The 86,346-nt window shown below is 42.7% G+C and carries 83 protein-coding genes and 4 pseudogenes (1 of these 87 cut by a window edge); 45 read left to right on the top strand and 42 right to left on the bottom strand.

All coding sequences use genetic code 11. The features are described from left to right. Positions 1 to 119 precede the first annotated feature (119 nt). Positions 120 to 908 carry a M48 family metallopeptidase gene (locus tag R7P36_RS17970; protein WP_017634168.1) on the bottom strand — a complete coding sequence of 263 codons (789 nt, stop codon included), beginning with the start codon at positions 906 to 908 and terminating at the stop codon, positions 120 to 122. Between the two features lie 201 nt (positions 909 to 1,109). Here R7P36_RS17970 and R7P36_RS17965 point away from each other — a divergent pair, with 201 nt between their 5' ends. From R7P36_RS17965 to cutA, 5 genes are all read left to right on the top strand, one after another. Beyond that, positions 1,110 to 1,544, top strand: coding sequence for a hotdog fold thioesterase (locus tag R7P36_RS17965; protein ID WP_005376340.1), 435 nt, complete (start codon positions 1,110 to 1,112; stop codon positions 1,542 to 1,544). 6 nt (positions 1,545 to 1,550) lie between these two features. Beyond that, a complete protein-coding gene (locus R7P36_RS17960; RefSeq protein ID WP_005386281.1) occupies positions 1,551 to 1,784 on the top strand; it encodes a DUF3389 domain-containing protein in 234 nt (77 codons plus the stop codon). A 79-nt stretch (positions 1,785 to 1,863) separates the two neighbouring features. Continuing rightward, positions 1,864 to 3,573: an SgrR family transcriptional regulator gene (locus R7P36_RS17955; RefSeq protein ID WP_203345429.1), complete on the top strand. Its 1,710-nt coding sequence runs from the start codon at positions 1,864 to 1,866 to the stop codon at positions 3,571 to 3,573. Continuing rightward, positions 3,557 to 3,808 carry a hypothetical protein gene (locus R7P36_RS17950; RefSeq protein ID WP_005376334.1) on the top strand — a complete coding sequence of 84 codons (252 nt, stop codon included), beginning with the start codon at positions 3,557 to 3,559 and terminating at the stop codon, positions 3,806 to 3,808. Before R7P36_RS17955 ends, R7P36_RS17950 begins: the two co-directional genes overlap by 17 nt. A 14-nt stretch (positions 3,809 to 3,822) precedes the next feature. Beyond that, positions 3,823 to 4,155: a divalent-cation tolerance protein CutA gene (gene cutA / locus R7P36_RS17945; RefSeq protein ID WP_017634166.1), complete on the top strand. Its 333-nt coding sequence runs from the start codon at positions 3,823 to 3,825 to the stop codon at positions 4,153 to 4,155. Here the strand turns inward: cutA and R7P36_RS17940 are convergent. After that, entirely contained in the window at positions 4,117 to 4,713 is a 597-nt protein-coding gene (locus tag R7P36_RS17940) for a DUF2238 domain-containing protein (protein ID WP_005376330.1), read from the bottom strand. The two genes, cutA and R7P36_RS17940, sit on opposite strands and share 39 nt — an antisense overlap. Positions 4,714 to 4,955: 242 nt before the next feature. On the opposite strand from R7P36_RS17940, the gene R7P36_RS17935 reads away from it, so the two are divergent. Both R7P36_RS17935 and R7P36_RS17930 read left to right on the top strand, forming a co-directional pair. Continuing rightward, positions 4,956 to 5,795: an isopenicillin N synthase family dioxygenase gene (locus tag R7P36_RS17935; RefSeq protein ID WP_005386285.1), complete on the top strand. Its 840-nt coding sequence runs from the start codon at positions 4,956 to 4,958 to the stop codon at positions 5,793 to 5,795. Positions 5,796 to 5,923: 128 nt separating this feature from the next. Further along, positions 5,924 to 6,544 carry a DNA-J related domain-containing protein gene (locus R7P36_RS17930; RefSeq protein WP_005376328.1) on the top strand — a complete coding sequence of 207 codons (621 nt, stop codon included), beginning with the start codon at positions 5,924 to 5,926 and terminating at the stop codon, positions 6,542 to 6,544. 79 nt (positions 6,545 to 6,623) lie between these two features. On the opposite strand, the gene R7P36_RS17925 is transcribed toward R7P36_RS17930, so the two are convergent. The 4 genes from R7P36_RS17925 to tesA form a co-directional block, all read right to left on the bottom strand. After that, on the bottom strand, positions 6,624 to 8,279 hold the full coding sequence (locus tag R7P36_RS17925) for an ABC-ATPase domain-containing protein (protein WP_138940262.1): 1,656 nt from the start codon (positions 8,277 to 8,279) through the stop codon (positions 6,624 to 6,626). Between the two features lie 71 nt (positions 8,280 to 8,350). Further along, a complete protein-coding gene (locus R7P36_RS17920; protein ID WP_318099264.1) occupies positions 8,351 to 10,264 on the bottom strand; it encodes a sensor domain-containing phosphodiesterase in 1,914 nt (637 codons plus the stop codon). Between the two features lie 180 nt (positions 10,265 to 10,444). Then, a complete protein-coding gene (gene fabV, locus R7P36_RS17915; protein ID WP_318122245.1) occupies positions 10,445 to 11,644 on the bottom strand; it encodes an enoyl-ACP reductase FabV in 1,200 nt (399 codons plus the stop codon). 82 nt (positions 11,645 to 11,726) lie between these two features. Continuing rightward, entirely contained in the window at positions 11,727 to 12,329 is a 603-nt protein-coding gene (gene tesA, locus R7P36_RS17910; protein ID WP_213872440.1) for a multifunctional acyl-CoA thioesterase I/protease I/lysophospholipase L1, read from the bottom strand. On the opposite strand from tesA, the gene R7P36_RS17905 reads away from it, so the two are divergent. The 3 genes from R7P36_RS17905 to R7P36_RS17895 all read left to right on the top strand — a co-directional run bounded on the left by R7P36_RS17905 (position 12,328) and on the right by R7P36_RS17895 (position 17,268). After that, positions 12,328 to 13,020 carry an ABC transporter ATP-binding protein gene (locus tag R7P36_RS17905; protein ID WP_318122243.1) on the top strand — a complete coding sequence of 231 codons (693 nt, stop codon included), beginning with the start codon at positions 12,328 to 12,330 and terminating at the stop codon, positions 13,018 to 13,020. The genes tesA and R7P36_RS17905 overlap by 2 nt on opposite strands. Beyond that, positions 13,020 to 15,476, top strand: coding sequence for an ABC transporter permease (locus tag R7P36_RS17900; protein ID WP_213872439.1), 2,457 nt, complete (start codon positions 13,020 to 13,022; stop codon positions 15,474 to 15,476). The genes R7P36_RS17905 and R7P36_RS17900 overlap by 1 nt, the downstream gene beginning before the upstream one ends. Positions 15,477 to 15,828: 352 nt before the next feature. Further along, complete coding sequence (locus tag R7P36_RS17895) at positions 15,829 to 17,268, top strand: FAD-dependent oxidoreductase (RefSeq protein WP_005376318.1); 1,440 nt, start codon at positions 15,829 to 15,831, stop codon at positions 17,266 to 17,268. Positions 17,269 to 17,296: 28 nt separating this feature from the next. Here R7P36_RS17895 and R7P36_RS17890 read toward each other — a convergent pair whose 3' ends face one another. Genes R7P36_RS17890 through R7P36_RS17880 form a run of 3 tightly spaced genes read right to left on the bottom strand, consistent with a single transcriptional unit; the run spans position 17,297 to position 19,667 of the window. Continuing rightward, on the bottom strand, positions 17,297 to 18,232 hold the full coding sequence (locus tag R7P36_RS17890; RefSeq protein ID WP_005376316.1) for a biotin-dependent carboxyltransferase family protein: 936 nt from the start codon (positions 18,230 to 18,232) through the stop codon (positions 17,297 to 17,299). Further along, complete coding sequence (locus tag R7P36_RS17885) at positions 18,229 to 18,912, bottom strand: 5-oxoprolinase subunit B family protein (RefSeq protein ID WP_005376314.1); 684 nt, start codon at positions 18,910 to 18,912, stop codon at positions 18,229 to 18,231. Before R7P36_RS17885 ends, R7P36_RS17890 begins: the two co-directional genes overlap by 4 nt. Next, positions 18,912 to 19,667: a 5-oxoprolinase subunit PxpA gene (locus tag R7P36_RS17880; RefSeq protein ID WP_053307689.1), complete on the bottom strand. Its 756-nt coding sequence runs from the start codon at positions 19,665 to 19,667 to the stop codon at positions 18,912 to 18,914. The genes R7P36_RS17885 and R7P36_RS17880 overlap by 1 nt, the downstream gene beginning before the upstream one ends. Before the next feature lie 319 nt (positions 19,668 to 19,986). Here R7P36_RS17880 and R7P36_RS17875 point away from each other — a divergent pair, with 319 nt between their 5' ends. Together R7P36_RS17875 and galE are read left to right on the top strand one after the other, a co-directional pair. Beyond that, positions 19,987 to 21,945: a diguanylate cyclase domain-containing protein gene (locus tag R7P36_RS17875; RefSeq protein WP_213899889.1), complete on the top strand. Its 1,959-nt coding sequence runs from the start codon at positions 19,987 to 19,989 to the stop codon at positions 21,943 to 21,945. 54 nt (positions 21,946 to 21,999) lie between these two features. Beyond that, a complete protein-coding gene (gene galE / locus R7P36_RS17870; RefSeq protein ID WP_005376309.1) occupies positions 22,000 to 23,016 on the top strand; it encodes a UDP-glucose 4-epimerase GalE in 1,017 nt (338 codons plus the stop codon). A 335-nt stretch (positions 23,017 to 23,351) separates the two neighbouring features. Here the strand turns inward: galE and R7P36_RS17865 are convergent, their stop codons facing one another. Beyond that, entirely contained in the window at positions 23,352 to 25,490 is a 2,139-nt protein-coding gene (locus R7P36_RS17865) for a TonB-dependent hemoglobin/transferrin/lactoferrin family receptor (RefSeq protein ID WP_213899890.1), read from the bottom strand. A gap of 231 nt (positions 25,491 to 25,721) precedes the next feature. On the opposite strand from R7P36_RS17865, the gene R7P36_RS17860 reads away from it, so the two are divergent. Next, complete coding sequence (locus R7P36_RS17860; RefSeq protein WP_017634152.1) at positions 25,722 to 26,609, top strand: LysR family transcriptional regulator; 888 nt, start codon at positions 25,722 to 25,724, stop codon at positions 26,607 to 26,609. A gap of 77 nt (positions 26,610 to 26,686) precedes the next feature. Here the strand turns inward: R7P36_RS17860 and R7P36_RS17855 are convergent, their stop codons facing one another. Next, positions 26,687 to 29,320, bottom strand: a complete 2,634-nt coding sequence (locus R7P36_RS17855; protein ID WP_213891335.1) for a bifunctional acetate--CoA ligase family protein/GNAT family N-acetyltransferase — start codon at positions 29,318 to 29,320, stop codon at positions 26,687 to 26,689. 236 nt (positions 29,321 to 29,556) lie between these two features. Between R7P36_RS17855 and R7P36_RS17850 the strand changes: the two genes are divergently transcribed. The 4 genes from R7P36_RS17850 (at position 29,557) to yciH (ending at position 32,093) form a co-directional block, all read left to right on the top strand. Next, positions 29,557 to 30,126, top strand: coding sequence for an SPOR domain-containing protein (locus R7P36_RS17850; protein WP_005390018.1), 570 nt, complete (start codon positions 29,557 to 29,559; stop codon positions 30,124 to 30,126). A 149-nt stretch (positions 30,127 to 30,275) separates the two neighbouring features. Continuing rightward, complete coding sequence (locus R7P36_RS17845) at positions 30,276 to 31,265, top strand: D-alanine--D-alanine ligase (RefSeq protein ID WP_213899891.1); 990 nt, start codon at positions 30,276 to 30,278, stop codon at positions 31,263 to 31,265. A 128-nt stretch (positions 31,266 to 31,393) separates the two neighbouring features. Beyond that, positions 31,394 to 31,780 (top strand): DUF3319 domain-containing protein, encoded by a 387-nt coding sequence (locus R7P36_RS17840; protein WP_005376294.1) that lies wholly within the window; start codon positions 31,394 to 31,396, stop codon positions 31,778 to 31,780. Between the two features lies 1 nt (position 31,781). Further along, entirely contained in the window at positions 31,782 to 32,093 is a 312-nt protein-coding gene (yciH, locus tag R7P36_RS17835; RefSeq protein ID WP_005376292.1) for a stress response translation initiation inhibitor YciH, read from the top strand. A gap of 316 nt (positions 32,094 to 32,409) precedes the next feature. Here the strand turns inward: yciH and R7P36_RS17830 are convergent, their stop codons facing one another. Together R7P36_RS17830 and R7P36_RS17825 are read right to left on the bottom strand one after the other, a co-directional pair. Then, positions 32,410 to 32,583 carry a hypothetical protein gene (locus R7P36_RS17830; protein WP_250155012.1) on the bottom strand — a complete coding sequence of 58 codons (174 nt, stop codon included), beginning with the start codon at positions 32,581 to 32,583 and terminating at the stop codon, positions 32,410 to 32,412. 305 nt (positions 32,584 to 32,888) lie between these two features. Beyond that, a complete protein-coding gene (locus R7P36_RS17825) occupies positions 32,889 to 33,239 on the bottom strand; it encodes a hypothetical protein (protein WP_213899897.1) in 351 nt (116 codons plus the stop codon). An 81-nt stretch (positions 33,240 to 33,320) separates the two neighbouring features. Between R7P36_RS17825 and R7P36_RS17820 the strand changes: the two genes are divergently transcribed. Both R7P36_RS17820 and R7P36_RS17815 read left to right on the top strand, forming a co-directional pair. Next, positions 33,321 to 34,160 carry a LysR family transcriptional regulator gene (locus tag R7P36_RS17820; protein WP_213899898.1) on the top strand — a complete coding sequence of 280 codons (840 nt, stop codon included), beginning with the start codon at positions 33,321 to 33,323 and terminating at the stop codon, positions 34,158 to 34,160. Positions 34,161 to 34,456: 296 nt separating this feature from the next. Beyond that, positions 34,457 to 34,669: a hypothetical protein gene (locus R7P36_RS17815; RefSeq protein ID WP_005376260.1), complete on the top strand. Its 213-nt coding sequence runs from the start codon at positions 34,457 to 34,459 to the stop codon at positions 34,667 to 34,669. Positions 34,670 to 34,759: 90 nt separating this feature from the next. Here the strand turns inward: R7P36_RS17815 and R7P36_RS17810 are convergent, their stop codons facing one another. The 10 genes from R7P36_RS17810 to R7P36_RS17765 all read right to left on the bottom strand — a co-directional run bounded on the left by R7P36_RS17810 (position 34,760) and on the right by R7P36_RS17765 (position 44,542). Beyond that, complete coding sequence (locus tag R7P36_RS17810; RefSeq protein ID WP_053307697.1) at positions 34,760 to 35,149, bottom strand: universal stress protein; 390 nt, start codon at positions 35,147 to 35,149, stop codon at positions 34,760 to 34,762. Between the two features lie 805 nt (positions 35,150 to 35,954). Next, a complete protein-coding gene (locus R7P36_RS17805) occupies positions 35,955 to 36,116 on the bottom strand; it encodes a YoaH family protein (protein WP_005376257.1) in 162 nt (53 codons plus the stop codon). 41 nt (positions 36,117 to 36,157) lie between these two features. Beyond that, entirely contained in the window at positions 36,158 to 37,279 is a 1,122-nt protein-coding gene (locus R7P36_RS17800) for a conjugal transfer protein TraF (protein WP_005388052.1), read from the bottom strand. 60 nt (positions 37,280 to 37,339) lie between these two features. After that, positions 37,340 to 38,221 carry a DUF2861 family protein gene (locus tag R7P36_RS17795; RefSeq protein WP_005388048.1) on the bottom strand — a complete coding sequence of 294 codons (882 nt, stop codon included), beginning with the start codon at positions 38,219 to 38,221 and terminating at the stop codon, positions 37,340 to 37,342. Positions 38,222 to 38,227: 6 nt separating this feature from the next. Next, on the bottom strand, positions 38,228 to 38,890 hold the full coding sequence (vxrB, locus tag R7P36_RS17790) for a response regulator transcription factor VxrB (RefSeq protein ID WP_005376251.1): 663 nt from the start codon (positions 38,888 to 38,890) through the stop codon (positions 38,228 to 38,230). Then, the gene (gene vxrA / locus R7P36_RS17785) at positions 38,865 to 40,319 is read right to left on the bottom strand and encodes a sensor histidine kinase VxrA (RefSeq protein ID WP_025767766.1); all 1,455 of its coding nucleotides are present in this window, start codon (positions 40,317 to 40,319) and stop codon (positions 38,865 to 38,867) included. Before vxrA ends, vxrB begins: the two co-directional genes overlap by 26 nt. A gap of 155 nt (positions 40,320 to 40,474) precedes the next feature. Beyond that, a complete protein-coding gene (gene pntB, locus R7P36_RS17780; protein ID WP_005376248.1) occupies positions 40,475 to 41,851 on the bottom strand; it encodes a Re/Si-specific NAD(P)(+) transhydrogenase subunit beta in 1,377 nt (458 codons plus the stop codon). Positions 41,852 to 41,859: 8 nt separating this feature from the next. Next, positions 41,860 to 43,416 carry a Re/Si-specific NAD(P)(+) transhydrogenase subunit alpha gene (locus R7P36_RS17775; RefSeq protein WP_149192252.1) on the bottom strand — a complete coding sequence of 519 codons (1,557 nt, stop codon included), beginning with the start codon at positions 43,414 to 43,416 and terminating at the stop codon, positions 41,860 to 41,862. A gap of 434 nt (positions 43,417 to 43,850) precedes the next feature. Further along, the gene (locus R7P36_RS17770; protein ID WP_017634616.1) at positions 43,851 to 44,132 is read right to left on the bottom strand and encodes an HlyU family transcriptional regulator; all 282 of its coding nucleotides are present in this window, start codon (positions 44,130 to 44,132) and stop codon (positions 43,851 to 43,853) included. Positions 44,133 to 44,173: 41 nt separating this feature from the next. Then, positions 44,174 to 44,542 carry a late competence development ComFB family protein gene (locus R7P36_RS17765; protein WP_005376241.1) on the bottom strand — a complete coding sequence of 123 codons (369 nt, stop codon included), beginning with the start codon at positions 44,540 to 44,542 and terminating at the stop codon, positions 44,174 to 44,176. Positions 44,543 to 44,795: 253 nt separating this feature from the next. On the opposite strand from R7P36_RS17765, the gene R7P36_RS17760 reads away from it, so the two are divergent. Beyond that, the gene (locus R7P36_RS17760) at positions 44,796 to 46,034 is read left to right on the top strand and encodes a GGDEF domain-containing protein (RefSeq protein WP_318122242.1); all 1,239 of its coding nucleotides are present in this window, start codon (positions 44,796 to 44,798) and stop codon (positions 46,032 to 46,034) included. 249 nt (positions 46,035 to 46,283) lie between these two features. On the opposite strand, the gene R7P36_RS17755 is transcribed toward R7P36_RS17760, so the two are convergent. Then, entirely contained in the window at positions 46,284 to 47,243 is a 960-nt protein-coding gene (locus R7P36_RS17755; protein ID WP_017634619.1) for a diguanylate cyclase, read from the bottom strand. A 273-nt stretch (positions 47,244 to 47,516) separates the two neighbouring features. Between R7P36_RS17755 and R7P36_RS17750 the strand changes: the two genes are divergently transcribed. Further along, a complete protein-coding gene (locus R7P36_RS17750; protein WP_005376232.1) occupies positions 47,517 to 47,954 on the top strand; it encodes a DUF3069 domain-containing protein in 438 nt (145 codons plus the stop codon). A gap of 76 nt (positions 47,955 to 48,030) precedes the next feature. Here the strand turns inward: R7P36_RS17750 and modC are convergent, their stop codons facing one another. The 4 genes from modC to R7P36_RS17730 all read right to left on the bottom strand — a co-directional run bounded on the left by modC (position 48,031) and on the right by R7P36_RS17730 (position 52,127). After that, positions 48,031 to 49,137, bottom strand: a complete 1,107-nt coding sequence (modC, locus tag R7P36_RS17745) for a molybdenum ABC transporter ATP-binding protein ModC (RefSeq protein ID WP_085569024.1) — start codon at positions 49,135 to 49,137, stop codon at positions 48,031 to 48,033. Continuing rightward, entirely contained in the window at positions 49,134 to 49,823 is a 690-nt protein-coding gene (gene modB / locus R7P36_RS17740; protein ID WP_054575444.1) for a molybdate ABC transporter permease subunit, read from the bottom strand. Before modB ends, modC begins: the two co-directional genes overlap by 4 nt. A gap of 27 nt (positions 49,824 to 49,850) precedes the next feature. Next, positions 49,851 to 50,606 (bottom strand): molybdate ABC transporter substrate-binding protein, encoded by a 756-nt coding sequence (gene modA, locus R7P36_RS17735; RefSeq protein WP_017634622.1) that lies wholly within the window; start codon positions 50,604 to 50,606, stop codon positions 49,851 to 49,853. 69 nt (positions 50,607 to 50,675) lie between these two features. Next, the gene (locus R7P36_RS17730) at positions 50,676 to 52,127 is read right to left on the bottom strand and encodes a cobyric acid synthase (protein WP_047101159.1); all 1,452 of its coding nucleotides are present in this window, start codon (positions 52,125 to 52,127) and stop codon (positions 50,676 to 50,678) included. Positions 52,128 to 52,282: 155 nt separating this feature from the next. Here R7P36_RS17730 and R7P36_RS17725 point away from each other — a divergent pair, with 155 nt between their 5' ends. Further along, positions 52,283 to 52,657, top strand: coding sequence for a YgiW/YdeI family stress tolerance OB fold protein (locus tag R7P36_RS17725; protein WP_005376220.1), 375 nt, complete (start codon positions 52,283 to 52,285; stop codon positions 52,655 to 52,657). A gap of 154 nt (positions 52,658 to 52,811) precedes the next feature. Then, a complete protein-coding gene (locus R7P36_RS17720; protein ID WP_017634623.1) occupies positions 52,812 to 53,348 on the top strand; it encodes a hypothetical protein in 537 nt (178 codons plus the stop codon). A gap of 129 nt (positions 53,349 to 53,477) precedes the next feature. On the opposite strand, the gene R7P36_RS17715 is transcribed toward R7P36_RS17720, so the two are convergent. The 3 genes from R7P36_RS17715 to R7P36_RS17705 form a co-directional block, all read right to left on the bottom strand. After that, positions 53,478 to 54,161 carry an ATP-dependent zinc protease gene (locus tag R7P36_RS17715; RefSeq protein WP_005388032.1) on the bottom strand — a complete coding sequence of 228 codons (684 nt, stop codon included), beginning with the start codon at positions 54,159 to 54,161 and terminating at the stop codon, positions 53,478 to 53,480. A gap of 11 nt (positions 54,162 to 54,172) precedes the next feature. Further along, a complete protein-coding gene (locus tag R7P36_RS17710) occupies positions 54,173 to 55,360 on the bottom strand; it encodes an aromatic amino acid transaminase (RefSeq protein WP_047101084.1) in 1,188 nt (395 codons plus the stop codon). 155 nt (positions 55,361 to 55,515) lie between these two features. Then, positions 55,516 to 56,373 (bottom strand): AraC family transcriptional regulator, encoded by an 858-nt coding sequence (locus tag R7P36_RS17705; RefSeq protein ID WP_025767758.1) that lies wholly within the window; start codon positions 56,371 to 56,373, stop codon positions 55,516 to 55,518. A gap of 120 nt (positions 56,374 to 56,493) precedes the next feature. Here R7P36_RS17705 and R7P36_RS17700 point away from each other — a divergent pair, with 120 nt between their 5' ends. Continuing rightward, positions 56,494 to 57,879 carry an MATE family efflux transporter gene (locus tag R7P36_RS17700; RefSeq protein ID WP_182016091.1) on the top strand — a complete coding sequence of 462 codons (1,386 nt, stop codon included), beginning with the start codon at positions 56,494 to 56,496 and terminating at the stop codon, positions 57,877 to 57,879. An 84-nt stretch (positions 57,880 to 57,963) separates the two neighbouring features. Here the strand turns inward: R7P36_RS17700 and nrdG are convergent, their stop codons facing one another. Both nrdG and nrdD read right to left on the bottom strand, forming a co-directional pair. Then, positions 57,964 to 58,434, bottom strand: a complete 471-nt coding sequence (gene nrdG / locus R7P36_RS17695; protein WP_186585275.1) for an anaerobic ribonucleoside-triphosphate reductase-activating protein — start codon at positions 58,432 to 58,434, stop codon at positions 57,964 to 57,966. Positions 58,435 to 58,518: 84 nt separating this feature from the next. After that, positions 58,519 to 60,639 (bottom strand): anaerobic ribonucleoside-triphosphate reductase, encoded by a 2,121-nt coding sequence (nrdD, locus tag R7P36_RS17690; protein WP_138940298.1) that lies wholly within the window; start codon positions 60,637 to 60,639, stop codon positions 58,519 to 58,521. 309 nt (positions 60,640 to 60,948) lie between these two features. Between nrdD and R7P36_RS17685 the strand changes: the two genes are divergently transcribed. Then, positions 60,949 to 61,812, top strand: a complete 864-nt coding sequence (locus tag R7P36_RS17685) for an endonuclease/exonuclease/phosphatase family protein (RefSeq protein ID WP_064369248.1) — start codon at positions 60,949 to 60,951, stop codon at positions 61,810 to 61,812. Positions 61,813 to 61,848: 36 nt separating this feature from the next. Here R7P36_RS17685 and R7P36_RS17680 read toward each other — a convergent pair whose 3' ends face one another. From R7P36_RS17680 to R7P36_RS17670, 3 genes are read right to left on the bottom strand one after another with little or no spacing between them, the layout of a single operon-like run. Beyond that, positions 61,849 to 62,289 carry a YeeE/YedE family protein gene (locus tag R7P36_RS17680; RefSeq protein ID WP_064369247.1) on the bottom strand — a complete coding sequence of 147 codons (441 nt, stop codon included), beginning with the start codon at positions 62,287 to 62,289 and terminating at the stop codon, positions 61,849 to 61,851. A gap of 14 nt (positions 62,290 to 62,303) precedes the next feature. Next, complete coding sequence (locus R7P36_RS17675) at positions 62,304 to 62,717, bottom strand: YeeE/YedE family protein (protein ID WP_372058356.1); 414 nt, start codon at positions 62,715 to 62,717, stop codon at positions 62,304 to 62,306. Positions 62,718 to 62,722: 5 nt separating this feature from the next. Then, on the bottom strand, positions 62,723 to 63,013 hold the full coding sequence (locus tag R7P36_RS17670) for an ArsR/SmtB family transcription factor (RefSeq protein WP_005376206.1): 291 nt from the start codon (positions 63,011 to 63,013) through the stop codon (positions 62,723 to 62,725). 151 nt (positions 63,014 to 63,164) lie between these two features. Between R7P36_RS17670 and R7P36_RS17665 the strand changes: the two genes are divergently transcribed. Beyond that, positions 63,165 to 64,868 (top strand): FAD-dependent oxidoreductase, encoded by a 1,704-nt coding sequence (locus tag R7P36_RS17665; RefSeq protein ID WP_318099232.1) that lies wholly within the window; start codon positions 63,165 to 63,167, stop codon positions 64,866 to 64,868. Between the two features lie 119 nt (positions 64,869 to 64,987). On the opposite strand, the gene R7P36_RS17660 is transcribed toward R7P36_RS17665, so the two are convergent. Further along, entirely contained in the window at positions 64,988 to 65,128 is a 141-nt protein-coding gene (locus R7P36_RS17660) for a hypothetical protein (protein WP_213899853.1), read from the bottom strand. A 646-nt stretch (positions 65,129 to 65,774) separates the two neighbouring features. Here R7P36_RS17660 and R7P36_RS17655 point away from each other — a divergent pair. The 5 genes from R7P36_RS17655 to R7P36_RS17635 all read left to right on the top strand — a co-directional run bounded on the left by R7P36_RS17655 (position 65,775) and on the right by R7P36_RS17635 (position 68,854). After that, the gene (locus tag R7P36_RS17655) at positions 65,775 to 65,915 is read left to right on the top strand and encodes a hypothetical protein (protein ID WP_213899854.1); all 141 of its coding nucleotides are present in this window, start codon (positions 65,775 to 65,777) and stop codon (positions 65,913 to 65,915) included. 161 nt (positions 65,916 to 66,076) lie between these two features. Next, positions 66,077 to 66,421, top strand: coding sequence for a hypothetical protein (locus tag R7P36_RS17650; RefSeq protein ID WP_213899855.1), 345 nt, complete (start codon positions 66,077 to 66,079; stop codon positions 66,419 to 66,421). A 91-nt stretch (positions 66,422 to 66,512) separates the two neighbouring features. Beyond that, on the top strand, positions 66,513 to 67,283 hold the full coding sequence (locus R7P36_RS17645) for a relaxase/mobilization nuclease domain-containing protein (protein ID WP_213899856.1): 771 nt from the start codon (positions 66,513 to 66,515) through the stop codon (positions 67,281 to 67,283). Between the two features lie 114 nt (positions 67,284 to 67,397). Beyond that, positions 67,398 to 67,853: a hypothetical protein gene (locus R7P36_RS17640; protein ID WP_213899857.1), complete on the top strand. Its 456-nt coding sequence runs from the start codon at positions 67,398 to 67,400 to the stop codon at positions 67,851 to 67,853. 461 nt (positions 67,854 to 68,314) lie between these two features. Continuing rightward, the gene (locus tag R7P36_RS17635; protein ID WP_213899858.1) at positions 68,315 to 68,854 is read left to right on the top strand and encodes a hypothetical protein; all 540 of its coding nucleotides are present in this window, start codon (positions 68,315 to 68,317) and stop codon (positions 68,852 to 68,854) included. Between the two features lie 509 nt (positions 68,855 to 69,363). Here R7P36_RS17635 and R7P36_RS17630 read toward each other — a convergent pair. From R7P36_RS17630 to R7P36_RS17610, 5 genes and pseudogenes are all read right to left on the bottom strand, one after another. Continuing rightward, positions 69,364 to 69,835 (bottom strand): annotated as a pseudogene (locus R7P36_RS17630) (GNAT family N-acetyltransferase). Between the two features lie 299 nt (positions 69,836 to 70,134). Next, entirely contained in the window at positions 70,135 to 70,308 is a 174-nt protein-coding gene (locus R7P36_RS17625) for a hypothetical protein (RefSeq protein ID WP_213899859.1), read from the bottom strand. Positions 70,309 to 70,470: 162 nt separating this feature from the next. Next, on the bottom strand, positions 70,471 to 70,764 hold the full coding sequence (locus R7P36_RS17620) for a hypothetical protein (RefSeq protein WP_213899860.1): 294 nt from the start codon (positions 70,762 to 70,764) through the stop codon (positions 70,471 to 70,473). 203 nt (positions 70,765 to 70,967) lie between these two features. Further along, the gene (locus R7P36_RS17615) at positions 70,968 to 71,330 is read right to left on the bottom strand and encodes a VOC family protein (RefSeq protein ID WP_213899861.1); all 363 of its coding nucleotides are present in this window, start codon (positions 71,328 to 71,330) and stop codon (positions 70,968 to 70,970) included. Positions 71,331 to 71,597: 267 nt separating this feature from the next. Continuing rightward, positions 71,598 to 71,786 (bottom strand): hypothetical protein, encoded by a 189-nt coding sequence (locus tag R7P36_RS17610; protein ID WP_213899862.1) that lies wholly within the window; start codon positions 71,784 to 71,786, stop codon positions 71,598 to 71,600. A 461-nt stretch (positions 71,787 to 72,247) separates the two neighbouring features. Here R7P36_RS17610 and R7P36_RS17605 point away from each other — a divergent pair. From R7P36_RS17605 to R7P36_RS17540, 14 genes and pseudogenes are all read left to right on the top strand, one after another. Further along, positions 72,248 to 72,623 (top strand): annotated as a pseudogene (locus R7P36_RS17605) (LexA family protein); the annotation flags it as partial. A 12-nt stretch (positions 72,624 to 72,635) separates the two neighbouring features. Beyond that, positions 72,636 to 73,086, top strand: a pseudogene (locus R7P36_RS17600) (DNA polymerase V subunit UmuC); the annotation flags it as partial. A gap of 44 nt (positions 73,087 to 73,130) precedes the next feature. Further along, positions 73,131 to 73,439: a hypothetical protein gene (locus R7P36_RS17595; protein WP_225473080.1), complete on the top strand. Its 309-nt coding sequence runs from the start codon at positions 73,131 to 73,133 to the stop codon at positions 73,437 to 73,439. An 83-nt stretch (positions 73,440 to 73,522) separates the two neighbouring features. Beyond that, positions 73,523 to 73,736: pseudogene (locus R7P36_RS17590) on the top strand (transposase); the annotation flags it as partial. Positions 73,737 to 74,112: 376 nt separating this feature from the next. Continuing rightward, the gene (locus tag R7P36_RS17585; RefSeq protein WP_213899863.1) at positions 74,113 to 74,511 is read left to right on the top strand and encodes a DUF2170 family protein; all 399 of its coding nucleotides are present in this window, start codon (positions 74,113 to 74,115) and stop codon (positions 74,509 to 74,511) included. An 18-nt stretch (positions 74,512 to 74,529) separates the two neighbouring features. Next, positions 74,530 to 75,222 (top strand): hypothetical protein, encoded by a 693-nt coding sequence (locus R7P36_RS17580; protein WP_318122241.1) that lies wholly within the window; start codon positions 74,530 to 74,532, stop codon positions 75,220 to 75,222. Positions 75,223 to 75,226: 4 nt separating this feature from the next. Then, positions 75,227 to 76,297 carry a potassium channel protein gene (locus R7P36_RS17575; RefSeq protein WP_318099223.1) on the top strand — a complete coding sequence of 357 codons (1,071 nt, stop codon included), beginning with the start codon at positions 75,227 to 75,229 and terminating at the stop codon, positions 76,295 to 76,297. Continuing rightward, positions 76,291 to 76,977: a DUF2491 family protein gene (locus R7P36_RS17570; protein WP_213899866.1), complete on the top strand. Its 687-nt coding sequence runs from the start codon at positions 76,291 to 76,293 to the stop codon at positions 76,975 to 76,977. The genes R7P36_RS17575 and R7P36_RS17570 overlap by 7 nt, the downstream gene beginning before the upstream one ends. 6 nt (positions 76,978 to 76,983) lie before the next feature. Beyond that, a complete protein-coding gene (locus R7P36_RS17565) occupies positions 76,984 to 77,409 on the top strand; it encodes a DUF350 domain-containing protein (protein ID WP_213899867.1) in 426 nt (141 codons plus the stop codon). 18 nt (positions 77,410 to 77,427) lie between these two features. Beyond that, positions 77,428 to 78,135, top strand: a complete 708-nt coding sequence (locus R7P36_RS17560; RefSeq protein WP_213899868.1) for a hypothetical protein — start codon at positions 77,428 to 77,430, stop codon at positions 78,133 to 78,135. A 47-nt stretch (positions 78,136 to 78,182) separates the two neighbouring features. Further along, positions 78,183 to 79,514, top strand: coding sequence for a glutathionylspermidine synthase family protein (locus R7P36_RS17555; protein ID WP_213899869.1), 1,332 nt, complete (start codon positions 78,183 to 78,185; stop codon positions 79,512 to 79,514). A 188-nt stretch (positions 79,515 to 79,702) separates the two neighbouring features. Continuing rightward, entirely contained in the window at positions 79,703 to 83,479 is a 3,777-nt protein-coding gene (locus R7P36_RS17550) for a DUF4132 domain-containing protein (RefSeq protein ID WP_213899870.1), read from the top strand. A gap of 73 nt (positions 83,480 to 83,552) precedes the next feature. Further along, complete coding sequence (locus R7P36_RS17545) at positions 83,553 to 84,647, top strand: ATP-binding protein (protein ID WP_213899871.1); 1,095 nt, start codon at positions 83,553 to 83,555, stop codon at positions 84,645 to 84,647. Next, positions 84,634 to 86,346, top strand: partial view of a DUF5682 family protein gene (locus R7P36_RS17540; RefSeq protein ID WP_213899872.1) — the 5' portion only. It continues 681 nt past the right edge of the window; the window shows 1,713 of its 2,394 coding nt (coding positions 1-1,713); its start codon is at positions 84,634 to 84,636; its stop codon lies beyond the right edge, outside the window. The genes R7P36_RS17545 and R7P36_RS17540 overlap by 14 nt, the downstream gene beginning before the upstream one ends.

Genomic DNA, 86,346 nt, shown 5'->3' with positions numbered 1-86,346 from the left:
TGGCGCTGGACTAAACAAAGGCCCCCTTTTAGGGGGCTCACACAAAGCCACCTTCTTTAGAAGGTGGTAATTTACTTGGCAAGCTTAAGTAGTAGACGATAGTAGCAAGTAGCAATGAATTAGCCACATCTTGGTGCTTTCGCGTTATACGCAGGCAGCTTATTTATGGTTGCTTGTAAATCTTTAATGCGCGTACTGTGCGATGGGTGGGTTGAGAAGAATTCAGGTGGTTGAGAACCACCTGATGCAGCACTCATATTTTTCCATAAATCGACACTTTGACGTGGGTCGAAACCTGCTTTTGCCATGAATTCCAGCCCGACAATATCAGCCTCAGATTCCTGAGTACGACCGTATGGCAAAATAACACCGTATTGGACACCGACACCAAGTGCCGCCATCGTCATTTGTTGATACTGTTTGTACTCGGAAGCGCCAATGGCAACGTTTGCTAGAGACAACCCGGCATTTGCTAACTGACTTTGTGAAAGACGTTCATTACTGTGGTCAGCGAGGACGTGAGCGACTTCGTGACCAATGACTGTTGCCAACTGATCTTGGTTTTTCGCGACATCTAAAAGCCCGGTATACACGCCGATCTTCCCACCTGGTAGAGCAAACGCATTGACTTGTTCACTATCAAAAACAACGACTTCCCAGTCTTTAAATCCAGATTGAGCGGGAATGGTGTCAGTGATGTGTTTGGCAACGCATTGAACGTAGGCATTCGTTTTGCGATCTTTGCTGATTGGGATATCTTTCTTCATTTGTTCGAAAGATTTAGCGCCAAGCGATGACATTTCCTGATCTGAAAACATCAGGATCTGGTTGCGACCCGTCGGTGATGCGCTACACGCTGTTAAACCCGCGATAGTTAAAAGAGCAGAGGCTTTCATCCATACCTTCATAACAGGCTCCATTTAATTTTTTGTTTTGAAGCAATAGTATATACCCAAATAGTAACATGATGCATGGATCAAGTTATTCATCTGCTTAATAAAGAAGGTGAGATGTTACGTCTTGAAGTTATGCCCAAGTAGCGTCTATGCTAGCTTCCTAGCACATCGTTACAACCTAACAAACCAGTTTGTGAAACTAAGAGTAAAACAATGAGTATATGGAAAAAGCCCGTAAGCATAGAGATTCTGAATGCCACGTCAAAAAATACCCTGATCGAGCACCTACAAATTAAATATACAGATTTCACTGACGACTCCCTTACGGCAACCATGCCCGTATGCAGCTTTACTCATCAACCTTTAGGAATGCTTCACGGTGGTGCATCAGTCGTGCTCGCAGAAACATTAGGCTCATTGGCTGCAAACTTCTCTGTCGATGAGGGCAGCTACTGCGTCGGTTTAGATATTAACGCGAACCATGTGCGAGCCATGCGAAGTGGTCATGTGATTGGTACGGCAAAACCGCTTCATCTGGGTATTTCAACACAAGTGTGGCAAATCGATATCACTGATGAGCGAGGCCGTTTAGTGTGTACCAGTCGCTTGACCATCGCTGTGAAACAACACAAAACAAAGTCGGTATAAACTAAGATGGTGATTGAGTTTTCATTAGGAAAAATCATTGCAACCCAGCGTGAAATAGTGATTAAGCTCTCCGGCAGTGCAATGGTAACCTTGCAAGCGCAAACCGATGCAATTCAGTTGCTGGGTAGAGGAGCGAACGTTGTTTTATCTCATGGAGCAGAGTGCAAATGGTCTATCAAGCTGGACAACGAGGTACAACTGGCTGAACTTTCGCGAGAAATTGGTATCGATATTCAATAATTTATAGTGTGATGTTTGCACTTTTTGGAAAAAATGAGGAAACTTAGCTTATCGACAACAAGATAAGAATTTCCTCTTTATGAGTAGCCCTCGTTTACGTGTTCAGTTCGAAACACTGTTTGAAAAATTTTCCGGTCACGATACGGACGTTCAGCTCGAAGACATCACCGAAGCGTTGTTTTGTACACGTCGTAATGCTCGTATTGTTCTAAATAAACTTGAAGAAGAGGGCTGGATTGAGTGGCATCCGGCAGCGGGTCGAGGAAAACTTTCGAAACTCGTTTTTAAACGTAATCGAAGCGACGTCAGCGAAAACCTCGCCAGGCGTTATCTCGATGAAGGGAAAATCGGTCAGGCTCTAGATGCGCTTGATAACGATGCGGCACGATTAACGCAGGTTATCCAAGGTTATTTAGGGCTTCAGCATCGACAGGGCGAGCAGGTCGTGCGTTTGCCTTATTATCGACCATTGTCGATGTTAAACCCGCAGAAACCGATGCGGCGTTCTGAACAGCACATCGCCAGACAAATTTTTAGCGGACTCACTCGCCTTGATGAAAATGAACAACTTCAACCAGATTTAGCCCACACGTGGGAAGCAATTTCTGATACTCATTGGCGTTTTTATCTTCGTCGTGGAGTACGCTTTCATAATGGTGAACCGTTAACAACCAGTTGTGTTCTTGAAAGTGTGCTTGCGTTAAATGGCTTGAACTTGTTTTCTCACATAAAGCGGGTGTCTTCACCACAAGAGTGGACCATTGATATTGAGCTCGTCCGTCCTGATCGCTACCTGCCTCTGGCTCTGAGTGAGTCGCAAGCAAAAATTTTGCTACCGAGTGCTTTGCGTTCTGAAAGCTTTGATAGACAACCGATAGGGACAGGGCCGTTCCAAGTTAAAATGAATGATGATAAGCGTCTTATTTTGACTGCTTTTGATGGCTACTTTGGTTTTCGCCCTTTACTTGACCAAGTGGAGGTGTGGGTAATCGATGAAGCCTATTCTTCAATGGTTTATCCAAGCCTGTCAAAGCCGAAGATGGATAAACAAGGTTCATCCGATGAAGTAGAGCTGGACCCTGGATGTACATTCCTATTACTAAACAAAAACACCGGGATTGCAAAAGATCCACGTTGGGCAGAGTTCCTCTCGCAAACCCTCAACAGTCACCAGATTTACGCGCATGTTCCACAAGATAAAGTGATGGAACTGGGAGTATTGCAAGCCTTTGGCCTTAAGCCCGGTTGGATTGATCTCAGGCCAGCGGAAGCGGGCAGCGTACCACAGGCTAATAAGGTAATTTCCGTAGCGTATCAGAAAAAGCATCCGATGTTTCCAGTAGTTGCCAAGGCCATCAAGACACTCTTAAAACCGCACGGTATAGAGGTTGAGTTTATTCGTTATGATTCTCAACCGCCCGCACCGGAGGAAGTGGATATCTGGGTGAAAGCTATGGGCATTGCAACGAACCGAAATGACGCGTTGGCGGGCTGGCTCCTGGATTACAGTGATATTGAGAAGTTCAGTTCAGGTTACGATTTTAGTGAATGGGCTAAACTTGTCGATCAATGGCGTGCCGGCATGCACACAGACTTTCCTGCGCGTGAGCTAGGACGACAGTTAGTAAAAAGCTGTCAGGTGATTCCTATGTTTCACTGCTGGCTAGGCGTGAATAAAGATCACAGCGGTGCGTTACAAAATGCAAAGTGTAATGCCTTAGGTTGGTTTGATTTTAATAATGTATGGGTCAAACCGGATATAGAAAGTAACCATGGCGAAACCGAATAAAAAACAACCGACGAAAACCGTCGATATCTTTTGCTCTAAATGTAAAACTCAACTATTTAAGTACCGTAAAGGCGGGAAAGGCGCACTGGTTAAATGCTTCAAAGAGCGCATTGTTGACGATTTCACACAAACCCCATGTATTTGCCCCGCTTGCGGACAAGAGTTTGCAAGAGATACCCTAGTAAGAGGAACCCCCGCTTACAAAATGATTGGCGGCAAAGTGACGATGAAATAATAAAGGGCTAGAAAATGAGTATGAAACATGACTATTGCATGGTTTTAAGTACAACCAGTAATGAAAAAAATCGAGATCAGATCATTAAAGGTTTGCTAGATGCCCAATTAGCCGCGTGTATTCAAACAATGCCTATTGAAAGCCACTACGTTTGGAAAGGGGAGGTTTGTACTGACAACGAATGGTTGCTAGTCATCAAAACTCGTCGAGAACTTTATGAATTGGTGGAAGAGAAAATAGAAAACCTGCACGAATACGAGGTCGCTCAAATCGTACAGGTTCCAATTGTTGATGGGTTTAACCCTTATTTAGAATGGTTGAGAGAATCGACGTTGAGCCGACATTAAGAATAACGACAACACTGCACCAACGGTATCGCACAACATATCTTTCTGGGCGTCCCATATGTCACCTTGCGAGCCCAGAAAGGCAATTCCCTCATCGCCACCAGCCAACTCCGCATACCACCATTCGATAATCTCATAGCCAGCAGCAAGTGACATGATAGCAAACAAAGCAAACCAGCAAGAGAACGCTTTGTTGAACCGTTTTTTGTTTATCAAGTATTCAGCGATCGGATATGCGTAAAGGCCAATTGAAAAGTGCGCAACGCGATCAAAATTATTTCGCTCTGAACCAATCATGTCGTTAAACCAGTCAAACGGCACTTCGGAGAACGTATATTTCGCACCGATAGTGTGCAAACAGAGCCAGATGAACATTAAAAAGTAAGCCGTATTACTGAACTGATAGCGAATCGAAATCGCCCAAATAGCAACAAGAATACCAATCGCCGGGATAATCTCCGCAAACCAAACTGCGCGTGAGTTAGGTTCCAACGCAGAAAATAAAAACACGATGGCATAAAAAATCGTTAATCCTAAGAGTGTCGAGGTGCTTTTCATAGAGTTATTTGATCCTTCAATTTATCTTACAGTGGGACTCCATAGATTGTGTTAATGATTGCACTTAATTGAACGGTGTGCAATTGATATTTTAATGGGTTTTTTGATCACTGAAAATGTTGATTTATTGGCAAACTGCTCAACATTAAAACGTTTGCGCGTGCACTTTTCATTAAAGTTTGATTTACAACATGCCCATCCATAGAATCCATGATTCAGTCTAATAAAAAAGAAGTAAAGCCATGAAACTGGAAACTGTCGATTATCTTGCTGACGATGCTGCTCAACAGTTCGTTACCTCTCTACGCGAAACGGGGTTCGGTGTGTTGAAAAACCACCCGATTCCACAAGAGCTTGTAGAGTCAATTTACAAAAACTGGCATGAGTTTTTCTGTTCAGAACAAAAGAATGATTTTCACTTTAACGTAGACACCCAAGATGGCTACTTCCCACCTTCTGTGTCTGAAGTGGCGAAAGGGCACAAAGTGAAAGACATCAAAGAGTACTTTCATGTTTACCCTTGGGGTCAGATCCCAGAGCAGCTTAAAGCTGAAATCTTAGAGTACTACGAGCGTGCCAATGCGTTTGCTCAAGAGCTATTAGGCTGGGTTGAAGCGTACGCACCTAAGGACGTTCAAGAGAAGTTCTCTATCGCGTTGTCAGAAATGATCAATAACAGTGACAAAACATTACTACGCGTGCTTCACTACCCACCGATGACAGGCGAAGAAGAGCCAGGCGCTATTCGTGCTGCTGCGCATGAAGACATTAACCTGTTAACGGTTTTGCCTGCTGCTAATGAACCTGGACTGCAAGTAAAGAGTAAAGAGGGTGATTGGATCGATGTACCATGTGACTTCGGGAACTTAATCATCAACATTGGTGATATGCTTCAAGAAGCGTCAGGTGGTTATTTCCCTTCAACGACTCACCGTGTAATCAACCCTACGGGTGGCCGTCAAGAAAAGTCACGTATCTCATTACCGTTGTTCCTGCATCCAAAGCCGGAAGTGGTGTTATCTGAGCGCTACACTGCACATAGCTACCTTATGGAACGTTTACGTGAGCTAGGGGTTATTTAACCTTTACGTGATCTCCTTACAAAGGCCGATGGTGAATGACTATCGGCCTTTTTGCATTTATGCTACAAAGTGGAAACTATGTTTTTTGTGCCGTGAATGGGGCCCTAAACTCGTGTCAGAGAGGATGAATGGAAGGACAACGTACTGTCAATAGTATTGAGCCTCATGCAATAGAAAATCCGCTGCTTTGGCCAATGTTAGAAATTCTGAGAAAACAGCCCTCTAATTGGAAAGTGCACACCTTGGCAAGCTCGTTGGGTGAACAAGGTTATATTTCAAAGCTGGACGACTCTCCCGATAAGGATTTATTCAAAAGAAATTTCCTGATCATGAATGCATTATATCAACTGCAAGACACTCTGTATCCGGATAGCTGGCTTCAAGTCGAAGCCATGGATATTCAGCTCATGTCTTCGATGGAAGCTTTGAGGCATAAGATCGATATTCATGATCCTTTGCGTGAGTATTACTTAGATTGGCGCAATTACGAAGCGGACGAAGATGAAGTGCGTCGACTGTTGAATGAATTTTGGACAACTTATCAAAAGTTCATCGGTGGTTCGTCAGTAGCCAGCGTAGATAAGACAAAGGCACTGTCACTATTTGAACTTAACACTGACGCTACGCCTGCGGAAATTAGAAAACAATGGCGAAAACTCGCGCTTCGTTGGCATCCTGATCGAGAAAATGGCGATGCAGAAAGATTTAGAGTTCTTTGTGAAGCGTGGAATGTACTGAGAAACGAATGATTCGCTAAGAATAAAGATAAAGTAAGGCAGCTAACTATAGCTGCCTTTTGATTGAACTGTCTCTGTCAGCGTATCAAAACTAGCATGATGACTTAAACTGAGATTTTCGCATGCGGTTGAGGGCAGCCATAACGTCTAGTGTGCGTGGTTTGGCTAAGTCGCCTTGCTTAGGAAGAGCGGCATGCCACTCACCAGACAGCATTTCTTCAATCTCCTTCGCCGGATGATTACACCAACCTGGAAGTTGAGCAATTTGGAACCATAACCAGCCAATTGTGTTGACTTCATCGGCTGACTCTATCTGTTCCAAAGCGCTAAGATCAGTAAACTCTTTACCAAATCGAAGTGACTCTTTGCCTTTCGCATTCACACGGAACTTGCCGTCAGTAAGAATATTCATCAACGCAACGCGGTTCAGTGCTCGAGGTGGGAAGGTCTGTAAACGTTCTTCTGACTCGTTATGGCGTTGAGTAGGGTGCTGAGCGATAACTTCTTTCGCTTTTTCAGTCACATCAACGGCTTGGTAGTCGTGCATTTGAATGACGGTATCGGCAACGTCTAAGTAGTCGCCCGACCCACCCATAACGATAATGGTAGAGATATCAAGATCATCTCGTAATTGACCAATGCGGTCGACGAGAGGAGTAATTGGCTCATCACCTTTTGCCACCAATGCCTGCATACGCTCATCTCTAATCATGAAGTTGGTAGCAGAAGTATCTTCATCAATCAATAATGTGCTTGCACCCGCTTCAATAGACTCTTGAAGCCAAGCGGCTTGCGACGTTGAGCCTGATGCGTCTTGAGTAGAAAAGTCCGCCGTATCTTTACCCATCGGTAAATGGTTGATGTAGTTTGCCAGGTTCAAGTGGTGTACGCATCGGCCATCTTCGGCACGAATCTTCATAGCCTTGTTATCGGCAACAATGTATTCGCGACCATCTCCTGGAATATGATCGTAAATTGAACGCTCTATTGCATTTAATAAGGTAGATTTACCGTGGAAGCCACCACCTACAATCAGTGTGATACCTTTTGGAATTCCTAATCCTGTGACATGGCCCTTGTTTGGCGCATGTAAAGTGACTTGTAGAGATTCAGGGGCTTTAAACTCAACGGCTTCTTTCATTGGAAGGTCGCAATTACCTGCAATTCGAGGAAGAATACTGCCGTTTGCGACAAACGCGACTAAGTTATTGGCCTCTAACTGTTCTCGTAGGGCATCTTGGTCTTCAACAACTTGGCAGTGCTTAATTAAAGCGGCTTTGTCGAGTTCACGCTCTAAAGTTGCTCGACGGATAAACTTAGGCAGGTGGAAAGTCAGTATATTGTTGGCTTTTTTCCCCAATACTGAACGACCTTCGGCTGGTAAGTTAACTCGAAAACGCAGTTCAATACCTTCTTCAGTAAACAACACCGCGGTGCTATCCAGTACAGTTTGGCCTGTCAGTGAAATTGATACTGAGTTTTCTTGTTTAGCAAACTGTTCAAAACTACGCGCAATAAAATCACGTGCAGCTCTTTGAAATGCAGGAGACTCGTCTCTTAGCCACTCAAGACCAGTCAAAGACCATGCGCGAGTCGCACGAAAACGTGACGCCGATGCATAAGGGTCACCCTGTACATGATCGATAAACAAAGTGAAATCAGTGAAGTCGTATTGACCTTTGATTTGCTGATAAGCTCGGTAGTTCTGCTTTTCAATTTTCTTAAGCGTGGCAGTCAACTGATCCATGAAGATATTGGCCTTTTAATAGAAGCGGGCGGCGATTATAGAAACCACCGCCCTCATAGTAAAGAGAATGCTTAGGAAGAGTAGGCGTATTGCCCGCCAGAAAGGCGCTGATTAAACAAACTTTGCTCAAATTCATTACAAGGCATAGGTTTACCATAAAGAAAACCTTGTCCGATATCACAACCCTCACCAATAAGAAACTGCTCTTGTTGGTGGGATTCAATGCCCTCGATCACTACTTGGAGTTCCAGTTTTTTTGCAATGTGTATGATTGAACAAATGATCTCGCGATCATCATCTGACTTTTCCATTTGCTGGACGAAGCTTTTATCAATTTTGATGGCATCAAACGGATATTTCTTTAAATAGCTGAATGAGGCATATCCTGTACCAAAATCATCAAGTGACAATGTCACACCTAGTTTGTGCAACTTATTTAACGTTGTGCGTGCTACTATTTCATCAGCAATTAGAGCGCTCTCGGTTACTTCGAGTTCGAGAAAGTGTGCTGGCAAATGGAAAGTGTCGAGTAGGTGTTGCACTTGTTCTGCAAAATTTACGTTTTGTAATTGAATGGGAGAAACGTTGACGGCAATTTTGAAGTTATCGATTAACTCAGACCATTGTTTCGCTTTGTCTATCGCGGTACGCAGAACAAAAGAGCCAACTTCAAAGATAAGCCCGTTTTGTTCGGCCATATGTATCAATGCTTCGTTGGAAACGTCGCCAAGTATTGGATGTCTCCAGCGAAGCAAGGCTTCTGCGCCAATCCATTTACGTGTTTTGGAGTCTACTTGAGGTTGAAAGTACAACACTAAATCGTCGTTATGCACCGCTTGTAAAAGGTAACTTTCCAGTTCATTGTGACTATTGAGATCCGCCGAATGATTTTCTCTAAAATAACTAAAAGGTTCGCCAGATTCTTTACATAGAAGCATCGCGTAACATGCATGTTGAAGGATACGCTTAGCATTGCTGCAATCTTTGTAAGCTTGAACTATACCGATATACGTGTGCAAATGTATTTCTGTTTTGTTGAAGACAAACCCATCTACGCTAATTTTAGTGATATCATCTAATAGTTGATTTAACCGAGCTTCAATATCCTCTCCCCAAATCAATAAAACCATGTCATTCGAACTTGGTCTACCAGTGATAAATCCGCTAGCACCGTGTCTGGTTAATCTGGAGTGAAATTCTTTTAAAATGTTGTCAAAGACCTCGAACCCGTGCCTGGTCTGAATACTGCGAGCGTTACTAAAACCAATGTTGATGACCACAAGCGATTGCTGATCACTATCAAGGGACTGTAAGGTGTATTGGACAATGTTCTCAAGTGCAGAACGATTTAGAAATCCAGTTCCCTGATCATGTGTTTTTTGGTAGCTCACTTGTTTTTCCGCGGCTTTACGGCGATCAATTTCTTGTGTTAAGGAGTAACTTAACTGGGCTAAATCCGTGGTACGATTTTCAATTCGACTCTTTAGCTCGGTGTTAAGTCGCTGAAGTTTATGTTGTTGGTACACAACTGAAAGCTGTGCTTCGATTGAATCTTTGAAAGTTTCAAGCAACTGACGGTAACTATCGTTGTACTCGTTTCTCTCAGAGTCAAGCATACAGATTGTTCCAAATGTCTCCCCATTTGGCCAGAATAGCGGTAAGCCGCAATAAGAAATCATGCCTAGTTTGATGTCTGGGTTATTTTGCCATTCTTCATCTTCAAGCGCATTGGGGATTACAAGCTCGCCTTTCTGTTCTATAACTTGCTCGCAATACAAACCGTTACCAAGCTGCTCTGCATCGCCAGTACGATAAGGATTACCTAGAGTTTCGCTAGATGTATTTACTTCTATGCGATCCGGATGGATACGCATAATTAATGTGGTGGGTACGTGTGTTATTTGAGCCAGTAAGTTGACGATTTCTTGCCAACTTCTTCGCATAGACTCAGGGATTTCGTAGTCTAATGTTTGCAATCTCCCCATATAGGTCATCCTTTACGTGGTTTCACTTCCTGTGAATTAAAAATGCAGACTGCTCTATTTTGTTCTCGCTTTTTAATTAAGTATAGGGTGGCTAGGGCTCGAAACAAAAAAAAGTCCTGAAAAGTGTTCAGGACTAGGAATAGTTGTCACATATCTCATCCTTGAAACAGGTAACAAGCATCAAGGCTTAAGCGACATTAACGATTCAATAGAAATGTCTTGCGAATAGTCGACATCTTCAAAGTTAAAGCCATTGAGCTTCATAAACTCATCTTTAAAACCTTGGTAATCACCAATCTCTTTAAAGTTATCAGCATTCATCTGTTCTAAAAGAGCGTGGACTTCTTGTTGAACTTGCGGTTCAAGTTCCAAGTCATCTATTCGAATCAAGCGTTCACCGTCAACTGGCACTTTCTCTTGATCGTATAACTTCGTAGTAAACAGTCGCTGCATTTGTTCAATACAGCGTTCGTGAGTACCTTTTTCCTTCATCACTCTATAAAGCGCTAACAGGTAGGGACTTAGCGCAGGGATGAATACACTGGCTTTCGTCACCAACGCCTTACACACGGTTGCGTAAGCACCGCCGTCAAAGTTGGCGAGTTTGAGGTTTAATGAATGACTGGTTTGGTGTAAATCGATTTTCGCTCGACCTAACGTACCATCGAGATAAATTGGGTGCGTAATGTCAGGGCCCATGTAAGAAAAGGCGATGGTTTTGCAGCCGTTTGCAATAGAGTCGTTATTGATGAGTGTGTCAATCCAGCTTTCCCAGTCTTCGCCGCCCATTACTTTAATGGTGGCATTGGCTTCCTCTTCTGTTGCAGGCGTTAAGGTGGTTTCTATCCACTTATCGTTCTCCAGTATGATAGAAGCGCCAGTGACAGGTTCACCAATCGGTTTAATGACACTGCGCCAAAACTCATCAGATTCAGGTTTAGGTCGAACACCGGTTGCCAAGCTATAGATGACTAAGTCAACTTCACCCTCAAAGTACGTTTCAATGGCTTCAATCACTTGATTGCGCACCGAACCAGAGAATGCATCGCCAACAATATTTATTGCGGTACGCCCGGCTTGATTTGCTTCCTTCTTAAAAAAGACGTTGTTATACCAACCCGCACTCCCAACCCCTTTCTCTGAAGGGCCACGCTCAAATGAGACGCCAATGGTATCGGCGTTAGCGCCACCGAACGTTAGGGCGATTCGAGCCGCTAGGCCAAAACCAGAGGAGGCACCAATAATCAAAACCCGTTTTGGGCCTTTTTTGATCTGTGGGGCGCGTTTTACGTATTCAATTTGCTCTTTAATAGATGCATGACACCCTTTGGGGTGCGCAGAGCGAGCAACAACACCTTGAATTAACGGTTCTATTCGCATGTTGTTATCTATCCTCGATGAGTGGAATTGAAAATAGATTAACGTAAAGTTACGCAAAACTTATTGAGCTAGACCATTAAAATTAGAGATGTTTAATTAATTCTTGAGCAACGAAATCAGCGATCCAAGGTTGTGCATCTGGTTTTGGGTGAAGGCCATCATCCATCATCCATTCTGGTTTGGTGACAACATGCTCTAAGAAGAATGGCATCAAGGCAACTTGTTGATGCTGTGCAAGCTTAGGGTAGATATCGTAAAACATATCGCTATAGCGCTTACCGTAATTAGGCGGAACCCGAATTTGCATCATGACAACGTCCGCACCAGAATCTTTTATCATGGTAATCATTTTTGAAAGATTCGACGTAATAAGTTTAGGAGGGAAACCTCTCAGTCCATCGTTGGCACCTAACTCAATAAGTACCATGTCAGGGCTATGCTGAGTTAGCAACTGAGGTAACCGTGCTAAGCCATTGCCAGTGGTATCGCCAGAAATGCTGGCATTAATAACTGTTACATCTTGACCATGTTCTGACAACGCATCAGGGAGTAAGCTAGGCCAACTCTCTTCGATCGGCATCTGATAGCCTGCACTCAAGCTATCACCCAAGACAAGTAGCTTTTCGCTCGCATGTGCAGTAGCGGAAAAGTAAAAAAATAGAACTAAGGAAAGTATACGAATCATGCAAACACCTGTACTTAATGCACCTATTGTTCAAGCCAATTTGGTTTCTAAACAAGTCTCTACTAATCAAGAACAATTAACAATCCTCAAAGACGTAAATGTTGACATCCGAAAAGGAGAAAAAATCGCCATCGTCGGAACTTCCGGTGCAGGTAAGTCAACATTGATGACGTTGCTAGCTGGTCTTGATACGCCGACATCAGGCGAAATTACTTTATTAGGTCATGAATTATCAAAACTGGACGATGAAGCACGTGCGAAAATTCGGGCTGACTCTTTAGGTTTCGTTTTCCAAAGTTTCTTGTTAATCCCGATTTTGAGTGCATTACGTAATGTCACGCTTCCTTGTCTTTTACGTGGTGAAGCCGAAGATGAAGCAAGAGCAGCGGAATTATTAGCTGCTGTTGGATTGGAAAAACGTGTCGATCATCTACCAAGCCAGTTATCTGGTGGTGAACAACAGCGAGTTGCGCTAGCGCGTGCATTTATGACACAGCCTGAGCTGTTGTTCGCAGACGAGCCTACCGGCAATCTTGACCATCAAACCGCAGACAAAGTGATTGAGCTGCTATTCGATCTTAATGAACAGCACGGGACAACTCTGATTTTAGTAACACACGATGGTCATCTAGCAAGCCGATGTGACCGTATCTATCGTATGGAGGCGGGTGAGCTTAAGGAGGAGATATAATGTCTGCAGTATCATCAAGTGAAGCAACATCCACAGAGCAAAACAGTACAACACAGCACTCGTCGAATAAAAGTTTGATACGTTGGAGTTTCGGCGAAATAAGGCAGGGGAATCTTTGGCCTATTAGCGTTGCTCTTATTCTCGTGATTGCGAGTATCTTTGCGCTTTCTGCATTAGCAGAACGAATGGAGCAGGTGATCGTCAAGCAGGGGAAGGATGCATTAACGGCAGATGCGGTGTTTGTGTCTGCTAATCCCATTCCGGACACGTTGTTAACCTCGACTGAAAACCTTGAACGTTCGATGATGACGCGATTTGCCACTATGGCATTTAGCGATAATGGTATGCAGCTTATTTCTGTAAGGGCGGTGGATGATAATTACCCTTTAATGGGAGAGCTCGTTCTTGAAAATAATCCGGCCGGTCGCGTTAAAGAGAACCAACTCTGGCTTGATGAGCGGATTATGACTCAACTAAACGTAAACTCAGGTGACAGCGTCACGATAGGCGATGCCGAGTTTACTGTATCAGGCGCAGTATTGATGGAACCTGGCTTGAGCTTTAATCCATTTCAGCAAATGCCTTCTGCATACATTCATCAAAGTGACGTAGATAAAACAGGAGCAATTCAAGTTGGGAGCCGAGTTCAATACCGTCTGTTTTTACAAGCCGATGATAAAACACTAAAGAGCTTACAAGATGATACGCAGCTTTCTCCGAGCGATCGCTGGCGCACGCAAGATACTGCCAGTCGTAGTAATGAGGTTTTTGAACGCACGACGCAGTATCTGTCGTTGACCGTAGCGATTGTCATCATTATGGCAGCGACAACATTGGTTCTTACTTGTCAAAACTACGTGAACAGCCGGACACAAACTATCGCGATGTTGAAGAGTCTTGGTGCGAGCCGCCGATGGATTGAAAAGTGGTTATTTATTCAAGTCACAATCCTTCTCATTAGTGCCAGTGTCGTCGGTCTATTGTTAGGGAGCGGGCTGGAATATTTATTACGTATTCCACTCAAAGACTTATTACCCGACCCACTCCCTAGTTACGGCGTCACACCATTTTTGGTGGCATTTATCTCAGCAGTCTTGATTACGGTGCCTGCTCTCGGTATACCACTTTTAGGCTTGATTAAAACTCCCGCGTTAGAAGTGCTACAGCAGGGTAAAGCGCAACGTTCTTGGAAGCGAATGTTACTTGTTCTAGTGCCCGTTATTCCATTACTTTTACTGTATGCTGATAACACCTTAGTTTGGATCGTGCTCACTGGTATAGCGGTACTGTTTGTGGTACTCGCAGCAGTTAGCGTCACACTCACAAAGCTGTTTGCACGTATGTCAACCCATTCTGCAATGAAGCTTGCGTTGAGTCGTATCAACCGGACGCCAGTAACCAGCGGTCTACAGTTTGGTGCTTTGGCATTATCTTTGATGTTGCTGTCTATCATTTGGCTTGTGCGCAGCGATATTCTCGCGGATTGGGAGAGAACCTTACCTGCAGACGCGCCAAATGTGTTCGCTTTGAACATTGGTGATTATGAGCTCGATAACTACCTAGAAACCCTAGATAAAAATGGAGTTACGCGGTCACAAGCTTATCCAATAATTCGTGGACGACTAACAGAGATTAACGGTCAAAACGTCAAAGAGATTGATTACGAAGGAGAAGGTTCTGACGCGATACGTCGAGAGCTAAACCTGACATGGGGAGATACCCTACCAGAATATAATGATGTGCTTTCGGGTGAATGGACAAACAAAGGGAGTGTATCTGTAGAAGCGGATGTAGCAAATGACTTAGGCATCAAACTCGGTGATACGCTGCGCTTTGTAATAAACAGTCAGAATTACGATGCAGTAGTAGATACCATCCGTCATGTCGAATGGCGTGACATGAAGCCTAACTTTTATTTTATTTTCTCATCTGACGTGATGGCTAATTTACCTGGTTCTTACCTCATCAGTTATAGGATTGAAGAAGGAAATGAAGCGTTGTTGACGTCAATGTCACGTGCTCACCCAACGGTCTCTGTTTTAGATATCCGAACTATGGGCGAGAAAATTCAGGCTTTGATTCAGCAAATCGTATCAGCAATCACCATCCTTGCTCTTTTAGGCGTTGTTGCTGGTCTGCTGCTCATCTTTACGCTACTGAGGTTAAGCTTGTCCCAACGCCAACAAGAGATTCGTTTGTATCGCACATTAGGTTCAAGTAAGAAACGGATCAACACAACCCTGTGGGCCGAGTACGGAATTATGGCGTTGATTGCTAGTGGTGTTGCGGTATTCGCTGCGGAAGTTTGTGTGGCCGCAGTCATGACATATGGATTCGATCTCAATGCACAAATTCACCCCGAATTGTGGATAGCTTTACCGCTTGCAACATTTGTTACGTTGGCACTTGTAGTGATGAGTTTGTTGAAAAGATTGTTAACGCCAGTAAACACTTAATCGCAGCGAGTGTTATCAAGTTTGGAACACTCCATGACACTTTTATTTTAGTTATCCACAAAAACAGTGGATAACTTTTGGGATAACTAAATGGGGTAAAAAGTGGGGTGTTTCTGCAGGCTTTGCGCCATGGGTCTTACAGTGAAATTCTTATTCACATAGACATAAAAAAGTGTCTTCTTAACCATGTCGTCAAGTACTTTTTCGCAAATTTTTTCTACTTTAATGCACTTTATAGGCGCTGTTGGATATTTCGCAAACCCATGAACTTTTTGTGATTTTAATCAAGTCCAAACACGAGTAGAATTCACCGTTAGTAAAGAATTTTCCTTATAAAATTTTTAGTGAAGCAATGAAGTCTGAGTTTCCAAGTTATAAAGATAAGCATATCGCTGTTGTTGGTGGCGGTGTAGCAGGTGCAACAGCAGCAATTCATTTTGCGGAGCTGGGTTTTAAAGTTTCCGTAATAGAGAAGGGCGTATCACTAGTAAATGGTCCACCCATTTGTCATTTGCATGCTGGTGGTAATTTATATCGAGAGATTTCCGAGCAACAATGCTTAGACTTGTTAGCACAATCTATTGATACTGTTCGCCTGTATCCGCTTTCACTGAATATTCGTCCGACAATCATCGCGGTTCCTCATTCCGATGGTGGAGACCCATCCACACTAATTCCGCGATTAGAGGTTGTGAAAAGTGCTTATCAGACGCTCGTTGATAAAGATGAGAGTAATAAAGTGCTCGGCGAGCCAAGCGAATACTACAAACTGTATTCAAAAGCGGAGCTAGAAGCTCTCGCGCAACGTACTCAACCAAGTCATCCTACAAACTTCGATGAGTGGTGCATTCCTTTTGCTCAACATGCTGATCTTGAAGCTCTAAAGTATCCTGTTGTCGCAGTTCAAGAATATGGTTGGAGTGTTTTTCGCCTCGCCGCAATTGCCAACTTAACACTAGATACGCTTCCTAATGCTTCGGTCTTCACACAAGCAACGTTTAAGCAAGCCGATTGGATGGGGGAACACTGGCAACTTGGCTATGAACGTGAAGGTATCGATTACCTGATGACATGCGACTACTTGGTTAACGCGTGTGGCTTTGAAACAGGCTCAATTGACAACACAGTTGGTGCCAAGCGTGACAGGTTGGTGGAGTTTAAAGCCGCTTACGTTACGAGGTGGGCAGACTGTCAACAACAATGGCCAGAAGTTATTTTTCATGGCCCGCGTGGAACCGATAAAGGAATGGCTCAATTGACGCCTTATGGCGATGGTTACTTTCAACTTCATGGTATGACAAAAGGAATCACGCTGTTTGAAGATGGTTTAGTGGAGAGCACGAACTCATCTGCTCAACCTGAACTGCCTATGCCTTTACTCTCGAAGATCCGTAACGGCTGGAGAGAAGAAGTGTTAGAAGAGCGAACGAACAATGCCATCAAACACATGGCGCAGTTTATTCCCGACTATCACTCTGCTGTAAAAGGAGGAAAAGCATTGTTTGGCGCTCAGCAAATTCCCGGAACAGACCCAGTACTCAGAGCGGCAGATGTGACTTTTGAAGATAACCACTATGCGAGAATAGAGGTGGTAAAAGCGTCATCGACACTACTCGCAGCGCAAAAAATGCTTCAATTCTGGTTTGACATCGATCCTAACCAAAATGTGGAAACACAGCATCCGGTCGCTGTGAAGTGGTCTGAACAAGAGGTCGAGCAGTACGCGATTAAACTCACTCAAGAGCGAGGCTATCCACAAGCTTTAGCAGTGCGTTATGGTATGCCTGCATAATCGGCTGTGTTTGGGCTCAGTGGTTGTATTAATACCCAAAAAACTGAGCCCATTGGCACCATACTTCTTGCAAGCCTAGTCTATCTCCTTTCACAAAATTGACTTTTTGTCCGGGTTTCGCCTGTGCCAGTCTAGGTAAGTCAATACGAGCTACGCAGCCAAATTTAGGATACCCGCCAATAGTCTGGTGATCGTTGAGCAGCACAATAGGGTTACCATCGCTAGGTACTTGAATTGAACCTAATGCAATTCCCTCTGATAGGACGCCTTCGTAAGGTGGACGAATGTTATTGCCCTCAAGACGGTAGCCCATGCGATTCGAATTTGGGGAGATGATGAATGCTTTGTTATAAAATGCTTGGCGAGCGTCTTCATCAAAGTCCTCGTTCTGATAGCCTTCAATCACTCTCAGCTTAATGGGTAAGTTGTAATCTGGCTTAAAGCGAAACGTCATTTGCCTTGGTTTACGTTTCGGTAAGTTATGAGGGACAAAGGGAAGAATATCACCAGCTTTCAAAGCGCCACCATTTGAATCATAACCACCTAGAGATTCTCGCAAGACGGTCGATGCGCTTCCTAAGTGCTGAGCAACATTGAATCCACCTTTAACCGCTAGGTAGGAGCGAAGTCCATTCCTTGCGACTCCGAACTGAAGCTTCTGTCCTTTTTTCAACGTAAAGTCAGACCAATTTGAAATAGGTTCACCATCTATTTTCGCATTTAAGTCACCGCCACATATAGCAAGGTGGCAGTTATGCAATGCAATAAAACAAGCGTTACCCAGAGTAATTTCAATCGCAACGCAATTGACTACGTTACCAAGCAAATGGTTGGCCCAACTGTAAGCATAGTCGTCGACCGGGCCACCTTGAGTCACACCGACATGCGCTAAGCCAAAACGACCAAAGTCTTGAACTAAAGAGAGCGGTCCTGGCTTTTCCACCAGTAATCCACCGTAACTCATAGTACGCCTCCTAAATCGATAAACTCTTGTTTTGAAATAGCATTAAAGGTGACCTTGTCACCCACTTCAAACGGTATAAAAGGAGGAGAGTCGGAGAAGAGCGCAAGCGGGCTTTTACCAATAATGTTCCATCCGCCAGGACTATCTGATGGATAGACGGCCGTTTTAGAGTCTGCGATTCCTACACTTCCGGCCGGCACTTGAGTTCTTGGTGTGGCAAGCCTTGCCATGTGCAATTGAGTATCAACGTCCGAGAGAAATGCAAAGCCTGGAGCAAAGCCAATTGCAGAAACCGCGTACTCGGTTTTCGTATGCAGGGTAATAAGATCGTCTAATGACAGACCTCGCTTTTTAAAACGAGATAGATCTAACGCGGTTTCTTCAGAGTAATATACAGGGATAGTAATGTGATTCGGCTGGGAAAGCTTAAGTGATTGAGTATCAAACTGGCTCACGATTTGTTGCAGCTCATTGGCTAAGTTCTTTTCGTTGATTCGAAAAGGTAAGTAATCAATGAGAATAGTTTGATAGGAGGGGACAACGTTCATAACAATTGAAGCGAAAGTTTCTCTTATGCTGCGAGCAAGCTCTCCGACTGCATTTTCAGAAATACTCTCATCAAACTTAATGAAAATACTGCACTCGGAGATCAAAGAGATATTAAATTTCTCTTTATGCATTAATTTCCTCCAGCGTATAGGCTTTGGCGGATCTTTTGGATCAGCGCGATCGACTCTTCATTGTCACCATGAACACAAATTGTGTCGGCTTCCAATAATATGTAACCGCCTGAAGCGGTTTTGACACGCCCAGAGTCAGCTAAGGTCCGGACTTGCTCAAGTATCGCGTGCTCGCTTTTTAACACGGCATTGGGCTGTGTTCTAGGAGTCAGTAAGCCGTCATCTTGGTATAAACGATCTGCAAATGCTTCAAATAGCAAGGGAACATCATAATCGTCTGCGATTTCTAAGTATTTTTCGTTTTCCTGTGAAGCTAGGATCATTAACGGTACTTTGAACAGTGCTGCCGCCTTTACTACCGCTCTAAATATCGCATCACTTTTCATCATGTCGTTGTATAGAGCACCATGAGGCTTTATGTAACTGATGTCTGTGTATTGCGCCCGGCATAATGCTTGTAAAGCACCAACCTGATATATAACCATGTTCGTAATTTCATCACCCGTCATGCTTATGCTTCGTCTGCCAAAGCCTTGTAGGTCGGCGTAACCTGGGTGTGCGCCAATATCAACATCGTTGTCATTCGCTAGGGTGATAGTGTCGTGCATGACATTAGGGTCGGAGGCATGAAAACCACACGCGATGTTCGCCATATCAACATGGGGCATCACTTCTTCATCTGCGCCCATACTCCAAGAGCCAAAGCTCTCGCCCATATCACAGTTCAATGTAAGTTGCTGTTTATTCAATGTCATACGTTTTATTTCTACACAAGCAATGGGTTTACGATGCAGGAAAATGCATCTAGGTTCAGTGACTCACTTCATTCTTCTATCATGAAAACGAGGCTTTTTGAGCAGATAGGTGACGAAAAAGATCACGTTAGTCCATAAAGATGTTGCCGTTATTTGAGTTGATCCGAATTTTAAGGTATTTCGTTTCTTTTCCATCCAATTTTTGAGAATTTAAGGTTATTTTGCATTAGCATCGTGTTAATCTTGTCGCCCTTCATGGGTGATAGATTGCATAATGGTTCTTCTGTCATTTTTGTGGTTGTCTGCGACAGGAATATATATGTCATTACGAGCGAAGCTTATTTGGCCTCTTCTGGTCTTTTTAACGGCTATCTTTGTTATCTCAAAAGGTTACACCTCGTATACTGTATACCAATCGTCTAAGCATGAACTGGTCGAGCAGACAAGAAAGTTGATTAACAACGTTTCTTTCTCAATTAAAGATGCGCTGACGACAAAGGACAAGCAAAAAGCTCAAACTATTCTCGCCAACTTTTTAAACCAGCCAAATGTAACGCGGGTCAAACTTTATGACCAAGATGACCAACCATTCGCTGTTATGGAGATAAGTGGGGCACTGGCACCCGTTCCAAGTCAAACCGAAAGAAGTAGGTTGCACGCTCTAGGCTATGCCTTATCAACCAAATTTCTTTATGTTCTAGAGCCGATTATCCATGATGGCTATGTCATTGGTAGCATGAGAGTTACGCTTTCTCATCGCCCAATTGTAGAAGCCATACAATCTTTACTTCGAGATGGCGCTTTACTTCTTCTGTTTCTGATCGCTGGTGGCACTGTTTTTTACATAAGTATCGAGAGGCTTGTCCTCAGGCCCGTGATGGAACTCAACCGCGTAATAGAGAATGTGACACACGGACGAAACACGGAAAATCAAGCTCGCTATTACGCCAAGGATGAAATTGGAGACCTCGCGAGCTCTTTCAATCAAATGATGAATAGGTTAACAGTACGTGAGAAGCAGCGGCAACATTCGCTAGACACACTAGAACAAAAGCGCGCATTTTCAGAAGAGGTTATCGAATCTGTTCAGCATGCATTAGTTATTACAGACAATTCCGGACGTGTTATTCATTGTAATACGGCGACCCAGCAAATATTTCAAAAAAAATTAGATGAACTTAAATATGCCAATATTCGTGATCTAATTAAAACCAAAACACCGAATGAGCTGAGTCAGATCCTGAGTCGAGGCCTAGAGTGCGATGATATTCACCTCAAAAATGCAGATAACGAACAGCAGTTGAGCCTAACCAGTCGTCGCCTCTCGACACATGAATACTTACTGTTTTCGATTCAAGATATCACCGAAATTGAAGAAGCCATAAACCGGCAACGTGTTGCGGGACGCGTTTTTGAAAGCAGCCAAGATGGTCTCATTGTTCTTAATCATCGCGGTGTCATTACGATGGCAAACCCTGCCGTCACTAAGTTAGTCGGCTTAGAGGTGGATCGGCTTATTGGGAAGTCATTCATCCAAACGCTAAAGTGGCGCAAGTTACAGGAAATGATGCCTAGTATCATCGAGTCGATAGAAAATTATGGCGTTTGGCAAGGTGAAGTTATCGAGAAGAACCATATTGGTCAGTTTGTACCGATGTTTGCTCGAGTCAATCGTATCGTTAAGTGTGAAGACTATGGTTTCTATGATCTGGTTATTGTTCTTACCGACCTTTCCGGCGCAAAAGAGATGGAACGATTGGAGCATTTAGCTCATCACGATGCTTTAACGGGGTTAGCCAATCGATCTAAGTTCCATTTAGAGTTGGAACAACTAGTACAACGCTCTGGATACTTGCGTGACGAATTTGCAGTTTTGTACCTCGATCTGGATGGATTTAAAGAAGTTAACGATACCTACGGTCATGATGCAGGTGATGAAGTTTTGAAAAAAGTTTCCGAGCGTCTAACATCTGCGACGAGACATAGTGATTTAATCGCAAGACTTTCTGGTGATGAATTTGTCATGTTGGTTAATCCCGCCAATCAAAAAGTGGTCACCCGAATAGCAGAACAGTTGCTCGAGAGCATATGTGCTCCAATTGAGTACAAAGGTCACTTACTCAAAGTTGGCGTTAGTATCGGCGTAAAATTAGTCGGCGTAAATGAGCGCGATGCTACTCGAGTTTTAAAAAGTGCGGATACGGCAATGTATCAAGCAAAGAAAGCCGGGAAAGGCCAAGCAATATTAATGGGATGCGAATTACAAGAGACAGTTTAAATCGTAACGTCAAAGCTTTAAACTAACACGATTCGCGTCAGAAGGAATAATAAAATGAAAGTACTCGTTACGGGTGGTATGGGCTATATCGGTAGTCATACGTGTATTCAAATGATCGAAGCTGGCATGACGCCAGTGATTCTCGACAACCTGTACAACAGTAAATCTACGGTATTAGATCGAATTGAAAAGGTATGTGGTGTAAAGCCAACCTTCATTAAAGCCGATATCAGAGATAAATTGGCGATGGTAGAAGCACTAAAGTCGCACAATATTGAAGCTGTTATCCATTTTGCAGGTTTAAAGGCCGTCGGTGAGTCTGTAGCAAAACCTCTAGAGTATTACGACAACAACGTTAATGGCACTTTAGTATTGGTTGATGCAATGCGCGAAGCCGGAGTTAAATCGTTGGTATTTAGTTCATCAGCGACTGTATACGGTGATCCTGCATCTGTACCCATCACTGAGGACTTTCCAACTAGCGCAACTAACCCATATGGTCGCAGCAAGTTAATGGTGGAAGAGTGTTTAACCGACTTCCAAAATGCGAACCCTGACTGGAGCATTACACTTCTTCGTTACTTTAACCCGGTAGGTTCACATCCAACAGGCGAGCTAGGTGAAGATCCTCAAGGTATTCCAAACAACTTAATGCCGTTTGTTTCTCAAGTTGCGGTAGGGCGCAGAGAGTTCCTTTCTGTGTTTGGTAGTGATTATCCGACCAAAGATGGCACAGGCGTACGTGATTATATTCATGTAATGGACTTATCTGATGGTCACGTTGCTGCATTAGAAAAAGTAGGTAGCAAAGCTGGCCTTCATATCTATAACCTCGGTACTGGTAACGGCTACAGTGTACTGGACATGGTGAAAGCATTTGAAGCCGCAAGTGGTAAAGATGTCCCATACCAACTTGTTGAGCGTCGTCCAGGTGATATTGCAGAGTGTTGGGCGGATCCATCAAAAGCGATGAATGAGTTAGGTTGGAAAGCAACTCGCACTCTAGAAGAAATGACTGGCGATACATGGCGCTGGCAGTCTACTAACCCTCAAGGTTATCCAGATGCCTAATCTTTAATTTACATAATAGTAACAAAAAGGCGCGTGATTGCGTCTTTTTTGATCCAAATCGGAAAAAATCGTAAATTACTGGTTAAAAGGTAGCAAGTATATATAGAGCTGTTAAACTATGCCCGACTCTTAATTTGGGTTATAAATTTTCTCATAGCTATTGGGGTAGTTCATGGAACTCGGTCTGATCATCACTTTCATCATTGCAGCAGCAGTAATGGTGAAAAAAGAGATGGCAAAACAGTAAACTTTCATTTTTCATACTTTTCTTTACATTTTTGAAATGAAAGCCATAAAAAAAGCCAGCATTACGCTGGCTTTTGTGTTTTTAAGGTTTAGAACTCGTATTTAACACTAATGTTATAATTACGCTCAGCTTGCGTTTTGTCTCGACTTAACTCAGTCTTACCGCGAACATCGTTCCAAAGATGGTATTCTTCATTCGTTAGATTCATAACACCAGCACGAATGGTTATATCTTTCATTGGTTTGTAGTACGCCGTTAAGTCAACGACTGTCGCAGACGGCAAAGCAACTTGGTCTTTGATTCCGCCTTTATCACCATCAGAGTTGATATCACTGTTCGATTTCTTAGCCGTGTAGTTTACTTTTAGGCTTGTCCCCCAAAGTGCATTTGGTGAATCGTAATTTACAGCAGCTACGGCATTCCATGGGTTTACACTGTTCAAAGGATTACCATCACCATCTTCACCTTCTGTGTATGCTGCAACAAAGCGAGTTGTCACGCCTGATGGAAGACCAGCAATGGCATGCCAATCAAGACGGTTAGAGAGCTCAACCCCTTTAATGTTTGCTTCACTAATATTGATATTTGTGAATTCAGTTAAACCACCATTGTTTGATGACGTTTGCTCAATAAAGTCACTGTAATCACTGTAGTAGAACGCTACTTCAGTTGCCGACGCTGCAGTGTTATGACGGTAACCAAGCTCATAAGACAAACTCTTTTCAGATCCCAAATTTGGGTTAGGGCGGTTGGTATAGCCATGAGCCGGATTATCGTAGGTGTAGTAAAGCTCGTCGAACGATGGCGCTCGGAACCCTTGGCTCACTTGCGCGAAGATCGTGCCTGGTTGCGATATAGAGTAAGTTGCTCCTAAACGACCAGTTAATGCAGAGTCGCTAAACTTCTCGAATGACTCTTCAGAAGTATTTGAAGGATTAGTAGAGAAGTAATCGTAACGCACACCTGGAGTCAGAACTAGCTTGTCATTAAGAAGCGAAATTTCATCTTGCAAGAATAAACCAAAGCTTTCTTCTTTTGCATCCGGTGTGTAAACGTAAACAGTATCTGGCGTGCCAGGATCGGAATTAAACTCGCGATTGGTATTACTGATGTCACTATGTTTGTACGATATTCCGTAAACAATATAGTGATTTTGAATCTCTTTATCTAACTGAGTTTCGAATTCAAATTTGTCTTCAGTATATTCGTAATCTTTTTTCTGTTGGTTGTCACCACTAGGCGGTACGTAAGGTGGGTAACCAGGGCTAGCTTCGATAAAGCGATTAGAGACGCCGTTTTCTTCTTTACCAATCCATGTAAGCTTGGACGTGATCGTATCCGAGATAGCTGCATCTGCAAACCAAATGTGCTTGAGCCCAATGCGATTTTGCTTGGTTGTGTCTTCAGCGTTGAAGTTTTTGTAACTTTTATGTGCGATCTCTGAGTCAGTCTCGTTGTAAATAACTTCTCCCAAAAACTCCAAGCGATGAGCGTCATTCAATTGAGATTGAAGTTTTACCAATAGATCGTTTTTGTAATAATCTTGGTTGTCCACAGAATAGTTATCGTAAGGCGCCTTAGAGAAATTTTGTAGCTCTGCACCATCACGGCGTGTAAAGGCTACAAGTGCTTCTGTACTACCGAAACGCTTTGCTAAAGCTACATGCTCACTAAAAGAGTTATCTTCCGATGAATAAGAGAGTTTAGCTTGACCACCAAAGTCTTTGCCATCTTTGAGGAAATCCTTCGGATCTTTTGTTTCGAATGCGACAACACCGCCAATTGCATCACTACCATGTAGGCTAGAAGCTGCTCCTTTAACAATTTCGACACTCTTTAGCATATCGGGGTCGACAGTAACGGCACTAGAATTGATAAACGAATATGGTCCACCGCTGAATACACCTGGTTGAGATGCACCGTCTACTAAGATTTTAACTCGTTTACCTTCCATCCCGCGAATGTTAATACTTTGGACGCCTTGGCGTTGAGTGCCATTAACAGTAACACCTGGCGTATACTCGAATAGATCATTCAAGTCCTTTACCATGTTTTCTTCGATGTCTTTCTCTGATACAACAGCAACAGAAGCAGCAACAGTGTTTATGGTTTGGTTGGTACGGGTGGCCGACACAACGACTTCTTCAAACTTAGAAGCTTCTTCCGCATAAGCAGTATGGGAAAGGGCAACTAAAATGGAGGCTGACAAAATTGATTTTTTATACATTGGCTTCAATACCTTAGATCCATAATAGGTAACAACACGCGGATATTAATGGATCTAAATGGTAATTACTATCATTACCATTGTCATTTATTGATTTGTATTGAATCTTCTTCTTAGGCTATTAGCATTCCTAGTCTTTAGTTATCAATATGTTATATAATTTGTCGTTAGTTCTTGATAAGTTCATCCAAATACAACGAATGTGATAAATGTCACATTAAGAGAGGCCATGTGCAGAGTCCAATTACGTTAGAAGCACTCCATATTCTAGATGCTATTGATCGAAGAGGGAGTTTTGCTGCTGCTGCGAATGAGTTAGACAGAGCCCCGTCATCGCTGAGCTATCAAATCCAGAAACTCGAGCAAGATTTAGACATTATTATCTTCGATCGCTCTGGTCACAAAGCCCATTTTACTGAAGCAGGTAAGCTTATTCTTGAAAGAGGAAGAGCCATTTTACAAGCCAGTGAAAAGTTAGTGAACGATGCAACGTTATTGGCGAATGGTTGGGAACTGGATATTACCATTGCCTTTGATGGCATTATTCCTATATCCAATTTTTTCCCGATGGTTGATGCGCTGGCCGAGGTCAGCTCAACTCGAGTCAGGCTGCAAGAGGAGATTCTGGCTGGTAGCTGGGAGTCGTTGAATACGGGGAGAGCTGATTTACTGATTTGCCCATCACTGGATACGCTTCCTCAAGAAGTTAAGTCAGAAAAAATTGGTAAAATGAGTATGTATTGGGTAGCTTCCGCTGATCACTATGTTCACAAGCGTAGTGGTAAGTTTGATGAAGCAGCGCGAGAAAAGTATCGGATTATTGCTATTGCAGATACCGCACGTGAGCAACCAGCGCTCTCAATTAATATCATTCAAAAACAGCCTCGCTTGACCGTCACCAACTTTACGGCAAAAGTAGAAGCGCTCACTGCAGGTTTAGGTATTGGTACATTACCAAGCCAAATTGCACAACCTCTTATTGATAGTGGTGTATTGAAACGAATCGAAGGCACTGAAGAACAGCCGATGGATATTATTTTGGCATGGCGCCGGAACACTATGGGTGAGGCAAAATCCTGGTGTATTCAGTACTTAAAAAAGAATTGGAAACTAAAGTAACAACGTAACTTTTACTTCTTAGATTCCCATTGATTATCGAATGTAAGAAGTAAAAGTCATCGCTAATGCTGCGCTTTTCAATTTAAAGGGAGCACCATATCTGCCGTACCGTCTGCAAACTGGACATCGATCTCAAACCCCAAGTTCTGAGCCAACATCAACATTCCTCTGTTTGTTGGCATGGTCATTCCAGACATTTGCTTTGTGCCTTTAACTTTGCAATAGCTGATTATTTTCTGCATCAGCACTTTGCCTAAACCTTTTCCTTTCAAATCTGAACGAACCAAAATAGCAAACTCAGCGTCACTATTGTCTGGTGTAATCAATGCGCGGGCTACCCCTATGATAGACGGTCCGTCAGTATTAAACGCTACCGCAACAAACGCCATTTCGCGGTCGTAGTCGATTTGAGTAAAGTTTGCCAAAGCCTCATGGTTGAACTCTCCAACTTCAGAAAAGAAACGCTTGTAGAGATCTTCTTTCGATACGCTATTAATGAATTGAGCATGCAGCGGCTCATCCTCTGGCAAGATAGGGCGAAGCAGGATAGGTTGGCCATCTCGAAGCGTCACCGTTTCGACAAACTCTGCCGGGAAAGGGCGAATCGCTAGCCGTTTTTGGGCGTCTCCTTCGTACTTACACAGTGTGACATCTGCATCAAGGATAGTTAAATCGCTTCCGGACACTAGCACTGGATGGATATCCAGCTTTTGTATTTCTGGTAACTCAACTGCCATTTGGGAGATACGAACCAAGAACTTCGACAACTCAGTAATATCGAGCGCATCTTTGTGTTTCTGCAGGCGAATCTTTCCAGACTTTAGGGCAACAACGACAAGGTAGCGCGCAAGCGTCATGTTCAAAGGAGGAAGTGCAGCGACGGCATCTTGGGCGATATTCCACTCAGAGCCGCCTTGACCAAGCAAGATCACTGGTCCAAAGACTTTATCTACTGCAATACTAATCCGTAGCTCTTCAGCGCTGCCGAGCTTTGCCATCCCTTGTACCAACAGCCCATGTACATTGGCGGAAGGGTAACTGAGCTTTACGGTATCTAAAATGGATAGTGCTGCGTTGGAAACTTCTCGACTGTTTCTTAAATTTAGAGCGACACCGTGAACATCCGATTTATGAGGAATGTCTGGAGAACGTAATTTAACCGCAACAGGGTATCCAATATTTTCTGCCATATGAACAGCTTCAATGTCGTCAGATGCAATCCACGTAGGCAAAACGTTAAACCCGAACAGCTTAAATAATGGGCTGGTTTGATGCGTATCCAAGGTGACTGTGTTTTTATCCAGTAGTCGTTCGTTTACCCACTCTTTTGCTGAACTCACACTTCCAGAATGTAATGGCTCTGCCGTCGTTGGCGTTTCCATTAGTTGTTTCTGGTTTCGTCTGTATTCGACCAAGTGCATGTATGCTACAACCGCACTTTCAGGTGTTCTATAGGTTGGAATACCTGCTTGAGTAAATGCCAGTCGCGCTTCTCTCGACGTTTGTTCTCCTGACCAGTTGGTCAAGATATTAAAATGCTTATGCCGAGGGTGAGATTTGATGGCATTAATAACGGCTTGAGCAGTTTCAAGAGGATCAGAAACAGCAGAAGGACTATGCATAATCAATATCGCATCTGCACAGTCGTTATTCATCAGTGCGTTAATGGTATCAATATAGCGTTTTTGGGTTGCGTCACCAGACAGATCAATTGGATTTCGAGCACGCCAGTTGGATGGAAGTACTGCTTGTAATTGCTCAATGGAAGCGTCATCAAGCGTTGCGAGTTGGCCACCACGTTCAATCAAAGTATCAACGGACATAACAGCAGGGCCGCCGCCATTGGTGATGATCGCTAAACGCTCTCCACGAAGTGGCACAGAATGCGTGAGTGTTTCTACCGCGGCAAAAAGCTCATGCGTATTGCTGACTCGTAACATACCAGTTCTGCGAATAGCAGAATCGTAAATTACGTCAAGTGTATCTCCGTCTTGCTGCTCAAAAGTATTCATCTCTTTAGAGCGGCCCGCTTTTAGCACCAATATACGTCGGTTACGTGAAGCGGCTCGCGCAGCAGACATAAATCGGCGAGCGTCTTGGATATTATCAACATAAAGCAGAATAGCTTCTGTGTTTCCATCCATACTCAAATAGTCGAGCAAATCTGCAAAATCGATATCCTGTCCACGCCCAATCGAAATGAACGAAGAAAAACCAATGTTCTTATCATTTGCCCAGTCTAAAACCGTGGTACAAACCGCCGCGGATTGTGAGATGAAAGCAATTTTTCCAGGTTTAGCTGCAACAGGGGAAAACGTGCAGTTAAAATTGTGCCAAGGAAGGATGATACCTAAGCTGTTTGGGCCTAAGACTCGAATGTTCAATGATGAGATATCTAAAGGCTTAGGGTCATCAGAGATAACAATCGCAAACGGTGTGCCTCTCTCATCTAGCTCTTTAAGCAATTGCTCGTTACGTGAAACGTTCGTACACAAAATTGCAATATCTGGCGTATAGGGCAGGGAAGCTACATCAGGGTAAGCGATCACGCCAGATACGGCTTTATATCGCGGCGTTACTGGCATAATCGCGCCACCAAATCCACTTTGTAGAAGGTTGCGCATCACAACATGTCCTGCTCGCAATGCTTTTTGAGATGCCCCAATAACGGCCACAGAGTTGGGTTTAAAGAGTTTATGTAGTTTATTCATGCTGACTCCTGGCCGTTTGTAAGTCACGTTGGCTTCTCGGTTTCATATCAATCATAAACGAATAATTTACTGATAAAACATCTTCAGACCAGACATTGCAGAAAATGTGTACGATGCTTATGGAGTTTGTGTTATTCATCACATCAAAATCACAGATTATTGTATTTGATGCTTGATAAACGGCCCTGCTATCGGCATGATTTATCGTAATATTTATCCAGAGCATTTGTTACTTCATGAAAAAAATCGCAATCATCGGCTTGTCAGTTCTGCTTTCTGCTTGTGCATCTGAAACTTACATCACGGATGTGACCTCAGAAAGTTACCGAGAGGACTACAAATCAGATCGTATCTCTAAACCAATTATGGCGTCTGAAAACGCTGTAGTAGAAAAAGACGTACAACCAACTGTTGTGAAAATGACGGCAAAGCCTGAAGAAAAGAAAGTAGTCAAGCTAACGCCAAAAGAGCAGGCGAAGCCAGTTAAGATCGTACCACCAAGTAAAAAGCAAGCTGGCATTCAACGATTCGGCTATACCATTCAAGTCGCAGCTGTGGGTAGCCAAGCTAAAGTCGATCAGTTTGCAAATAAGCTGCCACAGAACGGTCAGCCAATTTGGGAAAACTACAAAGTTGTAAACGGTACTAAGTGGTTCTCAGTTTTATACGGAGACTACGCAACAAGCGCAGAAGCCAAGCAAGCGATTTCGACTTTGCCAGCTCAATTTCAGCAGTTAAGGCCATTTGTTAAAAGCATTGATGCAATCAAAAACTCAGCTTACCCAACGCTTAACAAATTAAATTAACACATCAAATAAGGGAGCGAATAGCTCCCTTATTTATTTGCTCAAATCCTATTCGAACAACATTCCTCACATTAAAATTACTGTACGTCACACTTCAAAGGTTTATCATAATAAATAGTATCTTTTGTAGGTCACGGAAAGATGGATTCATGATTAAAAATATTCTTTTACTATGCGGCGGTGGCTCTTCTGAGCACGAGATTTCATTATTGTCTGCAAACTTTGTCGAACAACAACTAAATCTTATTGAAGACGTTCACGTTACACGCGTAGAAATAAAAAACGAAGGTTGGATGACCAACCAAGGTGAGTTGGTTTACTTGGATCTCAATACCAAGCAGTTGTGCTCAAGTGAATCTAATCAAACCATTGATTTCATCGTGCCTTGTATACATGGTTTTCCTGGCGAAACAGGCGACATTCAATCTCTGTTTGAAATCGCAGGTATTCCTTATCTTGGCTGCGGGCCAGAAGCGAGTAGCAATAGTTTCAATAAAATCACATCTAAGCTTTGGTACGACGCTATCGGCATACCCAATACGCCATACTTATTCTTAACGCGAAACGATGAAGAAGCTCACGTTCAAGCTCATAAAGCCTTTGAAAAGTGGGGAAAAGTTTTTGTTAAAGCCGCTCGCCAAGGCTCTTCCGTTGGCTGTTACAGTGTCACAGAAAAAGACAAGCTTTCTAATGCAGTAAATGATGCTTTTGGGTTTTCTGACCAAGTGTTGGTTGAGAAAGCAGTAAAACCTCGAGAACTTGAAATTGCTGCATATGAGATGAATGGCCAACTACATATCACTAAGCCAGGCGAGGTCATCGCGCCTGATGGTGCTTTTTACTCGTACGATGAAAAGTACAGCAGTTCAAGTCACTCGCTCACAGAAGTTGAGGCGAAGAATCTAACTCAAGTACAATTAGATTCCATCCAACACGCGTCAGAGACGGTATTTAAACAAATGAATCTTCGTCATTTATCTCGTATCGACTTTTTCCTAACGGAAGATGATGAGATTTACTTAAACGAAGTAAACACATTTCCAGGAATGACTCCGATCTCAATGTTCCCTAAAATGCTTCAAAACAACGGGCACAAATTTCATGAGTTCTTGGAAGATTGTATAAACAGTGCAAAGTGATTAACGTTATCGAGACGCGTTTTATGATACAAGTTGTTTTCTAGAGCAAGGATTATTCAAGCCGTATTTGAATATTGCTCAGTAGCAATTATGATTATATCAACGCATTAAACAGATGACTCAGTGGTATGGCGATTTCAAATTATAGAGGTTTTAACCTGCAGTCAGTCGGATCAGATGGCAGTGTTTGGAAGGTTAAAATCAAGAACCACGTTTTACAGGGCAGTTTGACGGCGGTAAAGAAAAGCATTGATTGGTGGTGTGACACCGCATCGATTATTGATCCCAAAGAGTTTGCTTCACTCGGACAAAGAGTGCAGCAAACTGGTGTTGCAAAATCAGAGGTCTTTAACGGCTATACTATTCAAAACGATACAGGCCAACCTAACTCTTGGTACTGTATGTTTAATGGTAAACTGATTAAGGGCAGTAAAGCCGCTATTCAACGCCATATCGAAGCTTATTTGGTTGCAAAGCAAAAAGCGATGCAAGCTCAACAACAAAAGAAACAATAGAATGACTCTGGTATATTCAACAGAAACCGGTCGAATTAAACCGGAAGAAGAAAAAGTATCTCGCCCTAAAGGCGATGGTGTTGTTCGGATTCAGCGCCAAACGAAAGGCCGTAAAGGTAAAGGCGTATGCATTGTTACAGGTTTAGACTTGGATGATGCACCTTTAAAGTTATTAGCGGCAGAACTCAAAAAAGTCTGTGGCTGTGGTGGTTCTGTAAAAGATGGCAATATCGAGATTCAAGGTGATGCTAGAGACAAGATCAAGGCACATCTTGAAAAGAAAGGTATGACAGTCAAATTAGCCGGTGGCTAATTTAATATTTCCAGTAAACAAAAATGGCGTCTAAAGAAATAGACGCCATTTTTTATAAGTTGCTAATTGAAGAGCAAGCAATCGTAGATTGATAGGTCGATATTAGCTATTTTATGGTAAATCGGAATACTGTTAAATTCTCGAACTATGAACTTAAGAAAAAGACATAACGATTACTTATGAAGTTATCGTAAACTCATCACTATAAATTGGCAGGCAATTAATGTGGTAGGTAAGTCCTTGATTTAGAGTAACTCATGAACCTAATAAGAACCCCAACATATTTAACATAACACATATAATACGAACTTAAGAGTTAGAAGATTAGCATTGGTGAAGTCAGTTTAGTTACACCGTATTTGGCTGTTGCTGCTTTGCAAGCCTCATCAGCTGTCTTGTATGGACCGTGAACTTCGATTTCACCACAGCGACAACTTGATAATAACCAGTCATCAACTTTAAAACCGTGTGGCTGATTAAGTTCCTTCATTGTATCTTGGGTTACGTTCAACACTGTACACGTTGGTTCTGCATCTTGCTCATTCAATATGAGTCAACATGGACACGCATTTGCTTAACCCAAACGTGTAAGTACTACATTAGTTTTATAGGAACAAGGAATCTAACAGATGTAAACTCTCTACTTTTCAATCTATACCTAGATCTTTCTTCATATGTTCACTCAACTCGTTAGTGGTTCTTACATTAATCTTATGTTTGCAATGATGGATTCTCAACTCTTCACCTAATTTTACTAGTGATTTGGTATACAAAGTACTAATATTATTTATTATTCTATACAATGTATCTTTCTGATAAACAGATCTTTTCGAATTTTGTATTGCAGTCTTCATATTTTAATATCCTTACACGTTTAACTTTATAATTTAAAAAATCAATTTCAACTTTTATTATTACTTTTTTAGATATGTAATGAGTCATTATCAATGATGCACAATCAACAATTAAATCACCCGAATCCAACTTAGTAATTTCACGAGACAAATTCTTTATTTTTAAATCTTTACTTTCTATATTTAATCCAATTGAGTTAATTTCTTCAGGATATCGGTTTAACTTAATATCCAATATAGGTTTATTAAGATAGTAGTCTGCCATTATTTCATGGCGGCTTTTAAATATCATTGTCCCCCTCCGATGATGCAAGTTATACTTTCCCAGCAGTTAAAAGACAACGTGACTCAGAGTTGCAAAAAGGTAACAATCATGGAATTGATGAACAATGAGCTGATCTGCTTTGCAGCCATTTGTAAACACCTCTCTCTTACAGAGGCATCAAAAGAACTTGGAAAGTCTAAAGCTCAAGTCAGCAGGCAGCTAGCAGCATTAGAAAAACAACTTGGCGTAACACTCGTCCACAGAACAACAAGGAAACTCGTTTTAACTGATCATGGCGAAAGCATTAGAGAGCTTGCTATTAAGACGTTAGAGAGTTTGCACGAGTTAAATTACAGAGCTAGCTCGTTGAGTGAATGCATTGATGGAAAGTTTAAAATCACAATGCCCAACTCTATAGCCTCTTCTATTTTTGGTTCTGTTCTTAAAGACTTAAAAGAACGATATCCAAAAGTTGATTTTGAAATATCGACAAGTAACAATGTAGAAAATTTATTAGAAAGCAACGTAGATTTAGCGATTAGGCTTAATAATGTTATTGATGACACTCTTATTGCACATAAAATTGGTGACTATAGTGATGTTTTGATATCTAGGGTAAGTAATGCCAACAACAATACACTATTAATCTACAAACATCATTCGAATAAGGAATCAATTAAAAATCAATATACTGATGTTATCGAAGTTGATAACACCTCTATTTTAATAAACTTTGTTTCTGAGGGAGTTGGGGTTGGTGTCATTCCAAACTATCTTATTAAAAGTAACTATATAGACAAAAACATCCGAATATCGCAAACTTTTGATATAGAACGTTCCATGTATATTGCCTACCCTTATCAAAACCCTTTGCCAAGAAAGCTAGCTGAGATATCTACTTTTATTAGGTTTGAGTTATCACAAGTATTGAAGAGTGAGTCATTTTAGGGCGGTTGTTCAGATTTAGAATTTTGCGTTGTCTACTCAACTAGGCCTAACGCTAATCTTTGTAACATATTGTTTCGGCGGTATTTATTAACACCCCCATCTTTATGCTTGCTATCACAATGTGAGATGCTCTGCCGTCTTGTTATCAAGGTTTTGCGTGGAATAAATCACGTGGGGTAAACGATAGATTGACTTACATTAAAATTTTCATCAAAAGCAACTTTATATAAAATTGATTTCATACCAGTCTATGTGTATCTTCTACCCATATCCCCACAATAACTAAGGAGAATGCCATGGATAAGCTACTCGCGTCTGCATTAGAAATTAAGCAGCGAACTATGGTGACTGGCTTTTTTGCTAGAAATGGATTCAAAATCGCTATGACCGATTTTGATGATGTCACTTTTGAGCGAGAAGGCGTGCAAGTTAACGTACATTTTGATCTGCAGTCAAACGCGGAGTCTGCATCTGTTTTATCTCATGAGGCATCAATCATTCCTGGCTAAAAACTTTTATTATCACCGATACACCAAGCCGAACATAAAAGTTCGGCTTTTTAGTGACAAAAAATGATGAGTGCGAACAAGAGTTGTCGATCACTCGTCTAAATAGACGATTAATAAATCAGCTTCAACTTCGTTCACAACCTTTGGTATCGATGAAAAAAAGCGACTCAATAAGTAGTGATGATGACCACAGACAACTAAATCTATCCCCTCTTTTTTGACGATTCCCGATAGTTTTATATGAAGATCGCCGATTACTACCATGGTCTCGTTTACTGGGTATAAGCATTTATCAGCGAGCTCTTGCAGCCTTCTTTCCAATTCTTGCTCTTCCTTAGCTTCCATGACTATGCGATCAACATCTACGTAAACAAATGAGAGTTTGCTGCTTGAGTTATCTGCTTGCATTATTGCTTTTTCGATAACGGCTTGGCTAGATTTAGATAAGTCGACAGCAACCAAAACATGCTTGTAACCCATCATTCCTCCCTTGGTTAGTTTTTGTTCTCATATTAAGTCTAGTCCACATAGAGCGAACACAACATCAAAACTACTGCTACTCATCCAAAGATCAACGATGTTTTTCCAATTTCTTCTCTAATTATCGGACTATTTAACAGGAAGGACGTCAGGAAACGTTACGTTGTAATAGGCGTTACTGCTCTTGATTTCTACTACTCTTGAGGTTTCATATTACCCACTTCAACGTCGCCTAGTTTAGTAAAACTACTTTAGGTTAAGCGTGTTCAATATGTAACGCTCCGCTCAAATCCAGGAGACGTATTTCGGCTAAAAAAGCAGCTCAATAAGATGAACTTCGATTCATCTATTATATATGTCTGCGAGTGCTTACTGTTCTTATATCGCTTATTTAATAAGTCTAGTTTAATTACCGCTATAAGTTACGGTGTATCTTTTTTCTTTTTTCAGCATAATCCTCTGCCTGGGAACGAAGCCCTCTCGTACTTTGTAATTAAATTACCAGATCAATCACTACCAATATGGTTGACAGATTAAATGACCGAAGTAAATAATTGATATTATTGAGTTTAATTTGTTAGTTCTTTAAAAATGACTAATTACCTGTACTGCGAAAAATAAGGTTAACTAGATTAAGTAAAATTTTACTAACTCGCTATTTAGTCTTAAAGGCAATTGAACAAGATTAAAATCATATAGGTATAGTAAATTTTAGTTACAGCGTAACCAGGGTGGTGTTTGGGAGTGTAAAGGAATAGAAAATAGAAAGGCAAAAAACAGGGCGTATGCCCTGTCCATGAATTGATTAGTTTTGTTGCTGTTGTTTTTCTGCGTACTCAGAACGAATCCGTTCGGCAACAATTTTGATAGCTTCTGCAGTACTTGTGCCCTTCGCCATCAATTCTTGAATTCTCTCTACAGCTTGTTGTTGCTCTTGGTGAGATAGAGGGGGTAAATCGTCAAACATAAAAAGCTCCTCATTTTGAGGAGCTGACTATAACGATTCAATTAATAGGTAGCAAGGAAATTAATGGATGCACCCATAGCGTTCTCGTTTGTGTACTGAGCTGCGATATCCAATTCGAACAACTTAAGTGGGGACAACCCGATACCAGCAGTAATGGTTCCTTCGTCATTACTTCGAGCTAAGTTCTTCATATACCCTGCTCGTAATGCCATTTGACGCAAAATATCAAACTCAATACCAGCTCGAATCATTTGCGTATTATCATCAAAGGATGAAAAACGTTTTTCTTCGTTAAGATCGTAGTCAACACTCATCGTAAAGTAATCGGCAACAATCCCTGCCCCAACGGTGTATACAGGACGCATGCTATATTCGTATGATTTTATCGTATCGCTGCCATATTGGAATGATTTTGTTTTAACGTCTCTTCCGATCAAATTTTTCGCTGAAATACCGAGACGATATGGGCCAAAGAACCAAAGTGCGCCTGCGTCTAAGTTAAACATCGTTTCCGCGGTCTCATTTTCACGTAAGTCTTTAGTATCAAAATTCTGAAAACTCGTGGCGTATGAGTATGTGTATATACGCTGAAGTTTAGGAGTAACACCAAAAGAAAGGTGTTGGTTCATGAAATTAGTGTATTTAGCAAGTGAAATACCAGCTTCAGCCACGCCAATAGAAACACCTTGTACATAGCTATCATCTAATGGATTAGTACCTGAGGTATCAACATTTGGTTGTACGAATGATTCAGTGTATAGCTTACCGTATGCAGTTGCAGATAAGAATTTGTTGGGGATACCAATGGCAACGACACCACCAAGATCAAAGTCTGTCTTTTTCCCATCGATAGCATCCATCGATTTTTTGATTTCATCGACGTCTGTCAATTTGCTGATGCGTTCGATCTCATCAACTAGATCATATTGATCATCGTAGCTGCCACCAAAACTTGGCACGATCATGCCTGCATCGTCATTTCGGCGATAAATCGCAGTAAGAGCGGGGTTGAAAAAAGGCGCAGTTAGATAAGTTGCTGATACGGTACCAACGCCACCCATTGCATCACTACGAGCCTCTATCGCATAAGTAGCAGCAGAAGCAGCATTAGCGAAAAGAATAGTAGCAACAGAAGTGGCAAGAATTTTATATTTGTTTTTCATACTACACTTGTGATTTTAGTTCGTCCTGAACCTTTATCGGCACAAGTAGTATTTCTTTAACTATTCTTCCTGGGAAAGATCATAGGTTCGGCTAATAGTTTGAGCCTGCTCAACAATTATATCGCCCTGCCAACGGCGACTATTGATACTTACCGCCAATACGTATCTATCGTTTGGGACACCCGCTAGCTCCAATGAATTTGGATAGTTAGACTCATAAGTCTTTTTCCACATTTGCTCGTACTGGCCATCAATGTAGTCATACAAACCAACTTCAAGTTGCGGTAATGGACAATGGGGATTACGAAGTGCGCTCTTTTCTACTTTCCAATTCTCTTTAGATGTCCAACGAACATATTGAGAAGAGTTTGAATCTCCAAGTATTACCCAAGTTCGATACTCTTGTTTATCAGTAGAAACAACGGTTAAGTGATATAAACCAGCTTCAAGCTTGCCTGTTAAGTTATAGCGTTTCGAGTAACTACGCTCGTTGGCAAGTTCTGTCCCGTTCGGCTGTTGTTCATAGCTGAATGAACTGTCCGCGGATATAGAATCATCCACCCATCGATTAAATGAAATATTTTCGATGTCAGTTGTAGCTCTTAGCTTGATCACCAATCTAAATGTATCTCGCCCAGGGCTTTGAATAGTCTGACGAATAACGTTCACACCACTTATCCAATCAGGCAGCGTTACACCAGTGAGAGCCTTGCCACAGTTTTTGGATAGTGACTGACCAAGAAGATCATTAAGGTGAGGAGTCAAATCTTTACTTGGTTCCGTTTGCCAGAGTTCAACAAGAGAGTTGAACATACCCGCAAGATCATCTTCAAGTAAGTGTTGATGTGCCTGTGTTAAAGGCGTGTTAGTTTGAAACCAGTCCATCGCATGGACTGGTTTCACTAACGCTAATGAGACAACTACAGGGAGTAGTATTTTCATTACGACTTATGCTTTCATCTTGTAGCCAACACCACGAAGTGTTTCAATTTCCAGTCCTGGCAGTTTTTGACGAAGCTGTAGTACATGTGTATCAACCGTACGTGTTGTCGGGAAGTGATTGTAACCCCAAACGTGGTCAAGTAGCTCATCACGAGTAAACACGCGACCTAAGTTTGACGCCAAAAATAGCAGCAAATCAAACTCTGTTCGAGTAAGCGTAATTAGCTCGTCTTTATAAGTCACTTCACGAGTCGAGCGGTCAATCTCTAAGTCTTTTGTAATCACTTTATCAGCGTTGCTTTGTTCTGCTGAATCCGGTGCTCGTAGCTGTGCACGGATTCTCGCAAAAAGCTCCGCCTCAGCAAAAGGCTTTGTTAAGTAGTCGTTCGCGCCGGAATCAAGGCCTGCAACTTTATCTTTTACGGTAACAAGTGCCGTTAACAAGATAACTGGTACGTCTTTAATCTGTTTCCATTCTGGGAGACATTGTACAGAGTCACCATCTGGGAGTTGGCGATCGAGAATTACCAAGTCAGCTTTTTTCCATTGTGGCTCTACGTCTGCAATACGCTCCACATGTAAACACTCATATCCTGCTTGTTCCAGGCTTACTAACAGGCCGTCAGCCAAGTTTTTATCGTCCTCAACGAGAAGCAGTGTCTGTTTCACAAGGTATCTCCAATATAAAAGTTGTAGGTGGTCCCATTAAGGACATTTTTCCGCCCATGCGGCCTACCATAGATTCAACGATTGTTAATCCAAGTCCTAACCCGCTCTTACTTACGAACGGTTTCTTCAAATTTGCCCAATCTTTAGCCGTTAGGCCTCCTGCATCTCGGACTTGGAATACTATTTTTTCTTCACTAGTTGAGACATCCAATTCAACCGGTGCGACACCGTACTTAAGCGCATTACGAAGCAAGTTATCGATACAAGTTCCTAACCAGTACACATTAACTTTAGCAGCCACATCTTCATTGATGTTAAAAAGCACGGCACTATCAAATTCTTCTTCGATCTTAAATTCTAACCAATCTGCAACGGATGGTACCCAGTCTGTTGCAAGCATTTGGTTATCAGATTGCAAATAATCTTTACTCGCTTCTGCCAATTGACGCAGGCGGCGCGTATCTTCACACAATCTGCGGAATTCGTCATACACACTTTCAGGCAAATGCTCGAACTCTCGACGAAAGCCTTCAACCGTTAGTGACAGAGATGCAATCGGTGTTCTGAGCTCATGCGTTAAAATTTGCAACACGAGCATTCTACTACGTAGTTCTTCTCGCTTGCTATTCCAACGGTACACCGCCCAACCAATCACCAAAAGAATATTGGCGATTACCAGTATGATCATACTGATCCGCAAAACTTGCGAGTGATCTTCTACATCCCAACAAATATTGCCTCGTTTAACAAAGCAACTTTTGCTTTGAGAGGCTAGAGCGTATGACAGACCCGCATTCGCTACGTTCTCTTGCCAGATATCTTTCTCGAAAACAAAGTAACGGTCACCACGTCTTAACCAAAGTTCGTTACCTTCAATAAACATGCTCGCGCCTGCAATCAAAGCATTAATGGCGTCGTCATCCATGTTTTTCAAGCTTTCTAGCAACTCATCCCCTTCCTCGTTATCACGCTCTTTTATATGCATGTACTGAGATAGTTTGGGTTTGAGTTCTGGATACTTATCCACATAACGTGCCGCATACGTCCCACCACCAGGGTGAATGAGACCACTACGCGAGAACCAACGAGGTGTCAGCTGCGTCCCTTTACAAATCGCCCTTGTAAATACTAAAGGCTCAGTAATTAAAGGACTTAATGGTAATTTGCCACGACAAGTATTCGCCAAGCTGTAAAGCTGTTGGATATCTTTTAACGGATAGTCAGACGTTTGCGGCAGAAGCGAATCTGGCGCAAGTAACTTGGTAGGATAATTTGATTGCAGAATACGAATATCGTACGACTTAAGAGCTACTTCATAGTTAAATAGCTCTGTAAACGTATCTATTCTTTCTGGTAGTGAATCGGAAAATGCAGGTGCCGAAAAAAGCGGCAATACAGTTGCAAAACCGAGCAAAAACTTTTTAATCAAACTGTTACCGTCACTTGTTACATTAGCCAAAACTATACATCAATCTACAAGCAATTGACATCTGCTAACAGAAGGATTTGCATTACTATAACATTGAAACGGAACAAAAAAGGGCCAGCGATTGCTGACCCTGTATAGTTTTAAATCAAGAATGGTTAAAGTGCTTTAAAAATAGACTCAACACTTTCTTTCGCATCACCAAATAGCATTGATGTATTTTCTTTGAAGAACAGTGGGTTCTGTACTCCTGCGTAACCAGTGTTCATTGAGCGCTTGAATACCACTACGTTTTTCGCGTTCCATACCTCCAATACGGGCATACCAGCGATTGGGCTGTTCGGATCTTCCAGTGCGGCTGGGTTGACCGTATCGTTAGCACCGATAACCAATACGGTATCGGTTTCTGCAAAGTCATCATTGATTTCATCCATTTCAAGAACGATATCATACGGTACTTTTGCTTCAGCGAGTAACACATTCATATGCCCCGGTAGACGACCCGCTACTGGGTGAATCCCAAAGCGAACTTCAATACCTTGTGAACGAAGTACATCAGTAATTTCATGAACAGGGTATTGTGCCTGAGCTACTGCCATGCCATATCCTGGAGTGATGATTACTGATTTTGAGTTCTTCAACATCTCTGCAACTTCTTCAGCCGTTGTTTCACGATATTCGCCCTGCTCTTCGTCACCTGAAATCACTATCTCTTGACCAAAACCACCGGCAATAACACTGATAAACGAACGGTTCATTGCTTTACACATGATGTAAGAAAGAATCGCACCTGATGAACCTACCAAAGCACCTGTTACAATCAATAGATCATTTGCTAGCATGAAACCTGCTGCCGCTGCTGCCCAACCTGAGTATGAGTTCAACATAGAGACAACAACTGGCATATCTGCACCACCGATTGAAGCGACTAAATGGTAGCCGAATGCGAACGCGATCAAAGTCATCACAATAAGAGCGAACATGCTGCCATCTGCTTTTACGAAGTAGATCATAAGAAGCGTAGAAATAACAACCGCTGCGAGGTTCATTTTGTGCTTATGAGGCAGGTTAAGTGGCGACGAAGAAATCACACCACGCAGCTTACCAAATGCGACAATTGAACCGGTGAAAGTTACGGCACCGATGAACACACCCAAGAATACTTCTACAAGGTGGATAACATGCTCAGCATGTGTTGCTGCTTCTGGCGCATCTAGGTAGCTGTTGTAGCCAACTAAAACCGCAGCTAAACCTACAAAGCTGTGTAGAATCGCAACCAGTTCTGGCATCTCGGTCATTTCTACTTTCTTCGCATAGAAAATACCGATCGCACCACCTATCGCCATCGCGATAATGATCCAACCAAAACCTTGCGCATCTGGGCTAAAGATCGTCGCTATCAGCGCGATCGTCATACCAGCGATACCGTAGTAGTTACCATTACGAGCAGACTCTTGCTTTGAAAGCCCCGCCAAACTCATGATGAAAAATAATGCAGCAACAATGTAAGCTGCTTGTACTAATCCTGCAGACATTGTGACTCCTATTTATCTTTGCGGAACATTTCAAGCATACGCTTGGTGACGGTGAAACCACCGAAGATATTGATACTCGCGATCAATACGGCAATAAAAGATAGGAACGAAACGACGCCATTACCTTGTCCAATTTGCAGTAATGCACCAACGACAATAATGCCAGAGATAGCATTCGTTACTGACATTAGTGGAGTATGAAGTGCATGGGTAACATTCCATACTACGTAGTATCCGACAACACACGCTAGAACAAATACAGTAAAGTGAGAAAGAAACGCTGCCGGAGCAACCGATGCAACCCATGCAAAGGCTCCAACAGCCGCTGCCACACCAATAATTTTCTTCGTTGGAGACGTAGGTTCTTCTACTTTAGGCTCTGGCTTCGCAGGCTGTTCTTGTTTCACTTGCGGCTGAGCTGAAACCTGAATTGGTGGCGCTGGCCAAGTAACTTCACCTTCTTTCACCACGGTAACGCCACGGATAACAACATCTTCAAAATCAATATTGATGTTGCCATCTTTCTCTTTACACAGCAGTTTTAGAAGGTTAACAAGGTTTGTCGCGTAAAGCTGAGAAGATTGTGTAGGCAAACGACCAACCATGTCAGTGTAACCAACAATTTTTACCCCGTTATCCGTCATGATAACTTGGTCTTTCACTGTATATTCACAGTTACCGCCATTAGCGGCTGCCAAGTCAACAATTACACTGCCCGCTTTCATGCTGTCGACCATTTCTTTGGTGATCAACTTCGGCGCAGGTTTACCAGGGATGAGCGCGGTCGTAATAATGATATCAACATCTTTAGCTTGCTCTGCGTATAATTCTGCCGCTTTTTTGTTGAAGTCATCAGACATTTCTTTTGCGTAGCCATCCCCAGAGCCTGACTCTTCTTGAAAGTCAACGGTCAGGAACTCAGCGCCCATCGATTCAACTTGCTCTTTTACTTCTGGGCGGACGTCAAACGCACGGACAATGGCACCTAAGCTACCTGCAGCACCGATAGCCGCCAAGCCAGCGACGCCAGCACCCGCAACCAATACTTTCGCTGGAGGTACTTTACCGGCAGCCGTAATTTGACCTGTAAAGAAACGACCAAACTCATGAGCTGCCTCAACCACTGCACGATAACCAGCGATATTAGCCATCGAAGATAGCGCGTCTAAGGCTTGTGCACGTGAGATACGAGGAACGGAATCCATGGCAAGAACGTTAATGTTCTTACTTGAAAGTTGTTCCATCAACTCAGCATTTTGAGCCGGCCAAATAAAGCTAACCAGTGTTGATCCATCTTGCAGTAACGCAATTTCGTCAATGCCTTGCTCATCATCCACAATTGGCGCATTAACTTTTAAAATAAGGCCAGATGCCCAAACTTCTTCACTAGAAACGATTTTCGCACCAGCTGCTTCATAAGCGGCATCATCGAAACTCGCTAGCACCCCCGCTTGGGATTCAATCGCGACATCGAATCCCAATTTTATTAACTGCTCAACCGACTTCGGCGATGCAGCCACTCGCGATTCACCCGCGAGTATCTCTTTAGGTACACCGATTTGCAAAACGCATACTCCTTGTATACATATCAATAAATTAGTCCCAAAACAGAGCGTCGCTCTACTCTAATTCTTTTTTATTTCTATCTGTTTACCACGCAAGACAATTGCAAACGAAAGATGATGTTTGGGGACACCCATTTGCACAATAACACCTTGACTAACAGCCCTGTTATTATTCTGTTTGTATCGAACGCGTCTCATTACTTCAAGTGTTTTGTAATTTAAATACTAAATTTCATTACATATAACGCTAAGTAATGAATGATTGTCGCTCTGTGCTCGAAAAATAACAACGCAACACCGTACTAGACTGAGGTCTAACCAGGTAACGATTAAATACTGACTTAACAGAGATTTAAGCGTTAAAAAGAAAGAACCACTAGCATATACACTAATGGCTCTTTTTAAGATGACTGGAATCAAATTGCAGTAAATTGCTAGTCGAAGATTTTATCGCCCATTTGATCAATAAACATTTGAGATTTCTTCAACATAAGGTCATTGGCATCTTGCTCTGAGCCAAGTAAATCGGAGCGAATAAACCGATGTGTTTTCACTTCATCATTGTCATGCTTTTCTATTCGACCAGCGATGCGATATTGTCCGCCCTCTGAAAGGCTCTCTGGGTAAATAAAGAAACCTTTATACTCAACTGGCTCGATAGTTTTAGCTTCAGCGGTTTTCTCACTACCACCAAACAAACGCGAAAAAAATCCCACGATTCCTCCTTGGGTCAACTCACTAGTCAACTGAGCGACTCTTACTTGATATTAACGTTAAGGATCGGTTTTTCATACCAATCCAACTCTTTGTCATCATCATAACTAGTATGGGAAAAAATTACAGGCACATCATACTCTCGGTTCTTACGCCTGTCTTCTTTCACCATTTCTGCGGCGTTTTTCACCGCTATATCCGCGCTTTGCTTAAACTGGCTTAATTTTTGTTCAGGAAGTGAAGACAAAAAATCAATATCATGACGGATATAGACAGGCTTGAGCTGGATAAGCGCAAGGCAAGCAATATCGGCTAACTGTTCGTTGTCATACTGTTCTAAAAATTCGGGCAAACTGAGAACCTGGCCTACTAATGTTTCCATGTAATTGTGCACATCTGAGCTTATCTGCATCTGTAAATCTCCTTTTTCCTATGAAATGAGTATAGCAACGACTTGTTTATAACAACTTATTGATTGCTCTTAATTTAATCAATCTCTCTCTTTTTGCCGTAATGTCTTCCAAAATACTTGGGAAAAGGAACAAATAGACGTATTCTTGCTAGTTCTCAAAGTTCGAAATTCAATAACGGATAAATATCCATATTGATAAAACGATTTACCTAACCAATTATATAGTCAACTATTTTCAGGCAGTTTGTAATAGATGTCCTCATCGTCAATGACTTCATCAGGCTTCAGATTCTTATTCCCTTTTTTGCTACTGGGCATAGTGAGTTCGGGCATGGACAGCATTATTCAGATGACTCAGGCAAACTGGGGCATTGCCGCAAACTTGCCGTACATACTATTAGGTTGTGCGCTACTCCTTTGTTATTCATTTAAGCAAGGCAGAGAGTCCATGGTGTGCTTGGCAATGTTGCTAGCCTATTTTGTGATACAGCACCGCCTACAAGTCCCGCTTCAAAGTGGTACCGCTTTACTTGAGCTAACCATTTTAACCACGTTACTTCCTGTCTCGTTTCTTACGGTATTTTTGTTTAGTAAAGAAGGTTTTGACTCTAGAGCCATGTTGACTTACATCTTGATGTTAGCAATGTTCGTTCTTTGGTCTTATCTAACGCTAGCATATTACGTTGAAGGAGGGTTTGAACAATGGACAAGCGGTATTTTATTTATTGTACCTACGGTCTCTAAACTGCCTTTAATTCTTGTTTTATATTGCGTGGGTATTGTCTGTTTTCTTGGAATCCTTGTTTTAAAGAAGAATGAAATTATTCATGCGATGACCTACTCTGCCATGGTATTGGCGTCTGCGACGTTCATTTTCTTTGATGTGCAGTACATATCAAGCACCATGTTTACGCTAACAGGGCTGCTTATCATTATTTATGCCGCTTCCGCTAGCCATCAACTGGCTTTCACCGATAGCCTAACGCTGATTCCAAGCAGACGTGCACTTGATCTCGATCTAAAACACATGGGTAAGAAGTTCACGATCGCAATGCTTGATGTTGACCATTTTAAAAAGTTTAACGACACCTACGGTCACGATACTGGTGATGACGTTCTAAAAATGGTCGCTTCGCGCCTCACTAAAACCCCAGGCGGCGCAAAAGTTTATCGATTTGGCGGAGAAGAATTTACCATCGTTTTTAAAGGCAAATACGCTGACGAATGTAAGAACTTTTTGGAAGAATCTCGCAAATCGATTGCAGAATACGAGATGATATTACGCGATGAAGAATCTCGCCCTGAGAACCATAAACAAGGACAAAAACGTCGTGGTAGCAACAGTTCGAAAAGAAAGTCGGTTTTTGTTACCGCAAGTTTCGGAGTTGCTGATAGCCGGAATGGGCAAGCTCCTCTGGACGTTATTAAATCAGCGGACGAAGCACTTTACAAAGCGAAAAAGGCCGGACGTAACTGCATAAAGCTTCGTTAGACCCTCACCAATCGTGAAAGTTAACAAGCTTGTCTGGGTTTAAAACAAAACCGAACTTCCCCATCAGCATAATAACTGCACTCATCGTTGCCACTATCCCGATGTTATCTATCTAATCAAAGGTATAAGGTATACGCCCGATTGCGACATTCCGTTCGCACTGTTTGCCTATCTTACTTTGAGTTAACTTTAAAAGAATTACCAAAACGTGACAACGCAACAAAAAAGTGGCATTCATAAGACTTTGTTTTAAAAAGAATTAACTACAGTATGTGTGTTTCTTCCCAAAGATTTTGATGTATATAGTGCTTTATCAACGGTTGCATACAAGTCTGATTGCACTTCTTTCCCTGTTGGTTGAAAAACAAAAACGCCCTGTGACACTGTCACTCTATTTGACACACTAGAATACTCATGTGGGTAATCGAGAAAATACATAGCCTCTTGTATACGCTCGGCTTCTCTTTCTGCTGTTTGAGTGTCGGTACACCCTAGCAACACAACAAACTCTTCTCCACCATATCGACCTACATATTCCCCAGAGCGACAAAACGTCGCCTTTAGTTGATTCGCAATCGCTTGCAAGCAACGGTCGCCTTCAATATGACCGTAATTATCATTAAACGGTTTAAAAAAATCGACGTCCAATAGAATCAAAGCCATTGGCATATTGTGACGGCCATGCCATGCAACCATCGATTCCAACTTATGGTCGATATAACGGCGGTTATAGAGTTTGGTTAGGCCATCTTCATTCGCTTGCTGAGTCAAAAGTTGATTAACTTGCTCCAATTGAGCTGTCGCTTGCTTAAGCTCTCGTCTCATATGAGCAATACGCTGCATTGCGATAAGTTTAGAGTTCAGTACCAGTTTATCTACCGGCTTAATTAAATAGTCATCACCGCCCGCGTCTATGGCTTTAGCAATCATTTCTGGCTCTTCGTGACTACTCAAGAAAATAATAGGGATCCAATCCGGAAACGTTTCTCTTATATGAAGAGAGACTTCAAAACCGTTCATATCTGGCATTGATATATCGAGTAACACCAGTTCCGGATCAAAACTCTCGTAGGTATTTAACGCCTCTAGTCCACTACCTACGGCTTTTACAATATGTCCAAGTTGCTTTAGACGAATAGCCAACTGCATCCTGTCTAGCTGAACATCGTCAACCAGAAGGATTCGCATCGATGTCCCTGTCGGTTGCATAACGCGTTCCATTTTTAATTATGTCTTTATTAAACATATACCATACTCATAGAGTTGTTGCATTCGACTCATAATTAAGTGCTATATTTTTGTTTGAATATCACGGAATCCATTGCATAAAGCAGTTAGACTGGACGTTACCCTATCTAATCATGGCCTGTGAGCAGAAGTTCAACAAACTCATTCACTTTGGTCATCTTGTGGATTAATGGGTATAGCTATTTGATGCATTTGGTATTAATATTCCCGCCTTTTTGTAATGAGAGACACACCATGTCAGAAGCAACTAACAGCGAAAGCAAAAAAATCGATCTAGCCAGCATTTCTCCAGAGCTACGTAAAGTTATCGAATTTGACGAAGTTCCAGAGCAAATGTTCGAAATGGTTACCTCTATCCATGAAGTGTCTGAAGAAGCGGTACGTGAATCATGGGACGAAATGCCAGCAAGTGCACAGAACATTCTAGACAACTTTGAACAGTTTCATGCTCTAGTTTCTGTAGGCCAAGCATTCGCTGGTATTAATGTGATGGAAGAGTTTCCGACTCTTAATCTGCCAGAAAACATGACAGATGAAGATAAAGAAGAATACCGTGCTCAACTACTTGATAATGTGCTTCACAACTGTGTGAAAGACATGGTTAAGCAACTTAAGAAAGCACGTCGTGACCCACTTCTTAAGCGTGAATTCAAAGAAGTATTCGCGAAGTAATTCCGACATTCTTCTAGTAACAAAGGCCGCACTTTGCGGCCTTTTTTGATCATGAAGCGTAAATCAGTCTAAACGGTTAATGAGGCGCTAGTGCCATATCTTTTTGTGTCACACTGACACCTTTAATTTGTGCAAAAACACGGCTACCAACTTTTAGGTTGAGATCATCAAGGGCCCACGGTGTGATCGTTGCCCACAAATAACATTTCTCGTCTAGCTTGAGTGATACATTAATACTCTGCTTGTCATCGGCTGCGTTAAACGCCTCGATGGAATCGACAATAGCAGGCAAAATATTTCGAATCGACGTCGCCTTGGGTTGCTCGAGCGTGATAGAAACGTCGTTGGCACGCACTTGCAAGCGTATTGGCGTGTCTGGTGTTCCGTCGATCTTTTGCACCCACAGGAATACATTAGGTGCAAGGCTGATACAAGTCAGTGCATAACGTGCATGATGTTCAGCAATCCGGCCTTCAAATAAGCTGCTTTGATCTGAGAAAGATTGCCATGGACGCATAGCATGAGAAGCCCACACTTCCTCAAGCTTACCTGAACTCGAAATTTTACCTTGGTCAATAATTGCAAGGTGCTGAGCAAGCCTTAAAATTTCCTGGAGACTGTGTGTGACATAGATAATAGGGATATTTACCTTCTCCGACAACTCCTCAAGAAAAGGCATTACCTCACGCTTTCTTGGCATATCGAGTGAGGCAAGTGGCTCATCCATCAAAAGCAAATTGGGTTTAGATAGCAATGCGCGCGCAATCGCAACACGTTGCTTTTCACCACCAGAAAGTGATACCGGAAAGCGCTTTAGTAACGGTTTGATAGACAAGAGTTCGGTGACTGCATCAAAATACTCGTCATCTTTTTCTTTAACGCCATATAACAAATTGCCTTGAACCGAATAGTGAGGAAACAGACGTGAATCCTGAAACACATAACCAATACCACGCTTGTGCGTTGGTAGGTTGATTCCCTGTTCACTGTCAAACAAAACATGCTCACCAACCGCAACATACCCTTGCCTTGGAGTGACCAATCCGCTGATGATGTTAATCAACGTCGTTTTACCTGCACCAGATCGTCCAAACAAGGCACTAATTCCATTACAGGGTAACTTAAGTTTGATGTCGAAGTCAGTCTCACCAAGCATTTGTTTAAATTGGACTTTAATCGTCATTGCTTCGCACCCAATCTGCTTGCCGCTTTACGATTTAGCCATTCAGAGATCATTAATGTAGACAAGGCTAACGCGATAGAAATGATACACAGACGAGCCGCCTGCATTTCTGCACCTGGCGTTTCAATAAAGTTGTACATTGCCAGCGGAATCGTTTGGGTCTCACCCGGAATGTTAGAGACGAAACTGATCGTCGCCCCGAATTCGCCAAGACTACGAGCAAATGACAGCATCGTGCCCGTAATAATTCCGGGAATGGTCAGTGGTAACGTGATGGTGAGAAACACTTTTAAAGGAGAAGCGCCTAACGTAGAGGCTGCGTGCTCCAATTTAGGGTCGACGCTATCTAAGCTTAAGCGTACTGAACGAACCATCAAAGGCAAAGCCACGACAATACAAGCGACTACTGCCCCTTTCCAATTAAAGCTAAATACTACCCCTAAGTTTTCATAGAGCCACTTTCCAAGGACCCCTTGTCGTCCTAAAGAAATCAACAATAAATAGCCGATTACCACTGGCGGCAATACCAGTGGTAAATGAATTAAGCTATCGAGAATCGATTTACCAAAGAACGTTTTTCGAGAAAGTAGCCAAGCAAGAAAAACGCCGAGAGGAATCAGCCAAAGTACTGCGTACGCGCCTACTTTGAGGCTTAACATTAAGGCTTGGTATTCCAGTTCTGTCACGCTTCGTTCCTATAATTGAAGGCCGGTTTATTGCTGAAAGCCATATTGAGCAAAAACGCGTGCGGCTTCGTCCGATTTTAGGTATTGGAAGAACTGCTCCGACTCAGTAGAATCATTCACAATTGCAGCCGGGTACACAATAGCCGCATGCGTATCACTCGCAAATTCGCCGACAATTTTGACTTTATCAGTTAACTGAGCATCGGTTTTGTAGACCACACCTAAAGGCGCTTCTCCACGTTCAACCAACGCCAAAGCTAAGCGCACATTCTTTGCTGGTGCGACGTGAGTTTGAACCGCTTTCCATACACCCAGTGTAGTCAATGACTCTTTCGCGTACATACCAGCAGGTACTGACGTCGGATTGCCTAAAGCAAGACGATTTCCATGCAATGCCTTCTCCCATGCCTTTGCATCAGAAAAGTTAAATGAGGTTAATTCTGAAGACTGGGGAGCAATCAACACTAAGCTATTGCGCACTAGATTTGTGACATTGTCACGAAAAATGACGTCTTTATCGACCAAATAATCCATCCATTTCGTGTTCGCAGAAATGAATACATCCGCTGGTGCGCCATTGATAATTTGTCGAGCGATAGAAGAAGAACCACCATAAACGGGAGTGATAGAAACGTCATACTTTTCTTCAAAGTTTTGCGCGATCTCGTTAATCGCATTCGTCATAGAAGAGGCTGCATACACTTTTAGGTTCGTTGCTGCGTTTGCTGAAAATGAAATGCTTAATACTGCCGCAAGGCAAGCATGCTGTTTCCATGCTTTCATAGAGATACTCCAATACAAGGCAAGCGAAAGAACAGGTTATTTGAATATAAAGTTCAATCAGTTAATGTGCTATTTAAACAAAAAATCAAGGCGCATATGTTGTTCTATCGCATCTGCGATGCGATTAATGCCTTGCTCCTTTAACTCTTCAAAGTCTTGTTGTTTGATTTGGGTGCCGTTTACCCATTCTGATACCAGGCTTAAGACATCTGCCTCGTCAAAGAACCCGTGAAGGTAGGTTCCCATGATTTGGCCACACTCGCTGATCGCCCCCTCCGCTTCACCGGAACTGAATGTAAGAGGTTGCAGGCCCCGTACTTCACTTCGCCCTACGTGGATTTCATAACCCTTTACATTGGCTGTTTTGCCGTTAAGAGAAAGCTGTGCTTGTGTGTTTGTAAGCTGTTTGCTGTTAGTTAGCGTCGTAGTGATATCAAGCAACCCAAGTCCTTCGCTTTGACCTGGTTGGCCTTCGACGCCGTTTGGATCATCAATCAAGTTTCCAAGCATCTGGTAGCCGCCACAGATACCAATCACTTTTCCACCAAGACGAATATGACGCAAGATATCGTTATCCCACCCTTGGCTTCTTAGATACTCCAGATCGTCTCTCACTGATTTGGTCCCAGGCAAAATAACCAGGTCGGCTTTATCTATTTTTTCGCCTTTACCTACATAACGTAGATTGATGTCTGGATTCAATCGCAGCACATCAAAATCAGTATGATTACTAATCCGGGTTAAAACAGGCACAACAACATTCAGTTTTACCTCAGAGTGCAACTCTTGCTGCGCAGTGATCGCGTCTTCTGCTTCTAAATTCAAACCATGGAGAAAAGGAAGTACACCAAGTACAGGTTTACCTGTTTTTTCTTCTAGCCAATCGAGGCCCGATTGCAATAAACGAATATCACCTCGAAAACGGTTGATAACAAATCCTTTTACTCGCGCTTGTTCAGATTCAGAAAGTAGCGCAAGTGTTCCGTACAAATGTGCAAACACTCCACCACGATCAATATCAGCAACAATGATCACTGGTACATCAGCGGCCTCAGCAAAACCCATGTTTGCAATATCGCCTTCTCGTAAATTGATTTCAGCAGGACTCCCCGCGCCCTCGATAATGATCGAATCAAATTCTTGAGTCAGACGAGAGAAGGAATCTAACACCGTGTCCATCGCCACTTTCTTGTAATCATGAAAGCCAGCCGCATCCATATTGGAAATCGCCTTACCCTGCAAAATGATCTGAGCACCTGTATCACTGTTAGGTTTAATTAAAACCGGATTCATATGTACAGTTGGCTCAATATTACACGCCTGTGCCTGAACGGCCTGTGCTCGACCTATTTCACCGCCATCTTTGGTTACCGCACTATTTAGTGCCATGTTTTGTGGCTTAAATGGGGCAACATTTATCCCTTTTCGTGCTAATACACGGCATAAACCTGCCACAAGGACACTTTTTCCGGCATCCGAAGTGGTGCCTTGAACCATTAAAGATGGGATCGCTGATTTCATGAATGTTTGTAAGGAATAGAGGAAGATGAACAATCATAACGTCATCGTCCCCACTTACTCAAGCAAATGAATAGAATATGAATGTTGAAATCATCATTGGTTCAAACAAGCCCTGTTTTAATGACCCCATCAAAACAAACCGATGAGGATGTAACATGAAAAAGAATACAATTATCGCAACAATCGCCGCCTTAGCTATTGCTCCTTCTATCGCGTTCGCGAAAGATAACGCTCAAAACCAATCAAACTTGCAGTTTAACGGTCCTGTCACTGTGGAAAAATTGGATGCCTTGCTAAACGACTCCAATATGTTTACTGAAAAAGATGTGGTCGTTGAAGGTAACTTATTGCGTCAAGTTCGCGCGGATAAGTTTGTCTTTAGCGATGGTTCCGGTGAAGTGATGGTCGAACTCGATGACGATATTCAGCTAAATACTCCGATTGATCACACGACTAAAGTCCGTCTGTTTGGCGAATTTGAAGGCGGGAACAAACCAGAGATTGAAGTCGAACAACTCGTGGTCATGTAAAACAAACCCCGATTGCTGTGCATATCAACATGATGTAGTGACGATTACAGCTAAATAGTGACGGCAAGCACTTAAAATGATAGCTTTATCAATCTTGGTCTGCTTTTTGCAGACCATTTTTTTGTTCATTTTAATCATCTTGCCCGGAGACACCATGCTAGGTAAAGCTCTAAAGGTTGCAGCCTTTGGTTTGTGTGCTATTTTGCCACTTTCCGCACACGCAAATAATTTCAACTACAACACGATGGAATTTCGCATGGGCACTAGCCCTGGTACATTTGGTGGCGAGTTCAATACCTACTTTACAGAGAATACCCATTTCATTGCTCGCGCAGACAGTGAATTCAGCGGAGACTGGGACATTGCTGGTGGTATAGGCTTTAATGGGCCAGCAGGCCAATTTGCAGATATTTATGGCCAAATGTTGGTACACAACATTAAAGAGAACGGCAGTGATAAAGTGGGCGACGAGTGGCGCACGGAAGTGAATATTGGCACTCGTATTTGGTTTATGCAAAATGTTGAGCTACATGGCCGTATCGGCCAAATCATAGATAATGACGATTCGAACACCATTTACAATCTGGGCGCACGATTCCACTCAACTCAGCAACTATCGCTTGGTGCAGATTTCAAAAATAATGGTGTCTATGGCCAGCAAATTGTAATGTCTGCTCGTTTTGCATTTTAGTGGACATGACTATGACTACCAGGGCATCACAAGCAAGCATATGATTCAATAAAAATGGCCTCCAATTTTGGAGGCCATTTTTTGTTAATCACGAATCATTAGCTTGTAGCAGAAACTAGCTGTAATACATCAGTTTTTAGCGGTTTTTTTAGGTTTATCTTGCACATATTTTTTCGATACATCTACAACGGCGATATCTCTAAAAAAGCTTCGACCAAGCAAAATTGGAAACGTCATATGTCCGCGATCCGCTAACGTAAACTCTGTCTTTTCTTTGTGATCCCCAACGGTAATGTAGGCTTTTACCACCGCTCGTTTATCCACCTCTTCTGACGAAGACTGCTTAACTTTAGCCCAGCGCTCAACGGGTACTTTAAATTCTTTGGTGTCTTTGTCACCTAAATCTATCTTAAATTTAACCCAGTCTTTACCATCACGCTCAAACGGAACAATGTCAGTCGCACTAATTGATGATGTTGTCGCACCTGTATCGACTCTAGCCTTGAAAGTCTGGTCAATTTCAGGAACATAAACCCATTCTTCAGAACCAAGAATTAACATGCCATCGGGTGTTTTTGTGACCTTGACTGGCTTCTTAGGCTTTGGTTCCGGTTTTTTCTCAGGTTTCGCTTCTGGTTTGGGCTCCACCTCTGGCTTTGGATCTACATCAGGTTTCACTTCTGGCTCGACTTTAACGGGCTCTTCGACCTTTGGCGACTCTGGCTCAACAGGTTCCTGCGTCGTTTGAGTTGACGTACAAGCAATTAAACTGCCGCTCATCATAAGCGGCAGAATCAGTTTCCAGTTTTTCATCCACACTCCAATTAAGCTTGAGATACTTTCTTAATTGCGTCCGCTACGTATGGAATATGAGTTTCGGTAAGTCCGGCAATGTTAATTCGACCATCGCCAACACCATAAATGCCATAATCTTCACGCAGTTGCGCCATTTGGTTTCCACTAAAGCCTAGCACAGTAAACATGCCTTTGTGACCCTCAATGAAATCAAATTGATCTGTATTATGGTTGTTTCTCAACTCGTTACACAAACTTTGACGAAGGCTAACCAAACGATGTTGCATTTCACTCAATTCTTGCTTCCAAACGGAAGTGAGATTGTCATCTTGCAGAATGGTCTTAACTAAAGCTGCACCATGGTCGGGTGGCATCGTGTAAGTCGAGCGAGCTAGAGTGAGGAGTTTACCTTTTGCATTGGTTACATCATGCATGTTCTTACCAACCACAATCGCTGCACCAGTTCGTTCACGGTACAGACCAAAGTTCTTCGAACATGAAGTAGTAATCAACATCTCTTCAACGTTATCTGCCATAAAACGAAGGCCTTTTGCGTCTTCTTCTAGGCCATCACCGAAGCCTTGGTAAGCAATGTCCACAAATGGGATGAAACCGTTCTTCTGCGACAATTCTGTAATGGCTTGCCAAGCAGAGAAGTCAATATCCGCACCAGTTGGGTTGTGGCAACAACCATGAAGAAGTACCACATCTGAAGGCCCAGCTTTCGCAAGATCATCCATCATTTTTTCGGTGTCTACTTGTTTCGTTTCCGAAGAGAAATAGTGGTAGAACTTAACTTTAAGGCCTGCTGCTTCCATCACTGGCTTGTGGTTTACGTAGCTTGGGTTGGAAATCCAAACCGTCGTATCTGGCTGTGCGATCTTCATTAGATCACCGAGCATACGCAGCGCACCACTTGCACCTGGCGTTTGAATAGCTGCAACACGATCCATTGCAGACGTTCCCGTCAGTAGCAAATCGATCATGCTTTTATTAAATTCTTCGCAACCTGCAAGACCAACATAAGACTTGGTTTTTTGAGTTTCAACAACGACATCCTGCGCCATTTGAATGGCTTTCATAATCGGCGTTTCGCCTGCGCTGTTTTTGTATACGCCAATGCCAAGGTCAACCTTGTTTGGACGTTCATCGTTACGGTATGCAACGGATAGAGATAAAATAGGATCTAATACGGGAGTTGGGAGATTAGAAAACATGAAAGTCATAACCCTTTGAAATTCAAGTACCGAACCTCACGTTAACACCATCGCAAAAAATGACGAAATGATTTTTCACTTATTTCATCAATTAGAGAACAAAATTCTGGATTGCGGTGAGTTTTGTGCGCTCTATCGTTCAGAAAAAGAACGATTCACTCCTCGTTGTACCAATCCACTCTACCGTTTTTTCTAAACTCTCTTGGTGTCATGGTCGACCACGCTTTAAAACGTGTACTAAAGTTAGCGCTGGTCGGATATCCGACTATTTCTCCAATATGCTGAATTGGCCATTCTGTTGAACGAAGTAACCTAGCAGCATATTCCATGCGCATACGCGTTAAATGTGCCATTGGGCTTCGACCAAACTGCTTTTGAGTCAGTCGATGCAAATGAGGCTCCGAACATGGATATAGAGCCGCCACCTGCTCAACGCTCCAATCCTTATGGAGCTGACGTTGGACAAGGTCAAATACACGCCGAAGCCTCAATTGGCTGCGTGATATCGACTCTGAGGGCGGCATGTTTAACATCAGCTCTAACTGAGCCACACTATGCTCACCTACCGCACCACCATAATCGATTGGAAGGTTAATGCTGCGTAGTAACGTTTGGATACATGCATACATCACTTCAGGTGTAGATGAAAGCTGGTAGCGAACATCGCATTCTAATATCGGCCACTCTCTATCAGGAGCAAGAAAAAGCCACGCGATCTGCCAAGGTTCTTCTTCTATACCAAAACCGTTTTCAACACCTGCGGGTACTGTAATCAACGAGCCCGGTTCCAAATCGTATCGATAAGTCCCACTCTCTAGCCACCCTTTACCACGCACCGTATAGAGCAGCATGTGTTTCTTTTGGTTTTTACGATAAACAGAGAAGAAGTCACGACAAGTGGCAATGCCGCACTGCACAATGCCTCTCTCCTCAAGTGCTAATACTCGACTGTGATCAATAAACTCTTGATAAGTTTTTTCTGAAATCGCGTAGCGTTCTTGTTTATCTTCCATGATTTATTGGCTCACATGTGCGTTAGTAGAGAGTTTTAAAAAGGTTTTGGATTCCTTTGAAAAATACACCGCCAAATCATGAGGATAAACTACTCGCATTAATCTTTAAGGAGAAATGCGATGCTCTTAACACGCGAATACATCGATAAAGCATTTTGGCAAAAGCTGATTACGATTGGCCTACCTGTTTCACTTCAGTCCATGCTTTTTGCTTTGCTCGGCGTCGTGGATATTTTCATGGTAAGCCTACTCGGTGAATCTGCAACGGCAGCAGTTGGGGTTGGAAATCGTATATTTTTCTTCAACCTAGCGGTTGTCTTTGGCCTGTGCGGTGCAGTTACCATACTTGCTTCTCAATACTACGGCTCAGGAAACCTAGCCGGAATTCGCAGAACGTTGGCGCAATCTTGGTTTATTTCCATTTTGGTGACGCTGCCGTTTATCGTTCTTTATGCGATTTTTGATGAAGAGATCGTCTCTTTTATGTCAGACGATCCTGAATACGTCACTTATGCACGTGATTATCTTGTGGTTACGGGCTTTAGCCTCATTGCTACGGCGATAGTAGTACCGATTGAAGCGGTATTGCGCTCCGTGGGCCAAACCAAACTGGCAACCAACGTTAGTATCTCCGCCATTGTCGTTAACGTCGCGCTTAATTATGTTTTGATTTTTGGTTTATTTGGTTTCCCTCAATGGGGCGTATTTGGTGCAGCCGTAGGTAGTTTTGTTTCTCGATTTTTCCAAACCGCCGTCTTGATTTATTTTTTCTACAAACGATATGCTTACCTAATTCCGACTAAGTTCGATTGGGTACAAGGCCGCTTAAAACAGTATCGAAAAAAGTACTTTAAGGTTTCTTTACCCATGTTGGTCCACGATGCGCTTTGGACTGGTGGATTGATCGTTTACAGCATCATCTATGGTCAATTGGGCGTTTCAGAACTGGCGATCATCTCATTCTTATCACCGATTGAAGGGGTACTGATTTCAACCTTTATGGGATTTGCGGTCGCTGCATCCGTTCTTCTTGGGAATGATATTGGTGCAAAACATTATGACCGAGTCGAGAAAACGGCGTGGTGGTATGTGTTAACCAGCGCAATCTTAGCCACCTTGCTGTTTTTCCTAGTGTGGTTGAGCTCGCCCATGATTCATCACCTATTGGTACTGAGCCCGTTAACCGATGCAGACATGGCACTTAACGTATGTTTAGTCATGGCGCTAGGTATGATTTTGAGGGTGTTTAACATGGTTGGGATTGGCGGCGTACTAAAGAGTGGCGCTGATATTCGCTATAGCATTTTCATCGACACGTTCGGTCAGTGGGCTATTGGCATCCCCCTTACTTATTACACAGGCATGGTGTTAGGGCTGCCTTTGCATTTTGTCTTGATGTCTCTGCTCGCGGAAGAGTTAGTGAAAGGCGTACTGACGACTTACCGTATTCAATCTAAACGTTGGATAAATAATATGGTTGAAGATGACCAATCGGTGACGGCGTAACCAAAAAGACATTAACGAACTCACACCAAAAGGGCTCACCCGTTATGCACGCGTGAGCCCTTTTTATGTGCGGAGAATGCTTGATTAGATGTCCGTAAAGCGATGAATGATTTGGTTTGAACTGCCACGCCATTCGAGATTGAGGTCTTTCTTGTCTTGTTCAAACTTACCATCAATCAAAACATCGATGTATTGCACCACTTCCCTTTGCGCGTCATTCAGTTCCGTCAGCGTGTAGCCAGTCCAAACCCAAATGTCTTTACCTGGGCACTCCTCTCTCACCCTTTTCACTATCTTCAAAATATGAGGCACATTAGCAGGGTGAAGCGGATCTCCACCCGACAACGACAAGCCACGGCGTTTGATACGCGTGTCGTTTAAGTCAGCGATGATTTTGTCTTCCGCTTCTTGCGTGAAAAGTGCACCAGAATCCAAACGTTGCGTCGACTGGTTATAACAGCCACGGCACTGATGCACACAACCCGACACAAACAGCGTGCAGCGCGTACCTGGTCCGTTAACAACGTCAATTGGATAGTATTGGTGATAATTCATAATGCGTCTCTGTGTTATCGCGAAAGAGAAAATCAACCTGTTTAAAGTTGATTTTCAAAGTGTTAAAACGAGTGGTAGTAAACCTTACAGGTGTTTAACTCGGCGCTTCACTTCTTCTTGCTTACCGAAGTTAAACGGGCGTGCATCTGGGCTGCCTAGGTAGCCACAAACTCGACGTGTTACTGATACTTTGGTTGAATCATGGTTGCCACAGCTTGGGCAAGTGAAGCCTTTACTTGTACAGTCAAACTCGCCGTTGTAGCCACACTCGTAACACTCATCAATTGGCGTGTTTGTACCGTAGTAAGGCACTCGGGTGTAACTGTAATCCCATACGTTTTCTAGTGCTTCAACGTTGCGTTGCATGTTCGGGAACTCGCCGTAACAGATAAAGCCGCCGCTTGAGATTTCTGGATAAGGCATCTCAAAGTCGATCTTGTCGTATGGGTTCACCTTCTTCTCTACATCCAAGTGGAAGCTGTTGGTGTAGTAACCTTTGTCTGTTACGCCATCAATCACACCGAACTCTTTTGCATCGATGCGGCAGAAACGGCTGCATAGGTTTTCACTTGGCGTTGCATATAAGCTGAAGCCATAGCCAGTTTCGTCAGCCCATTGATTCACAGCATCTTTTAGATGCTTGATGATAGCGACCGCTTTTTCACGCAAAACAGCGTCATCATAAACGTGCGCTTCTGTACCGAATAGCGCGTTAATTGTCTCGTGTACACCGATGTAACCAAGAGAAATAGACGCACGACCGTTCTTGAAGATATCTGCGATTGAGTCGTCTGCTTTCAAGCGAACACCACATGCGCCTTCCATGTATAGGATTGGGGCCACACGTGCTTTCACGTTTTCAAGGCGAGAGATACGTGTCTCTAGTGCTTTACGAGCAAGACGTAGGCGGTCATTTAGAAGCTCGTAGAATTTCTCTTCGCTTCCGTTTGCACGGATAGCGATACGAGGAAGGTTCAAGCTCACGACGCCAAGGTTGTTACGACCTTCGTGAATCAGCTCACCGTTTTCTTCGTAAGTACCAAGGAAGCTACGGCAACCCATTGGCGTTTTGAATGAACCGGTTACTTCCACTACTTTGTCGTAGTTAAGAATGTCTGGGTACATACGCTTAGACGCACACTCAAGCGCAAGTTGCTTGATGTCGTAGTTTGGATCTTCTGATTTGTGGTTCAAACCATCTTTGATGCCGAATACAAGTTTAGGGAATACCGCTGTTTTACGGTTCTTGCCTAGACCTGCAATACGATTCTTCAGAATCGATTTCTGGATCAGGCGTGATGCCCAGCTTGTACCAAGACCAAAACCGAACGTAACGAATGGGGTTTGACCGTTCGCTGTATGCAGCGTGTTTACTTCGTATTCTAGAGATTGAAATGCGTCGTAACACTCTTTCTCAGTGCGCGCTTTTGCGAACTCTTCTGGCTCAGCAATGTTCCACTCTTTTGCAATCTCTAGGTGTTTCTCGTAGCTTGTGATTACGTACGGTTCTAGAACCTCATCAATACGGTTGATGGTTGTACCGCCGTAAATGTGGCTCGCGACTTGAGCAATGATTTGTGCTGTTACCGCTGTTGCAGTCGAAATTGATTTTGGCGTATCAATCTCAGCGTTACCCATTTTAAAACCATGCGTCAGCATGCCTTTAAGATCGATAAGCATACAGTTAAACATTGGGAAGAACGGTGCGTAGTCTAAATCGTGGTAGTGAATGTCACCCACTTCGTGCGCTTGAACCACATCGCGAGGAAGAATGTGCGTCTTCGCGTAGTGTTTCGCTACGATACCAGCCAACAAGTCACGTTGAGTCGGAATTACTTTGCCGTCTTTGTTCGCGTTCTCGTTGATTAGATCCAGATTACTTTCTTCAATCAAACCTTCGATTTCGCGAGTTAGTGCACTTTGCTTCTCACGAGCGATGTCGCGATCGTGGCGATATTCAATGTAAGAACGCGCTAGGGCTTTGTAAGGACCTTGCATGAGTTCATTTTCGACTAAGTCTTGAATCTCATGGATGTGAACTTCATCGTGTTCTCTTAACTGTAACTCGACAGCAAGAGCCACATTAAGAGCATAAATAGCGACATCTTTATCTTTGTTTTCCGCTGCTGCTTCAACTGCTGCTTGGATACGATCCCTGTTGAACGGAGCTCTTGATCCGTCGCGTTTGATTACGATTGGTTTCACCTTGTTCTCCTTACCCGAGCATACTCACAGAGTTATCCACAAACACACTATATGGGGTTATTTTTTATTCTAGCAACACAATATATTGTGGCGTATTTAACGAGAAGCACCACTCAAAAACATTGATTTTGATCAATAAAGATTGGCTAGCGAACAAGAAGAAATCGATCTTATTGGCGTTGATCTCAGTTGCGAAGAAAACCATGAAAATTGCAAAATTGGTACTAAATCTACTTGCTATTTTTGGAGGTCTTGTAGGATAAAGGATGGAAAGGAATACGCTAAAAGATAGGAGTGCAACAGGCCAAAATGCGATCACTTTTTGTTACGTTAATATTACTTTTTAGTTCTCTTTCATTTGCTCAAAACTCCATCAATCTAACCAGTTGGAACATAGAATGGTTATCTATAGATGGTGGAAAAGTGTCGAGAACACCACAAGATTTTGAAAAACTGACCCACTATGTGGATAAAACACAAGCCGACATTCTTGCTTTTCAAGAAGTCGAAAGCGTCGCTGCAATGCAAAAAGCTGTTGGCAATGACTTCACTATTTATCTTTCCGATCGTTCAAACGCCTCCAACCGACACCTTCAGTTTAACGACACCAACCAATACACAGGCTTTGCCGTGCGCAATGGCGTAAGCGTATTAGACAAGCCAGACTTCTCTATCACACGAGGCAACAGCAAGCTGCGCTTCGCGAGCTACCTTGTTTTAAATCCAAACCAAGAAAACGAGACTCACCTACTCTCTGTACATCTGAAAGCGGGTTGCAGTGGCGCGTATCGTAATAACCGCGATTGTAAGATAGTGAAACAACAAGGACAGGCACTAGCTAAGTGGATAAAGGCGCGCGAGGACAACAAACAACATTATGTCGTGCTTGGCGACTTTAACCACAACTTGGGTTATCAAGGAGATTGGTTATGGGACGTGATATCAGACAATACTAGTGCAAAGCTAGTGACTAAAGACACTAAAGCGGAATGTAAAGTGCGTTCTAATCGTAATCCGAATAAAACCCACCAATTCCGCTCGGTGATAGACCACATTATTGTGAGTGGTGATTTAAAGGCGTCGTCTGGTGTTCAAACCGTTTTCAAAACACAAGATGTACTCGACTATAAACTGAGTGACCATTGCCCGGTTTCTACGACACTCACTTTTTAGCGTTTAAGTACTATTTTTAACGTTGAAGTACTTTCTTTATTGACGAACCACTCTTTTAGCGGTGAATGACCCAGCCAACATTGCCGCTATAAAGAGCAGAACTTGTGTGTTGCCAGTGAAAAGGCTGGCAACCGCAGGACCAGGACACACACCCAGTAACCCCCAACCAATACCAAACAGTACAGCACCACCGACTAACTTTTTGTCTATCGCTTTAGAAGTTGGGCATACAATCTCATCACCAAACACAGATTCGCTTCTTGGCTTTATTAATAAAAGATAAGCTGGAACGAACACCGCAAGTGCTCCGCCCATTACAAAGGCTAAGCTTGGATCCCATGCTCCAGTAATATCGAGAAAGCCAATCACTTTTGCCGGTTCAGCCATACCAGAGACCACCATACCAATACCAAAGAGCACACCAGAAAATGCAACAACGGACATTTGCTTAATACTTTTCATTACATGAGTTTTCATAACGGCACTATTCCTCACGATACTAGCAAGACGGTTAACATGGCTGTGGCCATAAAAGTACACGTCGCGACCACAGAACGGATTGAGAAACGCCCTATCCCACAAATGCCATGACCACTAGTACAACCATTGCCGATACGCGTACCGACACCGACTAACAAGCCAGCAACGATAACTAAAACAACAGAACCGCTGTACTGTTCTGGTACATGCCCGCCAAGAACATAAACAGCAAACACGCCACCTAATACCATCGCAATTAAAAAAACAATGCGCCAAACGCGATCTGCGTTCTCAACGGCACCGTTTAAGATCCCACTGATCCCAGCAGTCTTGCCAGTAAATAGCATCAGTGTTATCGCTGATACGCCAACTATTATGCCGCCCAACAGCGACATCCAAGGAACTTCAAACATAGCAACCGCCAAACTAATTACTTACAGAAAACTTGCTTAAAGGCCTCAACCAGCGGACCAACTCTTTCATCAGAAATTGAATAAAATACCTGCTGAGAAACTTTTCTAGCTTTAATAATGTCGTGCTTTCTCAATACGGTGAGATGTTGTGAAAAAGCAGATTGGCTTAATGATGAACCTTCAAACAGTTCACCGACCCCTTTCTCGCCCTCAATCAGCTTACACATCACGATTAGGCGCTCTGGATGAGCCATAATTTTAAGCAGCTCACTCGCTTCGGTCGCACTTTGTAGCATACTGTCGCCCATTCTTATGCCTCTTCATTACTACATTACATTTTATTAGATATTACTAATTAATATTATTAAGTCAATGCTAATGTAGATTAAATAACATTAGACTTAGCTAATTTATTTAAGTAAGGTGTAGGCGTTTTCGATCATTCAGCAGGAGAAATCCATGAGCAAAATCGTGATTATTGGTGGGGTTGCTGGCGGTGCATCTGCAGCAGCTCGCGCTCGTCGTCTTAGTGAAGACGCAGAAATCATTATGTTTGAACGCGGTCCATTTGTGTCATTTGCAAACTGTGGCTTACCCTATCACATTGGTGGCGATATCCAAGAGCGCAGCAAACTGCTTCTTCAAACGCCTGAAAGCTTTCTAGCGCGTTTCAATGTTGATGTCCGTGTGATGAACGAAGTGGTTTCTATTAACCGTCAAGACAAAACGGTTACGGTTAACAATTTGCTTGATGGCTCGGAATACCAAGAGAGCTACGACTTTCTTCTACTTAGCCCTGGCGCAGGTCCAGTTGTGCCGCCTATTCCGGGTATTGATAACCCGTTAACACACTCGCTGCGCAATATTCCAGATATGGATCGCATCATTAAAACGATCGAAACCAACAAAGTTGAACACGCTACGGTCGTTGGTGGTGGTTTTATCGGTTTGGAAATGATGGAAGCCTTCCACCAGCTAGGCATAAAAACCACATTAGTTGAAATGGCGGATCAAGTGATGACGCCCGTTGACCGTGAAATGGCTGGCTTCGCACATGCTGAAATTCGTGAGAAAGGCATCGACCTTAAACTTGGCGTCGCACTTGAGTCGGTGAAATTCGTACCTAACGAGCACGTGGCAAGTTTCGACTCTGGTGAGAGCGAAAAACACCAACATCTAGAAGGTGAATTGGAATTAACACTAAACAACGGTGAAAGACTCACCACCGATATTTTGATTATGGCAATTGGTGTTCGCCCCGAGACCAAATTAGCGAAAGAAGCTGGCTTAGAAATCGGCGCTCTTGGTGGTATTTATACCAATGAATACATGCAAACCAGCGATCCTTCGATCTACGCTGTCGGCGACGCGGTAGAAGAGAAAGACTTTGTGACTGGCGAGCAAACTCTAGTGCCACTTGCGGGCCCGGCAAACCGTCAAGGCCGAATTGCAGCAGACAACATGCTTGGCCGCCAAGAAACTTACCAAGGTACGCAAGGCACGGCGATCTGTAAGATCTTTGATTTAGCCGTCGCTTCTACTGGTAAAAACGAGAAACAGCTGAAACGTGAAAACATCGCTTATGAAAAAGTGTATGTGCATACAGCAAGTCACGCGAGTTACTACCCAGGTGCAGAAACTGTGTCGTTCAAAATGTTGTTTGATCCAGTAACAGGTAAAATATTAGGTGCGCAAGCAGTAGGTAAAGACGGTGTTGATAAACGTATCGACGTAATGGCAGTTGCTCAGCGTGCTGGTATGACGGTAGAGCAACTGCAACACCTCGAGCTAACTTACGCGCCACCTTATGGCTCTGCTAAAGATGTAATTAACCAAGCGGCGTTTGTGGCAAATAATATCATCAAAGGCGATGCGACCGCGATTCATTATGATGAAATGGATTCACTGACAGAAGACCAACTGTTACTTGATGTTCGTAATCCTGGTGAATTGGAGTCCGTTGGTTATCTTGAAGGTGCAATTAATATTCCTGTCGATCAACTACGTCGTCGCATGCACGAACTTCCTAAAGACAAAGAGATCGTGATTTACTGTCAAGTTGGGTTACGCGGTAACGTAGCATACCGTCAGCTGGTCAACAATGGTTACAAAGCCCGCAACTTGATTGGTGGCTATCGCACTTACAAGTTCGCCACTGCTTAAGGTAAACCAAACACTGCCCTTATCCTTTGGAGCACTCTGTGTGCTCCTTTTTTGTTTATGAAGCAAAGAAATAGGTAATGCTACTTTTTTCGCTGAACAAGCTTTACAACATTCTTTTTTTAATTCAGCGTTGCTGAAGAGGAAACAGGTTTCTTTTTACTAACCTGCTTTGCTGCCAAATTAACAGCTTTTGCAAACGATTCAGCTAACTCAGAAGTATAAGCTTTCCTGGCTCTGCGCTGTTTTACCTTACCATCCATAACCCATCCACTTAGCACGCGACCTCAACTCGACAAGTTCTACGAAGTCGGCCAACATAATCAGCCTTAAGCATACTGGTATTTATTCTCCTACTCAATTAATTTGGTTCGAATCGTTAATTATTAACCTAATAAATCCAATACCCAAAATCACCACACGATACCTTTTAAAAAGTAATAAGTTGACTAACTATAATTTTATATTATGCAGAAAGTAGTCCACTCTAATATCCCCCCACTGTAAGTGCTTTATCATTTATTAACTTATCAATAAATAACTTACTTCATATAACAAAAACAAATTATTTTCCAAATAACTCAAACTATACTCAATATGAAATTTCATGTCAGTTGAATAAATCGCACACAGTGGATTAAAATAAAACATAGGAACACTATTTTAATTTACACCCATGAATAATGGGAATGCACTCCATGAGTGCGGGCATAAGAATAACCACAGTGCTTCCACTAAATTACAAAACACGGAAACAAGCCAGTACTAATTATTTCTCGTTCCTCGAAATTAATTAACAGCTTGTCCTGCGGAGCTGACTCACTCACGCTGCGGTGCTCGAACCTTACGGTTCTGCGCTTGTCGCTTCGCTCCTCCTTACCACTAATAAAAATAATAAAGTTAATCAGTATGATTAATTTTGAATTAAGCATCAGAGAAAAGCTAGACCAGATGAGCAGTGCAAAGCTCATCGAACAACGTCAGCTCGTAATTGAAATGCAGGGTGACTACCGTCATCTTAGGGATTCTGAGAGCAACTCGAAGTCCTAAAACTTATTGAACAGCGTATCAATAAACCAAACCGCGACAGACCACGGAAATCAGCAGAATCAAAATGCAGTGAACAGGTCAAAATCAATATAACTCCGCAGGAAAGAGCAGAACTCGAGTACCGTAGAACAAAGCTAGGCTACAAACACCTATCCACTTACATGCGTGATATCACTCTGAACCTTACACCAGATCTGCAAGTCAGCCAGATTGAGAGGCCCAGCGTTGATGAATGTGTTCTTGAATCTATCAATGAAGATATCCAGTTCTCAAGCGTTCAACTGATGCATGCCCTGCAAGAGAATGTTTTAGATAAAGAAACAGTAAACCTTATCATCGAATACCTATCACTGATTCAACAAAAACTTGCTGAGCGAGAGCAACAAGAGCTGGGTGAATACAACTCAGATTTCGCTTTGATGCTTGCTAATAGGCATTTGACCCAAGAGCAGCTTCAAAAACTCGCTGACTTCAAAGAACTGCGCGAAGAAGCAACTTACATGTAACCAAGGGGCGACTATGTCGCTCCCTTCCGACCCCGTCGGGTCGAACCTACCGATTCTTCTCACCACATTACAATTATAAAAAGGTGTAACTATGGCTATTCACAAGATTTTCAAGACGAAAACGCCAAACAAAAAACAATCCATCGAAGAGCAGTCTGCTGCAACCACTAGCTACGCGGCAGGCACAACCAAAGATCTACAGCAATGTATCCTTGTCGAATACGCTCCTGGCAAGTTCAGGCCTCATGAAGAAGAAAACATCATTAGTGAAAAAACCGAATTCCTAATGGCTCACAACATCCCATCACCACTCCCTATCTTAAAAACGCCCCACTTCAAGGTTCACGAGATGAATTGGTCTGAAATTGGACGTGAGATAGCAAGCTATAAAAGCAAAACTGGCATGCAGAAACCGACTAGCCATCGAATGATATCTCTTCAAAAAGGCGAACAGCTTGACCTCATACAATGGCGTAGGCTCGTTAAGAAATACATGCGCAGAATGGGGCTTCATAACACAAAATATATCGTGTTCATTCATCACGACACCGATCATAGCCACATCCACATCAACTGCGGCACCATCGACTTAAAAACCAAGAAGGTCGTCAATGAATGGCAAAACCACCCTAAAGCCACGAAAGTCATGCGAGAAATTGAAGAGGAGTTCGGCCTTAGAAGTGTTGCCAATCCAGGTGATATGTTTAATGAAATTGATAAGAGCAAGAAATTAAAGCCCATTAACATCGATCCTAAAAAGAAAACTAAAGGCGGTGATAAAGCCCAAATACGACGCAAGCTAGACTTTGTTCTTGAGCAAAACAGACATGCTACCCAACGGTATGTCCTATCGTTTAAGTAAGCCCAATAAATCACGAAACAAGACTAACAGGCCAGCCTTGTACTTTCCTTCTTCAAAGATGGAACACGGCAACGCATACTCCCTAAAAAACTGCTGAATAACGGTCGATTTACAATGACCGAAAGTGACAGTCAAAGCCTTAAACAGTTAAATATTCTTGAATCTAAGCGTGCTTATGCCATTGTTAAAGGCCCAACCCAGACCATAGAGAATGGGCACGGTCATCTTCTGAGTCATGATGACCGCCACTGCAATGTGGTGCTTCGCTTCAGAGCGAGAGATTTCACAAAAAACAATAAAGCTCTAAAGTACTCACGCCTCCGCACTTACCTTCAACTTTACAACGAGGGCGGTTCCAGGGAATACGACTCCAAGCTTCATGTCTTTGTTTTCAGGGTGAAAATCAATCAAAAATGGCATAAGGAACGCTACAGCAAATCTTGGTTCAATTCTCCCAAAATGACTCGTGATGAATTCTTTGCATTAGTCAATCAACATCTGGCAGAGCTATTGATTGAGTTCATTGAATCATTGCTGCATATGTCGGGCTTTTGTTCCCCTTACTATTGAGGCAGAAAGCCACCTGGGAGACTACAAAGAGCAACAAGACTTCCAGTTAAGGCGCGACGACGGACTACACACCGTCCACACCATCCACACCATCCCCCAGATTCTGAATGCTATACAAGATGCAAACGCAAGCGGACATATCGAACGCTACTTAGAGATGTGCGAGGAGCAAGGGCTAGCTCTAACCTTAAAGAGTAAACTCTAGCTTACTAATTTTAGTCAATTTATTATGGTTCTTAATCAGAATAATAAGTTGACTAAAAATCTTTTTTAAATATAAGCAAATTAATTACCAAACAAACTAATACAAAGGAATCATTAACTTAGCAATCCAAGCATGAAAAAAACCACGAATTAATATTTAATAGTAAAAATATGTAAAATAACTTTTTATTGCATAGAAAAATAAGAAATTACTATTTAAATAACCTTACTAATAAATATAATAAAAAGGACAACTTATGATCAGTGTAATTGAAGAAAATAAAATCATTTCCGACATGAGAGAAGAAAACGCAAATACTGCAAACATTAAGGTATGGTATCAATTGCGTCTACCACGTGATAACGGTAAGTCTATATCAGTAAGAGGAACTGTTATTGATAGAGACTCTGTCGTCTCATCTGACGTTATCTTCCAGATCCCATTGGATACCGCTACTAAGATACCAAACTCAAAGTACGACATAGAGCGTAGATACGCCACAGAGCACTTTCAACTACACATCATGTCTCTAAAAGACAGCTACTTCGAGAAAATTCAGGTGTATCTCAAACTTGCAGTCAAAGAAAACCTCGAACGCGTGGCAAACATTGAACGAGGGACTGTTACTCTCGAAAACGGCGATACCATTCATCAGTTCGCTGCCCCAATCCACCATTTGTGTGAAACTATTGGTCAAATTGAACGTGCCGACGGCAGTCGCACAACTGATTCAAGAGGATTAGAGCTAAAAGAGGATGAAGCCGAGGACATTCAGCAGGCCTTGGCCCTTCTATAGTCGATACTGTCTAACATGGGCTACGGCTATAGAAGCTTTAATGTAGAGAAGTACCAAAATGATGAGCTCTCCAAATTCATGGACAAAAAGTATGACATGGGTCGAACGATTGGAGGTCTGGCAAGAAGGAGAAGCAATCTAAGTTCGAGCAAGACTGCATGGCCCGTTTCACTATCTGCGACGAAAGTTTATTGACGCCGCTTTCAGAAAACGCCACTTCCAACACTACATCTCGCGTTAGAGCAACCTTTGAAGCGTTAAGAGGAAGAGCCGTAAAGTAGGGACAAAGTCTAAGTCATGACAATGCTTGGGGCTCTTTCGAGCCCCTATTTCACACCGCGCGTAGCTTATTTTGGACAGAACCTTATTGGCTTAATTTGAATATTACGCCCTGTCAAGGTGTGAGAAACGCAACACCGATGCCGCCTTAACCACTAAAACCAGCGCATAGTAAAAAATGCCGCGCGTGCTGAAATCCCTCTTGAACAATTTGCTAGCCCGATACCCGACTAATACATATACCCTAACCAGTTTATATGACCAACAGCCCAAGTTTTACCGCTAATCGGTTTAACATACAAATCATCGACTTGATCAACTGCAACGCCATCATTCTTATGATCATGTATTCGCAACCAAGAGCTTAAAGAACTAAGACGAAGATAACCATTACCATAACAAAAGTATCTAAATCGGAGATTAAATTAATAAAGTCGATCTGTTTGCTTGAGGCATACTCGCTGAGTTGAGACAACATGGCAGTTCCAATACCATTTCTTTGAGGTGATTGTTCAACATAAAAGTCACTAACGCCCAATATTTGTAAATTTCATCGCCGACGCTAACAACTCTATAGTCCAGCCCAATGTCACCAACCAGTTGATCATCTCTGTACTTTAAAGCCCTCATATACGGGAGTTGCTTATAGTAAGAACGAGTTACTTGATGTTCAGGAAACGACTTGTTTCTGAGGACTTCAATTGAGTTATGCTACTCTTTAGATAACTCTATTTCTGGGGAAGTATCCATATTTTACTTTTGAGGGCTAACGCCGCGTTAAGTAATGAGCAACACTGCCACTGAGCCTAAACCACTATGGACGTAAACGCTAAATTTAAAAGAAACCTAAATGCCATGCATTGCGAATCTGCCTTAAATACTTTTTAGTGCTTTGAACGGCGACCAAATGCCCACCTAAAACAATCAATCAATAGCAAAGGTATCGCTGTAATCAAGTTTGAATACATGTATTCTTCTGATACATATAAAAAATTTGATCTCTATTTCTCTACAGCCTCTTTTGGAGTAGCGGCAAAAATGACATCTCCTGAGACCTCAAACCCCTGCTTAAATAATATTTCTTTTTCATCGAGAAAACTGTTTGTGCCCATATCTAGAAATGTAAACGCTTTATCATTGGTATCGGGCTTACTATAAAACTGAAATTTTGACATTAAAAATCCTTATTCTTGATTTTTAGAGAGAGCACTAACGCCGCTTAAGTGGTGAGCAACGCAATACCGAAGCTCACGTAACCACTTTAAACACTAAAATCGAGGCACAGTAAAAATACCACACGCTGGGAATCACTCTTAAATGCTTTGTTATACCTATGTTCAAGGGTGCTTCATAACCCTGTGGTCAACATTATCTTCTTGCAAGTTTTCAGCTAAACCCATTTCACCAACTACGAATAATACATTCCATATAGCCGAGAAGGTTTCATTACCCGTTCTTTCTGGAAAGTTCCCTGCTTTACTAACACTTTTTTCTGCAATAATATTTTTACAAACAACACTGGAACAGCCTACTTCTTTTTCGTCAACAGGCGTGGTAATCCGAATATCGTTAGCTAAGCTACCTATAGAAAAACTGCTAATTAAACCGATAACTATAAACTCAGATTTCATGACAACAACCAATATATTCACAAGACCAATCAAATTAAAGCACTTATTAGCACGAATTGTTCAACGTGAAAAGGCAAAACGTCCTGTTAAGGTGTGAGCAACGCAATACCGATGCCCCCACATACAACCTAAACACCAAACGTAACGCATAGTAAAAATGCCACGCGTGCCAAATCACTCTTGAACAATTTGTTATGTACGTGCTAAAGGTGCACTACTGACTCCACATTGTTGCCCTCAGGGTCAATCAAAAACGCAGCGTAGTAGTTTGGAGCATAGTGTTTTCGTAAACCAGGCTTACCGTTGCATTTACCACCTAAAGATAACCCCGCTTGATGAAACGCAGAAACTTGTAATTTGTTTGATGCAGAAAAAGCAATATGGCACTTAGAATTACTGACGCCTTTTTCAATTAGAAACCTTACATTTGGCTCGCTCGAAAGCCCAAAGCCAGTAGCATTTTCATCTGACCACTTGAGTTCAATACCCAATGGCTCTAGCACATTCTTGTAAAACACACGACATTCTTCGAATGCAACTACCTTAATTTCAAAATGATCTATCACTCTCGATCCTTTAGAGTTGGTTACAATTTTCCTTAAAGTACATAACGCTTTCTATGCGGCTTTTAGCCCATTTCATATTCCTATTATGTAACCTTTTTAATACCATACCAACAATCTAATCAATAGGTTAATGAAAGTTAAAAGAAATTAGATTGTATGATGCCTCATAGTTTCAGAATAATAGTGTTACCCTAACTCCTTCGGATAACCTTTGATAGGGGAAATTACTAGGCTCAAAGTCACGCTTTGATGTTTCCTACTTCAGCTTCACCACCCCGAAATGCCCTTAACCTCTTTCCTCGGGATCATTCGATAGTCTCCAAGCTTCCAATCGTCGACAAATACGTCGAATTCGTCTTTTCCTAGGTACTCAATAGGACGAGCGGTCAGATACTCACTCTGTCTAGCTTCTGCCGACACCAGTTCATAATGAGCTTTTAAGTCACCGAAACTCAAAGCTTTCTCGACCAACTAGTAAGACGTAACCGCCTTGCACATCAGCACGCTTTTCTCAGAAAAGCTCCCGTGAAGGACATCAACTTCATCTCGGCCTGCTCTTAAGTCATCAAGACGTCTCTTTAGTTAACCATATATTTCCATCTCTTCATCAAACTGAAACACTGGGTAAAGATGCCAATCGTTTATATCTATATACAGCCCTTTTCGACTCCCCTCTTCGACCACCTCATCAGTGCAAAACTCGAGCTCAATAAGCAGGTTCTTAACCGCGGTAAGTCGCCTTTGATCTAATTCCATCACTACGTTTGTCCTCATATATTCTTGATTATCAGAAACATAGGAACAAACCTTCAAATCACATAATTAAATTTGCTGAGATATTAGGCCGACAGTTTACACCCACTTGCCAAAATGACTTTTCACACCAAATAATACTGTTCACTTACACAGTATTATTTATGAGAGTTATTCCAATTAGCGCACATGCTGGCATCACTGGATTTAGTCTCCAGCTACTGAATACATTCAACTCTCTAGATCTAGACGAACTGCTAGTAGAGCATCCCAATGCAATCTTCATCGGGCGAGCATGTGGTGATTCCATGCAAGGGCTAGGTATATTTGATCAGGATTTGCTGATCGTTTTCGACATATAGATGTTAAACAGAACGACGTTATTGTCACAAACCTCAATGGTGAATTCATATTCATCGCAAGCGGCTATTATCGGCACACAGTAAGTATCAACCAACCCTGATTACCGAATGTGACTCATTTTCGTTAGAAGGTGTAGTCATCAGATCCATACGTTGTCATCGACCAAGTAACCTGCTGAGAGCAAAAATAATGTATGCCTTAGTCGATTCGAACTCATTTTATTGTAGTGCTGAGCAAGTTTTCCGTCCCGACTGGCGAGGTAAGCCCGTCGTTGTTCTTTCCAATAGCGACGGGGGGCGTGGTGGCTGCAAATCGACAAGCCAAAGAAGCAGGCATTGAGAAGTTCAAATCATTCTTTCAAGTTAAAGCACTTTGTGAGCAGAAAGGAATCATTACCTTATCATCCAATTACGAATTGTACGCAGACCTGTCGTCCAAAATGATGCAAGTTATTAGTCGACTCGCTCCAGAACAACACATGTAAAGTATCGATGAATCTTTCCTATCATTAGAACGTTGTTACCCTGCCATTCCATCCTTGAAAACGCATGGAATGAACCTGAGGCGATCGATGTGGAGAGAATGTCGCTTACCCGTTTGTGTTGGCTTTTGCCCAACTCTTGCCTTGCTAACTGTGTCCATCCCTGGCACATCGGTGGCGACATCAAAGATAGCAGTAAATGATTGCTACAAACACCAGAAAGCTTTTTAGCTCGTTTCAGCGTTGATGTTCGTGTAATGAATGAAGTGGTATCGATAAATTGTCAAGACAAATACCTAGGACCAATGATTTATCATTCCCAAGGCGGTGGTACGCCAGACAGAGAACATATTTTCGACCTTGAGCAAATCCATCGAACTCGTACTGGTTTAGTGAGCTACGACGATTACAACTCTCTCACGCAAAAAATTCCGCAAGAAACAAACGCTGATGAAGGCCCAAACTTTGATTTGCGGTGCTACGACTATCTTAGTCGCTACACAACACCATAATTAGGGCAGCAACGTGTAACGGAGTGGATGTCTGAACACACGGCGGACAGCCATCAAATTGAAGCTGCGAGCGATGAGCCAACAACGGAGGAACGGGCATGTTTAAGTACCTAGACCATCGAGATGGTCAGAACAAAACGAAGACGTTGACGAAGGAAGATATGATATTACGGTTCGTGAGTCGTATCCCTCGGCACCATTTTAAAATGGTGCGTTACTACAGTTTTCTGTCCAATAGAAAAACTTCCTCTGGTGTATTTAGCCTTAGGAAAGAAGAGTACGAATCAAGCAGATCCTGCTCACGTATACCTTTTTGTCGCATGCAAACCCGTTAATTGAATTGCACATCCAAGTTATCAAAAAGCACCAAAGACACATCAAAATAAAACATGCTTTCTTTATGTCGGCAAGAACCGTGAGATTGCTTATACGAACAGACATTTTGCCAAGTGAATAATCCTAACCATCACGATATAATTGCTTTGTTTTTCAAGCAGGTCCGATACGCCCATTGATATTTCTAAGCTAACCGAATGGTTAAAGGCGTACTCCCCCCCCTGAACAAGACGATATCGTTTGACCGCCACCTGTGCGGTTTGAAGTAAACTCAGTGGGAACGTTTTCCTCATGAGTGAGCACAACTTATAGCAAACAAATACAGATGGAAGTGAATATGTGGACTGCTAACGAATTGGCATCATCTTTAAATGAAACTAAGTTCATCCCTACAGTGATCGGTGAATCTTCTCTTTCTGTTGTTTTAAAGGAGCATCAAGACTTAGCAATTGCTGTTGTCATAAACGGAGAATACATGACCGCTGAGGCAGTGCTGGCCTCGGTCGATCAGGTTAAGGAGCCAGCAAAACTGAATTATTGCTTATTGAAAGCAGCAAAGCTGTTGCCTTTATCTAGTTTCGCCTTGGAAGAGATCGATGGCGAAGAATGCTATGTGATTTTAGGTGAGGCATTGTCTAACACGCCTATCGAAGGCGTAGAGAAAGAGCTTAATAAACTGGCTATCAACGCGTTTGAAGTCGCGCAGCTGATTACTGAGCATAATCAGCAAAACTAATTTCAGGAGAAATACACCGTGAGTTTGTTTAAAAAATTATTTGGACTTGGCGAAGCCGTAGCCAAGAAAGCAGAAGAGGCTATCGATGACCGCTATGGCGTAGAAATTCATGAGGCGAATATTGCTCGTGCTCGTAAACGTCTAACTGGCGCAAAACAGAAAGTCGATGAGTGTGAGTCAAAAAACCGTGTCCAAAAACGAGACCTTGAAGCTTACGAGTCTCAAGTAGAAGGTTATGAAGCGAGTTTGGCAGACATCAAACAACGCCATGACAACGCTAAAGCAGCTGATGATGAGCAAAAAGCAGCAGAATTCCGAGCTTTAGGCCTAGAAATTCATAACGAGATCAAGTCACTAAAAGCGAAGTATGCGCCACAGATTGAAGCATATGAGTTCACGCTAGATACAATTAAAGAAAATCGCACTTTGATTGTAGAGATGGAAAATGAAATCCAAGCAGAAGAGCAACTGATTGCAAACTATCGTGCGAATGCTGAGCTAATTAAAGTTCACAAAGCACAAACAGAGCTTGCAGCAGAGATTAAAGGCGTATCTGTAGCTGGCGGCGGTGCCGTGTCAAAACTCGCCCGACGTCAAGAAGAAGAAAGAGAACTCATTCGACTGCAACGTGAACGTAAGAACGCTTCATCAAATAGCCTACAAGATAAAATCGACGCAGCGACAACCGATGATGACGGTTTAGGTTGGTGATTCAATGTTTTTACATCGTCCATTGCTACTGAGTTTCTTGCAAAGGATGGTGGGAAATACAACGTGGCGAGTACTCCTCGCCACCTATTTCATTCACTACCTTTTTACATGGGCAATGCTCGCCGCATTCAGTGAACCGCTGACCCAAAACTTTATTGATTATACCTATTGGTACAGTGTCTCAATGAGCACAGTTGGCTTCGGGGATATCTCACCAGTAACGCCTGGAGGCCGGTTGTTCTATGCATTGATTATCGCCCCTACTGGTATTTTGCTATTTGGCTCAGCGCTGGCGAAGTTAGGCGAATTGTACTTAACACTGAAAAAAAGATTTGTAGCAGGAACAATTGACGTGAGCGATCTCAGTAGACATATCATTGTCTTTGGTTGGATACCACAACGCACGGCTAAGCTGACAAAGCTTCTCCAAGCAAATAAGAAAAAAATCGTCATCGTTTCTGATGAAAAAGGTTTAGATCATCCTCTGATGAACACCGATATTCTCTATGTAAATGTTGAGAACTATGTTTCTGTTAAAGAGCTAAAACGACTGGGTTTGGAAAAGTGCGATAGCATTATCGTAAACACGGGTATAGATGCAGTTAACTATTTAACTGCAGTTGCCGTCGATCACTACCTAGAGCGTGTTGGATCCAACGCCCATATCGTAGTCTATTCAGAGTGTGAGGACATTCAAGCTCTGTTAGAAGGCGCGAGTGGCCGCACTGAGATTATCAATATTCATGACGAACACCTACTTTCACGCTCAGCAATGTTCCCTGGTAGCAGCTCTTGCACAGAGGCGCTGCTTAACCCTGCTTTTTTAGCAACACATTTCACACTTAAACTCCCCATTCAAATGCGAGAAATGGCTTTCTCTGAATTGTCGGCAATCCTTAAGCGAGAGCTAAAAGTCATCTCGATAGGCTTTTCCAAAAAGAGTGACAAGCTAGGGCGAAATTTGCAGCTCAACCCCGATGATGATGCCATGGTCAGCGGTGGTGATTTTATTCATTACATCGCAAACCAAGAGATCCAGAAAATTGAAACTCATTTGAAGAATTATTTATGTTAAGAAAACTCAAAACACTTTTTGAATTAAAAACTAATCCTGATCTCGTTGAAAACACGAAATGTGAAACAGCGACTTTAGGTATAGACCTCCAAAAACTTATCACTGTTGATTATCCGATGCTTCGTTTCACGCCTGAACTAAAGTTTCAGATTGGTTCTGAGACGAAAAAAGTGACCGGTAAATCTAGCCACAATGAAAGAGGTGAACATACGCATCGTTTCTATACCGAAGACGATTACTTCTTTCAGTTTAACTTTTTTGGCGAAAACAAAATTGACAACCTTATCGACATTATGCTGTTCAAATATCAATTAGATGCCGGAGACGAGTTTTGTTCGAAGAGTGATAAAGCAACAGAAAACTACTGGCGAAACATAATTGAAGAAAGTGAAATATTTTCTTTTGAAGGCGCTGAATATCACCGATTAACGGGTGTGCTTGGTGGCCTAGAAGTCGTGGAAGTCATCGGCGATGACTTAAACACTATTGACAATAACTTCGCTGTATTCTTTCGAGATATAACCGCGCAAATGCAAGAGATCGTCATTGTCAATGTCGAGCAAGAAGTCGTGGTTAACGACAACCACGATATTGTTCACCGAGGAAATTACATCTGCTCCATCGCACTTGGCGTTTCCATACCTCTCACACAGTTAACTATTAATCACCAACAAGGATAACTCTAGATGTTCAACTCCTATGAATTTAATGTAATGCAATCCCTTTCTGGGCTAATTCCTTTCATTGCATATTTTGGCCTTTCGTTACTGATGGTTATTGTTTTCGCTTTTGTATATACCAAATTTACACCTCACGACGAGTTTGCATTGATAAAACAAAACAATGAAGCAGCAGCGATTTCGTTTGGCGGTGCCCTTTTAGGTTTCATTTTAGCGTTGACTGCTGCCTCAAAAGTATCAGTAAACTTGATAGACTTTGCGATCTGGGGTGTGGTTGCAATGGTTGTTCAAATTTCCGTATTTGCTTTGGTTCGTCTCACTCTTCCCGCTATTGTTGAGCGTATCAACGCAGGTGAAAAAGCTAAAGCTATTTTGCTTGCTAGCATTTCAATTAGTGCTGGTCTCATCAACGCAGCTTCAATGAGCAACTAACCAGCATAGGTGCAAACAATGAAAAAGTCTCAGATTGCGTTGGTGGGTGGCGCTGGTTTCATTACCGGCATGACTGTAATGGCCACAGTACATAGCTCCTCTCACCAATACGACAACACCATAACGCCCCCGCCTGATCAAATTCAAAATGCTGTTGATGACGTTCTTTTAACACTGAATAACGAAGATATCGAACTCAAAGAGTTTCTGGCTGAAATTCAAAAGATTCATCCCGAAGTTGTAGGTGCACGATACGGTTACCTCAATAACGTGAAGTATCTGTACGTCGCGGTACTGAACGTCAAAGGTGACACGAAGAGTGGCGTGACTGAATATATTATTCAACTGGATAAGACCCATTCCGGAAAAGCCAACTCACAACTCGCTCGAGAGTTGAGCAGTCAGTCAAATTGCGACCCCGGCTATCTTTTTGATGACGACGACAACGAGTGTTATCGCCACGTCTCGAATTATTCGAGTTGGAATAGCTACTCGCGTACGTCTTACTCAACGATGGATAGCTACAGCACGACAACGTCCAAAGAGAAACGGATCTACAGTGCGCAAACTGTTAAAAAAACATCTGCCGAGCGTGCCGCTGCAATCAAAGCAAAAGCATCATCCGACAAGACACTATCTCAACAACGTCAAGCGTTCTCAACAAAACGTTCTTCCAGCCGCAGTAGCTCGATGGGTTTCAGTTCATCTCGCTCGTGGGGTGGATAGTTTCATCTCAGGAAATAAGGGGGGGCTCCCCCTTCATGCACACAAATATGCGTAAAATACTATTACCCGTGACACCAGATTACTTCGCTCTGGAAGCAGAGTGCCCCCGCACATCTGCGATCGCATTGATTCATGGTGGCAATACTTCTTTAACGCCATTGGAAGACGAGTTTGTTTTTCCTGAGAATAAGGATGCCCAAACCCCTTTCTATCGCTTTACACGAGAGGAGGTTAAAGCCATCAACATTGCTTCCGAGCAGGTTTACAATCTACTCGTCAATTCTCTAGACTTTCTTTTTTCTGAAGCCTACAAATCCCTAATTCCAACCTTTTATGGAAGGGAATTCATCGAACAGTTTCCCGAGTTTGTTGAGTATGCCATCCATACCTATGAGCAAAATCATGAGGCAATCTACGGCAGATTTGATATCGCCTATGATTTTGAGAATGGTAAGGTTTTAAAGTTCTACGAAGGTAACTTAGACACTCCAACGATGTATTATGATTCTGTGATTATGCAGGATCATTTGGTTACTAAGCTCGATCAGGCAAACGACCAATACAATCTACATTATGAAAACTTGACTAAGACTTTAGACCGAGTGATAGGTAAATCGCCCAAGCATGTGGCTTTCTTATGTGATACAAAGTTGACTGAAGACTGTATCACTACAGAACTGCTTTTCCATGCATTTAACGAACAAACCGAACATTTGGTCCAGTTCTCCGACATCAATAGGCTGGTTTATGATTTCTCCCTAAATCGAAGTACGTGGTTACTTGACGATTTAGAGTTAGATTACATTTTCGCACTCTACCCTTGGGAAGACATGGTTCGGGACCTATATGCTGAAACGTCTAATCCCCTTTTAGAGTGGCACAAGTGGTCTAATAAAACACGTTTCATGGAGCCCGCTTGGCGATGGTTCGTCTCAAATAAGGGAGTCTGGGCATGGTTAACGTATTTAAAAGACGTGCTTGCTAAGGAAGATCGTGTAATAGAGGCTTTTGTTACTGCAAACGCTGAAGCATGGCAATACGTTATTCCATCATTCATGGAAAAGCCCCCCCACCTCTCACATTACGTAAAAAAGCCGCTCCAAGGCCGAATGAGCAACAACATTGAGTTCTATCATGATGACAAGCTCGTTCACGAAACCTCTGGATTTTACGCTGAAGATGATTTCATTTATCAAGAACTTTGCCCAACTACATCTGCAGATCAGGGCGAAACAAAAGCCATCGTTTGCTCTTGGCTCGCTCCGTGGGTAGATGGCGAAGCACTAGATATGGAATCTTCCGGTATCGCTGTGAGAGAGTTCACAGGTGAAGTACTCCAGCTTCATAAAGAACGTTTCATGCCACATATCGTTGAATAAGAAAAGCGGCATTGTAGCTAATGCCGCTCACTGTGTACCGAGTCAACTGAAGGTGCGGGCTTGGTTCCTGAAAACGGTCATTAATTCGAGATGGCATTGTTGATCAAATCAGATAGAAGATCGACGACGCCAAGACAAGGCAGACTTACCTTTTTAATAAAAATAAATCACTAAATAGTGAGCGTAGTATGATAACTGAATCAGAACTAAATATTGCTAAAAAAATTGTTGAAGACAACGACTCTTTTTATGAAATAAAAGATGAATTGCGTGAGCACTTTGAAGATGGCGACCAATATAAGAATATACTGTGGGAACTGCACAAAAAGCAGATCCTCAATCTCGCGACTGAGATAAACTCATGGTATACACTCAGTGGGGCTTCTAATGGCTATACCATTGCTGATTGTATTGATTTATTTACTCAAGCCAGTAAAGAACCTGAAAACATCAATCGTTGGAATCAATATGGTAAAATGACCGACTACTCGGTGTCTTTGATAAAGAAGGCTCAAGGTGATGTTCAACCATTAATTGATGCGCTGCCTTCATTCTTAGAATCCATTTCTTTATCTCTCTACTTTGAATTTTTAAAAAATAAACAGATCAATGTCGATCAAACCCCTGCTTGCTTACTAACAAAAATTGCCGAGGACGTTGTTGATGATAGAGAGCAAAGCACACTAGAGGAGATGTTTGCATGCTGGCCACACCAAGACGTGTGTGACGCCATCAACATCGCTGCAACGCAAGCAAGATATATATATTCTCTGGATTTCTTAGCATTCACGTGTCACAGCATCACTCCAGAACAACTGTGCATAATTGCTGAGAATCATCGTGTCGATTATGATGACATTGCACCTTACTTCGACCAACACAGTGACGCAATTTGTCAAATAGCCTTAGCTTACCCTGTGCCACAAAATTATGATGGCCATTCACGAGCAATGGCGTTATTTCCTTGGCTTGCATTACATTTAAAAAAGCAAAATCAACAGATTGACGACGCTCGTGCGGATTACCTTGTTGAACATTTAAGTGCTTACGACCTAAGAACAAACAGTGCTGTGTTGTCGGCATTATCAGACCAACACATGGAAAAATTCATACTTAAGCATCTGCATAAAGTAGAGCTTCTTAACCTTTTCTGTAATGAGAATGTGGCCACTCGCATGGTTCAACGTATTGTCGATTGGGGACGCTCAGAGCTTCGCATTGATAAGAAAGAGGAAAAAGGGCTGGCTGTTATTGGTACACGTTTTCCACATGTGTTGATTTCTGCACTCCAAACCAAAAAAATCCCGCAGCGCTTTTTCCTTGTCAACGCCTTGAGTGTCTCGACGGATCCTGCTGCGATCCCTACCTTAATTGACTATCTTGATGATACCATTGAGAGCGTACGACAAGCGGCAACAAAAGGATTGCTTAAACAAGGTTCCGCAGCAAGTGATGTATTATTGAATGCCTTATCTTCTCGCAAAAAAAATGTGCGCTTTCACGCGTGCGAAGCATTGCTTTCATTGGCGTCAGATCCAAGCCTGACCGACATCATCGTGAGTACAACGACGCCATTGTTCAAAAAAGAAAAAGTCGCTGACATAAAATCATTGCTTGCTACTCTATCAGGACAAGAAAATGAAGTGAGTGTTGATACAAACCCAGCTAATACGGTGAAACAATTATTACAAGCCGTTTCTAATGATGATCATAAAACCGTTAAGCAAGCCATTAAAGCCATCAAAGCCAATGCAAACTGCCGTGATCCTGAGTGTGGCTGTGACACCTCTGAAAATTGGGTGAAAAACTTCGATTCTTATGTTGAACAAATCGCCAATAACTTGTTGAGCCAACATGGTGAGCGTGCTTTAGTGGTGACACTGAGTGCAATAATTCATCACGTTTGTCCGCACTATTATCAGCTTGCATTACTTAAAAAACTCATGGAACACCATGACAATAATGAGCAAAATGCACTGCTTTGCCTGACTTATTGGATTCAAGATATCGAGGCTGATGGCGGTTATACGGAAACCAATAAACACGCATTTCAGTTTTTCCTCGAGTATTACCAAGAGAATGCCATTAAGGCCGCTGAGATTACCTTATCCACAATGGATTCTCTGGCGATGGATCTGCTATGGTCACTCTATTTACCACTGCAATCCGCCAATACGTTAACCGTATTTAAAGCGTTCAGTCCCAATGCGTCAGCGCGCTCAATGGCATTAGCGCTTCAATGGTCGCCAAATGAGACGTACCCTATCATTATTGACCTATTGGCGCATAAAAAACTCGCGACTCGAAAACAAGCGGCTGAAGCCTTATCTCAAGCCCCTAGTCCAGATGCGCTTCCGGCATTAAATGCAGCCCGAGCAAAAGAGAAAAACCACGCATTAAGCCTATTGATGAACAACATCGCCTTTACGATCACGCTAGCTCAGAGCGATCTTGAAGCGCAATTAGATGCCGATGCGCCACTTTCAACGGATACCCTTACCCAGCTTGAAGCACTACTGAGTGAATTTGCTGGCGCACTACCAAAAGGCATCGAGCTTGAGAATTTACCATCACTTCATTGGACAACAGGTAATCCATTACCACCAAAAGTCATGCAATGGGTGGTCTCTAAATTATCAGAAGAGAGCGCAAAACAGCACTCAAGTTTATTGGTTAAGGTGATCGCACACTGTAATAACACTGGCTTCAAACCGTTATGGGATGCCCTCTATCAACAAGCGGATGATAAATCACGTCGCTTAGGTTGGGTATTGTTCTCTGCGGCTTTACTGGGTGATGACATCTTGATGCAAGCGTACGGCAAAGATCTCGATGATGAATCACGCAACGGGGCGTCTGCCAGTGCCTTCTATAAAGTTGAAGTCTTAGCTTACCAAAGCTCTACCGTGGCACTCACTTGGCTGGATCACTGGTCACGCAAAGCCCGTAGCCAAGGATTGAAAGAACGCTGCATTAAAGCCCTGAATCAACTGGCAAAAGAAAGAGGCATTTCTCGCGATGAGATTTCCGATCTTGTGTCTACGGATCTCGGCTTTGACCAACAAGGAAACGCGGCTTTCCCATTTGGGGATCGCACGCTAACGTTAACACTCAGCGATGAAGGTTCACTGATCACAAGCCTAGATGGCAAAGTGCTAAAATCGGCACCGGCGACACGTAAAGACGATGATGCTGAACTGTTAAAAGTGCGCCGCGCAGAGCTGACTCAATTCCGTAAACACATCAAACAAGTGTACCGTAATGCGGTTGAGCGTTTAGAGCAAGCGATGATCACCGGTCGTCTTTTCTCACCAAGTTTATTTAATCAAACATGGGGGCACAACCCACTACTCAGTTACATTGCACGTCGTGTTGTTTGGTCAATTCAGCACCAAGATAAGATCACGCTTGCTCGTCTAGACGAAAGTAACCAGTTTGTGGATATTGATGATGAAAACATTACGATAGACAACGAGAGTCTGTTCTCTGTCGTCCACCCATTAAAGCTGGAAGAAACAAAGTGCATCGAGTGGAATAATCTATTGGATGATTATGAGATTGTGCCGCCTTTTGCTCAATTGTCGCGCCCAATCTTTACGTTAGCGGAGGGAGATCACGCGTATAAAACGATCACACGCTATAAAAAAGAAAAATTCGGCACATCACGTATGCGCAGTTCGCTAGAAAAACGTGGGTGGCGAACTGGTGAGCCTTTAGACGCTGGCTCTGTGCAATGGTTCGAAAAATACTTTGTTCAAGCCAACATCAGCGCCCTAATTTATATGGAAGAAGGGTTTTGTATGGGCTCGTACGATTATGAAGAGAATCAAACCATCCCCCACGTTAAGTTTTTCACGGGTGATTATCATTATTATTCGGATCGCAACAATCACTTACTGGAGCTGGGTAACGTCTCCCCAATTGTCTACAGTGAAGTAATTAATGATATTGAATCAATGGAATAACCCTACATTAAAAATGTTAATACATGCCATCAACTTTCTATTGGTGGCATGACTCTCATGAAATGGATGAACCATGTTTGCAGTACAACGATTACCCGCAGAGCAACTGTACAAAGAACAATTAACAGCACTACAAGATGCGGATACATCATCAAAGCCCGCTCATTGGCAACTCAGTCCTAAAGCGGTACGCACCTTCATTCTTGGTAGCGACACGCCAATTTCAGGGCAAATCATCACACGTAAAATTTACGGTAACGATGCGGTGGTAGAGCGCGCCATCGTCACGCTGCTTGGTCAACAAGGCTTAATGCTTGTTGGTGAGCCTGGCACCGCAAAATCGTTACTGTCTGAACTGCTGAGCGCCGCTATCTGTGGTAACAGTACCTATACCGTTCAAGGCAGTGCTGGGTTATTTGAAGAAAACATTCGCTACAGTTGGAACTACGCTACCCTGCTAAAATCAGGCCCAACCATGGATGCTATGGTACCCGGCCCACTCTTTAATGCCATGAAACAAGGGGCCATCATGCGTTTTGAAGAGTTAACGCGCTGCCCAACAGAAGTGCAAGATAACCTGATCCCTATCTTATCGGATCGCATTTTGCACATTCCAGAGATTCAATCTGAGACCAACTACCTATTATCTCAGCCTGGATTCACCATCATTGCATCTACAAATTTAAACGACCGAGGCGTTAATCAAATGTCTTCTGCTCTCAAGCGTCGTTTTAATTTTGAAGTATTGAAACCCTTAGCTCAACGCCAGCAACGCATTGAATTAGTCATGACGCAAGTGAATGATCGACTCAAACATGAAAAAGTCGATTTACGTTTAGAGAATGACGCCATTGATGTATTAGTCACGGTATTTGATGAATTGAAATCAGGCCAAGTGGCAGGAGTGAGCATCCCAACGCCTTCGACGTTACTCTCCATACCTGAAAGCATCAACTTAGCCTTTCATGCCGCCATGCAGTGCCACTACTTTGGGGATAATCACGTTACTCCTGTGCATTTGGCTCAATTTTTAATGGGCACCGTCATTAAAGACAATCAAAAAGATCATGAATCATTAAGCGATTACATCCGGGTGATCACTCGTCAGCGTGCGAATGACCCACAATGGGCCCTATTCTTAGATGGATGCAAACATGCAGGGATCTGATCTTCTTTCTCTTGCGGCTCAATTCCATCACGATAATAACCTCATTTGGGCTCCCATTCGTCATCACAGTCCAACATGCAGTTGGTACTTGTTGCAATTGATCAAGCAAGCCAAACCTGATGTGATTCTCATTGAAACACCACATGATGCACAATCCTTGCTGCCCTACATGCAAGCCGATGAATGCCAAGCGCCAGTGGCGATTTATCTACACAAACAAGCACGCTTAACGAATGAGACCCAGAGTGACCCTTATGCTCAACGCGGGTTTATCCCATTTGCAGAGATGTCACCTGAATGGAACGCTCTAAAAGTCGCAAAGAAAAAGAACATTCCTTGCCAATTTATTGATTTGCCTTACGGTTATTGGAATGAGAGTAACGAGGAAGAGGAAAACGAAGAAGGAAATAACCCGTTAATTTACGCTTCCAGTGAAAAAAAGCATTTTCAACACCGTTACCTTGACGCGTTACTTCAACGCTCTGGGTGCGAACATTTTGATCAGTGGTGGGATCGCCATTTTGAAGTCGATGTGACCTTATCACCTTCTGAGTTTTTTACACGCATGCACCTATTTGGACTGCAAATGCGGGAGGGGCGTGTCGAGACGGATCGTCACACTCAATACCGTGAACAGTACATGGCAAGCCACATTGCGCCTCATATCCAAGAGGGAAAACGCGTATTGGTGGTCTGTGGTGCGTTTCACTGCATGGGGATCTCGCACTATTTACAACAAGGCACCTCCGATTTTTTACCTCAAATAAAAGTGGAAACGTCTTATCAATACCTGATCCCTTATCCTTTATCACGATTAAGTCATCCCCAGTACGGCGCGCATTTATCGCAAAGTGGCTATTATGCGCATTGGTGGAAAAAACTAAAATCAAGCACGAAGAAAGAACGAGCAACACTAGCCACCCGCCTGCACACGGAACTGGCGACAGAGCTCATGTCATTCTTACAGCAAAAAGAGCACCCTGTTGCCATGCCGCAATTGGTCGATTTGGTGGTGGCCGCCGAGCATTTAGCTCAACTGCGCCAAGTGCCAGTCGGACGCAGTGAGTTTTGTGAGGCCGCGTGCTTAACCTTAGAAAAAGATCCGAGCTTAAGCGATCACATATCGCGTTTTTCATTATGGCTTGATGCTTTTTTTGTTGATTCACAATACGGAAAGGTGCCGAATACGCTGCCTTCTTCGCCGATCATCATTGACTTTCACCGTCAATGTGATGCTTTTGCATTACCAAAAACACTCAGTGATCTCACTATTACTAAAGAGCTGGCTATTTATCGAAGTCCCAAACACCTTGCGCTTTCTCAGTGTTTACATCGTTTGGCTTTTTTATCGATTCCTTACGCCACTCAGATCGCAGGCCCGAATTTTGTCACTCAAACGGATCTTTATCGCGTACGAGAAAAGTGGCTGATTCAATACGAACTTACTACAGAAACCACATTAATTGAACTTGGCTACCAAGGCAGCACCATTGTAGAAGCGATCAACTATAAAATACAACAACACCTCGCTGATGAATACCTAAACAGCGAAAATCTTGTGGCGTTGCTATTGCGTTCTTTGCAGATGGGGCTGGAAAAATGGCTTACCCCAATCTTACATCGCCTCTCTGCGCAGGTGGATAAAGAAAGTGATCTGCATATTCTTAATCAAACACTGACGCTGTTATTTCGCTCTCAA

It is taken from the genome of Vibrio sp. 397 (assembly GCF_033339395.1).
GTDB lineage: Bacteria > Pseudomonadota > Gammaproteobacteria > Enterobacterales > Vibrionaceae > Vibrio > Vibrio alginolyticus.
This window is presented reverse-complemented; position numbering and strand designations above follow the sequence as displayed.

Bases quoted from the DNA above. Each gene is read 5' to 3' on its own strand.
- R7P36_RS17725 (WP_005376220.1), top strand. From the start codon at position 52,283: ATGAAAAAGAATACAATTATCGCAACAATCGCCGCCTTAGCTATTGCT.
- R7P36_RS17765 (WP_005376241.1), bottom strand. From the start codon at position 44,542: ATGCAGATAAGCTCAGATGTGCACAATTACATGGAAACATTAGTAGGC.
- R7P36_RS17885 (WP_005376314.1), bottom strand. From the start codon at position 18,912: ATGCATAAAGAGAAATTTAATATCTCTTTGATCTCCGAGTGCAGTATT.
- R7P36_RS17710 (WP_047101084.1), bottom strand. From the start codon at position 55,360: ATGTTTTCTAATCTCCCAACTCCCGTATTAGATCCTATTTTATCTCTA.
- R7P36_RS17640 (WP_213899857.1), top strand. From the start codon at position 67,398: ATGACCGAAAGTGACAGTCAAAGCCTTAAACAGTTAAATATTCTTGAA.
- pntB (WP_005376248.1), bottom strand. From the start codon at position 41,851: ATGTCTGCAGGATTAGTACAAGCAGCTTACATTGTTGCTGCATTATTT.
- R7P36_RS17855 (WP_213891335.1), bottom strand. From the start codon at position 29,320: ATGAATAAACTACATAAACTCTTTAAACCCAACTCTGTGGCCGTTATT.
- R7P36_RS17950 (WP_005376334.1), top strand. From the start codon at position 3,557: ATGGCGAAACCGAATAAAAAACAACCGACGAAAACCGTCGATATCTTT.
- R7P36_RS17585 (WP_213899863.1), top strand. From the start codon at position 74,113: ATGTGGACTGCTAACGAATTGGCATCATCTTTAAATGAAACTAAGTTC.
- R7P36_RS17575 (WP_318099223.1), top strand. From the start codon at position 75,227: ATGTTTTTACATCGTCCATTGCTACTGAGTTTCTTGCAAAGGATGGTG.
- R7P36_RS17635 (WP_213899858.1), top strand. From the start codon at position 68,315: ATGATCAGTGTAATTGAAGAAAATAAAATCATTTCCGACATGAGAGAA.
- R7P36_RS17670 (WP_005376206.1), bottom strand. From the start codon at position 63,013: ATGGGCGACAGTATGCTACAAAGTGCGACCGAAGCGAGTGAGCTGCTT.
- R7P36_RS17715 (WP_005388032.1), bottom strand. From the start codon at position 54,161: ATGAAAAACTGGAAACTGATTCTGCCGCTTATGATGAGCGGCAGTTTA.
- R7P36_RS17940 (WP_005376330.1), bottom strand. From the start codon at position 4,713: ATGAAAAGCACCTCGACACTCTTAGGATTAACGATTTTTTATGCCATC.
- R7P36_RS17880 (WP_053307689.1), bottom strand. From the start codon at position 19,667: ATGACATTGAATAAACAGCAACTTACATTGAACTGTGATATGGGCGAG.
- R7P36_RS17875 (WP_213899889.1), top strand. From the start codon at position 19,987: ATGTCATTACGAGCGAAGCTTATTTGGCCTCTTCTGGTCTTTTTAACG.
- R7P36_RS17660 (WP_213899853.1), bottom strand. From the start codon at position 65,128: ATGGATGGTAAGGTAAAACAGCGCAGAGCCAGGAAAGCTTATACTTCT.
- R7P36_RS17755 (WP_017634619.1), bottom strand. From the start codon at position 47,243: ATGCAACCGACAGGGACATCGATGCGAATCCTTCTGGTTGACGATGTT.
- R7P36_RS17895 (WP_005376318.1), top strand. From the start codon at position 15,829: ATGAAGTCTGAGTTTCCAAGTTATAAAGATAAGCATATCGCTGTTGTT.
- R7P36_RS17905 (WP_318122243.1), top strand. From the start codon at position 12,328: ATGCAAACACCTGTACTTAATGCACCTATTGTTCAAGCCAATTTGGTT.
- cutA (WP_017634166.1), top strand. From the start codon at position 3,823: ATGAGTATGAAACATGACTATTGCATGGTTTTAAGTACAACCAGTAAT.
- R7P36_RS17930 (WP_005376328.1), top strand. From the start codon at position 5,924: ATGGAAGGACAACGTACTGTCAATAGTATTGAGCCTCATGCAATAGAA.
- R7P36_RS17560 (WP_213899868.1), top strand. From the start codon at position 77,428: ATGAAAAAGTCTCAGATTGCGTTGGTGGGTGGCGCTGGTTTCATTACC.
- yciH (WP_005376292.1), top strand. From the start codon at position 31,782: ATGACTCTGGTATATTCAACAGAAACCGGTCGAATTAAACCGGAAGAA.
- R7P36_RS17805 (WP_005376257.1), bottom strand. From the start codon at position 36,116: ATGTTTGACGATTTACCCCCTCTATCTCACCAAGAGCAACAACAAGCT.
- R7P36_RS17935 (WP_005386285.1), top strand. From the start codon at position 4,956: ATGAAACTGGAAACTGTCGATTATCTTGCTGACGATGCTGCTCAACAG.
- R7P36_RS17825 (WP_213899897.1), bottom strand. From the start codon at position 33,239: ATGATATTTAAAAGCCGCCATGAAATAATGGCAGACTACTATCTTAAT.
- R7P36_RS17925 (WP_138940262.1), bottom strand. From the start codon at position 8,279: ATGGATCAGTTGACTGCCACGCTTAAGAAAATTGAAAAGCAGAACTAC.
- R7P36_RS17655 (WP_213899854.1), top strand. From the start codon at position 65,775: ATGATTAATTTTGAATTAAGCATCAGAGAAAAGCTAGACCAGATGAGC.
- R7P36_RS17840 (WP_005376294.1), top strand. From the start codon at position 31,394: ATGGCGATTTCAAATTATAGAGGTTTTAACCTGCAGTCAGTCGGATCA.
- R7P36_RS17820 (WP_213899898.1), top strand. From the start codon at position 33,321: ATGGAATTGATGAACAATGAGCTGATCTGCTTTGCAGCCATTTGTAAA.
- R7P36_RS17865 (WP_213899890.1), bottom strand. From the start codon at position 25,490: ATGTATAAAAAATCAATTTTGTCAGCCTCCATTTTAGTTGCCCTTTCC.
- R7P36_RS17665 (WP_318099232.1), top strand. From the start codon at position 63,165: ATGAGCAAAATCGTGATTATTGGTGGGGTTGCTGGCGGTGCATCTGCA.
- R7P36_RS17720 (WP_017634623.1), top strand. From the start codon at position 52,812: ATGCTAGGTAAAGCTCTAAAGGTTGCAGCCTTTGGTTTGTGTGCTATT.
- R7P36_RS17550 (WP_213899870.1), top strand. From the start codon at position 79,703: ATGATAACTGAATCAGAACTAAATATTGCTAAAAAAATTGTTGAAGAC.
- R7P36_RS17800 (WP_005388052.1), bottom strand. From the start codon at position 37,279: ATGAAAAACAAATATAAAATTCTTGCCACTTCTGTTGCTACTATTCTT.
- R7P36_RS17965 (WP_005376340.1), top strand. From the start codon at position 1,110: ATGAGTATATGGAAAAAGCCCGTAAGCATAGAGATTCTGAATGCCACG.
- R7P36_RS17750 (WP_005376232.1), top strand. From the start codon at position 47,517: ATGTCAGAAGCAACTAACAGCGAAAGCAAAAAAATCGATCTAGCCAGC.
- modC (WP_085569024.1), bottom strand. From the start codon at position 49,137: ATGACGATTAAAGTCCAATTTAAACAAATGCTTGGTGAGACTGACTTC.
- R7P36_RS17760 (WP_318122242.1), top strand. From the start codon at position 44,796: ATGTCCTCATCGTCAATGACTTCATCAGGCTTCAGATTCTTATTCCCT.
- R7P36_RS17815 (WP_005376260.1), top strand. From the start codon at position 34,457: ATGGATAAGCTACTCGCGTCTGCATTAGAAATTAAGCAGCGAACTATG.
- R7P36_RS17900 (WP_213872439.1), top strand. From the start codon at position 13,020: ATGTCTGCAGTATCATCAAGTGAAGCAACATCCACAGAGCAAAACAGT.
- galE (WP_005376309.1), top strand. From the start codon at position 22,000: ATGAAAGTACTCGTTACGGGTGGTATGGGCTATATCGGTAGTCATACG.
- R7P36_RS17680 (WP_064369247.1), bottom strand. From the start codon at position 62,289: ATGAAAACTCATGTAATGAAAAGTATTAAGCAAATGTCCGTTGTTGCA.
- R7P36_RS17650 (WP_213899855.1), top strand. From the start codon at position 66,077: ATGCGTGATATCACTCTGAACCTTACACCAGATCTGCAAGTCAGCCAG.
- R7P36_RS17890 (WP_005376316.1), bottom strand. From the start codon at position 18,232: ATGAGTTACGGTGGATTACTGGTGGAAAAGCCAGGACCGCTCTCTTTA.
- R7P36_RS17960 (WP_005386281.1), top strand. From the start codon at position 1,551: ATGGTGATTGAGTTTTCATTAGGAAAAATCATTGCAACCCAGCGTGAA.
- fabV (WP_318122245.1), bottom strand. From the start codon at position 11,644: ATGCGAATAGAACCGTTAATTCAAGGTGTTGTTGCTCGCTCTGCGCAC.
- R7P36_RS17555 (WP_213899869.1), top strand. From the start codon at position 78,183: ATGCGTAAAATACTATTACCCGTGACACCAGATTACTTCGCTCTGGAA.
- R7P36_RS17730 (WP_047101159.1), bottom strand. From the start codon at position 52,127: ATGAAATCAGCGATCCCATCTTTAATGGTTCAAGGCACCACTTCGGAT.
- R7P36_RS17625 (WP_213899859.1), bottom strand. From the start codon at position 70,308: ATGTCAAAATTTCAGTTTTATAGTAAGCCCGATACCAATGATAAAGCG.
- R7P36_RS17920 (WP_318099264.1), bottom strand. From the start codon at position 10,264: ATGGGGAGATTGCAAACATTAGACTACGAAATCCCTGAGTCTATGCGA.
- modA (WP_017634622.1), bottom strand. From the start codon at position 50,606: ATGAAAGCATGGAAACAGCATGCTTGCCTTGCGGCAGTATTAAGCATT.
- R7P36_RS17705 (WP_025767758.1), bottom strand. From the start codon at position 56,373: ATGGAAGATAAACAAGAACGCTACGCGATTTCAGAAAAAACTTATCAA.
- R7P36_RS17570 (WP_213899866.1), top strand. From the start codon at position 76,291: ATGTTAAGAAAACTCAAAACACTTTTTGAATTAAAAACTAATCCTGAT.
- R7P36_RS17810 (WP_053307697.1), bottom strand. From the start codon at position 35,149: ATGGGTTACAAGCATGTTTTGGTTGCTGTCGACTTATCTAAATCTAGC.
- R7P36_RS17545 (WP_213899871.1), top strand. From the start codon at position 83,553: ATGTTTGCAGTACAACGATTACCCGCAGAGCAACTGTACAAAGAACAA.
- R7P36_RS17970 (WP_017634168.1), bottom strand. From the start codon at position 908: ATGAAGGTATGGATGAAAGCCTCTGCTCTTTTAACTATCGCGGGTTTA.
- R7P36_RS17620 (WP_213899860.1), bottom strand. From the start codon at position 70,764: ATGAAATCTGAGTTTATAGTTATCGGTTTAATTAGCAGTTTTTCTATA.
- R7P36_RS17795 (WP_005388048.1), bottom strand. From the start codon at position 38,221: ATGAAAATACTACTCCCTGTAGTTGTCTCATTAGCGTTAGTGAAACCA.
- R7P36_RS17845 (WP_213899891.1), top strand. From the start codon at position 30,276: ATGATTAAAAATATTCTTTTACTATGCGGCGGTGGCTCTTCTGAGCAC.
- R7P36_RS17565 (WP_213899867.1), top strand. From the start codon at position 76,984: ATGTTCAACTCCTATGAATTTAATGTAATGCAATCCCTTTCTGGGCTA.
- R7P36_RS17955 (WP_203345429.1), top strand. From the start codon at position 1,864: ATGAGTAGCCCTCGTTTACGTGTTCAGTTCGAAACACTGTTTGAAAAA.
- nrdG (WP_186585275.1), bottom strand. From the start codon at position 58,434: ATGAATTATCACCAATACTATCCAATTGACGTTGTTAACGGACCAGGT.
- tesA (WP_213872440.1), bottom strand. From the start codon at position 12,329: ATGATTCGTATACTTTCCTTAGTTCTATTTTTTTACTTTTCCGCTACT.
- R7P36_RS17850 (WP_005390018.1), top strand. From the start codon at position 29,557: ATGAAAAAAATCGCAATCATCGGCTTGTCAGTTCTGCTTTCTGCTTGT.
- R7P36_RS17830 (WP_250155012.1), bottom strand. From the start codon at position 32,583: ATGAAGGAACTTAATCAGCCACACGGTTTTAAAGTTGATGACTGGTTA.
- R7P36_RS17700 (WP_182016091.1), top strand. From the start codon at position 56,494: ATGCTCTTAACACGCGAATACATCGATAAAGCATTTTGGCAAAAGCTG.
- R7P36_RS17685 (WP_064369248.1), top strand. From the start codon at position 60,949: ATGCGATCACTTTTTGTTACGTTAATATTACTTTTTAGTTCTCTTTCA.
- R7P36_RS17645 (WP_213899856.1), top strand. From the start codon at position 66,513: ATGGCTATTCACAAGATTTTCAAGACGAAAACGCCAAACAAAAAACAA.